Source organism: Moraxella pluranimalium, assembly GCF_002014825.1.
GTDB lineage: Bacteria > Pseudomonadota > Gammaproteobacteria > Pseudomonadales > Moraxellaceae > Moraxella > Moraxella pluranimalium.
Map to the genome: position 1 here is coordinate 1 of NZ_MUYU01000005.1, position 115,343 is coordinate 115,343.

General features: G+C 44.8%; 98 protein-coding genes, 1 tRNA gene, 1 other RNA gene and 2 pseudogenes. 42 read left to right on the plus strand and 60 right to left on the minus strand.

All coding sequences use genetic code 11. The annotated features are described in order from the left end of the window. Positions 1 to 34 precede the first annotated feature (34 nt). Positions 35 to 508 carry a hypothetical protein gene (locus B0680_RS00560; RefSeq protein WP_078253112.1) on the plus strand — a complete coding sequence of 158 codons (474 nt, stop codon included), beginning with the start codon at positions 35 to 37 and terminating at the stop codon, positions 506 to 508. A 164-nt stretch (positions 509 to 672) separates the two neighbouring features. Here B0680_RS00560 and B0680_RS00565 read toward each other — a convergent pair whose 3' ends face one another. The 3 genes from B0680_RS00565 to B0680_RS00575 all read right to left on the minus strand — a co-directional run bounded on the left by B0680_RS00565 (position 673) and on the right by B0680_RS00575 (position 2,937). Further along, positions 673 to 1,548 (minus strand): ATP-binding protein, encoded by an 876-nt coding sequence (locus B0680_RS00565; RefSeq protein WP_078253113.1) that lies wholly within the window; start codon positions 1,546 to 1,548, stop codon positions 673 to 675. Positions 1,549 to 1,627: 79 nt separating this feature from the next. Then, complete coding sequence (gene ypfJ, locus B0680_RS00570; protein ID WP_078253114.1) at positions 1,628 to 2,527, minus strand: KPN_02809 family neutral zinc metallopeptidase; 900 nt, start codon at positions 2,525 to 2,527, stop codon at positions 1,628 to 1,630. 137 nt (positions 2,528 to 2,664) lie between these two features. After that, positions 2,665 to 2,937, minus strand: a complete 273-nt coding sequence (locus B0680_RS00575) for a hypothetical protein (protein ID WP_143821316.1) — start codon at positions 2,935 to 2,937, stop codon at positions 2,665 to 2,667. Positions 2,938 to 3,067: 130 nt separating this feature from the next. Between B0680_RS00575 and B0680_RS00580 the strand changes: the two genes are divergently transcribed. Next, positions 3,068 to 3,736 carry an alpha/beta hydrolase gene (locus tag B0680_RS00580; RefSeq protein ID WP_078253116.1) on the plus strand — a complete coding sequence of 223 codons (669 nt, stop codon included), beginning with the start codon at positions 3,068 to 3,070 and terminating at the stop codon, positions 3,734 to 3,736. A 215-nt stretch (positions 3,737 to 3,951) separates the two neighbouring features. Here the strand turns inward: B0680_RS00580 and B0680_RS00585 are convergent, their stop codons facing one another. The 15 genes and pseudogenes from B0680_RS00585 to alaS all read right to left on the minus strand — a co-directional run bounded on the left by B0680_RS00585 (position 3,952) and on the right by alaS (position 16,919). Further along, a complete protein-coding gene (locus B0680_RS00585; RefSeq protein ID WP_078253117.1) occupies positions 3,952 to 4,611 on the minus strand; it encodes a lipase family alpha/beta hydrolase in 660 nt (219 codons plus the stop codon). A 174-nt stretch (positions 4,612 to 4,785) separates the two neighbouring features. Next, positions 4,786 to 5,007 (minus strand): translation initiation factor IF-1, encoded by a 222-nt coding sequence (gene infA / locus B0680_RS00590; RefSeq protein WP_029102801.1) that lies wholly within the window; start codon positions 5,005 to 5,007, stop codon positions 4,786 to 4,788. A gap of 64 nt (positions 5,008 to 5,071) precedes the next feature. After that, a complete protein-coding gene (gene truA / locus B0680_RS00595) occupies positions 5,072 to 5,905 on the minus strand; it encodes a tRNA pseudouridine(38-40) synthase TruA (protein WP_078253118.1) in 834 nt (277 codons plus the stop codon). After that, a complete protein-coding gene (locus tag B0680_RS00600) occupies positions 5,902 to 6,897 on the minus strand; it encodes an asparaginase domain-containing protein (protein WP_228143723.1) in 996 nt (331 codons plus the stop codon). Before B0680_RS00600 ends, truA begins: the two co-directional genes overlap by 4 nt. Positions 6,898 to 7,099: 202 nt before the next feature. Next, on the minus strand, positions 7,100 to 8,218 hold the full coding sequence (gene asd, locus B0680_RS00605; RefSeq protein WP_078253224.1) for an aspartate-semialdehyde dehydrogenase: 1,119 nt from the start codon (positions 8,216 to 8,218) through the stop codon (positions 7,100 to 7,102). Between the two features lie 176 nt (positions 8,219 to 8,394). Beyond that, positions 8,395 to 9,843, minus strand: a complete 1,449-nt coding sequence (locus B0680_RS00610; RefSeq protein WP_158078280.1) for an L-lactate permease — start codon at positions 9,841 to 9,843, stop codon at positions 8,395 to 8,397. 118 nt (positions 9,844 to 9,961) lie between these two features. After that, a complete protein-coding gene (locus tag B0680_RS00615) occupies positions 9,962 to 10,396 on the minus strand; it encodes a hypothetical protein (protein WP_143821317.1) in 435 nt (144 codons plus the stop codon). Between the two features lie 258 nt (positions 10,397 to 10,654). Beyond that, positions 10,655 to 10,730: transfer RNA gene (locus tag B0680_RS00620), tRNA-Asn, on the minus strand. 123 nt (positions 10,731 to 10,853) lie between these two features. Further along, positions 10,854 to 11,046, minus strand: a non-coding RNA gene (ssrS, locus tag B0680_RS00625) — 6S RNA. A 189-nt stretch (positions 11,047 to 11,235) separates the two neighbouring features. Then, entirely contained in the window at positions 11,236 to 11,391 is a 156-nt protein-coding gene (gene rpmG, locus B0680_RS00630; protein ID WP_078253122.1) for a 50S ribosomal protein L33, read from the minus strand. 36 nt (positions 11,392 to 11,427) lie between these two features. After that, complete coding sequence (rpmB, locus tag B0680_RS00635; protein ID WP_076554403.1) at positions 11,428 to 11,664, minus strand: 50S ribosomal protein L28; 237 nt, start codon at positions 11,662 to 11,664, stop codon at positions 11,428 to 11,430. A gap of 258 nt (positions 11,665 to 11,922) precedes the next feature. Then, positions 11,923 to 12,270 (minus strand): HopJ type III effector protein, encoded by a 348-nt coding sequence (locus B0680_RS00645; protein ID WP_078253124.1) that lies wholly within the window; start codon positions 12,268 to 12,270, stop codon positions 11,923 to 11,925. Positions 12,271 to 12,364: 94 nt separating this feature from the next. Beyond that, positions 12,365 to 12,532, minus strand: a pseudogene (gene csrA, locus B0680_RS00650) (carbon storage regulator CsrA); the annotation flags it as partial. 230 nt (positions 12,533 to 12,762) lie between these two features. Beyond that, positions 12,763 to 14,049 (minus strand): aspartate kinase, encoded by a 1,287-nt coding sequence (locus B0680_RS00655; protein WP_078253125.1) that lies wholly within the window; start codon positions 14,047 to 14,049, stop codon positions 12,763 to 12,765. A 218-nt stretch (positions 14,050 to 14,267) separates the two neighbouring features. Beyond that, the gene (gene alaS, locus B0680_RS00660) at positions 14,268 to 16,919 is read right to left on the minus strand and encodes an alanine--tRNA ligase (RefSeq protein ID WP_078253126.1); all 2,652 of its coding nucleotides are present in this window, start codon (positions 16,917 to 16,919) and stop codon (positions 14,268 to 14,270) included. Positions 16,920 to 17,187: 268 nt separating this feature from the next. Here alaS and B0680_RS00665 point away from each other — a divergent pair, with 268 nt between their 5' ends. Then, on the plus strand, positions 17,188 to 17,388 hold the full coding sequence (locus B0680_RS00665; protein ID WP_078253127.1) for a hypothetical protein: 201 nt from the start codon (positions 17,188 to 17,190) through the stop codon (positions 17,386 to 17,388). Between the two features lie 156 nt (positions 17,389 to 17,544). Here B0680_RS00665 and purB read toward each other — a convergent pair whose 3' ends face one another. Next, the gene (purB, locus tag B0680_RS00670; protein WP_078253128.1) at positions 17,545 to 18,933 is read right to left on the minus strand and encodes an adenylosuccinate lyase; all 1,389 of its coding nucleotides are present in this window, start codon (positions 18,931 to 18,933) and stop codon (positions 17,545 to 17,547) included. 224 nt (positions 18,934 to 19,157) lie between these two features. Between purB and B0680_RS00675 the strand changes: the two genes are divergently transcribed. Beyond that, entirely contained in the window at positions 19,158 to 19,952 is a 795-nt protein-coding gene (locus tag B0680_RS00675) for a hypothetical protein (protein ID WP_143821318.1), read from the plus strand. 112 nt (positions 19,953 to 20,064) lie between these two features. Here B0680_RS00675 and mnmA read toward each other — a convergent pair whose 3' ends face one another. Genes mnmA through B0680_RS00690 form a run of 3 tightly spaced genes read right to left on the minus strand, consistent with a single transcriptional unit; the run spans position 20,065 to position 21,837 of the window. Then, positions 20,065 to 21,213 (minus strand): tRNA 2-thiouridine(34) synthase MnmA, encoded by a 1,149-nt coding sequence (gene mnmA, locus B0680_RS00680; RefSeq protein WP_078253130.1) that lies wholly within the window; start codon positions 21,211 to 21,213, stop codon positions 20,065 to 20,067. 13 nt (positions 21,214 to 21,226) lie between these two features. Then, entirely contained in the window at positions 21,227 to 21,628 is a 402-nt protein-coding gene (gene vapC, locus B0680_RS00685; protein ID WP_078253131.1) for a type II toxin-antitoxin system VapC family toxin, read from the minus strand. After that, a complete protein-coding gene (locus B0680_RS00690; RefSeq protein WP_078253132.1) occupies positions 21,625 to 21,837 on the minus strand; it encodes a type II toxin-antitoxin system VapB family antitoxin in 213 nt (70 codons plus the stop codon). Before B0680_RS00690 ends, vapC begins: the two co-directional genes overlap by 4 nt. 89 nt (positions 21,838 to 21,926) lie before the next feature. On the opposite strand from B0680_RS00690, the gene ispF reads away from it, so the two are divergent. The 4 genes from ispF to B0680_RS00710 all read left to right on the plus strand — a co-directional run bounded on the left by ispF (position 21,927) and on the right by B0680_RS00710 (position 23,895). Then, positions 21,927 to 22,409, plus strand: coding sequence for a 2-C-methyl-D-erythritol 2,4-cyclodiphosphate synthase (gene ispF, locus B0680_RS00695; RefSeq protein ID WP_078253133.1), 483 nt, complete (start codon positions 21,927 to 21,929; stop codon positions 22,407 to 22,409). Positions 22,410 to 22,420: 11 nt separating this feature from the next. Continuing rightward, the gene (locus B0680_RS00700; RefSeq protein WP_078253134.1) at positions 22,421 to 22,984 is read left to right on the plus strand and encodes a cysteine hydrolase family protein; all 564 of its coding nucleotides are present in this window, start codon (positions 22,421 to 22,423) and stop codon (positions 22,982 to 22,984) included. Between the two features lie 103 nt (positions 22,985 to 23,087). Beyond that, positions 23,088 to 23,423, plus strand: coding sequence for a Grx4 family monothiol glutaredoxin (gene grxD / locus B0680_RS00705; RefSeq protein WP_078253135.1), 336 nt, complete (start codon positions 23,088 to 23,090; stop codon positions 23,421 to 23,423). 121 nt (positions 23,424 to 23,544) lie between these two features. Further along, the gene (locus B0680_RS00710; RefSeq protein WP_078253225.1) at positions 23,545 to 23,895 is read left to right on the plus strand and encodes a hypothetical protein; all 351 of its coding nucleotides are present in this window, start codon (positions 23,545 to 23,547) and stop codon (positions 23,893 to 23,895) included. Between the two features lie 122 nt (positions 23,896 to 24,017). Here B0680_RS00710 and B0680_RS00715 read toward each other — a convergent pair whose 3' ends face one another. The 3 genes from B0680_RS00715 to B0680_RS00725 all read right to left on the minus strand — a co-directional run bounded on the left by B0680_RS00715 (position 24,018) and on the right by B0680_RS00725 (position 27,957). Further along, positions 24,018 to 26,360 carry a YgiQ family radical SAM protein gene (locus tag B0680_RS00715; RefSeq protein ID WP_078253136.1) on the minus strand — a complete coding sequence of 781 codons (2,343 nt, stop codon included), beginning with the start codon at positions 26,358 to 26,360 and terminating at the stop codon, positions 24,018 to 24,020. A gap of 106 nt (positions 26,361 to 26,466) precedes the next feature. Next, positions 26,467 to 27,015, minus strand: coding sequence for a hypothetical protein (locus B0680_RS00720; RefSeq protein WP_078253137.1), 549 nt, complete (start codon positions 27,013 to 27,015; stop codon positions 26,467 to 26,469). A gap of 72 nt (positions 27,016 to 27,087) precedes the next feature. Beyond that, positions 27,088 to 27,957: a pirin family protein gene (locus B0680_RS00725; protein WP_078253138.1), complete on the minus strand. Its 870-nt coding sequence runs from the start codon at positions 27,955 to 27,957 to the stop codon at positions 27,088 to 27,090. Between the two features lie 226 nt (positions 27,958 to 28,183). On the opposite strand from B0680_RS00725, the gene B0680_RS00730 reads away from it, so the two are divergent. Then, positions 28,184 to 28,555 (plus strand): PH domain-containing protein, encoded by a 372-nt coding sequence (locus B0680_RS00730; RefSeq protein WP_211271237.1) that lies wholly within the window; start codon positions 28,184 to 28,186, stop codon positions 28,553 to 28,555. 68 nt (positions 28,556 to 28,623) lie between these two features. On the opposite strand, the gene B0680_RS00735 is transcribed toward B0680_RS00730, so the two are convergent. The 4 genes from B0680_RS00735 to B0680_RS00750 form a co-directional block, all read right to left on the minus strand. Then, positions 28,624 to 29,538: a pirin family protein gene (locus B0680_RS00735; protein WP_078253140.1), complete on the minus strand. Its 915-nt coding sequence runs from the start codon at positions 29,536 to 29,538 to the stop codon at positions 28,624 to 28,626. A 116-nt stretch (positions 29,539 to 29,654) separates the two neighbouring features. Further along, the gene (locus tag B0680_RS00740) at positions 29,655 to 30,203 is read right to left on the minus strand and encodes a hemerythrin domain-containing protein (RefSeq protein ID WP_158078281.1); all 549 of its coding nucleotides are present in this window, start codon (positions 30,201 to 30,203) and stop codon (positions 29,655 to 29,657) included. Between the two features lie 122 nt (positions 30,204 to 30,325). Further along, complete coding sequence (locus B0680_RS00745) at positions 30,326 to 30,619, minus strand: GNAT family N-acetyltransferase (RefSeq protein ID WP_078253142.1); 294 nt, start codon at positions 30,617 to 30,619, stop codon at positions 30,326 to 30,328. A gap of 23 nt (positions 30,620 to 30,642) precedes the next feature. Next, the gene (locus B0680_RS00750) at positions 30,643 to 31,257 is read right to left on the minus strand and encodes a glutathione S-transferase family protein (protein ID WP_078253143.1); all 615 of its coding nucleotides are present in this window, start codon (positions 31,255 to 31,257) and stop codon (positions 30,643 to 30,645) included. A gap of 174 nt (positions 31,258 to 31,431) precedes the next feature. Here B0680_RS00750 and B0680_RS00755 point away from each other — a divergent pair, with 174 nt between their 5' ends. Continuing rightward, a complete protein-coding gene (locus tag B0680_RS00755; RefSeq protein ID WP_211271238.1) occupies positions 31,432 to 32,325 on the plus strand; it encodes a LysR family transcriptional regulator in 894 nt (297 codons plus the stop codon). A gap of 202 nt (positions 32,326 to 32,527) precedes the next feature. Here the strand turns inward: B0680_RS00755 and B0680_RS00760 are convergent, their stop codons facing one another. Then, the gene (locus B0680_RS00760; RefSeq protein ID WP_143821319.1) at positions 32,528 to 34,585 is read right to left on the minus strand and encodes a UDP-glucose:protein N-beta-glucosyltransferase; all 2,058 of its coding nucleotides are present in this window, start codon (positions 34,583 to 34,585) and stop codon (positions 32,528 to 32,530) included. 529 nt (positions 34,586 to 35,114) lie between these two features. Between B0680_RS00760 and B0680_RS00765 the strand changes: the two genes are divergently transcribed. From B0680_RS00765 to B0680_RS00785, 5 genes are all read left to right on the plus strand, one after another. Then, a complete protein-coding gene (locus B0680_RS00765; protein ID WP_078253145.1) occupies positions 35,115 to 35,486 on the plus strand; it encodes a YgiW/YdeI family stress tolerance OB fold protein in 372 nt (123 codons plus the stop codon). Positions 35,487 to 35,639: 153 nt separating this feature from the next. Continuing rightward, the gene (locus B0680_RS00770) at positions 35,640 to 36,110 is read left to right on the plus strand and encodes a NirD/YgiW/YdeI family stress tolerance protein (protein ID WP_143821320.1); all 471 of its coding nucleotides are present in this window, start codon (positions 35,640 to 35,642) and stop codon (positions 36,108 to 36,110) included. Positions 36,111 to 36,266: 156 nt separating this feature from the next. Continuing rightward, a complete protein-coding gene (locus B0680_RS00775) occupies positions 36,267 to 37,034 on the plus strand; it encodes a YoaK family protein (RefSeq protein ID WP_078253147.1) in 768 nt (255 codons plus the stop codon). A 220-nt stretch (positions 37,035 to 37,254) separates the two neighbouring features. Next, a complete protein-coding gene (locus B0680_RS10985) occupies positions 37,255 to 37,404 on the plus strand; it encodes a BrnT family toxin (protein ID WP_407661989.1) in 150 nt (49 codons plus the stop codon). After that, entirely contained in the window at positions 37,388 to 37,651 is a 264-nt protein-coding gene (locus tag B0680_RS00785; protein ID WP_078253148.1) for a BrnA antitoxin family protein, read from the plus strand. The genes B0680_RS10985 and B0680_RS00785 overlap by 17 nt, the downstream gene beginning before the upstream one ends. Positions 37,652 to 37,762: 111 nt before the next feature. Here the strand turns inward: B0680_RS00785 and folE are convergent, their stop codons facing one another. Further along, complete coding sequence (folE, locus tag B0680_RS00790; RefSeq protein WP_078253149.1) at positions 37,763 to 38,368, minus strand: GTP cyclohydrolase I FolE; 606 nt, start codon at positions 38,366 to 38,368, stop codon at positions 37,763 to 37,765. A 240-nt stretch (positions 38,369 to 38,608) separates the two neighbouring features. Between folE and B0680_RS00795 the strand changes: the two genes are divergently transcribed. Beyond that, complete coding sequence (locus B0680_RS00795) at positions 38,609 to 39,430, plus strand: enoyl-ACP reductase FabI (protein WP_078253150.1); 822 nt, start codon at positions 38,609 to 38,611, stop codon at positions 39,428 to 39,430. 89 nt (positions 39,431 to 39,519) lie between these two features. On the opposite strand, the gene B0680_RS00800 is transcribed toward B0680_RS00795, so the two are convergent. After that, positions 39,520 to 40,173 carry an IS1595 family transposase gene (locus tag B0680_RS00800; protein WP_078253151.1) on the minus strand — a complete coding sequence of 218 codons (654 nt, stop codon included), beginning with the start codon at positions 40,171 to 40,173 and terminating at the stop codon, positions 39,520 to 39,522. A gap of 293 nt (positions 40,174 to 40,466) precedes the next feature. Between B0680_RS00800 and B0680_RS00805 the strand changes: the two genes are divergently transcribed. The 9 genes and pseudogenes from B0680_RS00805 to istB all read left to right on the plus strand — a co-directional run bounded on the left by B0680_RS00805 (position 40,467) and on the right by istB (position 60,364). After that, a complete protein-coding gene (locus B0680_RS00805; RefSeq protein ID WP_078253152.1) occupies positions 40,467 to 45,614 on the plus strand; it encodes a YadA-like family protein in 5,148 nt (1,715 codons plus the stop codon). 930 nt (positions 45,615 to 46,544) lie between these two features. Beyond that, the gene (locus B0680_RS00810; protein ID WP_078253153.1) at positions 46,545 to 54,107 is read left to right on the plus strand and encodes an ESPR-type extended signal peptide-containing protein; all 7,563 of its coding nucleotides are present in this window, start codon (positions 46,545 to 46,547) and stop codon (positions 54,105 to 54,107) included. A 294-nt stretch (positions 54,108 to 54,401) separates the two neighbouring features. Beyond that, positions 54,402 to 54,725: a hypothetical protein gene (locus B0680_RS00815; RefSeq protein WP_078253154.1), complete on the plus strand. Its 324-nt coding sequence runs from the start codon at positions 54,402 to 54,404 to the stop codon at positions 54,723 to 54,725. Between the two features lie 128 nt (positions 54,726 to 54,853). Beyond that, positions 54,854 to 55,045 (plus strand): annotated as a pseudogene (locus tag B0680_RS10990) (hemagglutinin repeat-containing protein); the annotation flags it as partial. 6 nt (positions 55,046 to 55,051) lie between these two features. Beyond that, positions 55,052 to 56,626: a VENN motif pre-toxin domain-containing protein gene (locus B0680_RS10895; protein WP_211271240.1), complete on the plus strand. Its 1,575-nt coding sequence runs from the start codon at positions 55,052 to 55,054 to the stop codon at positions 56,624 to 56,626. Continuing rightward, the gene (locus B0680_RS00825) at positions 56,584 to 56,838 is read left to right on the plus strand and encodes a hypothetical protein (RefSeq protein WP_078253156.1); all 255 of its coding nucleotides are present in this window, start codon (positions 56,584 to 56,586) and stop codon (positions 56,836 to 56,838) included. The genes B0680_RS10895 and B0680_RS00825 overlap by 43 nt, the downstream gene beginning before the upstream one ends. 5 nt (positions 56,839 to 56,843) lie before the next feature. Then, a complete protein-coding gene (locus tag B0680_RS00830; RefSeq protein ID WP_078253157.1) occupies positions 56,844 to 57,281 on the plus strand; it encodes a hypothetical protein in 438 nt (145 codons plus the stop codon). A gap of 696 nt (positions 57,282 to 57,977) precedes the next feature. Continuing rightward, positions 57,978 to 59,615 carry an IS21 family transposase gene (istA, locus tag B0680_RS00835; protein ID WP_078253158.1) on the plus strand — a complete coding sequence of 546 codons (1,638 nt, stop codon included), beginning with the start codon at positions 57,978 to 57,980 and terminating at the stop codon, positions 59,613 to 59,615. Between the two features lie 5 nt (positions 59,616 to 59,620). Next, positions 59,621 to 60,364: an IS21-like element helper ATPase IstB gene (gene istB / locus B0680_RS00840; protein WP_158078282.1), complete on the plus strand. Its 744-nt coding sequence runs from the start codon at positions 59,621 to 59,623 to the stop codon at positions 60,362 to 60,364. A gap of 428 nt (positions 60,365 to 60,792) precedes the next feature. Here istB and B0680_RS00845 read toward each other — a convergent pair whose 3' ends face one another. From B0680_RS00845 to hflX, 3 genes are all read right to left on the minus strand, one after another. Next, a complete protein-coding gene (locus B0680_RS00845) occupies positions 60,793 to 61,491 on the minus strand; it encodes an LrgB family protein (protein ID WP_078253160.1) in 699 nt (232 codons plus the stop codon). A gap of 3 nt (positions 61,492 to 61,494) precedes the next feature. Beyond that, complete coding sequence (locus tag B0680_RS00850; RefSeq protein ID WP_078253161.1) at positions 61,495 to 61,896, minus strand: CidA/LrgA family protein; 402 nt, start codon at positions 61,894 to 61,896, stop codon at positions 61,495 to 61,497. 107 nt (positions 61,897 to 62,003) lie between these two features. Next, positions 62,004 to 63,428, minus strand: a complete 1,425-nt coding sequence (hflX, locus tag B0680_RS00855) for a ribosome rescue GTPase HflX (RefSeq protein ID WP_078253162.1) — start codon at positions 63,426 to 63,428, stop codon at positions 62,004 to 62,006. Positions 63,429 to 63,598: 170 nt separating this feature from the next. Here hflX and folP point away from each other — a divergent pair, with 170 nt between their 5' ends. Then, positions 63,599 to 64,480: a dihydropteroate synthase gene (folP, locus tag B0680_RS00860; protein ID WP_078253163.1), complete on the plus strand. Its 882-nt coding sequence runs from the start codon at positions 63,599 to 63,601 to the stop codon at positions 64,478 to 64,480. 86 nt (positions 64,481 to 64,566) lie between these two features. Here the strand turns inward: folP and B0680_RS00865 are convergent, their stop codons facing one another. The 4 genes from B0680_RS00865 to B0680_RS00880 form a co-directional block, all read right to left on the minus strand. After that, positions 64,567 to 65,295, minus strand: coding sequence for a 16S rRNA (uracil(1498)-N(3))-methyltransferase (locus B0680_RS00865; RefSeq protein ID WP_078253164.1), 729 nt, complete (start codon positions 65,293 to 65,295; stop codon positions 64,567 to 64,569). Between the two features lie 110 nt (positions 65,296 to 65,405). Further along, the gene (gene metF, locus B0680_RS00870; protein WP_078253165.1) at positions 65,406 to 66,422 is read right to left on the minus strand and encodes a methylenetetrahydrofolate reductase [NAD(P)H]; all 1,017 of its coding nucleotides are present in this window, start codon (positions 66,420 to 66,422) and stop codon (positions 65,406 to 65,408) included. Between the two features lie 177 nt (positions 66,423 to 66,599). Next, positions 66,600 to 67,964 carry an adenosylhomocysteinase gene (gene ahcY, locus B0680_RS00875; RefSeq protein ID WP_407661988.1) on the minus strand — a complete coding sequence of 455 codons (1,365 nt, stop codon included), beginning with the start codon at positions 67,962 to 67,964 and terminating at the stop codon, positions 66,600 to 66,602. 272 nt (positions 67,965 to 68,236) lie between these two features. Beyond that, on the minus strand, positions 68,237 to 70,174 hold the full coding sequence (locus B0680_RS00880; protein WP_078253167.1) for a TonB-dependent receptor plug domain-containing protein: 1,938 nt from the start codon (positions 70,172 to 70,174) through the stop codon (positions 68,237 to 68,239). A gap of 235 nt (positions 70,175 to 70,409) precedes the next feature. On the opposite strand from B0680_RS00880, the gene B0680_RS00885 reads away from it, so the two are divergent. From B0680_RS00885 to dusA, 3 genes are all read left to right on the plus strand, one after another. Continuing rightward, positions 70,410 to 72,083: a mechanosensitive ion channel family protein gene (locus B0680_RS00885; protein WP_228143724.1), complete on the plus strand. Its 1,674-nt coding sequence runs from the start codon at positions 70,410 to 70,412 to the stop codon at positions 72,081 to 72,083. 31 nt (positions 72,084 to 72,114) lie between these two features. Then, complete coding sequence (locus tag B0680_RS00890; RefSeq protein ID WP_078253168.1) at positions 72,115 to 72,921, plus strand: TatD family hydrolase; 807 nt, start codon at positions 72,115 to 72,117, stop codon at positions 72,919 to 72,921. Positions 72,922 to 73,083: 162 nt separating this feature from the next. Then, complete coding sequence (gene dusA, locus B0680_RS00895) at positions 73,084 to 74,049, plus strand: tRNA dihydrouridine(20/20a) synthase DusA (protein ID WP_078253228.1); 966 nt, start codon at positions 73,084 to 73,086, stop codon at positions 74,047 to 74,049. Here the strand turns inward: dusA and B0680_RS00900 are convergent. Continuing rightward, positions 74,026 to 74,790, minus strand: coding sequence for a CPBP family intramembrane glutamic endopeptidase (locus tag B0680_RS00900; protein ID WP_078253169.1), 765 nt, complete (start codon positions 74,788 to 74,790; stop codon positions 74,026 to 74,028). The genes dusA and B0680_RS00900 overlap by 24 nt on opposite strands. Before the next feature lie 5 nt (positions 74,791 to 74,795). After that, complete coding sequence (locus tag B0680_RS00905) at positions 74,796 to 75,749, minus strand: alpha/beta hydrolase (RefSeq protein ID WP_078253170.1); 954 nt, start codon at positions 75,747 to 75,749, stop codon at positions 74,796 to 74,798. 293 nt (positions 75,750 to 76,042) lie between these two features. On the opposite strand from B0680_RS00905, the gene glmM reads away from it, so the two are divergent. From glmM to B0680_RS00925, 4 genes are all read left to right on the plus strand, one after another. Beyond that, a complete protein-coding gene (glmM, locus tag B0680_RS00910; RefSeq protein WP_078253171.1) occupies positions 76,043 to 77,398 on the plus strand; it encodes a phosphoglucosamine mutase in 1,356 nt (451 codons plus the stop codon). Between the two features lie 158 nt (positions 77,399 to 77,556). Further along, positions 77,557 to 78,192, plus strand: a complete 636-nt coding sequence (gene pdxH / locus B0680_RS00915; RefSeq protein ID WP_078253172.1) for a pyridoxamine 5'-phosphate oxidase — start codon at positions 77,557 to 77,559, stop codon at positions 78,190 to 78,192. 848 nt (positions 78,193 to 79,040) lie between these two features. Continuing rightward, on the plus strand, positions 79,041 to 81,935 hold the full coding sequence (locus tag B0680_RS00920; protein WP_078253173.1) for an ESPR-type extended signal peptide-containing protein: 2,895 nt from the start codon (positions 79,041 to 79,043) through the stop codon (positions 81,933 to 81,935). Positions 81,936 to 82,024: 89 nt separating this feature from the next. Then, positions 82,025 to 83,326, plus strand: a complete 1,302-nt coding sequence (locus B0680_RS00925; RefSeq protein WP_228143725.1) for a L,D-transpeptidase family protein — start codon at positions 82,025 to 82,027, stop codon at positions 83,324 to 83,326. A gap of 212 nt (positions 83,327 to 83,538) precedes the next feature. Here the strand turns inward: B0680_RS00925 and B0680_RS00930 are convergent, their stop codons facing one another. The 3 genes from B0680_RS00930 to queC form a co-directional block, all read right to left on the minus strand. Next, positions 83,539 to 84,135, minus strand: a complete 597-nt coding sequence (locus B0680_RS00930) for a TetR/AcrR family transcriptional regulator (protein WP_078253174.1) — start codon at positions 84,133 to 84,135, stop codon at positions 83,539 to 83,541. A gap of 21 nt (positions 84,136 to 84,156) precedes the next feature. After that, positions 84,157 to 84,498: a DMT family transporter gene (locus B0680_RS00935; RefSeq protein WP_078253175.1), complete on the minus strand. Its 342-nt coding sequence runs from the start codon at positions 84,496 to 84,498 to the stop codon at positions 84,157 to 84,159. A gap of 156 nt (positions 84,499 to 84,654) precedes the next feature. Next, positions 84,655 to 85,365, minus strand: coding sequence for a 7-cyano-7-deazaguanine synthase QueC (queC, locus tag B0680_RS00940; protein ID WP_078253176.1), 711 nt, complete (start codon positions 85,363 to 85,365; stop codon positions 84,655 to 84,657). A 184-nt stretch (positions 85,366 to 85,549) separates the two neighbouring features. Here queC and B0680_RS00945 point away from each other — a divergent pair, with 184 nt between their 5' ends. Then, positions 85,550 to 86,194: a MarC family protein gene (locus B0680_RS00945; RefSeq protein WP_078253177.1), complete on the plus strand. Its 645-nt coding sequence runs from the start codon at positions 85,550 to 85,552 to the stop codon at positions 86,192 to 86,194. Positions 86,195 to 86,264: 70 nt separating this feature from the next. On the opposite strand, the gene mnmC is transcribed toward B0680_RS00945, so the two are convergent. Genes mnmC through B0680_RS00960 form a run of 3 tightly spaced genes read right to left on the minus strand, consistent with a single transcriptional unit; the run spans position 86,265 to position 88,980 of the window. After that, entirely contained in the window at positions 86,265 to 88,235 is a 1,971-nt protein-coding gene (gene mnmC, locus B0680_RS00950) for an FAD-dependent 5-carboxymethylaminomethyl-2-thiouridine(34) oxidoreductase MnmC (RefSeq protein ID WP_078253178.1), read from the minus strand. A gap of 11 nt (positions 88,236 to 88,246) precedes the next feature. Then, the gene (locus B0680_RS00955) at positions 88,247 to 88,675 is read right to left on the minus strand and encodes a hypothetical protein (protein WP_078253179.1); all 429 of its coding nucleotides are present in this window, start codon (positions 88,673 to 88,675) and stop codon (positions 88,247 to 88,249) included. 2 nt (positions 88,676 to 88,677) lie between these two features. After that, positions 88,678 to 88,980 (minus strand): YciI family protein, encoded by a 303-nt coding sequence (locus B0680_RS00960; RefSeq protein ID WP_078253180.1) that lies wholly within the window; start codon positions 88,978 to 88,980, stop codon positions 88,678 to 88,680. A 160-nt stretch (positions 88,981 to 89,140) separates the two neighbouring features. Between B0680_RS00960 and B0680_RS00965 the strand changes: the two genes are divergently transcribed. Together B0680_RS00965 and B0680_RS00970 are read left to right on the plus strand one after the other, a co-directional pair. Then, on the plus strand, positions 89,141 to 89,503 hold the full coding sequence (locus tag B0680_RS00965) for a hypothetical protein (RefSeq protein WP_078253181.1): 363 nt from the start codon (positions 89,141 to 89,143) through the stop codon (positions 89,501 to 89,503). After that, positions 89,500 to 89,853, plus strand: a complete 354-nt coding sequence (locus B0680_RS00970) for a hypothetical protein (protein WP_078253182.1) — start codon at positions 89,500 to 89,502, stop codon at positions 89,851 to 89,853. Before B0680_RS00965 ends, B0680_RS00970 begins: the two co-directional genes overlap by 4 nt. Before the next feature lie 85 nt (positions 89,854 to 89,938). Here B0680_RS00970 and B0680_RS00975 read toward each other — a convergent pair whose 3' ends face one another. Then, the gene (locus B0680_RS00975) at positions 89,939 to 90,550 is read right to left on the minus strand and encodes a septation protein IspZ (protein WP_078253183.1); all 612 of its coding nucleotides are present in this window, start codon (positions 90,548 to 90,550) and stop codon (positions 89,939 to 89,941) included. A gap of 135 nt (positions 90,551 to 90,685) precedes the next feature. Further along, positions 90,686 to 93,121: an endopeptidase La gene (gene lon, locus B0680_RS00980; protein WP_078253184.1), complete on the minus strand. Its 2,436-nt coding sequence runs from the start codon at positions 93,119 to 93,121 to the stop codon at positions 90,686 to 90,688. A 297-nt stretch (positions 93,122 to 93,418) separates the two neighbouring features. On the opposite strand from lon, the gene B0680_RS00985 reads away from it, so the two are divergent. Then, positions 93,419 to 94,735, plus strand: a complete 1,317-nt coding sequence (locus B0680_RS00985) for a Na+/H+ antiporter family protein (RefSeq protein ID WP_078253185.1) — start codon at positions 93,419 to 93,421, stop codon at positions 94,733 to 94,735. Positions 94,736 to 94,844: 109 nt separating this feature from the next. On the opposite strand, the gene B0680_RS00990 is transcribed toward B0680_RS00985, so the two are convergent. From B0680_RS00990 to B0680_RS01005, 4 genes are all read right to left on the minus strand, one after another. Then, the gene (locus tag B0680_RS00990) at positions 94,845 to 96,710 is read right to left on the minus strand and encodes a monovalent cation:proton antiporter-2 (CPA2) family protein (protein ID WP_078253186.1); all 1,866 of its coding nucleotides are present in this window, start codon (positions 96,708 to 96,710) and stop codon (positions 94,845 to 94,847) included. 164 nt (positions 96,711 to 96,874) lie between these two features. Beyond that, positions 96,875 to 98,191, minus strand: a complete 1,317-nt coding sequence (gene corA / locus B0680_RS00995) for a magnesium/cobalt transporter CorA (RefSeq protein ID WP_078253187.1) — start codon at positions 98,189 to 98,191, stop codon at positions 96,875 to 96,877. 205 nt (positions 98,192 to 98,396) lie between these two features. Then, the gene (locus B0680_RS01000; protein WP_078253188.1) at positions 98,397 to 98,774 is read right to left on the minus strand and encodes a hypothetical protein; all 378 of its coding nucleotides are present in this window, start codon (positions 98,772 to 98,774) and stop codon (positions 98,397 to 98,399) included. Continuing rightward, positions 98,774 to 99,673, minus strand: coding sequence for a tetratricopeptide repeat protein (locus B0680_RS01005; protein ID WP_078253189.1), 900 nt, complete (start codon positions 99,671 to 99,673; stop codon positions 98,774 to 98,776). Before B0680_RS01005 ends, B0680_RS01000 begins: the two co-directional genes overlap by 1 nt. A gap of 491 nt (positions 99,674 to 100,164) precedes the next feature. Here B0680_RS01005 and B0680_RS01010 point away from each other — a divergent pair, with 491 nt between their 5' ends. Next, positions 100,165 to 101,451: an ATP phosphoribosyltransferase regulatory subunit gene (locus B0680_RS01010; RefSeq protein ID WP_228143726.1), complete on the plus strand. Its 1,287-nt coding sequence runs from the start codon at positions 100,165 to 100,167 to the stop codon at positions 101,449 to 101,451. Positions 101,452 to 101,552: 101 nt separating this feature from the next. Continuing rightward, positions 101,553 to 102,842 (plus strand): adenylosuccinate synthase, encoded by a 1,290-nt coding sequence (locus B0680_RS01015; RefSeq protein ID WP_078253190.1) that lies wholly within the window; start codon positions 101,553 to 101,555, stop codon positions 102,840 to 102,842. 71 nt (positions 102,843 to 102,913) lie between these two features. Here the strand turns inward: B0680_RS01015 and B0680_RS01020 are convergent, their stop codons facing one another. Further along, complete coding sequence (locus B0680_RS01020) at positions 102,914 to 103,489, minus strand: 5-formyltetrahydrofolate cyclo-ligase (RefSeq protein WP_078253191.1); 576 nt, start codon at positions 103,487 to 103,489, stop codon at positions 102,914 to 102,916. Positions 103,490 to 103,641: 152 nt separating this feature from the next. Here B0680_RS01020 and cydD point away from each other — a divergent pair, with 152 nt between their 5' ends. Next, complete coding sequence (cydD, locus tag B0680_RS01025) at positions 103,642 to 105,393, plus strand: thiol reductant ABC exporter subunit CydD (protein ID WP_078253192.1); 1,752 nt, start codon at positions 103,642 to 103,644, stop codon at positions 105,391 to 105,393. Positions 105,394 to 105,402: 9 nt separating this feature from the next. Continuing rightward, positions 105,403 to 107,148, plus strand: a complete 1,746-nt coding sequence (locus B0680_RS01030) for an amino acid ABC transporter ATP-binding/permease protein (protein ID WP_078253193.1) — start codon at positions 105,403 to 105,405, stop codon at positions 107,146 to 107,148. Positions 107,149 to 107,306: 158 nt separating this feature from the next. Here B0680_RS01030 and B0680_RS01035 read toward each other — a convergent pair whose 3' ends face one another. The 6 genes from B0680_RS01035 to cysT form a co-directional block, all read right to left on the minus strand. Further along, the gene (locus B0680_RS01035; protein ID WP_158078283.1) at positions 107,307 to 110,015 is read right to left on the minus strand and encodes a S8 family serine peptidase; all 2,709 of its coding nucleotides are present in this window, start codon (positions 110,013 to 110,015) and stop codon (positions 107,307 to 107,309) included. Positions 110,016 to 110,526: 511 nt separating this feature from the next. Continuing rightward, complete coding sequence (locus B0680_RS01040) at positions 110,527 to 111,324, minus strand: hypothetical protein (protein WP_078253195.1); 798 nt, start codon at positions 111,322 to 111,324, stop codon at positions 110,527 to 110,529. A gap of 91 nt (positions 111,325 to 111,415) precedes the next feature. Then, positions 111,416 to 112,135, minus strand: a complete 720-nt coding sequence (locus tag B0680_RS01045; RefSeq protein ID WP_078253196.1) for a sulfate/molybdate ABC transporter ATP-binding protein — start codon at positions 112,133 to 112,135, stop codon at positions 111,416 to 111,418. 37 nt (positions 112,136 to 112,172) lie between these two features. Next, positions 112,173 to 113,018: a sulfate ABC transporter permease subunit CysW gene (cysW, locus tag B0680_RS01050; RefSeq protein WP_078253197.1), complete on the minus strand. Its 846-nt coding sequence runs from the start codon at positions 113,016 to 113,018 to the stop codon at positions 112,173 to 112,175. Between the two features lie 63 nt (positions 113,019 to 113,081). Further along, complete coding sequence (locus B0680_RS01055) at positions 113,082 to 113,567, minus strand: GNAT family N-acetyltransferase (protein WP_078253198.1); 486 nt, start codon at positions 113,565 to 113,567, stop codon at positions 113,082 to 113,084. 66 nt (positions 113,568 to 113,633) lie between these two features. Beyond that, positions 113,634 to 114,518, minus strand: coding sequence for a sulfate ABC transporter permease subunit CysT (cysT, locus tag B0680_RS01060; protein WP_078253199.1), 885 nt, complete (start codon positions 114,516 to 114,518; stop codon positions 113,634 to 113,636). Between the two features lie 370 nt (positions 114,519 to 114,888). On the opposite strand from cysT, the gene B0680_RS01065 reads away from it, so the two are divergent. Next, positions 114,889 to 115,332: a hypothetical protein gene (locus tag B0680_RS01065; protein WP_078253200.1), complete on the plus strand. Its 444-nt coding sequence runs from the start codon at positions 114,889 to 114,891 to the stop codon at positions 115,330 to 115,332. Positions 115,333 to 115,343: the final 11 nt, after the last annotated feature.

Sequence of the window (115,343 nt, forward strand, 5' to 3'; positions counted from 1 at the left end):
TTAGTGTACCACTACACTTCGTCTTGGTCGTCTCATGGTTTATCCTCATTTTTATGATATTGTACCACTTATTGAGGACTGCGGGATTAGTGTACCACTACAGATTGCATTAATTACTCATACTTTCATAAATGAACATTTCGCCTCAGAACTCTTCTTTCTTTGGGATGTTGTTTGCGTAGTTGGCGAGGGACGTATACAGCCATGTGAAGAAATTATTTATGATAACGAAACGGCATTTTTTCTTGCGCTAGAATACCTGCTTGTTCAAAATTATTGTCGTTTAATAACCAATGACGGCAATAAAGAGATTAATAAGGCATTAGCCAAGATGGATGCTAAGCAGGCTTGTCAACTGCTAAAAGATGTTTGGATAGGTGAAGAGGCTATGAATAAGCTTGATGAAGAAAATGGATATCTTGGTTGGTGGTTTGTAGTACTATGCCCCTATAACATTGTCCATCGATATACTGATGAAAGCGGTGAAGAACAGTGGGTTCTTAATTGATTAGCTTAACCCCTAAGTTGGACAAAAGAATAACACTCAACATATTCAAACCCCGCCATAAAAAATATGGACATTTTTAGCGTGCTTTAGCACGGTGTACTGGTACAACCCATCACCAACAGCAGAACAAATATCAGAAAAAATGCCGGTGCAACTGTCATATATCAGTCTTCCATGATTTGGTTTAGCCTAGTCATCCCTGCCCAATGTTGGCTAAATTGATACGCCACACGCCCCGAGCGGCCGCCCCGAGTGCTTGCCCATTTGAGCGCCTCAGCTTCGATGGTGTCATCATAGCTGATACCATGCTTGGCAAGTAGATGCTTGACGATGTCTAGATACAGTGCTTGATTCATCGGATAAAACGACAGCCAAATCCCAAAGCGGTCTGATAGTGACACCGTCTCATCGATGGTCTCATAAGGATTGACTTCATCGGTTTGACCATTATAAATATTGACATTGTCTTTCATCAGCTGTGGTAGCAGATGACGGCGGTTACTGGTGGCATAGACGAGTAGGTTATTTTGTTCGCTGTCGAGTGCGCCATCGAGTACGCTTTTTAGGGTGCGATAATTCTCATCTTGGGCATTAAATGCCAAATCATCACAGTAGATGATGTAGCGATTGGGATTGCCACTTTTGGCGGCAGTTTTGATGGCTTGGCGAATTTTATCAAGGTGCAATAGGTCATCACGAGCCACTTCGATGATGCGTAGCCCCTTGTGGTGATAGGCTTTGAGTAGGGCACGAATCAGCGATGACTTGCCTGCGCCACGAGTGCCTGTCATCAGCACATGGTTGGCAGGCAGGCGAGCCAAGAACTGCTCGGTGTTGGCGATGAGTTTGTCTTTTTGGGTATCAATACCAAGCAAATCCGCCAAATCCCCACCGAAACTCACATCAATCGGCACAAGCTTACCATGCAGACCGCCCACCCAGCGATAGGCGAGCACATCAGCATCGATGCTAATAGGCTGTGTGGTACGCTCGCTTAGGTATTGGGTTAGCAGGTCAATGAGTTCATTTGGCAAAGTCATGGCATATCCTTAATCATACAAATCAAAAAATAAAAAATTGGGATACGCCATTGTACCCCAATTTTTTAGCAAATTACCATCAAATATTGCGTGTGGCAAAGGTATCGCACTGCTTAATGTCACCAGTTTCAAAGCCACGATAGAACCACTGCTTACGCTGTGCGCTCGTGCCATGCGTAAAGCTATCAGGGACGGCATGGCCTTGTGCCTTGTGCTGTAGGTAGTCATCACCGATTTTTTCGGCGGCATCCAGCGCTTCTTCGATGTCGCCTTGTTGTAGGAACTGCGTGCGTTCGTGATTGTGGCGTGCCCATAGCCCAGCAAAGCAGTCGGCTTGTAGCTCTTGGCGGACAGATAGGTTATTGGCGGTAGCCTTGCTTGCCTGTGCTTGTGCTTGGCGGACTTGGCTTGAGATGCCGAGTAGCGTCTGCACATGATGACCGACTTCGTGGGCGATGACATAGGCTTGGGCGAAGTCGCCTGCTTGGTCATTGCGAGTCAGTTCGGTGTTGTTTTGTTCACCGCCGATGTCCATTTGGGTTCTCATATCACGAAAAAATCCCGTGTCCAAATACACCTTTTGGTCAGCAGGACAATAAAACGGCCCGCTAGCAGAAGTTGCCGAACCGCACGCAGATTGCACCGCACCGCTAAATAGCACAAGGGTCGGCGCTTGATAAGTCTTGCCAAGCTGATTAAAAATCGGCGTCCAGACTTCTTCGGTATCGGCAAGCACCGTTGCCACAAATTCACGAGATTCTGCCATATCCGCCGTTTCGGTAGCGGGAGTGGTGGCAGGCGTGTTGGCATTTTGGATTTGTTGCGTGACGCCTAGCGTGGTCTCGGGGCTGATGCCAAATACTTGCCATAAAATCAGCGCAATAATCAGACCGACGATACTGATACCGCCTGCTTTTTTGGCACCGCCACCGCGTCTGTCTTCGATATTGCTACTTTGTCTGCGACCACGCCACTGCATAGATTCACCTTTTGTTGAATTTGATTTTGGAAAATGATTAAAATGGGATTATTATACGAAAAATGCCGTCGCAGATGGGTGATGGGTTACGATATTTTACAAAAGTCGCACCGTGATGGTCGGTGACGGGGATGAGCTTAGTGTGCACAAGTCGCCATATGCACCAGTGGCGACCACCAATAACCTTTGATGGCGTCAGCTTGGCTTGTATCTGATGTATGCATATTTGCCAAATCCTGCTGCTGGCTGTGATGGGAGTGATGACTGTCGTGACTGTCATGATGATGGGTGTGCGATGTATCAAATCCACCCCGATGATGACTGACCACCACTGCACACACCATAAAGGTGATGGCAATAAATATCCCAATCATTACTTTGTAAGTCTGCGAACTGTCTGTGCGTGCCATCATGCGGATGCCTTGTCATTATGAGTAGTTAGTATAAGCGGTTTGGTGGCGACTTGGCAAGCGTGATTGACTTGCAATTTTGGCACATTGGGCGTAAGATTGGCGGTATTACTGATTTTAGGAATGATTTATGCTAAAAAGTGTCATCGCCCAGCACAACCCAAATAACCTACCCATCACTCATGCGGTGATTTGGCTGCATGGCTTGGGGGCGAGCGGTCATGATTTTGAGCCGATTGTCCCCGAGCTTGGCTTGTCAGGTGATGTGGGTGTGCGATTTATTTTTCCGCACGCACCGCAGATTCCTGTGACGATCAATGGTGGCTATATCATGCCGGCGTGGTATGACATCCTTGAGATGACGCTCGATCGCAAGGTGGATGTCGCCCAAATCGCTGCATCAGCAGATGCCATCAATGTGCTGATTGATGAGCAAATCAGCGCAGGTATCGATAGCCAAAACATCATCATCGCAGGCTTTTCGCAAGGTGGGGCGGTGGCGTATCACACCGTCTTGACCAATACTCGCAAGCTTGGCGGATTGCTCGCTTTATCGACTTATTTTGCCACCAGCAATGAAATCTCAAGCGTCGGCATCAACCAAGACATCGCCGTCAAAATCGATCATGGCGACTTTGATGACATCGTCCCGCCTGTACTTGGTGCACGAGCCAAAGCATCACTTGAAACGCTTGGACTATCCCCGACGCTATCGACTTATCCAATGGCGCATCAGGTGTGCCTAGCGCAGATTAAGGCGATTGGTCAATGGATGAATGAGTTATTTGCCAAGTCTTGATTAAGCCATAACCGCTTATCAAGAATAAAAAAAGCCCAACACGCTTCCCCACCTTTTGGGCGACCGTAGTCACCCCGTGGGAGTAGTGTTGGGCTTAATTGTCATTGTATCAAATGTGATTTGATATGGCAAGTTTGAGAAGTAAGCTTTGAAAAATTGGTTAAGATGGAAAATTACAAACCGTCTGGTCGGTTTTATATTAATGATGGCAATTATCAAGCATGATTAAATTGACCATGCTGCAAAAAATGTAGCGTCTGCATCGCCACCGTCTTATCAGTCAGCAGTCCTGAATGACTGACGGGCAAAACCAAATAATCCGTCGCATGGTCAAGGGTAGTTTCGGACAGTAGCACCGTGCCGTCGTGTCGTCTATCAAGTCTATCATGCCTGCGTTGGTAGCTGTACAGCGCAAGCAATGGCACACCAAGTCCAACAGGTCGATGTCCTGCGATGACACCAATCTCAACATCACTCGGCGGTAGTGGACAAGTGCTGTCGAGTGCGCCTGTGTAGGATTGCTTAATCAGTGGTGGCAGATATTTGTGCGCAAAGTGTGCCGTCTGACTACCTTGATGTGGTGTGCCAAGCGTGACACAGCGATGAACTTGCCACATCGGATAATGCACCAAAAAATGCCGTATCACAAGGCCGCCCAAGCTATGTCCGACCAGATTGATGGGCTTGGCAGGATCATGATGCGTCAGCAGATACTCGTGCAGTCCTTGACTGTGTTTGGCGATGGGGTGATTTAGGCTTTTGTAGCCATAGCAATAGGTTGATAAGCCATGATTTTCAAGCTTTTTGGCAAGTGGTTTCATATACCACGGATTTAGATGCAGTCCGTGAATTAGGATGGTTAAGGGTGTATTCATTGATGCTATGATATTGCCTAGATGAACTGACATCATAACAAATCTATAAAATGACTATCAACCACCGCGCAAAAAAGCATACAATACATACAATAAAAAAAGACCCAAACCAGCGTTCGGATCTTTTAAGAGTTAAAATGATTTAAAATAAAGCTAAGTCATCAACTTGGTAGATTATTTACCACGATAAGTGATGCGACCTTTGCTCAAATCATAAGGGGTCATCTCAACCTTGACCTTGTCACCTGTCAAGATGCGGATGTAGTGCTTACGCATTTTGCCCGAGATGTGGGCGATGATTTCGTGTCCGTTATCTAGGCGGACTTTGAATAGGGTGTTTGGCAAAGTGTCGATTACTTCGCCTTCAAATTCGATGATGTCGTCTTTTTTTGCCATAATCTCATCAATATCGTTAAAAAATTTGGGCTATTATACTATTTTTCATCATGAAAATATAGCCTTATTTTGGTAAATTTAGCCAAAGTGGTGTCAATGGCATATCAGGCAGCAAGGATTGCAAATGCTCTGGATAATAGGCATTGATAAAATATAAGCCATCAGCCGATGCGGTCGGCGGGGCGAGTGTGCGATCTTTGGCATGAATTAGGGGTAGCAGCTCATCCACCGCCATCTCACCACGACCGATGGCAAACAGTGCGCCCATGATGTTACGCACCATATGGTGCAAAAAACCATCGGCTTGGATGTCAAGCACCAGATACGCCCCATGTGTGAATAGCTCGGCATGGCTGACTGTGCGTACAGGCTGATTGGACTGACAAGCCGCCGCACGAAAACTTGTAAAATCATGCGTACCGACCAAAAGCTTGCTTGCCTGTATCATCTTATCGATATCAAGCGGTGCATACTCATGGGTCACCTGATGGCGCAAGATGGCAGGGCGATAGGGCTGATTGAGCGTGATGTAGCGATAGCGACGCGCGATGGCGCTAAAGCGAGCATGAAAATCATCCGGCATCGGCACCATCCAGCGCAGAGCGATGTCATCGGGTAACATACTATTGACACCACGCAGCCAGTTATAGACAGGGCGATGAGCGTGTGTGGTGAAATGCGCCACCATATTGCCAGCATGGACACCAGCATCAGTGCGACCTGCGGCAATGAGCTCGATGGGTTCGTTGGCAATCTTGGATAGAGCGTTTTCGATGACGGCTTGGACGCCGATGGCATCGATTTGGCGTTGCCAGCCACGATAGTTCGTCCCGATGAACTCGATACCGACGGCATAAACCTGCGCACGGCTTTGGGCGGTTTGGGTATCTTGTGTCATGGGGTGATCGTCCAGTGTGTATCAGACAGCTTGTCATTTAGGCTAAGCCACAGCGCCTGCCCATAGATGCCCGCGATACTTAGCGTCCCTGCTGCCCAGATGCCATGCTCATATTGCCATGCGCCAGCTGCGTAGTTGCTGTTCGTACCGCCAAATGGGCACATCGTCGTGCAGATGATACGCACGCCACGAGCGATGGCATCATCGATGGCATGGATGATGGCAAGTGATGATGGCAGATTGCCTGCACCGTAGCCGATTAGGATAATGGCACACGCATTGGCGGCTGCTTGGCTGATGGACTGTGCCAAAATGTCAGTGGCATTGGGCAGGGCGTAGATGGCATGGATGTGGGTGGTGCTTGCACGGGTTTGTAAGTTGGCAAGTTCGTTGATTTTGTGTTCAATCGCTGTGCTTGGCACTGCATGATGATTGGCATTATCAAAAGTTGCCACCACACCATCAAACGCATCATGGATTTGGCTGTTGATTTTTTGGGTATTATTGGCAATTAGGCTCTTATGATAAAACTGCACATAGACACCTGTGTGCTTTGATGCCACGCCAAGCGCATCGCTAAGATTCGTCCATGCATCGCTGTCTTTATTAATCTGATAATCGACAAGCTCAGGGATAAATAACGGCTGCATACTGCCTGTAATCACAAGGCTAATATCAGGTAAATCCGCCAAAGCGTGTGCCAAAAATGCCGCCAAAAAGCTGAGCGTATCCGTCCCTGTCAATAGCACAAATCGACGCACACCAGTAGCATAAGCATCAAGGATAATGCGATAAAAATGCACAAACTCCGTCGGTGTCAAGGTGCTAGAATCTTTGATGACATCATTATCAAGCACGCGAATGTGATAATTTTGCTCAGCTAAACGCTCGGTCAAAATCGGCAAAAACACATCGGCAGGCAGGGGTGATAAGGGCGTGCCATGACTGCCAAAAGTACCGCCTGCATAAATCAGATGAATGGGTGTGGTCATAAGAATCATCAATCAAAAAAGCTTAGGCGTATTATAAAGCAAAGCCACCAAAAAAGCACATCAAATCATCGGTAAAGCCACCGCACCCACCACAAGGCGTGTCTTGGTTAAATAAAAAAACCATTTATGCCGCGATAGGACATAAATGGCTCTTGCACACGCCAAAATAGCGGTGAAACGCTCAAACTAGCTCACACTAGGCTTAGATGCGACCTTGTACGATGGCAAGCATACGGCGTAGTGGCTCAGCAGCACCCCACAGTAGTTGGTCACCAACGGTAAAGGCAGTCAGGTACTCACCGCCCATGTTCATCTTACGCAGACGACCAACGGCGACATTTAGCGTACCAGTCACAGCCACAGGCGTTAGACGCTCCATGCTTGCAGGTTTGTCATTTTCGACGACATCTAGCCAAGGGTTGTCGCTTTCACGCAGTGCCGCTTCGATTTCTTCTAGTGGGATGTCTTGGGTAAGCTTGATGGTCAGTGCTTGGCTGTGGCAACGCATCGCACCGATACGCACGCAGATACCATCGATATTGATGAGCTCATCACCTGATTTGCCAAGGATTTTATTGGTTTCGGCTTGACCTTTCCACTCTTCACGAGATTGACCGTTTTCAAGCTGACTGTCGATATAAGGAATCAGACTGCCTGCCAATACTGCACCGAAGTGCTGTTTTGGGAAGCTATCGCTACGCTGTGTATCGGCGATGGTCTTGTCAATCTCAAGGATGGCAGAAGCAGGGTCAGCAAGCTTATCAGCGACCGAATCACGCAGTACACCCATACCGCTGATTAGCTCACGCATATTGTTTGCGCCAGCGCCTGATGCGGCTTGATAAGTCATCGCTGATACCCATTCTACCCAGCCACGGCGGAATAGCTCACCGATTGCCATCAGCATTAGGCTGACGGTGCAGTTACCACCGATAAAGTCTTTTTTGCCATTGGCTAGGGCGGCATCAATCACATCACGATTGACTGGGTCTAGGATAATGATGGCGTCATCATCCATACGCAGTGAGCTAGCTGCATCAATCCAGTAGCCATTCCAACCGCTGTCACGCAGTTTGCCATGTACGGCTTTGGTGTAGTCACCGCCTTGGCAGGTGATAATGGTGTCGCATTTGGCAAGCTCGGTGATGTCATTGGCATCTTTTAGAGTGCCTGCATCCACGCCAAAATCAGGGGCTTTGCCACCAGCATTGCTCGTTGAGAAGAATACTGGGGTAATGTGTGCAAAATCCCCTTCTTCAACCATACGAGCCATCAGTACAGAACCAACCATACCGCGCCAGCCAACCAGACCAACTACCATTTTTTCTGCCATGTTAAAACTACCTTTTGCTTGGTGAAATGACCCAATCAAGACCATCACGATTGGGCGAGAATGAATAGATAACTATGCCTTGTTATGACCAAAAAATCAAGTGTTTTTATGAACTTTTGTACACTAATTTTTTGGGTTGGTTAAAACTTGTGGTTTGATATTGGCTACACAAAGCGTATCAGCACAACAAGCGTCAGCACCATCATCAGATACACACCGATAAGTAGCTTTAGCCCAAAGGCGAGTAGGGATTTTTCGTCCAATGCGCCACCGTGTTTGTTTTGGCTGGCGATGGTACAGATAAGAATAATCATAGGCATGGATGCAAATACCGCAAAGCCTGCACCGGCATTTTGGATGGCAGAAAATAACACACCTTGACCAAGACTATCACCAAGCTTGCTACTGATATCCATCAGCAGTGCATTGCCACCCAAGTTCGAACCTGTCACAAAACCGCTTAACATCGCAAACAGTGGCATCATCAGCACAAATAGCCAAATATTGTCCATACCATCAAGCATTGCCATCAGCTGTGTGATAAACCCTGCAAAATTCATCAGCTGTGCAAGCAAGATAAAAATAAACAAAGTAGCACAAGCTTTGAGCGCTTTGACAAGGGGAAATTGCACACGATGATGTCGATGGCGAACGGCAATCACCGCAATGGTCATCAAGATGGCAAGACAGGGGCTGGCAAAAAAGACAAAATTCACACCATAACCATGCAAGGTGCTTATATCAAGCAGTATAGGATAATGATTCACCAATGCTTTGATGCTGATGACAAAAGCAACCACAAGCAGATAAGGTGTCATCACTGCCAAAAAGTTCATAAAACTGTGCATTGGATTTTGTTTGGCACGGTATAACAAATAAGCACCAAACACCAAGAAATTAACAAACCCTGCAATCACTCCTGCCAATTCCACCAAGCCAAAGCGATTGGCGGTATATAGCGATATGCTAAATAATGAAATTAATAAAATGGCAAATATAATATCTTGTAGCTGTAATCCATCACCAAGCAATCGAAATGCAACCAAACAAAACAGCAATAACATCAATGGCATAAAATAAGCGGTAGTCATCCCCAAGACTGCGCTATCTATGCCAGCAATCTTTGCACCGACAAGTGTCGATAATCCAAGCGTACCCCATGAGATGGTATTCATGCTAAGCATGGATAATCGACCAGCAACATCAGCACGAAATAATGAGAATAAAATAGGAATTGCCAAAATTAGCGAAATGCCAAAGCCTGTGATAGACTCCACCGCAGGCAATAGCCCGAATAATAATAGCAGTACCTTGTGGTGTGTCTTGACAGGTAGGTTTGTCAAGAAGTGACGAATGTTCGAATTGTACTGATAACGGTCAAGTAGCGTGCCAAGTGCCAGACCGGGCAAAATCACACAAAACGCCGTCAGGGACAAAATCGTCGTATTGATCAGTGATTGCGTCATGATGGTGGTATTCATTGTTAAGTTGTCATGCCATAGTGCTAATACGGCGGCAGACAGTACGCCAATGATACCGGCGGTCGTACTACTTTTGCGTAGCACAAGCATGGTAAATAAACTGATTAAAATGGGTAATATCAAGACAACCATGTCACATCCATCATCATTAAAACAAAGAAACGGCATATCCATGATATACCGTTTCTTTGTTATCAACAATCACTAACTGCGTAACTGTCGTTTAATCCGTTTAATCTAAAGCTTAGTCTTAGGCGCATTCGATACCAAAGCCATCTGATTTTAGTGCTTTGGCGTCTTTGCCATTGGCAAAATCACGATCGCTTGCAGGGACTTGCAGGCTATCTAGATGACTTGCAAAATCACCATCATTATCCGTGATGAAGCTATTGCCCGTACAAGCATCAATGGCGACATATGCTGTCTGCGTACCTGCGCCTGTCGTACCATAGACTAGGCTGTTATAGGCGAGTAGATGGTCATCATGACCGTGAAATCCTTGAGTGTTGGCGACATATTCGCCGTCATGATACAGATAGTATTGCCCGTCTGTCGCCATTTTCATGCTGACACCACCGCCGACCGAGATGGTCAGCTGTGAAATACAGTAGGCAGCTGCAAGCGCCACAATAATCAAAGCGACAATACCGAAAGTGCGTTCTTTTAGACTGGTGGATAGCGACATAATCTTCATCCTCTTGATTGTGTGATGTATCTGATCAGCTAAGCTTTGCCAAACAACTACATCATGAAGCTATTCATTAAGACGGATCCGTTTGCTTTATAGAAATAGTATAATATAATTATACATAATTTGCAAATCTATAACAATAAATGATGGATATTTTGATATGTGATATCAAATAATAAGAGAAGGAAGTAGGGTGGTGTAAAAAAAGACAAATAAAAAAGCCTTTCTACATGAGAAAGGCTTTCTTGAATATGGCTCCCCAACCTGGGCTCGAACCAGGGACACACGGATTAACAGTCCGATGCTCTACCGACTGAGCTATTGGGGAATGTCGGTATCTTTCGCTGTTCGCTTAAGATGGTGCGTATTATAGCAGGTTATTTTGACCTGTCAACACTTTTTTGCAAAAAATTTTCGAAAAATTCGATTTTTTTTAAATCGGTGAATGCAAAAAAGAACCAAAGTACCGCTGTAAAGGGGTGACCATGAACCGTGAAGTTCAAGGCGGATAAGAGTAATGCTCATTACGGCTTCCTGATTCATCACAAGGATGCAGGCCTGCACAACAGAAACATTGAACCCAAATCCTAAAATAAGATTATCGGCTCAGGAATACGCTTCACTGGCGAGTACTTCAGTGTGCTTATTATAGCAAAAATGAGCGAATTTTTCAAGTGCTGTGCTTGAATAATATCAAGGAGCTTATTGGGCAACTATTTGATTTTAATTAATTTTTACTAAAAATGTTGCCAAGTGTTCAGGTAAATGGCTGGCAATAATGCAAAAAAATGCCCATTGAAATCTCAACAGGCATTGTGCGTTCAAGTAGCAAATTATTTGATTTTTGCTTCTTTGAATAGAACGTGCTGGCGAACTTTTGGATCAAATTTTTTGATTTCCATTTTGCCAGGCATAGTACGCTTGTTCTTGGTGGTAGTGTAGAAATAACCAGTACCAGCAGTAGAAACTAGTTTAATTTTATCTCTCATGATCGTATCCTTTAACTAATGGTATGTGGGGTCAAATTAGATTTTTTGACCTTGGGCGCGTAGGTCAGCAAGCACTTTATCGATGCCATGCTTGTCAATGATACGCATACCTTTAGATGAAACGCGTAGACGAACAAAACGGTTCTCGGACTCTACCCAAAAACGATGGTTGTGTAGGTTTGGAAGGAAACGACGGCGAGTTTTGTTGTTCGCGTGTGATACATTGTTACCCACTTGTGGGCGTTTTCCAGTCACTTGACAGACTCGAGACATGGTGAACTCCTAATCTTAGCGGCACGGATATTGAGCGGTATCAGGTGTGCCAGTCACAGCTTTGGTGCTTATTTATTTGTGGTATGGACACGGCACAAATAAAGTGTGACTTTTTATGGTTAGGCCACTCTTTGCTTACCGTTAAAGGCGACGACAATCAAGAAGTAGCAGAAAAAATTAAAGCCCGAATTATACACGAAATAAAATCACTTGACAAGTGTTTTGGCTGCTTTCAAGTGGTCGGGCGGATAAATCAAATTAAGCTTTTGGCTTGAGTGCCAGTGTCGGCATCCCAAAACCGTGCCAACCGTAGTGCATAAAGTTGCGGATATTGGCATGGTCATCGCCATCTAGTGTGCCAAGCACTGATTGATAATGCTCAGCAAATAGCGATAGGGTGTCGATTTGATTTAGACCGTGTAGCTTAGCTAGGCTAAATACTTTGGCACTGCCTTCGTTTGTGCCTGCTGGATTGACCACTTCGCCATTGCTAAATTCAACTGGCGTGTAGTGATAATTGGCTTCGATAAAAGCAATCACATCAGCGAATTTTAGGTTTTGGTTGGCGATGCCTGCTAGTAGGCGAGAGATGTCTGTTGTGCTCATACATCACCCATTAGCGGTTAAAGTAGTCGTCATCATCAAATGATGGTGGTGCAAAGTTACCGCCTTGTTCTAGGTGGCTCATGTGCATTTGCATTGAGCGTTCGTGCTGAATGCGTTGATAGATTTCTTCACGGTGGACGGCGATGTCTTTTGGGGCATTGACACCTAGGCGAACTTGGTTGCCTTTGACGCCAAGCACGGTGACGCTGACTTCGTCGCCAATCATTAGGGTTTCGCCGACACGGCGGGTTAGGATTAGCATGATAAACTCCTTAAAAACTCATCAACTCAATCGTTATTGTTAGCCTTGATATCCGTTTTATCAATCAAGTTGATTGGTGAATGGGCTGTCTAAATTTTGCCCACAAAAATGCCTAATGAGATATTATAATCTGCATTAGGCACATTGTCAGTAATTTTTCTGCCGATTTCGTTGTATTTTGTTTAACGAAATCTTTGAAAAACTCAATCAACAGTTACATTGATGGCTACTTATAGACCAGCTACTTTACTTTCGCCATCTTCACGATCCAGACCAAAGGCGGTGTGTAGCTCTTTGACCGCTTTTTCTAGGTGTTGTTCTTGGATCAGTACAGACACTTTGATTTCGCTGGTTGAGATCATTTGTAGGTTGATGTTGTTGCTTGCTAGAGTGTCAAACATTTTGCTTGCCACACCTGCGTGTGAACGCATACCGACACCGACGATTGAGACTTTGACCACATCGTTCGCACCAAAGACTTCGGTTGCGCCGATTTCGTCTTTGACACGCTCGTTTAGGATTTTTAGGGTTTTGTCAAAGTCGCCACGCTGTACAGTAAAGCTAAAATCAGTATAGCCTTCTTGTGACGCATTTTGGATAATCATATCGATTTCGATATTGGCAGCGCTGACTGGGCTTAGGATGGCTGATGCGATACCTGGGCGGTCAGGCACGCCACGCACCACGATTTTTGCTTCGTCTCGGTTGAATGCAATGCCAGAAATTACTGCACGTTCCATATCGTCTCCTTCATCAATCGTGATAAGTGTGCCTACATTTTGTTTAAAGTTATCATCATATACACCATCTGCATTGTCATCAAAGCTTGATAATACACGCAGTGGCACATGGTATTTGCCTGCAAATTCGACAGAGCGGATTTGTAGGACTTTTGAGCCTAAGCTTGCCATCTCAATCATCTCTTCAAAGGTGATTTTTGAGAGTTTTTTGGCTTTTGAAGTGACTCGTGGGTCGGTGGTATAGACGCCATCGACATCGGTGTAGATTTGGCATTCGTCAGCTTTTAGGGCGGCAGCTAGGGCAACGCCTGTAGTGTCCGAACCACCACGACCTAGTGTAGTGACATCGCCATGTTCATTGATACCCTGAAAGCCTGCAACGACCACGACACGACCAGCATTCAGTTCATTCATGATGGCATCAGTATCGATACTTTGAATACGGGCTTTGGTGTGCGTCTCATCGGTGCGAATGGCAACTTGACCGCCGGTCATTGATTTGGCTTGTACGCCGATTGACTGTAGTGCCATTGATAGTAGAGAAATCGAAACCTGCTCACCTGTGCAGACCATTTGGTCATATTCACGGCCACTCGGTTCGGTCGTAATTTCACGAGCCAAACCAATCAGTCGGTTGGTTTCGCCACTCATTGCCGAGACGACAACGACGACTTGATGACCATTGTCGTGCCAACGCTTGACGCGCTGAGCGACATTTTTGATGCGGCTGATGTTACCCATCGAAGTGCCGCCGTATTTTTGTACGATTAGTGCCATTACATTTGCCTTGTAGTCTAACCCAAATACGGGTCGGGGTGGTGCATTATCATAAAATGCTACGACAATGCCAATAAATACAACAATTTAGGCAGAAAATCCCAACTTCTGCCCAAGTTTCATCAATCTTGATGCAATACCTGCAATGTGCCAAATGGATAAAACCGACCTATTTTGGCACATTTGCAACAAATTGCATCGGATGATTTGGGATAAGCTTATGCCAAATCCGCAGTAAGCTTGGCAGTCAGTGCATCAAGCACGCTTACCAATTTATCCGATTTTGGTGCGCCGCCTTGAGCATAGTCAGGCTTGCCGCCGCCTTTACCGCCTAGCTCACCTGCCAGATGACGGATGATGTCGCCTGCTTTGAGCTTGTCTTGAGCACCTTTGGCGACGCTTGCGGTGATAGCAAGGTCATCGGTCTCGCCGACTAGGACGATGACGGCATTATTTAGGCGTGATTTGAGCGTATCGGTCAAGCCACGAATGCTCTTGCCATCGATGCCTGCGACTTTGGCGATGAGTAGCTGATAGTCACCAACGCTGATGGCGTTATCCACTAGGCTTACTGCTTGTACGCTGGCTAGCTTTTGGTTCAGCTGTTCGATTTGCTTTTCAAGTTCACGCTGTTTCTCGCTTTGGCTTGTGATGCGTGGCAAGATTTCGTTGCGCTTGGCTTTTAGGTTGTTTGCCAATGTGGTCAGGGTGCGTTCACCAGCTTGGATATAGCGTAGTGCACCCATGCCGGTCAAGGCTTCGACACGGCGGATACCAGCAGCGATACCGCTTTCTGATGTAATCTTGAACATACCGATATCGCCTGTGCGTAGGACATGGATACCACCGCACAGCTCGATAGAAAATGGCGTTTTGTCCGCTTTTTCGCCCATTGTCAGTACACGCACAGTTTCGCCATATTTTTCGCCAAATAGCGCCATCGCGCCTTTTTTCATCGCGCTATCGATGTCCATGTGCTCGATGCTGACTGCGGTGTTCTTTTGGATTTGTTCATTGACCAAGCGTTCGACTTGCGCCAATTCATCCGCTGAGATGCTACCATCGTATGAGAAGTCAAAGCGTAGCACTTCGCTTGAGACCAATGAGCCTTTTTGGGCGACGCCATCACCAAGCACAGTGCGTAGCGCAGCGTGCAGTAGGTGGGTGGCTGAGTGGTTCTTGGCGGATGCAGCACGCACATCAAAGATCACTTGAGCGCTAGCCGCCTGTTTCGCCGTGATTTGACCCATTTTCACTGTGCCATGATGGATAATGGCTTGACCTGATTTTTTGGTGTCTTCGACAGCAAACACACCTGTCTCGGTGCTGATTTCGCCTGTTTCACCGACTTGGCCACCACCTTCGGCATAAAATGGCGTCGCAGTCAGGACAATCACGCCTGTATCGCCTTCAGCAAGCGTTTGTACTTCTTTGCCATCTTGGTATAGACCCACGATATCAGTGTCAGCGGCTAGGCTATCATAACCCAAGAACTGTGTTGGGGTGTCCACCTTGATGGCAGCTGAATAATCGACATCAAATTTACCCGCATCACGAGCACGCTCACGCTGTGCCTGCATATGCGTCTCAAAGCCTTCTTCGTCAATGCTAATATCACGCTCACGAGCGATGTCAGCGGTCAAATCGACAGGGAAACCATAAGTATCATATAGCTTGAACACAGTTTCGCCATCTAGCGTATCGCCGTTATTAAGCTTCTCAAGCTCGCCTGAGAGTAGGCGTAGGCCTTGAGCTAGGGTTTTGGCGAATTGCTCTTCTTCTTTTTGGATGACGACTTGGACTTCATTCAGCTTTTCGTTCAGCTGTGGGTAGGCTGCACCCATCTCGGCTGCCAAAGCAGGCACCATTTGATAAAAGAATACGCCGTCAGCACCAAGCTTATTACCATGACGCACAGCACGGCGGATGATACGGCGTAGCACATAGCCACGACCTTCGTTGCTTGGGCGTACACCATCAGCGATTAGGAACGACACTGCACGGATATGGTCGGCGATGACCTTAAGTGATGGCTGGTCTTGGTTTTCGATGCCAAGTAGCTTGGCGGCGGCATTCATCAGATTGACAAAGACATCCACTTCGTAGTTGCCGTGTACGCCTTGCATGATGGCGCTGATACGCTCAAGACCCATACCGGTATCGACCGATGGCTTTGGCAGAGCTTCCATCGTACCGTCTTTTTGGCGGTTGAACTGCATAAAGACGCAGTTCCACACTTCGATATAGCGGTCGCCATCTTCTTCTGGTGTGCCTGGCAGACCGCCTTCGATGTGGTCGCCGTGGTCATAAAAAATCTCAGTGCATGGACCGCATGGGCCAGTATCGCCCATCATCCAGAAGTTGTCCGATTGATACGCACCGCCTTTGTTATCACCGATACGGATGATGCGCTCAGGTGCAAGTCCGATGTCTTTGTGCCAAATATCAAAGGCTTCATCATCGGTCTCATAGATGGTGACATATAGGCGGTCTTTTGGCAGGGCAAGCCAATCTTCTGAAGTCAAAAACTCCCACGCATAAGCGATGGCGTTCGCCTTAAAATAATCACCAAAAGAGAAGTTGCCAAGCATCTCAAAGAAGGTGTGATGGCGTGCTGTATAGCCGACATTATCAAGGTCATTGTGCTTACCGCCTGCACGCACGCATTTTTGGGAAGTGACGGCACGCACATAATCACGCTTTTCTAGACCTAGAAAAGTATCTTTGAATTGGTTCATCCCTGCGTTGGTAAACAGCAAGGTTGGGTCATTGTGCGGGATTAGGCTTGATGATGGTACATGGGTGTGATTTTTACTAACAAAAAAATCAATAAAAGCTTGACGAACTTCGTTCAATGTCATGGTTTTCATAAAAAAATCCTTTGCCGAATGTTGGCGAATTTAGATTTTGCAGTTTTTGCATCATAAAAGGGTGGTGGCTTAGCAAATTGCCAACCAAAAACGCTTAATTTTAGCATAAAAATTGGTAAATAACAGGCAATTCATTCAAAATTACTCAAATTTTTGATTAAATAATCAAACCCACAAAATTTTTATGGAAATTTTTGTAAAAGTACTTAACATTTGTGCAAAAAAGGTGTATAACTATAGTATTCCACACAATCAATGGGGTGTTAAGATGAATTTACCATTATTTAGTGCTATTTTTTCGATTGCGTTCACTGTGATTATTGGGATTTTGATGATTATTGCCTTTGTGACAGGCTTTGATAAAGCGATGTATATTGCCGGCGCAATCGTCGTCGGTGCAGTGATTAGCTTGCCTGTGGCGGTGGTTGTCACCAAAAAGATCAGTGCCTTGACTGGTGGCAAAAACTGATTAAGTTTGACACAAAAAAATTAACCGCATTAGCCATTTAATGTTAATGCGGTTTTTTATGTTAAAGCGATACCAAAGTGGTGCATTGCATATAGCAAAAAATAGCGACCGTTATTAGTCGCTATTTTGTGTTACATAAAGGATTATTTTAAATCATTATTTCAAATAATCTTTTAACGCACGGGCTTGCGCTTCGGCATTACCTGTATAAGTCGCAGGGGTCATGACAGCTAGGCGTTCACGGTCGGCTGCTGGCACGGTTGCCAATTCATCACCATTGACGAAGTTTACCATCATCTCACGAGTCATCGCCTGACCACGAGTTAGGGCTTTGAGTTTTTCGTATGGTTTTTCGACATTATAACGACGCATCACGGTTTGGATTGGCTCGGCAAGCACTTCTTGAGCATTATCAAGGTCTTCTGCCAAGCGGTCGGCATTCAGCTCAAGCTTACCAATACCTTTTAGGCAGGCATCAAAAGCAATCAAGCTTTGGGCAAAGCCAACGCCCATATTGCGCAGCACTGTTGAATCGGTCAAATCACGCTGCCAGCGAGAGATTGGTAGTTTTTCGCCTAAATGAGCCAATACGGCATTGGCAATGCCTAGATTACCTTCTGAATTTTCAAAATCAATCGGATTGACTTTGTGCGGCATGGTTGATGAACCAACTTCACCTTCTTTTAGTTTTTGTTTGAAATAACCCAGTGAAATATAACCCCAAACATCACGGTTAAAGTCAATCAAAATGGTGTTAAAACGACGCAAGGCATCAAACATCTCTGCCATATAGTCGTGCGGCTCAATCTGTGTGGTATATGGGTTAAAGGTCAAACCAAGGCTTTCTACAAATGCTTTTGAGTGCTTTGGCCAATCAATGGTAGGATAAGCAGACAGATGAGCGTTGTAGTTACCGACCGCGCCGTTAATTTTACCTAATAATTCTACTGCCTTGAACTGCTGAACTTGACGATGTAGGCGATAAGCGACATTCGCCATTTCTTTACCCAAAGTGGTTGGGCTGGCGGTTTGGCCATGTGTACGAGACAGCATTGGTTGACCTGCGTGTTTGTCAGCAAGAGCGGCGATTTCATCGACGATTTTTTGCATACTTGCCACAAGCACATCACGACCAGATTTGAGCATCAAGGCGTGCGATAGGTTGTTGATGTCTTCTGAAGTACAGGCAAAATGGATAAATTCACCGGCATTGGCAAGCTCTGCGATATCGGCAATTTGTTCTTTTAGGAAATATTCAACCGCTTTGACATCGTGGTTGGTGGTGCGTTCGATTTCTTTGATGCGCTCGGCGTCGCTTTCAGAAAAATTCGCCACAATCGCATCAAGGCGAGCATTGGTCTCTGCTGAAAATGGGGCGATTTCACCAATCTCTGGGTGATTGGCTAGGGCTTGTAGCCAGCGAACTTCCACAGTGACACGAGCGTGAATCAGACCAAATTCAGACAAAAAAGGGCGAAGTGCATCGACTTTTGATGCATAGCGACCGTCAAGGGGTGATAGGGCGGTAAGGGTAGATAGGGTCATGGGCAATCCTTAAAATCATCAAGAAAAAGAGCTTGGCGTATTATAACAAAAGTTTACACAGTTTTGGGGATTTGTGGTCAAAAAGTGGCTGTGTTGCACAAATTTTATGAATTGTTAGCAGGTTTGACTTAGCTTGTGTTGATGGGGCGGTAATTTTTATTACTTAGTAAATGAGTATGTATGGCAGGTAGAGTAATGTGTATATGGGTTAATTTTGTTCTTGAATGTGGGATGCAAATGGGATTATAATTGCGGGCATAACTTTTTTTGGCAAAAGGAATGAATATATGAAATACGGATGTCTTGCAATTGCTATTAGTGTGGTGTTGGCGGGCTGTGCCACGACCCAAAACGTCAAGCCTGAGGATGAAGCCAAAATACGCCAAAAGCAAAGCAATTATGAAAAGAACGCCTTTAAGGTTAAGCATCAAAATCAGCTGGCTACAAATACAGGTGGTATTGAGCTGATTTTGCGAGATAGGGTACCCGCTACAGAACCAAACCTAACCATCGTACAACGGCGTAGAACTGCAGCATTGAGCGCTTTGGTAACGGTGGGCGTGCTTGCCACAGGTGGCACTTATGCACCGCAAGGCTTTTCAAAAGATGAATTAAAGGGTAAGGTGTTAGAACCTACATTCCCCAATCCTATTTTGGATGTCGCCAAGCCTGCTTTTGAAAACTGGCTCATTGCTCATCATGATGGACTAGCTCCAGCTCACCAGCCTTTAACCAAAGTAACAGTCACCGCTCAAAGATTTGCGTTAATTTATCCAAAATTGGTTGGTAAAGAAAGTTATGAGCTCAATAACGAGCTTTATGTAACCTTTCAAAACAGCTGGAATAATGATAAGGCTTATGGATATTTATGTGACATCAAGTCAGCACCAAAAACGCTAGAGCAGTGGCAAGCCAATAACTATGCGGCTGTATCACAAGCTGTGGCAGACAATACCCAAACCTGTCTAAAGGAGCTTGAAGGTCAGGCTGGTAAGATTTATCAGCATTTATCAAAATAATAGATGCTGATAAATATGATAAATAGTGCAGACGCCCCGATTATTTGGATGGTTTCTTAAATATGGGGCGTACGCTAGATTGATTAGCCTTTATTAGTCTTAATGCGACTTTTTAGCTACCTACTTTTGCATTGCACCAATCAATCACACCACCGCCCAAGCACACATCACCATCATAAAAGACGACAGATTGCCCCAAAGTCACGGCTCGTTGTGGCTCATCAAACACCACTTTGACTTTATCGTCATCATGATATACGGTGCAAGTTTGGTCAGGTTGGCGATAGCGAGTTTTGGCGGTCAATCTCGCCCCATCGGCAGGCGGTGCAACCACCCAATCCAGCTTATAAGCGGTGAGTTCGGTGGACATCAGATAGGGATGTTCATGCCCTTGACCGACGATTAGGCGGTTATTGTCAAGGTCTTTATGTAGGACAAACCAAGGCTCTTCAGGGCGACCCGATACCCCGCCAATGCCAATCCCGCCACGCTGACCGATGGTATAGTACATAAGACCATCGTGCTTGCCGATACGCACGCCATCATCGGTATAGATGTCGCCTTGTTTAGCGGGTAGATAAGTTTGTAAAAAGTCTTTGAACTTACGCTCACCAATAAAGCAAATGCCTGTGCTGTCTTTTTTCTTGGCAGTGGCAAGATTGCACTTTTCGGCAATGGCACGCACGGCAGGCTTTTCAAGTTCGCCCACAGGAAATAGGGTGCGAGCGATTTTATCCCCACTGACCGCGTGCAAAAAATAGCTTTGGTCTTTGTTGCCATCAAGCCCACGAAGTAGCTCTGCCTTGCCATCTACAGCAAAGCCACGGCGAGCATAATGCCCTGTGGCGATAAAATCCGCCCCTAAGGTGAGTGCATAATCCAAAAAGGCTTTGAATTTAACTTCTTTATTGCACAAAATATCAGGGTTGGGCGTGCGACCTGCGCCATATTCTGCCAAAAAATGCTCAAATACTCTGTCCCAATATTCCATCGCAAAATTGGCGGTATGTAGGTGAATATCAATGCTATCGGCAACGGCTTGGGCATCTGCTAGGTCTTCAAGAGCGGTGCAGTATTCGGTGCCGTCGTCTTCTTCCCAATTTTTCATAAACAAGCCTTCAACGGCAAAGCCTGCTTCTTTTAAAAGTACGGCAGAGACGGAGCTATCAACACCGCCAGACATACCGACGATGACTTTGATGTCTTTGGGTGCTTTGCCAAGTGTGCTTGCGACATCAGCTAGGGTAAAGGGTGTGGTCATAGTTTTTCTTAAATTAATGATGATAAAAAGCGGATGTTAAATTCAAATGCTCAACAAAAGGCTGAAAATCTCTATCACAAAAAAGCAAGGGTAAATTATGCAAAATACAAAAGCCTGCAATCATAACATCATTGCTTTTGCGGATGGTGATACCTTTTGTGCGAAGTGTGCGATAAAACTGTGCGTAGCTTAAGGCATTTTGTTTGCCTAAAATCTCAAAACAGGGCAATAATTCTAGATATGTTTTGGCTTGTTCATATTCTTTTGGATTGCGGAAACCTTGTAGTATTTCCATTAAAATCACATCAAAAATCGCTATTTGTGAAAATTGCAAGTGATTGTCCAAGGTTTCAGTCTGTGGTGTTTGGCGACCATTAAAATAGTCAATCCAAACACTGGTATCAACGGCAATCATACGCTTGTCCCATGAGAATTATCACGCAGTTGAGCCAAATCCCCATCCCAAGACAGCTTACCACGCAATGCACGCAAGTTTTGCTGGGCGTGATGAGCAATCAAAAGCCTTAAGCCTTGCTCAATCACATCGCTTTGACTATCCAGTCCAGTGCTTTTCATGGCTTGCTCAATCAAGCCATCATCAATCATAACAGAACCAATTTGCATAAGCTATCCTTAGGGTGTTTTGGTCATTATACCAAATTCCCACTTATTTTGTGCTATAATCCATCATTTCAAGAGATAAAAGGTGGATTATGCTAAGAATTGGTCAGGGCTTGGATGTGCACGCATTTACCGATGGCGACTTTGTGACGCTTGGTGGTATCCAAATTCCCCATACGCACGGCATCAAGGCACATTCTGATGGCGATGTACTACTTCATGCCTTGTGCGATGCGCTACTTGGGGCGTTGGCACTCGGTGACATTGGTCAGCATTTTCCTGATACTGATGATGCCTACAAGGGAGCGGATAGCAAGGTGTTGCTTAATCATGTCTATAGCTTGGTCAAATCAAAAGGTTATCAGCTTATCAATGCCGACATGACCGTGATTTGCGAAGCGCCTAAGCTATCACCGCATAATCTTGCCATGCGTGAGTGTATCGCAGGCGTGCTTGGCGTAAGTGTGGATTGTATCAGTATCAAAGCCACTACCAATGAAAAAATGGGCTATCTGGGGCGAAAAGAAGGGATTTTTGCCAGTAGTGTGGTGCTACTTCAAAAGATGAATGGTTAAAAGGATTTTATATGAGCCATCAAAACCCTGCGTTATTGTTGATAGATTTGCAACAAGGTTTTGCTGATGAAGCGCATTGGGGTGGTAATCGCAATAATCCTGATGCCGAACAAATCTGCCTTAAATTATTAACCCATTGGCGGACGCACAAACTGCCAATTTTTCATATTCGCCACAACTCCACCGAGCCCAATTCACCGCTAAACCCCAAGCGCGCAGGCTTTGCCTTTATGCCAGCGACTGCACCGATGGCGGATGAATGTGTGATTGATAAGATGGTGAACAGTGCATTTATCGGCACAAATTTGCAAAGCCTGTTAAATCATGCAGGTATTGACACGCTTGTCTTGGCAGGGCTGACAACCAATCACTGTGTATCCACCACCGCACGCATGGCGGGCAATTTGGGCTTTACCACCTTTGTGGTATCGGACGCTACGGCGACTTTTGATAGAATGAGTGCAATGGGCGAGCGCTTTGACAGTCAGCTTGTGCATGACATCAGCCTTGCGAATTTGCACGGTGAATTTGCCACAGTGTTAAAAAGCGATGAGATTTTGGCGATGGTGGGGTGATTGCTGATGGTAATTATCCAAAGATTACAAATCCGCCTTTAAAAATTCGCCAACAAGCCTTATAATAGCTGAAAGTTTATTTATCCCAATCAAGGAAAAACCCATGACCGACATCAACCCACAAATCAAAGAATTGATTGAAAACCAAATCAAAGACCATGCCGTGCTACTATATATGAAAGGCACGCCACAGTTCCCGCAATGCGGCTTTTCTGCTCGTGCGGTGGAAGTGCTGACGCAAATCGGTCGCCCGTTTGCGTTTGTGAATATCCTAGAAAATCCTGATATTCGTAGCACCTTGCCACTGATTGCCAACTGGCCAACTTTCCCACAACTGTGGGTGAATGGCGAGCTGATTGGCGGTAGCGATATCATGCTACAAATGTACCAATCAGGCGAGCTAAAGCCACTCATTGAAGAGCATACGCAAGCGGTGTAATTGACACAGCTTGATGAATGACAAAACGACTGCTTTGGCGGTCGTTTTTTGTGGGCGGTCATTGCTTGATTTTATGGATTTTAGCCTTATTAACAAGTCATCAATCCCACAAGGCAACACCATGAACTCAATCAAACAAATCTCAGAACAAATCCTAACCCTGTGTGAGTCACCAAACACAGCCCTACAAGCCATTCATCTCATCATACAGCATGGCGGGGCAGGCGAGCTTGCATGGCAGGTGGTGTACAACCGTGTGATGGCGGATAAGGATGTGGATGGGGCGTATTATTTGGCGAATTTTGCCATGCAAGTGCAGGATTTACCGTTTGACGGCTTACCGCTCATTGAGCTTGTGCTCAAACAAGACGATGACAATATGCGCCTAGCATTGCTTGATAAGCTGCCCGATGATGCCAAGGCAAACCTAGTGGCGATGGGGATTTTGACGCCAAATGAGAATGATGATTAATTTGAAAAGTGGCATATGATATTGACGCCATCAAAGAATGGGTATTTAGCCAGTCTAAATAATTGACAGTGAAATATAAAAGCCAATCATTGATGATTGGCTTTTTTTGGCTGGTAGGGTGTTTATTTACCTTTACGAGCTTTATTAGCACTAGTTTTACGCGGTGGCAATCCTGTGTGCTGTGTCAGTACTCGTCCTTTGGGTGGGTGATTGGCTGATTGACGGTTTTTGGATGTGCCTGTGCCTTTTTGGGTGCGTTTGACACTATCGCCATCGGCAGTCGAGTTCTTTTTGCGGGCTGATTGATAACTGCCCGTACCTGCAGGCTGATAAGTCGGAATCAAATGCTGTTTACTATTACCAATTAAATCACTTCTACCCATTTCTTTTAAGGCATGGCGTAACAGCTCCCAATTATTGGGGTCATGATAACGCAAAAAGGCTTTATGTAAACGGCGACGTTTCTCACCTTTGACGATATCCACATCTTCACTGGTGCGAGATACTTTTGCTAGCGGATTTTTCCCTGAATAATACATGGTCGTTGCAGTTGCCATTGGGCTTGGATAAAAGGTTTGCACTTGGTCAGCACGGAAACCATTTTTCTTGAGCCAAATTGCCAAATTCATCATATCATAATCGCTGGTTCCGGGGTGAGCAGCGATAAAATAAGGAATCAAATATTGCTCTTTACCTGCTTCTTTACTAAAACGGTCAAACATCTGTTTAAAGCGGTCATAGGTACCAATGCCCGGTTTCATCATTTTAGATAAAGGGTTTGCTTCCGTATGCTCTGGTGCAATTTTTAGATATCCACCCACATGATGCGTTACTAATTCTTTAACATATTCAGGATTTAACACCGCCAAATCATAACGTAATCCTGAACCAATCAAAATCTTTTTAATGCCTTTGATGGCACGAGCTTTACGATAAAGTTGGGTGAGTGGAGCATGGTCAGTATGTAGATTTTGACAAACACAAGGGTAAACACATGACGGTTTACGGCAATTTTTCTCAATTTCAGGGTCTTTGCAATGCAAGCGATACATATTCGCCGTTGGCCCCCCAAGGTCAGAAATAATGCCAGTAAAATTTGGTGCGGTATCACGGATTTTTTCCACTTCTCTTAAAATGGACTCTTCCGAACGATTTTGGATAATTCGCCCTTCATGTTCGGTAATCGAACAGAAGGTGCAGCCCCCAAAACAGCCCCGCATAATATTGACTGAAAACTTAATCATATCAAAGGCAGGGAAACGAGCATTGCCATAACTTGGGTGTGGCAAGCGAGCATAAGGCAAATCAAAAATATAATCCATCTCTTCGGTGGTGAGCGGAATCGGTGGTGGATTTAGCCAAACATCTCTATCGCCATGACGTTGCACCAAGGCTCGGGCATTGCCGGGATTGGTTTCTAGGTGCAAAATACGATTGGCATGGGCATACATCACACGGTCATTTGCCACTTGTTCAAAACTTGGCATACGAATCACTGCGAGTTCTCGTGGTGGTAATTTGTGTTTAATGGCTTTTGATGGTTGCAGACTTACAATTTGCGTATCACTTGGCAAATCATCACCTGCTTTTACGATTGGATTTTCGACCACATCTTTATTAAAGTTTTGATATTGTTCTGTTTTATTTTGCTCAATTTCACAATCGGCAACATCTTCCATCATCACATAAGGATTGATAATTGGGTCAACTCGCCCAATCGTATCTACATCATTACTGGCAATTTCAATAAAATCTTTTTTAAGATGTCGATTAGATTTATTTAAAATAAATGCTGTACCACGCACATCGACAATCGTTTTGATAGTTTCACCACGAGCCAAGCGGTGCATGATTTCAATAATTGCACGCTCACCATTACCATAAACCAAAATATCAGGTTTTGCGTCCATTAAAATAGAGCGACGCACTTTATCTGACCAATAATCATAATGGGCGATACGGCGTAAACTGCCTTCAATTCCCCCTAAAATAATCGGCACATCGCCAAAAGCTTCACGGCAACGCTGACAATACACTGTCGCCGCACGGTCAGGGCGTTTATTTGGCACATTATCAGGGGAATAGGCATCATCAGAACGGATTTTGCGGTCAGCTGTATAGCGGTTAATCATACTGTCCATATTACCTGCAGTAACGCCAAAGGCAATATTTGGTTTGCCAAGCACTTTAAAGGCATCAGCAGATGTCCAATCGGGCTGGGCAATAATGCCAACACGAAAACCTTGTGCTTCAAGCGTGCGTCCAATCACCCCTGAACAAAATGATGGGTGGTCAATATAGGCATCACCACACACCAAAATAAAATCGCAACTATCCCAACCAAGCATATCCATTTCTTCACGAGACATGGGTAAAAATGGTGCAGGTTCAAAACAACTTGCCCAATATTTATCATAATCTAAAATATTTTTGGCAGTTTGGCGGTGTTTATAAGCGGTGGACATGGATAGCGTTACCAAATAAAAAAGTAATAATGAAAACTTCTCATTTTAGCATGAATTTTATTCAAATTGGGGGAATGTTGTGGGCTTTTGGTAAATGATGGGTGGGTTATTTGATTAAGATAATTCGTCTGCCAGTTGCCTTAAGGTGATAGTCGTGAATCAGTAGGGCAAGCTTTTTGTAGTGAATGGGTAGATTGTCATGATAAATTGCAATGCTTCTAAGAGATTTATCAAAAATCGTAATGTGTGCACCTTCCGTTTTATGCCTGCCGAACGTTTCTACGGATGAGAAATTTTGCCATGGAATATATATCGTCTGATCATCAAGATGGTGCGTCAAGCCATCAGGTGTTAGCTGTAGAAAATAAGAATTTGGGTCTGTGCTTAGGCTAAACTTGTGATTTTGTTTTTGTTCATAAACCATACCAAGTAATAAAAGTCCTGCCAATAGAGCAATCCAACCCAAACCAAAACGCCAATCGCCAAAGATCATACGAATACCAAGCACAGTCAGAGGAATCCCAAAAACAACACCTAATAGGGCATCGAAGTTAAACAAAGGGCGATGGATATGAATGGTAATCTCGGGTAAGTCTGAAATAGAATCTGTCTGTCTAATTTGGGCGAGATACTGCTCAAAATGCTGATTATTCATAAGTGTAAATAAAAAAGTGCGATAAGTGATTTTATCGCACTTCTTGAGTTTTGGCGAATTAAATTGACTGCATCAATGAGCAATCTGACCAAATTTGCCGCTTTGGACATCTTGCATGGCTTGGACAATCTCTTCACGAGTGTTCATCACAAATGGACCATAGCCGACGATTGGTTCATTGAGCGGTTCACCGCTTAGAATCAGCACTTTGGCATCATTATTGGCTTCGATATGCACGCTATCGCCACCACGCTCAAAGGTCACAAGTTCTGCACGGCGTACGATGTCATCACCGTTGATTTGTACCGTGCCATCTAGCACTAGGATGACAAGGTTGTGGCTGGTTGGGATGGCAAACTCATAGCCGCCGCCTGCATTTAGGCGCACATCCCACATATTGACAGGGCTAAAGGTCGATGCCGAACCTGTCGTACCATTAAGCTCGCCTGCGATGATGCGTGCGATGCCTGCACCGTCCAAATCCACCACAGGGATGTCATCACTGACGATGGCTTGGTATTTTGGCGGTGTCATTTTGTCTTTGGCAGGTAGGTTCACCCACAGCTGCACCATCTCAAACAGTCCGCCTTCTTGTGAGAACTTCTCAGAATGAAATTCTTCATGCATCAGACCCGAACCTGCGGTCATCCACTGCACATCACCTGTACCGATGATACCACCGCCACCGGCTGAATCTTTGTGAGCGACTTCGCCTTGATAAGCGATGGTCACAGTCTCAAAGCCACGGTGTGGATGCTCGCCAACCCCACGAAAATCACTCTTGCGATTGCCATCGAAATGCTGTGGCGATGCATAATCCATCATCAAAAATGGATCTAGGTTTTTGTGCGTTTCTTGGTAATTGAACATCCCATGCACATGAAAGCCATTGCCGACCCAATGTTTGTGCGGTGCTGGATAAACTTGTTTAACTTGTTTCATCTTAAAATCCTTAGCCATTTGGCTTGTTAATGTTGATGGGTGTATTATACGCCTTTTAAAAATGGAATAAATAGCCTTTGGTGCAATCTGATGTTCTATATTTGCAACAATCAAAGATGAAAAACAGTTGGAAAATAACCCATTGTTATTAAGCTTGATTTTAGGGATATATGATGATAGATTATGAATAAGGATTTAATCATATCTGCAATACAAGGAGCTGATGATGAGTACAGAAGATATTTTGGCATGGACTTTGATCGAAGAGTGTCCAATCCCAAGCGATGTTACTGAGATTTTGACCGATGGTGAGCAGGCGATCTGTGCTTATAAGACATTTCGTGATAGTGCGATTTTTACCACCAAGCGATTGATTGTTCGTGATGCACAAGGCTTGACTGGTAAAAAGGTGGAGATTTATTCACTGCCTTATAGTAGTATCAATATGTGGTCGAGTGAGAATGCAGGTAGCTTTTTTGATTTCAACGCTGAGATTGAGCTGTGGACGCGTGTGGGTAAGATTAAAGTAAATCTTGATCGCAAAATCGATGTGCGTAAGCTTGATCGCTTGATTGCCAGCTGTGTATTAGGTGCTTGATTTCACTTTATGCCATCAAAAAATCCGTAATCATGATGCGTCACGACTACGGATTTTTATTTGCTATATTATCGTGCCAAAATGCTGTCAGGCACTGCTGGGGCAATCAATCGCTTCAGCTCAGTACCTTCTAGCGAAATATCACCAAAGCGTGCATGACCCGCATTCCAATCAGCAACCGCTTGCTCGAGATCATCAACAGTACGACCAACGAAATTCCACCAAATGATGGTCGGGTGGGGCAATGGCTCACCGCCCAATAGCATCACATGAGTGCCTGCTGCTGCCCACAGTTCAAGCTCATCTTGGGCATTTTGGCAGTCGGACAGTACAGCCAGCTCGTCTTGACCATAGCTTTGTCCATTGATGCGGATTTCACCTTTGATGACCAAAAAGCCGTATTCAAAGCCATCCACTTCATCAATGGTAAACGTACCATCTTGCAAAAACTGCATATCCACACCCAGTAGTGGACTGTACTGTGTGGTCGGTGCTGTATGTCCGTGATAGCTGCCTGTTGTTAAGATATAATTCACACCATCACGGCTCCAAGTCGGTAGCTGTGGATAATGCTCAAAGCTTGGCTTGATGTCCTGATCCATGGGCAGGGCGATCCATAGCTGTACGGCGTGTAGGTCTTTGATGCCATCAGGGGTTTGTTCGGTGTGGCTGATGCCTGTGTGGTTGCCTGTGCCTGCGGTCGTTAGATTGACTTGCTTTGGGCGAATCAGTTGGCGGTTGCCAAGACTGTCTTGGTGCCACACTTCACCTTGCAGCATCCAAGTAAAGGTCTGTAGGTTGATGTGCGGATGCAGACCGACTTGTAGGCCGTCTGAGCCATCGGCAAACTTGAGCTCATCTGAACCAGCGTGGTCCAAAAAGCACCATGCGCCCACTGTCTTGCGACGAGCTTGTGGTAGCAGGCGGGCAACAGGAATACCACCGACATCTTTGGTGGCAGCGGTATATTTATCAACGCTCATAAAAAATTCCTAAATAATTAAAAAACTATAGGTGAGTTGCAGTCATGATTCACTGCATTATCCATCAAAATAATGGATAATGCAAAGTGGATTTGTAATGCCAAGTTAACAATGAATCAATACTCATAAATCGCCAAAATCGGAATCACCAAATCTTCTTCATCGGTCAAATGTCGATATAGCCATTCGCCACCTTCTTTGATGGCATGATATAGCGCATCTGCAAGCTTGGGATCGGCATTTTCTTGGTATCTGAGCTGACCAAGTAGTGCCTGTATCTGCTCAAGCTGTGCTTCGATGTGATGATGATCGCTGTCCAATAAATCAAAGCCTTTGTTTAGCTTAGGTTCACGCAAGCGTAACTGTGGGAAATAGTGATGGTCTTCGATACCGTGATGACCATGCAGATGCCCATAATGGCTACTGGCTCGCCCAAGTAATAATCGGCGATATTCCGACCATTCAAGCTGACCGTTTTGATAATTTTGATTGAGATGCTCAATTTCCCCTTGTCCACGGCGTAGGCTTTGGTGCATACCAAGCCATGTGCTTGCGGTACAAAAACTTGGCAAATGATACCATTTATCAGGTGGCATCTGCTCATGCAGATACAGCCAATCGCTTTGTAGTTTGCTATCGATATGAGTAGGTTTAAAAATTTTCATCATCGGTATCCTGTGTTGTTTGAAATGATACCGATGATATATGGATTGCAAAATTAATTACAATGATATTAAAATGCAACACAATGTTCCAAATTTGCAACTTAAGTAGTCACAAGCAGTCATCAAGGATACGGTACTGTATTTGCCTGATATTCTGGATTTTTTTCAATAAATGCACGCACCATTGGGCAAACAGGTTTGACCTTTAGGCCTTTGGCTTGAGCATCATCTAAAATGGTTTTGATTAAAAATTTAGCAATACCACGACCGCCTAACTCTTTAGGCACTTCGGTGTGGGTGTAGGCAATACCACCATCAAACAATTCATAATCTTCAAACGCCACAAAGCCGCCAACATGAATCTCAAAACGGCTCAGCTCTTTATTGTCAATCACGGTATAGGGTGTGTCTGTCATGAGTTATCCTGATATGATTTGCCCTAAGGTTGCAAGCCTTCTTGGGCTAGCACTGATTTTACGCCTGCATTTTCGCCAATACGCTGATAAAACGGCTCTAAATTTGCCAATTCGCTGTAGTCAATTTTTAAGCCTTTGCACCAACGCAGCAGTACATATAAATACACATCAGCTACAGAAATATTTTCAGCCAAATAATCTTGCGTCTCAAGGCGAGTGTTGGCTTGGGCAAGCATACGCAAAATTTCACTACGTGCATGAGTTTGCATATCGGCTTTAAACCCTTCATCTTGTACATAATCAGGTAAATGGAATAATGGTGAGAAGGCTTTATGCACATCGCCATTTAAAAAAGTTAGCCAACGCATTGCTGTTGCACGACCCTCAGCCGTACGACTACCAAATAGTTTGGCTTCTGGGAATTTTTCATCTAAATAGCTTAGAATAGCAACATTTTGCGGTAACACAAACTCATCATCAACCAATAAAGGGACTGCCCCTTGTGGGTTTAAAGATAAATATTCAGGCGTTTTGGTATCAGCAAGTTTCATCGCCTCTGCGTCATATTCCGCCCCAGTCCATTCAAGTGCGGTGTGTGGCACAAGTGAACACGCACCAGCCATATAATAAAGTTTCATAAGATTATCCTATAATAAAATTTAAATAATAAATTTAACCAAAATTTGCTTTGGTATCAAGCGTGTGGTTGTGCCATTATACATATTGCAAAAAATAGAATAAGTATTAAAATAGCAACTTAAAGTTCCATTATTGGAACAATCATCCTATTTCATCAGCTGTAATCATCCATCATGCCAACTTCAAAATCAATCAAAAAAGTGGATCTAAACGACATTAAGCTGTTCGTCTCGGTCGTCCAAGCAGGCAGCCTAACTCGAGCATCCGAACTGCTTGATATCCCAAAATCGCACATCAGTCGCCATCTGACCGAGCTTGAAAATAGTCTTGGTACGACGCTGATGGATCGGGGTCGGCGTGGTATTGTGCTCAATGAATTGGGGTTGCGGTTTTTGCACAATGCCCAAGAGATGCTACGACTTGCCCAAATCGCCATTGATGATGTTCAGGATAACTTACAAAAGCCCAGTGGCTTACTGCGACTATCGGTCTCGACAGAAGTGGGTCGTGGCTTTTTGATGCACCATCTTCCTGAGTATTTTCGCCGTTATCCCGATGTGAATTTGCAAGTTCAGATTGATAATCGTAAAGTCAATATGATCCAAGATGGCATTGATATCGCTTTGAGAATCGGCAGTGCTGATAGTGATAATGTGGTGGCACGCAAGCTGTTTGATATTGAGCTGGGCTTGTTTGCATCCAAGTCGTATATTGATGCACATGGTATGCCAAGCAGTCCGCATGAGCTGTATGGGCATACGCTACTGCATAAATATGATGGGCCGGATTGGGCGTTTTGGTGCGACCATCATTTGGTGCGTATCGATGGGCAATATCGCCTAAGCTGTAATGACTTTAATCTTGTGGGGCAGATGGTGTCCGATGGGCTCGGTATTGGGCTGCTGCCTTGTTTTGATAATATGATTCGTGCTGATTGGGTACGATTGTTACCACAGTGGCAGATTGATAGCGTGCCACTGTATGTGGTGTATTACAAAAATCGTGGCGCAGTGCCGACGGTGCGTAGCATGGTGGAGTTTTTGGTGTCTGTGGCAAAAGCTGTGTAAAAAAACGCTTGGCAAATAACCAAGCGTATGCGATGCCAGCTAGTGCGCCAAAGATGGCATCCACCGTAGCATCAAAATCCTATATCGCCATGCATGGCTACGCTCGTGCGTGTCTAATCTTAGGCTAAGTCAAAAAGCACAGATAGTCAAAAACGCTCCAGCAGTACTGAAGCGTTTTTTTGTGATGACAAGCTAAAGCGGATTAGGCGTCGGTCTTTTTACGACGAGTGGTGGTTTTCTTTGGCTTGTCAGCAGCTGTCTTGGTTGCCGTGCTTTTGGTTGCTTTTTTGGCAGGGGCTTTTTTGACAGCTTTGTCATCTGCTTTATCGCTAGTTTTGGCGTCTGCTGATTTTTTTGCCGCAGGTTTTTTAGCGGCTTTGGTCGCAGGGGTATCATCAAGCAGACCTTTTTCGGCGACTTTTGCCAATAGCACTTCGCCCATTGGTTTTGGATTGCCGGTAAATAGCGTTGATAGGCCGTTATTTTCGATGATATGACGGCGTAGTGCCAGACGCTCTTCGTGGTTTTCGGCTAGGCGGATGGCACGCTCAACATACTCATCAGCGGTATTGGCGATGAGCCATTCAGGTAGTCCTAGACGACCAAATAGACCTTCGTCGATGTGCTCATGCACTTCAGGGCCGGTTTTGCAGACACCCACCAAGCCAAGCGTTACCATATCAATGATACCGTTGGTATTGCCAAATGGGAATGGGTTCACCATCATATCGCACTGATGTAGGATACCTAGATATTGATGATATGGGGTGTGTGGATGTGCTGTTGCACTATCACCTAGGTATGACTTGATAAAACGCTCGACATACGGATGGGTGATACCTGATGACTGACCTAGGGCAAAGTGGAAGTGCACTTTGACTTTGGCACGGTCACGGATGGTTTGTAGTGCTTTTAGGAAATATGGGTTTAGCTTCATTGTGGTTGACGCGATACCGATATTCACCACTTCAGGATTTTCACGCAGGCGATACTCGACTGAATTTGGCGCTAGTGCTGATGGCACATACGGTAGTGCATCTTTTGGTAGGCGAAGTAGCGTTTCGCTAAAGCAGTCTTCTGAGCCGACATAATCATCTTCGACGATGACATAGTCAATAAACGGCGAGTGCGTCGTGCCCGGATGACCCAGTGCGACACTTTGGATTGGTGCGATTTGGGTATTGCTTAGGAAAATCGTGGTCAAATCCATGCCGATGCTTGGCATATACAGCACAGCAGGCTCAAGCTTTTCAGCATAATCTTTGACAGCGTTTAGCTTATCAAAAATGCTGTTTTGGTTAAGCAGATGGAACTCATCAAAGACATCACGGCCTGCTTGATCCACAGCTTCACCACCAAAGCCAACAATGTGGAATAGCTCACGAGCAGCGATCATTGAAGTTGAGTGCGTGCGATAGATTGAGTGCGCTGAATGGAAGTGCTCAAGCACGACGAACATCACAGGCTTGCCATTGGTGCGACCAATCTTCTTGACATCACGATCTGCCCAGCCGCTGGCTAGTAGGTGCTTACGAATCACGGCATTGAGCGATTCTTTGACACGGTGCTTGTCGGCATCGACATCATAGCTACAGTGCATATAGACATCGTGGCTGATGGCTGATGGTAGGGTATTTAGGTTTTCGAATGTTTTTAGTTTTTCTGGGAACCATTTTAGGACAGCGGCACGCTTGGTGAATGATGATTCAGTACCGATAAAGCGTGGTGACTGTAGGGCAAAGCATAGCGATGCGCACAGTGATGGGTTTAGATTCCATAGAACATCAAGGTTGAGCGGAACATTGGATTCCATCGTGTATAGGATACAAAAACGCTTGATGGCTTCGATATTGTTCGGTAGGTGAATCTCAAGCGGACGCTCTGGGTTTGGATTTGGGTTGGCGTCATAAGTCTTTAGAATATGGTCAGCATTGACATAAGGCGAGCTGGCAAAAATCAGACCCAACCAGCGGTGCAAGGTCATAAAGCGATTAAAACCGCCTTCGGTGATGCTAAAGTTATTTTTGGCATCAAATAGCTCGGTGACAGCCGATGCCACACGAGTTGCAAAATGCACCACGCGCTCTTGTTCTGAGAAATTTAGCTGTTGTGGGTAGTTGCATTCGATTTGGTGGATGCCACCGAACTGATTATCCAGACTGCCTAGGATATCAAGCAATTCATTGCAAGACACTTCAAAATCTTTTTTTGCGACCGCTTGTTCAAAGCGGATAACACTGGCTTGTTTGTTTTGAGACATGGTCATACTCGATTAGTAAAAATAAAAACTATCCATCACCCTAGATGGATATTCGGTCAAAAATTAGACATATTATAATCATTTTTTTATTCAAAAACAGATGTTTCTACACAATAACAAAATAAAAAACAAAAACACAACAGATGATGTGCTGTTTGCACTTGATTTGTCATATGGATAAGGAATTTATCTTAAGGTTATGCCTGATGTTTTTGGCGTTTGACCTAGCTATGACCCAAAAATCTTATGCATGAGCAATCCGCAATTCATAAAAAACATCATATAAATTAATAAGTTATCAATATTTTGGTGATTTTTTGCCAAAAAATTATTTGGCTTAAGCTAAATTTAAGCTTGCCATGATTAAATATGCGCATCAGCACAGCACGGCTCAATGAATGGTTGGTGATTTGGCTTATCATGGCATTGATAAATAGCATCGATAAATGGCTTTTGATAAATGACCTTGATAAATAATCAGTTGAGCAGTTGCTGTTAGCACGAATTTGATAACACGATGGAGTAACCGATGAAATTTGCAACCAAACTATCAATTGCACTACTGAGCCTAAGCACTGTATTTTCGACTGTCGCACTGGCAGATGATGACCGTGACGATAATCGCCGTAGCACACAAGTACAAGCCAAGGCAGTCAATACTGTTGCAGCTGCCAAATCATCAGTGGATAACACACGAGTGAATGTCACTGGCAAAATCGTCCGCAGTCTAGGAAATGAAAAATACGAACTGCAAGACAGCACAGGCAAAATCCGTGTAGAAATTGACAGCGATGATTATGGTCGTGCGCAGTTGGTGGGCAAGACAGTCACTATCGCTGGTGAGGTTGATGTCAGCCGTAGCGGTCGAGAGATTGATGCCAAATCGGTAAGTATTCGTTAATGATTTAAACAATCAAATAAACCAGTGTAAAAAATCAAACAGACAAACCGACACTGATTTGCTACACTAAGCATCATCCAATTACTACATCACAAGCTTGTCTTGGATGAGTTATGATTTAATTTGTATAAACCAAAAAAAGTTGAAGTTATTATGAAAAAATTTATCGCATTGAGCGCACTATCAGGTGCTGTACTACTAACTGCTTGTAGCAATATGAGCCAACAAAAAACCGGCGAAGTGGTGTTGCCACAAACCCAAGCCCAACCTGTTGCACAAACCGCCACCGCCCAAAACGTGGTAACGCAATCTGCACCAGTCAATGCATCACAAGCCATCAATGAGCACGCCGTCGCCAACCAAATCCGTACGGTCGCAAGCCTATCCGACCTGCGTGATGAGACGATGGTACGCCTACAGGGTAAAATCACCAAAGCACTACATGATGAGAAATATGAATTCACTGATGCAACTGGCACGGTTGTTGTCGAGATTGATGATAAAGATTGGCAAGGTCGCAGCGTGACCAATGCCGATGTGATTACCATCGTTGGCGAGCTGGATATTGATTATATGCCAACCAAGCGACTAAAAGTTGATGTCGATATGGTAGAGTACCGCTAAGCATCAATCAGCACAAATGACAAGTTAGTTTATATGGACTGTATATACGGGCTTTAATTTGTATCCCAAAAAGCACAAAATCTATCATGGTTTTGTGCTTTTATTATTAAGATGCTAAAATAAGATTTTTGTGATCGAAAAAACAAGGGGCTAGGCATGAAAATCATGGGCGATACCATTCCTGCATGGGTGCTGTGGGGTGCGGTCGTGCTGGCATTTTGTGCAGGATTGCTAAACACCATCGCCTTGATGGGGTTTACGCACGTTTCGGCATCTCATGTGACAGGTAACGTCAGTCAGTTTGCTTTATCTTTGCTGGATGGTGACTGGGTGAATATGCGCCTGTTTTTGATTTCGATTGCATCGTTTTGGTTTGGCTCGGTATTATCAGGCATGATTATTGGCTCAAGTGAGCTTAATATCAACCGTCATTATGGCTATGCGATGTACCTAGAAGCACTGCTGTTATGCCTAAGTCTAGCACTGTATATCCATGATAATTATTTTGGGCAGATGATGATTGCGATGGCGTGTGGACTGCAGAACTCGATGGTCGCCACTTATGGCGGTGCGGTCGTGCGTACCACGCATTTGACAGGGACGACATCTGACCTTGGAGCGACAGTGGGGAATTGGCTGGTTGGTCGCAAGGTGGATATCAGTAAAGTGGTGCTACACAGTGGGCTATGGTGGGCGTTTTTTATTGGGGGTTTTGTGGCGGTGTGGCTGTATCGCGAAGTGGGTTATTGGGCGATGTTGTTGCCAATTATGATTATCCTACTTGCGGCGACCAGCTATACACAGATGGAGCGTTGGTTTCCAAGCATCGTACGAGTGGCGCGACTCAAACAGCTAAAAAAACTGCGCAAATTTGAGCAGTTGAAAAAATCAATGCATCGAACGGATGTGGAAATTGATGAGTGATATAAAATCCTAACACCTATCTTGATGTAATGACAAAGTAATTTTTGTTGTTGCAATAACCTTATCAAAACTGCGGACTTGCAGCAAGTGGTTGACTGTGTTGAATTTGGAATTTGATCCAAAGAAAAATGAGAAAAATATCTCCGAGCGAGGCATTAGCTTTGAGTTGGTGTATGAATTTGACTGGCAATCAGCATGGATTTGGTAGGATGTCCGTAAAATTTACCCAGAGGTCGGATATTGTGCATTGGGGTATATCAATAGTCGATTATATGCTCTAGTATTTACCGAGACTGCATTGGGGATTCGTGTAATCAGTCTAAGAAAAGCCAACAGGCGGGAGGTGAAAAAATATGAACAAAATCTATAACCCTGAATTGGTTACTTTGGATAACCCTGAATGGATGGATGAGATGTTTGCACAAGCAAAGCGTGTTGATGAATTGCCATTGTCATTACGTCAAAAGATTGCTGGTGGCAGACCCAAGCTTGAACAAACTAAGCAATCTGTTACGGTGCGATATGATGCTGAAGTGCTAGAATACTTTCGTGCGACTGGCAAGGGGTGGCAGACACGCATGAATGATGCGTTAAAAGAGTGGATTGCGGCACATTGATGTTCTTGGGTAAGCATAGATAAATTTAAATAGCTGTAAAAAAACGAGATAGTGCAAATGCAGTATCTCGTTTTTTTTGTGCAAGAATAAATATCAAGTTAATAATGATACTCAGCCAAACGCAGGCGAGCGTCTTGGTACAGCGTCCAAAAACTCACGGCGAGCATCATGATTGCTGACAAATTCACCCAGCATACTGGTCGTACGAGTGGTGGATTGTTGTTTACCGACACCACGCATCATCATGCACATATGGCTGGCATCCATCACCACGGCGACACCACGACAGCCTGTCAGTTCTTCGATGGCGGTAGCGACTTGTTTGGTTAGGTTTTCTTGGATTTGTAGGCGACGAGCGTACATATCGACGATGCGTGCGACTTTTGATAGGCCAAGCACCTTGCCATTGGGTAGGTAGCCGACGTGAGCCACGCCATAAAATGGCAACAGATGATGTTCACACAGCGAATAAAATTCGATATTTTGCACCAAAACCAATTCAGGATTATCCGAGTCAAACACCGCATCATTAGCCACGGTCGCTAGGTCTTGATGATAACCACGAGTCAAGTAGCCAAACGCTTTGGCAGCACGCATCGGCGTATCTAGCAAACCATCACGGCTCAAATCTTCGCCTGATGCACTGATGATCTTGGCATAATGTTCAGATAGGACTTCAAAATCGGGTGTAAAGTTTACGGTATCAGAATTTGACATGGTCTTTGATGAATAATGAATGAAAACAACATAGCTTAACGCAAAACGGCAATTTTTTAAAGCCTTTATTGGGATTTATTGTGATTTTTGGGGAAATTTATCACGGCTTGAGCGTGCAGGCGGGGTAGGCTTGTGATTGTATATTAAGTTTACATCTGTACTAATTTTTCTGCACAATTTCAAAAACCGTGCTATAATGAGCCAAATTTTCCCTAATTTCACCCACAAAGGATCAAACCCATGCTACTAAAAGGTCAGCGTTTTGTTGTCACTGGTATCGCCAGTAAACTGTCTATCGCTTGGGCGATTGCAGAGAGCCTACACCGTGAAGGTGCGGAGCTGATTTTGACTTATCCAAATGACAAAATCAAAAAGCGTGTCGATATGGCAGCCGAAGCATTCAACGCCACAGCCGTGATTGAGTGTGATGTCGCATCAGATGAGTCTATCGCCGCTTGCTTTGAAGAAGTGGCGAAGCACTGGGGTAATGGCGATGATCGTGGTGTCAATGGTATCGTACACGCCATTGGCTTTGCACCTGCAGATCAGCTTGATGGCGACTTTACCAGTGCGACCACTCGTGAAGGCAGCCAAATCGCGCACGACATCTCAAGCTACAGCTTTGTGGCACTTGCCAAAGCAGGTCGTGAACTGCTTGCTGCTCGTCAAGGCTCACTATTGACTCTAACCTACGAAGGCAGTATCTCTGTACTACCGAACTACAATGTCATGGGTATGGCAAAAGCTAGCCTAGAAGCATCGGTACGCTATCTAGCATCATCACTGGGTGGCGAAGGCATCCGTGTCAATGCCATCAGTGCAGGCCCAATCCGTACCCTAGCAGCGAGCGGTATCAAGTCATTCCGCCGTATGCTCGATGTCAGCGAAAAAATCGCACCGCTACAACGCAATGTCAGCCAAGAAGAAGTGGGCAACGCCGCCTTATTCCTGCTATCGCCATGGGCGAGTGGTGTGACGGGTGAGATTTTGTTCGTCGATGCAGGCTTTAATACCGTTGCCATCAGTGAGCAAATCATGGCAATGGCATCAGATGGCGAATAAGACTGATGCGATAGCCTGATGGCTATAAATAGCCACAATACAGCCACAACTTCGGTTGTGGTTTTTTTAGGAGCTGACGTAGATAAGATTTAAATCCCACACCATTTTCTCAATGTTTTAAGCTTTTGAGGTGGTGTGCCATCGTTAAAACGAAATTCACATTCTTTAATAAAAAGATGGAAATGTTTCTTGTCAATGCCATTGTACTTTCTAAGCACTCGTTTGGCTTGATTCCAAAAGTTTTCAATGCCGTTGATGTGATTATGGTCTTTTGCAAACTCTCTTGAATGGTTAATTCTAAAATGCTTAAAATCGCTCACATCAAGAGCATTATAGCTTTTGTAGCAATCCGTATAAACAATACTATCAGGCTTGATTTTGCTTGTAATAATAGGCATTAGCGTATCGGTTTTGGTGTCTTTAACAACAACGGTATAAACTTTGCCATTTTGCTTTAAAAGACCAAATACAGCAGTTTTACCACCAGTACCACGACCACGTTTACCCTTACGGATACCGCCAAAGTAACTTTCATCAAGTTCAATCTCGCCATCAAATAACTGACTAGCTTCAAGATTGAGATTGTATTCTATCACAAGTCTGATTTTATGGTAAAACAATATGGCTGTATTGTACTGAATACCAAGCAAATCCGCTGACGTTCTAGCAGTAACTTCTGCAACAAAAAATTCAAGCAGTTTTAACTGTAATTTTTTACTTAATTTACAACGAGTTAGCTTCATATTTTTAGTATATTATATGTGCTAATCTACGTCAGCCCCCCCCTTTTTTTTATTATGCAAATTTATGATAGTTTTACTGAATAATTTGTTATACAATTCCATTTTACAAAATATCTACAAAAGTTGATAAACAGCAAGATGGATGACAATGTGTTATTTTGATACAATATAGAAACTTATATCCACAAACTGTCTGCATTATTATTCACAATGAAGTCTAGAAGAATGCTTTTTATGAATATTTTCTGGTGCAATGTGAGTATTGTGTAGGCATACCACTTAAGGTGTTTTTTATGAACAAGGTTTACAAGGTTGTTTGGAATTATTCTACTCAAAAATGGGTAGCGGTATCTGAGTTGGCAAAAGGTCGTGTGAAATCATCTGTGGGTAATGAATGCAAACAGATGACTTTGTTCAAGATTTCGCCATTGAAGGTCGCCGTAATGCTAAGCCTGGGTGTCTTTACTACCAATGCTTTTGCTGCGATTGCAGAGGGAACACTTAATGGTACTACCAACTCAGACGTGTTAAATTACAACACAGTAAACAACCTTGCAGGACCAGGTGCTTCAGGAACTAATTATGCAACCGCTGTTGCGGCAATCCCTATTGGTTCAGGTTCTCAAGCCAACCAAGGTGGGGTTGTTGTTGGAAGTAAAAGTACCGCAAATGCTTTAGCAGTCGCAGTCGGCTCTGCAGCGACAGCTAATGGTTCATCTGCAGTTGCACTTGGTGCCGCTACTTTAGCTCAAGGCGTTAACTCGCTTGCTATTATGCGTCAAGCTGGAGCAACTGGAAACTACTCTATGGCAATTGGTACGGCTGCTGCGACAACTGGCGAGGCTGGTATTGGTATTGGTAAATCGGTATTAAGTTCGGGCACAAGAGCAATTGCTATCGGTTCTGCAACAAATTCATCCACTAACAACTATAATGCAAGTACTAATACTCAAGCTACAGCTACAGATAGTATTGCGATCGGTACCAAGGCAAGAGCAGCAGCGGCATCCTCTGTAGTTATTGGTGTTAATGCTTCAGGTGGCTCGGGTGCGGCTGGGCAAATGAATTCAATTGCAGTGGGTGCGAATTCAACTGCTGCGCATAATAATGCAACAGCAATTGGTTATTGCGCAACCACATCTGGCGTGGATGCTATTGCAGTCGGCTCAAATGCAGTTGCCACTATCAATGCAACAGCCATTGGTTTGAATGCAACTGCATCAGTGGATCGCTCTTTAGCTGTTGGTGAAAATACAAAAGCCACAGCGGGACAGTCTATTGCTCTTGGTTCTACACTGAATATTTCTGGCAGTCAGGCTATCGGGCTTGGTAATAATATGAATATTACAGGTGAGGGTGCGATTGGTATTGGTGGTGATGATTTTGGAACGGCAACCAGTTATACCGTTGCAGGGCAAACAATCACATTGGCATCTGCATACCGTGAAACACAATCAAGCGGAAGGGGATCTGTTGCCGTGGGTACTCAAGCCCAATCTACAGGGGATTTTGCTTCAACACTTGGGGCTCACTCTTCTGCAGTTAAAGGAGCTACAGCACTCGGCGCATTCTCTGATGCCACATCAGAAGGGACGGTTGCAGTGGGGTTAAATGCAACTGCAAGTCAGGCTAATGCAACGGCAATCGGCGCAAATGCGACAGCAAGCCACTACCGAACAGTAGCTATCGGTTTGGATTCTACAGCTACTTATATGAATGCAACAGCTATTGGTAGTCTTGCTCATGCAGACAAAGAAGATGCTATTGCAATTGGTGCAAAAGCAAATACAACGGGGAATTCGGCTGTTGCTATTGGTAAATCAGCAAATTCTTCAGCCCAGAATTCCATTGCAATTGGTAATGGCGAAGGTAAAACAGGAGCCTCTGGCGATAACTCTATTGTATTAGGTGCTTATGGTGTTGCAAATCAATCCAATGCTACTGCTATTGGTAGGACTGCTAATGCAGTAGCCCAAGATGCTATTGCTATTGGTAGACAAGCCAATGCTTCCTTAGCCGGTTCTTTGGCGCTTGGTAATGGCTCTGTAACGGGGATGTCAGTTCCTGATACGACTTTGAGTTATAACTTTGCAAATGATGCTGGGGCAAACGTTTTACCTAATACTCAAAAAGCAGCAAACTCTACTGTTTCTGTTGGTACAAGTTCATATCAACGCAAAATTATTAATCTAGCAGCGGGAGCAGTAACAGCAACCTCTACCGAAGCCATTAACGGCAGCCAGTTGTATGATGTGGTAACTAAAGTTGGTTTTAATATTCAAGAAAACGGTGCGGCGAAATCGCGTATCAATAATAACAATATCGTCAATTTTGCTGACGGCACTTATACCACTGCCAGCGTAACGGATGGGACAAACAGCTCAACTGTTAAATTTAATGTGGTAAATCAAGCCATTACGACAACCAATGGCGTTGCTTCTGCGACAGGTGCAGCAGGTTTAGCAACTTCAGCAGATGTGGTAAATGCGGTGAATAATACCGGCTTTAACTTACAAGCTAATGGTGCGGATGGTTCGTTTATTAAATCGGGTAATACGGTCAATATTGCACAAGGTAGCAATATTGTCGTGAGTAAATCGGGCAATACCGTTACTGTTGCAACCAGTAAAACGCCAATCTTTGACAGCGTAGAGACTACTTCCTTAATTACTGGTCGTGCTGAGATACAGGGTGAATTAGAGGTAGCCGGTGAAGCAGTCTTCCAAGGCGGCATTACGGTTGATGGCGTACAAACTGTAGATATGGGTGGCAACCCAATCAACAATGTAGCAGAAGGTGTTTATGATACCGATGCGGTGAATGTGTCGCAGTTAAAAGCTAATGCTACCAAAGTTGTTGCGGGTAAAAATGTTAGTGTGAGCGACAGCAAAAGTGCAGACGGTACTACTTATACTATCAATGCAAATGACACCAGTGCCAGCGTTTCGAGCGATAGCACATTATTAACTGTTACGGCAAATGGTACAAAAGCAAACGGCGATACTACGGTAACGGATTATAAAGTCAGTCTTACTCAAGGTTCTTTTGGTACACCAACTACGGGGGCATTGGTTGGCGGCACGACAGGCGTGGCAACAACAGCGGATGTCGTTACTGCGGTAAATAGTGGTTACTGGAAAGTGGGTAATAATGCTGGTGCTAAAACTGCAGAAATTAAATTTGGAGACCAAGTTAATTTCGTGAATGGCAGTGGCACGCTTTCTAATGTAACGGGTGCTAATGTTAGTTTTGATGTTAATGTAGATGGCAAAACGATAACTGTGGGTAATGATGGTAAACTGGCAGTTAACACAAGTGCTTTACCTAAAGGGGTATCTGTTGAAGCAGGTAACCATACGACAGTAACTTCTAAAGCAGGCTCAGCGGGCGAAACGATTTATGTTGTTGATGCAGAGAAAACTACTGCAACAGCAGGCTCAGATGCTGTAAAAGTAACCGCAGGCACAAAAGATGCGATCGGTGTTACAAATTATACCGTGGATTTAAGTGACACAACTAAAGAGCAACTTGCTAAAGCAAACACCGCCATCCAAAACTTCACAACAAGCGTTAATGGCGCCAAAGTTGAAACCATCACCAAAGACAACAACGATGTCGGCTTTGTCAATGGTACAGGCACTACAGCTCGTGATGACAATGGTAATATCACCTTTGATATCAATAAAGCCAACCTAAGCACCGATGCCACAGGCACAGTCAGCTCAGACAAATCAGGTAATAGCTTTGCAACAGCAACGAATGTGGCAGAGGCGATTAACTCTGCTTCAACAACGCTAACCAATAAAGGCCTAAACTTTACTGGTAATGATGGCACCACAGCACGTAAACTTGGCGAAACCCTAAACATCACAGGTACAGCGTCAACTGCAGGTGCTTATAGCTCTGCCAATGTCAAAACTGTGGTAACCGACGGTAAAGTGGAAATCCAAATTGCAGACAACCCTGTATTTGAAAACATCACTGCTCAAAATGTGAATGCAACCAACGTTAACGCAACCAACGTTAATGCAACAACAGTCAACGCTACAGATGTCACCACAACCACGCTAACAACCACAGGTGATGCAACCATTGGTGGAGAGTTGGTCACTCAAGGTGGTATTCGAGTGGAAGGCACCCAAACCATTGATATGGGTGGTAACCAAATCAATAACGTGAAAGCTGGTACACTTGATACAGATGCGGTGAACCTAGCTCAGCTAAACAGCACGGTGGCGAACTCAGGTTGGACAGTCAAAGCCAATGGTGATGCTGGTGAACGTATCAACAATAATGGTGAAGTGAACTTCATCCAAGGGGATAACATTGTTATCACCCGTACAGGTTCAGACATCACTGTTAAAACAGTAGATAGCCCGAACTTCACTACTGTCAACGCAACTACGGTTAATGCAACGACAGTTAACGCAACAAACGTTAACGCCACCAACGTTACTACAACAGACCTAACCGCCACAGGTAATACCACAGTGAACAACTTCACTGTTCAAAATGGTGCAACGGTTGATATGGGCAATAACGTTGTGACCAACGTTGCCAATGGTACGAAAGCGACAGATGCGGTCAATAAAGGTCAGTTAGATGAAGTGGCAGGCACAGCAAACACCGCCATCCAAAACTTCACAACAAGCGTTAATGGCGCCAAAGTTGAAACCATCACCAAAGACAACAACGATGTCGGCTTTGTCAATGGTACAGGCACTACAGCTCGTGATGACAATGGTAATATCACCTTTGATATCAATAAAGCCAACCTAAGCACCGATGCCACAGGCACAGTCAGCTCAGACAAATCAGGTAATAGCTTTGCAACAGCAAATGACGTTGCCAATGCCATCAATAACGCCTCAAAAGCTGCCAAAACTGAAGTTAAAGCAGGTGATAACATTGTTGTAACCAACACCACTGGTTCAGATGGTCAAACAGTTTATACCGTTGCAACATCAAAAGACTTAACAGTGGATAGTATTACAGCAGGCGATACTACCATCACTACAGATGGCGTGACCATTGCTAATGGCCCAAGTATCACCAAATCAGGCATTAATGCAAACAACACGGTCATTACCAATGTTGCAGCAGGTACTAATGCTACAGATGTGGTGAACGTATCTCAGCTACAAGGTATGGGTAATTACTTTAATCAACAGATTGAAGACATGAGAAATCATGTTAATATCGTTGAGGATAATTTGGAGGCTGGATTGGCTGGTGCACGAGCAATTGCGGCATTGCCACAGGTTTCTCGCCCTGGCGCTTCTATGTTGGCGGTAGGTCTTGGATCGTATGCTGATAAAGGTGCGATTGCTGTTGGCTTTAGTAGTATTAGTGATAATGGTAAGTTGACAATGAAAGTCAATGTTGATGCTAATACCGAAAACAAATTTGGTGCCGGTGTTGGTATGGGTTGGGAATGGTAATTTGTTAGCATTCTTGATCTTATAAAGCTGTAAACATAGTAGCAAATACCCCAAAGGATAATCTTTGGGGTATTTTTTTTATGATGAGTTTTTTTTGGTGGATTGATGCCCGAGATAACATCCCGAGGTATATGTTATAAGAATATGCAAATTACGCATATCAGTCAAGGCGATAATCACAATGTGTTTACCTGTTATTTTTTTAATAACTCTAAAATAATAATTATGTAATATATTTTGTAATTGATTAATTTTTATACAAAAAATAATATTATTACAATTATATAATGAAAAATTTCATATTTTTACCATTGAATAAGTGAAGTTCAAATTCACTTAATAATCCCACCTGTTTAGTATGCATAAAATGAATTATATTAATATTCATATTATATTGGGCGATGGATAATATAAAAAAACTATAATATTACTAATTAACAATTTATTTGAATATAGTGTACTATTGCATAAAATTTCCATAAAAATCAATAATATAGTATTTCATAAAATTATATAATGATGGTTTATTAATTGCATGAATTTATAATATTTTCGAATATATGCAATCCTATGATTGTAACAGTGGTTTATTATTATCGAATTTATATATTTTAATTATATTTAATATTATTGATTTTTTTATGCCATTGACATTTTATAAGTATATGATTTTATTATATAAATAATTTATATATCTGTGAACAAATGTTTTTGTTACAATTTTCCGCAGGGGGGGGGTGTGGAAATTGTGTAATTATCTTGCTAGAATATAAATGTTAATAATACTTCTGCATAAATTGAGCATCGGGAATTGGATGTAAATTTTGCATGGATTAAATCAGTTGCATTTGTAATTTTGCAGAATTCTTATGTGATTGATTTGGTTATTTTTTTATTCTATTGGTTAGCGGTTATTAATTGAGGTGATTTATGAATAAGGTCTATAAGGTTATTTGGAACCATGCAACCCAAACATGGGTAGCGGTATCCGAGATTGCTCAAGCTAAGGGCAAGACTTCGTCAAAAACAGACAAGCGTGCAAAATTATCAAAGGCCGCTGCCGTAGTATCATTGGCAGTCGCAGGGAGTGCAGTGATAAGTGGGCAGGCGTATGCAGCGACTACAGCACCAGCGTCAACACAATATTGTCTTCAGCAAGGTGGTGTTACAACCTCTTGTGCGGATTACAATGTCCAGTCTAATGGCGGTAATGTCCATGTTCAAGGGGCGGGAACAGTTGCAGGTCTAGGTGCGGGTTCAAACCCAAGTGGATGGGGTACATCAATTGGTGCTGATTCTACAGCGGGGGCTGGTGCAACAGCACTTGGTTATAATGCAGAGGCAACCGGGACAGAAAGTTCAGCATTGGGTGCAAATACAGTTGCAAGTGGAAAGCACTCACTTGCTATTGGTAGTTCAAATCAGCCAGCAACTGCTGCAGAGGCTACAGCAGAGAGATCGGTTGCTGTAGGTCATAACTCATCGTCAACTGCCACAGATGCGATTGCAATGGGTACAAGTGCAACAGCAAGTGGAGCATCTGCCACTGCATTGGGTCGCAACACAACCGCAACTAAAGCAGGTGCAACAGCAGTGGGTAATGAAGCGGATGCAACAGGTGATTTTGCAACTGCGACAGGTCATGAGTCTGTTGCTAGTGGGACAAATGCAACAGCTACAGGTGCAAAAGCAAAAGCAACAGGTACCAACTCTGTCGCATCGGGTGTCAACTCAACAGCTAGTGCCACAGGTGCTATTGCTATTGGTAACAGCTCAGTAGCAAGCGGTGAGAAATCAACAGCTATCGGCGATGGTGCAAAAGTTCTATCTGGTGCGGTTAATTCGACAGCCATCGGTACTGGCTCAACCATCCAAGGCACATCAACCAATGCATATTCACTTGGTACGAATAACTCTATTGGTGCCTCAAATGCTGCAGCTGTAGGTAGTAATAATGTTATTCAGCCAAGCGCAAGCAATACAATGGTGCTGGGTAACAACGTTACTGCAACTAGACCGAACAGTGTTATCTTGGGTGAGGGCAGTACTGACCGCGCTTATACCGAAGTCACTTCTGTCACCATTCCAAACCTAGGTGATGGCTTATCTATTGTTTATGACGGATTTACCGGTACTGCGACAGGCGTGGTAAGTATCGGTAGCAAGGGTAAAGAGCGTCAGCTGACCAATGTCGCCCCTGGTGAGATTTCAGCGACTTCGACCGATACCATCAACGGTTCACAGCTATATGCAGTGGCGTATAAGCTTGGTGAGCAAATCTCTAGTACCTATTTCCATGCCAATATCAATGAAACCAACCAAGGCGCTGGCGATCCTGTGACCAACAAAGGTCGTATCATGGATAAAGCTGGTGCGACGGGTGCATATGCGGTAACAGCGGGTGTGAATTCTACTGCAACAGCACAAAAAGCAACGGCAGTGGGTTATGGCACTAAGGCTTCGGATATGTATGCTACCGCCTTGGGTGTTGCTGCTGAGGCATCAGCTCAAGCCGCTACAGCGATTGGTACAAATTCAGTGGCAAAATCCATTGATTCAATTGCACTTGGTAATGCCTCTAAAGCAGAACATCAAAAATCTATTGCGATTGGTGATCGCTCTCATACAACAGGCGAAGATTCAATGGCAATTGGTGCTGTTGCAAGTGCATCAGCTCCTAATGCCTATGCGATTGGTAGCCAAGCCGTAGCTTCAGGTGTTGGATCTACTGCCATCGGTTCTAGATCCAATTCATCTGCTCGCAGAGCATTGGCTATCGGTGTACAATCCGTGGCTTCGGGTGAGCTTGCTGTGGCATTTGGTCAAACCTCTGAAGCACGTGGTGCAAGCTCGGTTGCTTTGGGTTCTGACTCAAGAGCGACTGAAGCTGCTGATTCTGGTATTGCTATTGGTAATGGCTCTCGCGTATTAGCGGCGAATGCAACAGCCATAGGTAGAAAATCTATTATCGCTGCCGGTGCAGATAATGCAACTGCTGTTGGTGCAAATAGTGCGATTATGGATAATGCACAAAATGCACAGGCATTTGGTGCTTCAAATACTGTGGCATCATCGAATGCGACAGTGATCGGTGCCAGAAACTTAGTTAAAGAAGATGCGGCATATTCAAGCGCAGTTGGTAATGACAATACCATTACATCGGCTAATACCTTTGTACTAGGTAGCGGTATCGGACGTAGCTCGACCGATTTGGCGGTTGATTCTGCCGAAGGCACGGTAGCTAACTCTGTCTATCTGGGTAATGAATCAGAGGTGACTAAGGGGGCAGGTAGTGTCGATGGTAACGGCGTTGGTTCGCTTAAGACATGGAATAAGGATCAACAAAGTGGTGCAACAGCAACAACTGCAGGTGCTAATGGTACGGTAGAGACGGCAAAAGTTGGCGGTGTAACCTATGGCTCTGCCAGCGTGGGTGGTCAAGCCTTTGCAGGCGCGGCAACGACTGGTGCGGTCTCTGTCGGCTCATCAGGTGCAGAACGTCGTATCCAAAACGTCGCAGCCGGTGAAATCTCAAAAACATCAACAGACGCCATCAATGGCTCGCAGCTCTATGCTGTTGCACACCAAGCCTCTAAGCCGATCACCTTTAAGGCCAATAGCAACAAAGATGGTGCGAATGCCACTATGGGCTACGCTAGCTTAAATGGCTTAGAGCGTATCTTGGGCGATGAGATTAACATCAAAGGTGCGAGCACAAGCAGAGACCTGTCTCGTAACTCTGATGCAGCAACCGCTGGTGCCTACAGTGCGCGCAACGTCCAAACGGTAGTTGATGATCAAGGCGTACAAATCCAAATCGCTACTAACCCAATCTTTGACAGCGTACAGTTTGGTAGTAATAGCGGTCCAAAAATCACCAATGAAGGTGCGAATATCAAAGTTGGCGATTCAACAGGTGCGGCAACTAAAATCACCAACGTTGCTAACGGCACCAATGCTAATGACGCTGTCAACCTATCACAGCTAAATGCAACTCGTGCTGTTGTTGCAGCTGGGGATAATACACACATTACCGCAGAAGATATCGCTGGTGGTGGTAAAACCTATACCGTCCATGCAGATAAGGCTGTAGTACAGGCGGGTAATGGTATCAGTCTGGAGACAAACCCAACAACCAATGGTAACGGTACAGTAACCACAACTTATACCGTAAAAGCCAATGTGGATGATACGACCATTGGTATTACAGCAGATGGAAAACTTTATTCAAAAGTTTCTAACACTGATACCAACACCGATACATCAGCTCATGTCAAAGCAGCAGATGGTAGCCTAGTGACTGTTACTAAAGCAGATGCTACTCGTGCTGATGGTATTACACAGATTACTGATTATACCGTTGACATCACCAAAGGTGCATTCAATGGTGTAACAACAGCAGGTAAACTAAATGCAGACGGTACCACAGCAGGTGTAGCAACTGTTGGTGATGTAATCACAGCAGTTAATTCAGGCTACTGGACAGCGAATGTCAATGGCAATACTAAGGTTGCTGATGTTAAATTTGGCGATAGCCTAAACTTCGTTGATGGTGTGGCTACAGCAGCAGCTGTGAAAAATGGCGGTGTGACATTCAATGTCAAGACCGATGGCACAACCATCAAGGTGGATGATCAAGGCAACTTGGCTGTCAATCCAAATGTATTGCCAAAACCAGTTGAAGTATTGGCTGGTAACAATACCAATGTGGTAAAAGGCGAAATTGGTGGTGCGACAACTTATACCATCGATGCAGAAAAATCAGTCGTGACAACAGGTACTGGCCTTGAGCTAACCACAACGGCAGGTGCTAACAATGTCACTACTTATAATGTGGCACTTGACCAAGCAACCCAAGATCAGCTTGCTAAAGTCGAAACCGTCGTTGCTGGTGATTCAGGTCTAGTAACTGTCACATCACCAAACAACAATGACACAGGTGGTAAAGAGTTTAAGGTTGACATCACCAAAGGTGTGTTTAACACAGCGACCAACCCAACTGGCTCAGTTGCTGCCCCAACCAAAGATGGCGTTGCAACAACCAATGATGTGGTGAATGCAATCAATCAAGGTTACTGGACTGCACAAGTGGGTGGTACAGAGCTTAAGCCTGTACACTTTGGCGATACGCTGAACTTTGTCAATGGTAATGGCACCAAAGCTGTCGCCAAAGAAGGTGCGGTATCTTATGATGTCAACCTAGTTTCTACAGACAGCACTGTCACCTTTACACCAGGTACTGATGGCGCTGTTGACATCAAGGTCAATACGGCCAACCTACCAAAAACTGTGGTTCAAGCAGGTACAGGCCCTGTAGAAGTCTCAGGTGATGGCACAACAGCTAACCCATACGAAGTCTCAGTGAAAACGACTGCGGTGACACCGTCAGCAGACCAAAATACCAATGGTTCGGTCGCAACAGTAACCGACCCATCTGCGGTGATGGCTGCTGGTGATGTGATTAACACCATCAAAAATGCAGGCTTTAAGCTAACTGCATCAGCCAATGGTGGTGCTGAAACTGGCTCAACCATCGATAGTGAAGTCATCAATGCAGGTGATACCGTTGATATGGCAGCGGGCAAAAACTTGGTTGTTAAGCAAGAAGCTAACGGCAAGATTACCTATGCAACTGCTGATGATGTGACCTTTAATAATGTCACCACATCAAACCTAACCGCTACTGGTGATACGGTTGTGAAGAATTTCACAGTCAGCCCAGATTCAGTGATCAACATGGGTAATAACCAAATTACCAATGTGAAAGCGGGTACTGATGACACTGACGCAGTGAACGTTAAGCAGTTGAATGACACTGTCAAGGCGGCACGTACTAAGGTAGAGGCTGGTACAAATGTTGAAGTGACCAATGTCACCAACGATGCGACCGGTGAAATCACCTATACCATCAACGCCAAAGACACCACCGCTACAGCATCTGTCAAAGATGGCTCAAGCGAGTTCTTGACTGTGACTGCTAATGGCACTAAGTCAACAGATGGTACTACCACCACTGATTATGCAGTAGGTCTAACTGACAAAGCCAAAGACGTGCTTAACAACGCCGCTACTAAGGTTGAAGATACCAACACGGTTGATCTAACCCTAACAAACGGCGTACTAAAAGCTGACGTCAAAGCCGTTGATGGCAAAGGCACCAAAGCCAATATTACAGCCAATGGTCTAACCTTTGATGTCAAAACTGATGGCAATACCATTACCTTTGATAAGGATGGCAACCTAACTGTAAACACTGATAACCTACCAAAAACCAAATTGGTCGATGGTAAAAACACCACAGTAGAAGGTTCAGGCACTGATGCTGACCCATACAAAGTCAATGTCAAAGGTGATCTAACCGACATCACATCAATCAGCAATGGTGACACCACCATCAAGCTTGGTGATGCGATTGTGAATGTGGGTGGTGCGACGATTACCAACGTTGCCAATGGCACTAAAGCTGGTGATGCTGTGAACTATGAACAGCTACAAGCATCACAAGAAGAAGTGGTGTCAACTGATAAGTCAGTAACGATCACCGAAGGTAAGACAGATAAAGGTGCGAAGAAATTTGATCTATCGGTCAATACTGATGGCACAACCATCGTCAAAAATGCTGATGGCGAGCTAACTGTAGCAACCACACCGCTGACCAATACAGCGACTGGTACGGTCAATGTCCCAACAGGTGATGAAGCGAGCAAGCTTGCGACTGCAGTTGACATTGCGAATGCCATCAACAACTCAGGCTTCACCATTAAGGCTAATGGCGACACAGGCGCTTTGGTCAAACCGGGTGATGAGGTTGACTTTGTCAATGGCAAGAATATCAGCATTACACGCTCAGGCACATCATTGACTGTAGCAACGGTAGATACACCTGTATTTACTTCAGTACAGTTTAATGAAAACGGCCCAATCATCAAAGCTGATGCGAGCAACAATATCAATGTTGGTAAGTCTGATGGCTCAGCGACCAAGATCACCAATGTTGCTGCTGGTGTTGATGATAATGATGCAGTGAATGTGAAACAGCTTCAAGATACAGTGGCTGCAAACAAAACTGCAATCAAGGCAGGTAATAATGTTGATATCACAGGCGAAGGTACAACCGCTAGCCCATATGTGATCAACGCCAAAGACACCACCGCTACAGCATCTGTTAAAGATGGCTCAAGCGAGTTCTTGACTGTGACTACTAATGGCACAACAACAGCAGATGGTACTACCACCACTGATTATGCAGTAGGCCTAACTGACAAAGCCAAAGAAGTGCTTACTAACGCTGCTACTAAGGTTGAAGATACTAATACGGTTGATCTAACCCTAACAAACGGCGTACTAAAAGCTGACGTCAAAGCTGTTGATGGTAAAGGTACTACAGCCAATGTCACAACCAATGGTCTAACCTTTGACATCAAAACTGATGGCAATACCATTACCTTTGATAAGGATGGCAACCTAACTGTAAACACTGATAACCTACCAAAAACCAAACTGGTCGATGGTAAAAACACCACAGTAGAAGGTTCAGGCACTGATGCTGACCCATACAAAGTCAACGTCAAAGGTGATCTAACCGACATCACATCAATCAGCAATGGTGACACCACCATCAAGCTTGGTGATGCGATTGTGAATGTGGGTGGTGCGACGATTAGTAATGTCAAAGCTGGTGTTGATGATAATGATGCAGTGAATGTGAAACAACTTCAAGATACAGTTGCTGCAGCCAAGACTTATGTTAAGGCAGGTGATAACACTGAAGTGACCGGTGCAGGCACACAAGCTGATCCATACACTGTTCATGCTGAGAAAACTACAGCATCAGCAGGATCTACTTATGTGACTGTGACAGCTGAACCTAAAGCAAATCACACAACCAACTACAGTATCGATCTATCAAAAGACACCAAAGATAAGATTGAGGCAGCAACCAAAGTGAATAACGTTCGCGAAACTGTGGTTGCAGGTAATAATATCGTGGTGACTACTGCAACAAACGACACAGGCGGTAAAGAGTTCACTGTTAAGACAGCTGATGACATCAACGTCAACTCAGTGAATGCAAGCACAGTCACAGTTGGTGATGTCAAGATTGACAGCAACGGCATCGATGCAGGCGGTAAGACCATCACCAATGTTGGTGCAGGTGTCAATGCGACTGATGCGGTCAATGTTTCGCAATTGACTGGTGCTGTGACCAACATCAACAACCGTATCGACGGCGTTGAAGGTCGTGTCAACGAGCTTGACAGCCGTGTACGTGGATTGGGTGCAATCTCAGCTGCGTCATCATCATTGCCACAGGTATATCTACCAGGCAAGTCAATGGTTGCGGTAGCAGCTGGTGGCTATGGCGGTGCTCAAGCAGTCGCAGTCGGCTTCTCTAGCACTTCTGACAACGGTCGCCTATTGATGAAGATCCAAGGCTCAGCAAGCACTGATGGCGATAAGTCAGGTGGTGTTGGTGTAGGCTGGATGTGGTAATTCATCGTGCAACAATAGGATGAGCAATCATCCGTCAAATACCCCCTAGTTCAAACTAGGGGGTATTTGTTTGGCTAATTTTATACTAAATACATCAATGCCAAATGGCTATTTAGCTTTATGTAGTTGGCTTGATAGGGCTGTGCGTACTGTATGCAGACTTGTGTGCATATTCCACTCCAAATGATCACCCATTCCACTCTTCACGTGACCACTTATTCCACTCTTATTTGACCACCCCATAAAAAAACCACCAGCCAAGCCAATTGCTCAACTGATGGTTTTGATGTCAACTTGCTTTTAAAAACTCATCCCCAAACTCACACCACTAACTGTACCGATACTTTAAATGATGCACAAGGTTTAAAGAAAGTTGATGGTAGCAATGATGTGGGAGCTTGTGCCGAACCCAAATGTTCTGTTGCTGCAAAAGATAACCCTAGCCCTGTTACAGGCTTTGCTATTATGTGGCGTGGCAAAGGCGATAATCCTTATCCAATAAAACAAGATGAAGCCAAACAGCGTGGTTTAAGCTCTAACCAAATGTATATGTGTGCGACTTGTGAATTTAACAAAGAAATTTATGAGCAATACATTGATAACTCTAGCAAAAAATAAGGTAATTTTATGACCATTTTAGACCAACTGATTAACCTAATGCTTAAAAAGGTAGAAGTAGTACCAGTGCGTAGGGTGCGCACAGCGCACCGTTAATCTGGGGTGCGGGTGTCTATGCCAGCACTCAGATAGGTAGCGGTCAATCCAATCAAGGCTTTACCGTCAATGCCAACAAAGCAAAAGGCAGCAGCAGTGAGACTACCACCACCCACACCAACACCCAAGTCACTGTTGGCGGTACAACCGTCAATGACATTGGTGGTAATCTTATCCTAGATGGTGCTAATCTTGATACCACACACTTAACTGGTACAGTTGACGGTGATTTGATTGTCAACAGCCGTCAAGACATCTATCAATACACTCATGATCAAAAACAAGCAGGATTTAGTGCCGATGTTGGCTTTGATGGCAAACCCCAAAGCTTTAGCATCAATGGTGGCAAAACCGATGTAGATGCAAGCTACAAACAAGTTACCAAACAAACAGGCATTACAGCCAATCAATCCACCCTGTCTGTACAAGGACAAGGTAAGTTCACCGGTGGCTATCTCATCACCGATGCAGGTAAAAACCAAACCCAGTTTGCCCAAGGTATCCAAACCCAAGATATACAAAATCACCTAAATTACGAAGGTGATGCCATCAGTGTCGGCATTGGTATTGGTGTAGACACCAGCAATCCAAATGGCAAAGCAAAACCTGCCCTACAAGGCATTGGTTATGGCACAATAGACCCAGTCAATCAAACCAGTACCACCCACTCTGCCATCACTGACCAAGCTGGACTTAGCCATATCAATACAGAGAACTTCAAACAAGAAGAAGTTCAACATGAGCTTAATGAAATCATCACCAACGACTTTGATAAGGAGCAGGCGATTAAAGAATTGGGTGCTCAAGTAACCATCACCCAAGCATTTGACGCTGAACGCCGTGCCATTAGAAGTGAATACGCCAAAAAAGCAGAAGACTACCGCAAAGAGGCTAAAGATTTAGCAGATAGCGACCCAAGAAAAACAGAACTTGAAACCAAAGCCAAACAAATAGACGACAATCTAAGACTCTTTGATGGCATCACCTCCGCATTGTACGCACCTAACTCAAATGGTATCATAGGTGATGTGGCAAGAGCAGCAAGTCCAGAGCCTGCTTATCAGATTGGGCAATATTTTAAAGAAAATAAACTTAAAAATAAAATTGATGGTGGTAATAGACCAGAAGAACAATCAGCCAATCATCTACTGGCTCATGCTGTACTAGGAGCTGCGGTAAGTTATGCCACGGGCAATGACATCACAACAGGAGCAATATCAGGAGCAAGTAGTGAAGTGGCTGCACCTGCCTTGGCTGATTATCTGTATGGCACCAAAGACCCAGAACTACTCACCCAAGACCAGAAAGACGCCATCACAAGTATTCTAAACCTAGCCACTGTTGCAACCGCATATACCACAACGGGCGGTAATGTCACCGATACGGTGAATGCAGTTGAGGTTGGGAAAGTGGGGGTGGAGAATAACTGGGGCGGAGAAGCTTGGGCTTATGCAGTAGGCGGTGGTAAAGAATATGCACAAAGCCAAGCGTCATTAGGGGCTTATTGTGCTCAACAAGGTGGAGATTATGCAACATGTATGGGGTGGACGAAGCAAGATTTATTGAGTAGTGTTATTGAGCTCCACCAGAAGTATAACCACATGACCATTATGAGCGTTTCTCGAGGAGGAATGGAGCAAATTTTTATCATCAATAACAAAAATGGCAATGTTTATGTTTCTGTTTTGGGTATTAATGCTTCTTATGATGACTTAAAAAAAGAAAAACTAAATTACCAATTCAAGGAGCTAGAACCCCCGGAATGTCTGTCAGCTGGGGTAATATTGAGGGTAGAGGGGATCTGAGAGAAGAAGCTATTGATGCTGCAATTGAAGGATTGTCTTTTTCTGTACAGGTGTGTCATGGCGTCTGTCTTGGTACAGGTGGAATTTTAAGCGGTACACCAATTCATACCTATGGCATGGGAAGTCCGGGGGCTGGAATGTCTATCAACCAGATGGTTAAATTACCCTTTAGGTTTACAGAGCAAGAATTACAAAAATTAATCAGGAAGTAGTATAGATGATAAGTTATATCAAAGAAAATTTTAATTTTATCATAATCACCCTGTGGTTTATGCTGAGTATAGCAAGTGGTTTGTATAATTATAAGCATCGTGATATATATATTCAAGACATGCGAGACATTGTTAATCTCATTACTCAAGATGTAGAGGAGGGTGTATACAAACCAACATTTCGTTATATTGGCTTTCCTTATTACAACATGTCGTACCAATATTATACACCTTATGACAGCCAAAAAGCCGCTATTTTAAGCAACATCAATGGTAATGATGATTTTGTTTTAATAGGAGAGTATGTTTATGACAACAGCACATCTAAAAAATATTGCTACGGCATTTATGATATTGGTTTTTCGGAGATGTTGGATGGTTCAGGGATTTCATTCTATGTTATTTACAGCAAACAATCTGACTGCTATAAAAAGAACTCTTAGCTCGTAGGCTCGTTTGGCGACAGCGTAACCCAGCATTTATGGCGTAACTCATTGAATTTGTTGGGTTTCGCAAGCTTAAGCACAGCCTATGAGCTATCAAATTATGTAGCGGCACAGTCTGTAGTTGTGCTAAGACATAAACCCAACCAACCAATCCCAACCCCGCCACCATCTTTTTTTGATGGTGGTTTTTGTTCTTGATAAAGCGGTTTAGGGATACATAGTAACCGAGTGTCTAATTATACAGTTTATTTAATAATTAAAAAACTAATTATATATCAGTAGCTAAGGAATTTTTTGGTTAAAATCTTAGGTTACTAAGTATCCGTTAATCATTTTTATGTTTGTTTAGTTTAAATTATTTAAACTAATATAAATTAATTTTACCCTTTATTTACTTAACGCTTTGTGCTAATATTCAAAATAACCATGAATTGTAACACAGCCAGATTTGTATTTGGCTTTGATTGATTTTTTTCAGATAGAAAAACAGGAGCTCGCCATGACTTAGTTATAAAACAGTGATGGATACACAGCAAAAACGCCACCAACTGCAATTGGTAGCGTTTTTATGATGAAGTTGTCTGAAGCGACAGTTTCATTATCCCAAACAGTGTTTGACTTGTCAAGCCCTGTTGGGGCTTTCGTATCCTTAAAAAAGCGAATTTATGTATTAATTAATTCTAAGGATATGTAATGAAACTCCCCATAAAGAAGATTCAAAACATCATCAGACAGTTGGCGCTTGGTATGAGTAATCGTGCAATCGGCCGTCAATTGATGATTTCTGCCAATACAGCACGCAAAGTACGACGGCTATGTGAGCAAAGCTATGATGGTCAGGTAGATTATGAGCATTTGCTTAGCTTGGATGAGTTAAAATTGCGTGAGAAGCTTGGCTTGGCAATCTCAAACAATGCTCGCACTTTGCATCAAATCAAACCCCATCCAGACTGGCAGTACATCCACGAACAGATGCACAGACCCAATGTCACGCTAGAGCGACTATGGCAGGAATTCCGACGGGCTCATCCCGACGGTATTTCATATTCGCAATTTTGTAAGGCCTACGCCAAACACAAAAAATCCTTAAAACTCTCACAAAGACAACATTATACCGCAGGCGACATGGCACAAGTGGACTTTTGTGGGAGCGTCATATCCATTTATGATGCCAAGACAGGTGGTGTCACGATATCGGCACAAATCTTTGTCGGCGTATTACCAGCTTCAGGGTTGATATTTTGTACTGCCGTTGCTTCACAAGGCGTTGAGGATTGGCAATTGTGCCATATCCGTATGTTTGAGTATTTTGGTGGCGTGCCATTAAAACTGGTGACAGACAACCTAAAATCAGCGGTCATCAAAAATAATCGAGAGACAACAATCATCAATGCGTCATTTGCAGAGCTTGCCAATCACTACCAATTCATTGTCTTACCCACTAGGGCTAGAAAGCCACAGGATAAGGGTATGGTTGAACTTGCCGTTAAGGCTGTACAGCAAAATATCTTGGCGATGATGCGAGACCGTAGATTTTTTAGCTTAGACGAGCTCAATCGTGCCATAGAAGCACCGCTGGAACAACTCAACAACAAAATCACCAAAACCTACCCTAAGGGGCGACGACACAACTTTGATGCGTTTGAAAAAATACATCTAAACCCTTTGCCTGCACAAGCATATGAGGTGTGTCATTGGCAATACGACCTGCGTGTGAGTGAGTTTTATACCGTTACTATCAATCAAGCAGAGTATTCTGTACCCCATGCCTTAATCGGTAGTCGAGTGGATGCTAAAATCACCTGCTCTACAGTGTATCTTTATCACTATGGCATTTGTGTTGCAACACATCGTAAGCTTGCCAGTGGCAGTAGTATCTTGTTTGAGCATATGCCCAAAAACCATCAGCTATCTCAGCAGATGCAACCAGAAGCCTTATTGCACTGGGCGGCGCAAGTGGGTCATTATACCCACTTATCCATCGATAATTATTTGCACAATCATCGCAATTATGCCAGTAATCTTAAAAAGCTCAATCAGCTTAAGCGTTATTTGATGGATAATAACCTTTCTTACAATCTGATTGAGCAAGGATTTGTATATGCGCATGAATGTCGGATTACACAGATTGACAGAGTGATTAATCTGTTTAAACAAAGAGCATATCTTAAAAGCACTCTTTCTGGCACATCACATAGCACTGCCATGAATGCGATGGATGATACATCCAAGCTGGGCGTCGGCCACAAGACCCAGACTCATGATAATCTGCGAGGTGCGGGTTATTATGCCGATATTATGCCTTACAATCATGAATTTAAATTGGACTAATGCCCATGTTAAAACAACAGATTATTGAGCAATTAAGAAGTTTGAAACTCAGCCATATGGCACGCTATTTTGATAACCATTATGCACGTATGATAAAACAGCAAATGAATCCAATGCAGATTATGGATGAGTTATTAACCTGCGAAATCACTGCTAGGCGCAATAATACAATCAAAAAGCTGATCAAAGCTGCACAATTCTGCTACCCCAATGCATCCATTGAATCAATGCATCACGGCTATGCTGGTAAAACAGCGCAAATTGATTATTTATTTGATGATTATTGGATTGATGAGTGTGCAGCGGTTGCCATACTGGGCGCAACAGGCACTGGTAAGACTTGGCTTGCGTGCGCTTTAGGCAATCAAGCATGCAGAAATTTTAAAAAAGTATTATTTGTTAGTGTACACGAGCTGTTTGAGGACATCAGCTTATCGCAAATGGATGGTACTTTGCTTAAAACCCAACAAAAATATGCCAAAGCACAAGTGCTTATCATTGATGACTTCGGTGTTGGTGGCATACCAGCAAATGTTTGTACGGCGCTTTTAAACATCATTGAGAAGCAATCCTTTGTCGGCGGCTTGATTATCACAAGCCAGTATCCAATTGAAACTTGGCATGGTTTATTTCAAGATAAAACTTTGGCAGATGCCATTTTGGATAGAATTGTGCATCGAGCACATCGAGTGCAATTACAGGGAGAATCATTAAGAAAACGACACGCCGCTCGTAAGCATACAAAATAATCAACATGACCGGCAGATGAACAATTTGCCGGTCATGTTATATGAGAATACCCGATCACAACGAATGCGAGTATATGGGCACGATGAATGAGAATGGGTGGGCATTTGGAAGGAGAGTTTGCAACTTGTGCAAGCTGTTCTCTGATTGCGGAGATTTTTGATGGCTTTTTTTAAATGGTTTGGATTGTGATATTGGCTTTGTATGATTTTAAATGATTTTCAAGCGTTCGGTGGCAGTATTATCCGCTGAGTGATTTATGGGTTATCATCATTCGTGTGCTTTTCATATTGTGGTGCATGGACATCCAACTTAGCTGTTTATCATGAGCTAGATGCTTAAATCTTAAACAAATACACGCCAAAGCTTGTTCGGCTTAGGCGTGTTTTTTTATGGTAATTTTGGTATTTTTTGATTTATGGCAACTGTATTAGCCAAGCCACCACAGCACCGCCATCGGTAGCCAAACAGCAGTTACTAGTCCATTGATAGCAAGCCCAAAGGCGGCATAGCGTCCTGCGGTTGGGCTGATGGTCCATGCTTCCACTGTGCCGATGGCGTGTGCCACCAAGCCAAGCGCCAAGCCTTGTGCGCGTTCATCTTTGATATTGCGAAACAAAATACGACACATACCTGCGCCTAGGATACCCGAGACGATGATGATGAGATTTGCCATGACAAGCGGTGCTTCGATGATTTGGGCGACCGACAGACCCACAGGCGTCGTCACCGAGCGAGTGGCAAATGCCAAGATGGTATCCATATTCAGCGCAAATAGGTAGCTTAATGACATGGGTACGATAGCGCCGACGAGACTTGCCAGCACGACGATGATGGAGAGTTTTTTGACAGGTAAACCCTTAAAATCCATCCCTGCCAGTGGCACGGCAAGTAGCACGGTGCTATAACCAAGCAAGCGGTCAAATACAGGCTTGGCATTGGCATAATAGGTGGCATAATCCAGCTGAATAATCAGTAGCAAAATCAGCGTAATCACAATGGCGATGATAATCATCGGTACGCCACGGATATAGCGATTGAGATAGCGGAGCACATATTTGGCACTGATATGCGCAATCAGCGTCACGATAAAGGCAATGATGATGGTCGTGCTGTCAATCTGTGGCATGGCTTACTCCTTATCCTGTTCAGAGCCTTTGAGCCACGCCGCTGACAGCTTAGCAAATGCCCAAAGCGGAATGAGCGTACTGATGATAATCACTGCTGAGACAGGCAGCAAATCCGCACCAAGCCCAAATAACAAAATCCCAGCCCCAGCCGATACAGGCAAAAATGCAAAACCGCTATCCACAAGTAGCACGCTTGATGAATAGCTGAGCCATTCAGGCAGCCCAATCGTCATACGCACGCCAATCAGCACGATAAATAAGCTGACCAAGCCCACGATGTTTGCCGCTGTCGGCATCCCAAAATAAGTGCAGACCACCAAGGCAAGCTCACGCACCGCCACGACGATGATGATGGTTGCGAGCATACCAAGCCAAAACTTAGCTGAGTGCACGGGTATTTTCATACTTCATCCTTGTTGGGAGCTTGTGACAAAACTTTGTCAAATTAATCGGCTTACACCTGTAAACTCTAATAAATACAAGCAATTAGCGTATTTTGACAGTTTACCTACTATCGACAAAATGGGTCAAGTTCTTCATCAAAATGTTCGCTATTTTGATTTGTGATGTTATCTTGTATTGCGATTTCAAAAGGCTCTAGCACAGGTTTTAGGCTATCGGCTTGCTCGCTCGGCAGGACTTCATCGGCATTGAGTGCATATTGCCCAAGTAGCTGTTTAAGCTTGGCAGGGGCAAGTAGCACTTCTAGGACTTCTTTGCCCATATCATCATAACTGCTGTCTGTGATGACACCAAGCCCGTGCAGGGTATTTTTTAGCCCACCTGCATGATAGGGCAGGGTAAGGGTAAATCGCTTAAGCTCACCTGAGAGCAGCTCTTGTACAGCAATCATCAGCTGATCAATGCCCAGATTATCACGAGCGGACACATAGACGCGGTGCGGTACGCCATGATCTTGATAATAGATGGCAGGTGGCTCACCGCTTTTGTCGATTTTGTTATGCACAAGTAAAATCGGCGCATCGGCTTTGATTTGTGCCAGTACATCATTGACGGCGGCGATTTGTTCGTGGCGATCTTCGCTGGCGGTATCGATGACGTGTAGCAATAGATCCGCTTCAAGCGTCTCTTCAAGCGTCGCATGGAAGCTTTCGACGAGCTCATGGGGCAGATGACGCACAAAGCCTACGGTATCGGCAAGCACGACATTGCCGACACCCGGCCATTTGACACGGCGTAGCGTCGGATCGAGCGTGGCAAATAGCTGATCGGCAGCATAGATATTGTCATCGGCTAGGCGGTTAAAGAGCGTGGATTTGCCAGCGTTGGTATAGCCGACCAGTGACACGGTGGGGATTTCAGACTTTTGGCGTTTGGCACGACCTTGTGCACGAGTTTGCTTGACTTTATCAAGCTTGGCTTTGAGCTGTGTGACACGGATTTGCAGTAATCGACGGTCGGTTTCTAGCTGAGTTTCACCCGGACCACGCAGACCGATACCGCCTTTTTGGCGTTCAAGGTGTGTCCAACCACGCACAAGTCGAGTGGCTAGATGGTTTAATTGTGCTAATTCTACTTGTAGCTTACCTTCATAAGTGCGAGCACGCTGAGCAAAAATATCGAGAATGAGACCTGTTCTATCTAGCACACGACATTTTAGAATTTTTTCAAGATTTCGCTCTTGGCTCGGGGTGAGTGTGTGATTAAAAATCACCACCACATCGCCTTTTTCGCCATCGGTGCTATCACGAAAACGACGCACGGCATCGGCGATTTCATCCGCTTTACCTGTGCCGACGAAATATTTGGCGTGTGGCTTACTGCGGCTGCCTGTGATGATTTCGATTTCGTTTGCCCCAGCTGAATGTACAAGCAGGCGAAACTCTTCTAAATCATCAGGATCGATGATTTGATGGATATCAAGATGAACCAAGATGGCATTGTCACCACCTTCATGTCTGTCAAAATATTGCAAATTTTATCCTTATGATAAATATTGTTATAAATAAATTTTAACCAATTAATCAGCAAGCGACAGCATGGGATGGTGATGGGGAATTTTGGTGTACCACTTACCATCGAATGTGTCACTTGGACTACATCTTATGCTATTATAAGGCATTTTTGGGATGAAGTGAGTTTTTTATGTCACAGCGAGCAATCAGACAGCTACACGCACATGGCAAGACATTGGATTTGTCCACGCCAAAGGTGATGGGAATCTTAAATGTCACACCAGATTCGTTCTCCGATGGCGGTCGCTATCATGGCGTGGATCGGGCGCTTGCCCATGCCGAATCGATGATTGCTGACGGCGTGCATATCATCGATATCGGTGGCGAATCGACACGCCCCAATGCGATCGCAGTCGGCACGGATGAAGAGCTTCGCCGTGTCGTCCCTGTGGTGCAGGCGATTCGCTCGGCGTTCGGTGATGAGATTTGGCTGTCGCTTGATACTAGCAATCCTGCGGTGATGCAAGCAGGTGTCGAATCGGGCGCAGACATCATCAATGATGTGCGTGCACTTCGCCGTGATGGGGCGGTAGAGATGGCGGCGTCTCTTGGTGTGCCTGTGGTGCTGATGCACAGCCGTGGCGAGCCTGACACAATGGATAATTTGGCGGTGTATGATGATGTCGTCGCAGAAGTCATCAGTGAACTGACGCAGAGCATTGAGCGGGCGGTGATGGCAGGGGTGGCTCGTGAGCAATTGGTGATTGATATTGGTATGAGCTTTGCCAAGACTTATGAGCATCATCAGGTGCTGATGACGCAGTTGGGCACTTTTATTCGGCAGTTTGAGTTGCCGATGTTGTTTGGTGTGTCTCGTAAGCGGTTTTTGGGTGAGATTTTGCAGCGTACAGGGCTGGATAACCTACAAAATCATCAGCCAAGCGACCGTGATGTCATCGGTGCAGGGATGTCGCTACTGGCGGTACAACAAGGCGCAAGTATCGTGCGTGTCCATGATGTCGCCAAAAGTGTGCAGATGCTGTCCATGTGGCAGCAGATTTATGGTGAGTGAGTGAAAATTGGGTGAGTTTTATGAATTTAATTAATTGGATATTACCAAAAAATATCAACTTATCACTCAATTAACTTATCACCCAATCAACCCAATTCATGAATCATATGCAACGCCGTCAAAGCCACTACAGGGGCAGTCTCGGTGCGTAGCACTCGCTCGCCAATCGTCCAAGACACAAAGCCATGCTCGGTGGCAAAGTCAATTTCGGTCGGGGATAGACCGCCTTCAGCGCCGATGAGTAGGGCGATGGTGTCAGGCAAGGGGCTTTTAAAGCTTGGCTTGCCATCTGATAGTGCTAATACCAATTTTAGATGATCTGTACAATCTGCCACCCAAGTTTCGAGAGCGACAGGCGGGATAATCTTTGGAATGATGTTCAATCCACATTGTTCACAAGCGGCGATCGCCACGCCTTGCCAGTGCTCAATTTTCTTAAAATCTCGCTCATATTTTAGATGTGCTTGACAGCGTTCGCTTGTGAGTAGCTGAATCTGATGTACGCCCATTTCGCACGCTTTTTGGATGGCATAATCCACGCGATCGCCACGACTCATCACAAGCCCAATACTGGCCGCAAAGGGTGGTGTGCGATTGACGGGGTCATAGGCATGAATGATTGCTTGTGCTGATTTTTTATCAATACTTATCAATTCGACCGCATATTCACCCCCTGTGCCATCGAATAAGGTGGCGGTATCATGCATCTTGGCACGCAAAACTTTGCACCAATGATGATAAATGGTATCGCTAAGCGTGATGGTCTGACCGACAAGCTCGGTAGATAACGGCGTATCAATAAAAAATCTAGACATAATTGACCAATGATAAATAAATCAAAAACCGCTCAAATTTGATAAGACTATCTAAATACTACCATCTAAAAAAATCTATCAAATCATCACGGCTTTATTGGTAAAGTTGATTAAATCAATCCCAAACTTTCGACCAACGCTTTATTTGGTTCGGTTTGGTTCATGCTATAAAAATGCAAGCTTGGCACACCTTCGCTGATTAGGCGTTCGCACAGCTGATGCACGATATCAAAGCCAAATTGACGGATGGATTTTTTGTCATCGCCATAGTCGGCAAGCTGTTTACGGATATAGCGTGGGACATCGGCACCGCAGCCATCGGCAAAGCGGATTAGGTTTGATGCGTTGGTGATTGGCATGATACCTGCGATGATGGGGAAATCGTCCTGATGCACGCCTTTTTTTGCCAAGCGATCACGCAAGAACAAATAGCTGTCAGGATTGTAGAAAAATTGGGTGATGGCTTCGTTCGCACCGGCATGATATTTGGCGACCAGATTGTCAATATCTGCTTCAAAATTCTTCGCTTGTGGGTGCATTTCAGGATAAGCAGCGACCTTGATGGCAAAATGCTCACCACTGTGCTCACGGATGTATTTGACCAAGTCAAGTGCATACGGCAGCTCGCCATAGCCGACCTGACCTGATGGTAAATCGCCACGCAATGCCACGACACGATCCACGCCCAATGTCTTATAAAAATCAAGCAATTCGCCAATCTGCGCCTTGGTATCACCGATGCATGACATATGGGGTGCAATCGGGGTGTCGCCTTTTTTAATCAATGCTTCGACGATACCAAGCGTGCGTTCACGAGTCGAACCACCTGCGCCATAGGTCACTGAGAAATATTTTGGATTGAGTGCATTAAGCTCATCAAAGACACTGAGTAGCTTATCCTGCCCTTCGTCAGTCTTGGCAGGGAAAAACTCAAACGAAAATGGCACTGTGGTGGTGCTTGGTGTTTTTGGCGTAGGTTTTTTTACTTTGGTGTTGATTTGGGTAACAACTTCGGCAGGCTTGGTGGCTGTCGTGACTTGTACAGGCTGTTGTTTTTTAATATCAGATTTTAGTTCATTTAATAATTGTTCAATTGCTGCAAGGCGATTTAGGGTGTCTTGGCTCATGATGGCTCTCTAAAATTATCAAGATAAATCAAATGATTATGGGATTTATCAATTTTGTTAAAATTATTCAATTATAGCAGATTTTTGGCAGTTTGTTAATGCCAAATAGATGTTAGTAAATTCCAAATAAAAAGGCGATAAGCTCGCTGTCTTATCGCCTTTTGTCAGTATGTCTAATCAGTATTTGTATTCATCTGATTTGAATGGACCATCCACTGACACGCCGATATAGTCGGCTTGTGTTTGGGTAAGCTTGGTGATGACACCATTAAAGCCTGCAACCATCGCAGCCGCCACTTCTTCGTCCAGTTTCTTTGGTAGTACCTTAACATAGACTTTGCTTGGCTTTTCAGCAGCAGGCAAATCAGCGAATTTTTCTTGATACAGATGAATCTGTGCTAGTACTTGGTTAGCAAATGAGCCGTCCATGATGCGTGATGGGTGACCTGTGGCGTTGCCAAGATTCACCAAACGACCTTCTGACAGTAGAATCAGATAATCATCATCACTGTCTGAGCGATAGACTTGATGTACTTGTGGCTTGACTTCCACCCATTTCCAGTTGTCACGCATGAACTGAGTGTCAATCTCGGTATCAAAGTGACCGATGTTACACACGACAGCGGTTGATTTTAGGGCTTTTAGCATTTCGCTGTTACAGACATGATAGTTGCCTGTGGTGGTCACGATCAAATCGGTGTCTTGTAGTAGGGCGGTGTTCACGCCTTGAGCTTGATCGCCACCGATGAATGGTGAGACGACTTCATAGCCGTCCATGCACGCTTGCATCGCACAGATTGGGTCGATTTCAGAAACGCGCACGATCATACCTTCTTGGCGTAGTGATTGTGCTGAGCCTTTGCCCACATCGCCATAGCCGATGACTAGTGCGCGGCGACCTGACAGTAGCATATCTGTACCACGCTTGATGGCGTCGTTCAGCGAGTGGCGGCAGCCGTATTTGTTGTCATTTTTTGATTTGGTGACAGCGTCATTGACATTGATGGCGGGGACTTTGAGCGTGCCATTGCCAAGCATTTCGATTAGGCGGTGTACGCCTGTGGTCGTTTCTTCTGAGATACCATGAATGCTGTCTAGCATTTGTGGGTATTTGTTGTGAATGAGTGCGGTCAAATCACCACCGTCATCTAGGATGATGTTGGCATCCCACAGTTTGCCGTCTTGGTGGATTTGCTGCTCTAGACACCATTCGTATTCTTCTTCGGTTTCGCCTTTCCAAGCAAATACAGGAATACCAGCAGCGGCGATAGCGGCAGCGGCGTGGTCTTGGGTAGAAAAGATGTTGCAAGAAGTCCAACGAACTTCAGCACCCAACGCCACCAAAGTCTCAATCAGTACCGCAGTCTGAATGGTCATGTGGATACAGCCGACGATTTTAGCACCTGCCAAAGGCTGGGCGGCGGCATAGCGTTTACGCAGACCCATTAGCGCAGGCATTTCGGTTTCAGCAAGGCGGATTTCTTTGCGGCCAAATTCGGCAAGGCTGATGTCAGCCACTTTATAATCGGTAAATGTAGACACTGCGTCCACTCCTTTTAAAAATTAACGATCAGATTATTGGTAATAATCATAAAAAAGAAAACGCAGATGTCGTTGATTATTTTAAATTCACCCTATGATAAATCTAAAAAGCAAGCCTGACCGCTGATAAGGTTGTCAAAACCAATAGCGGTTGCAACATCTCTTGCAAACTCATCATTATAACAAATTTTTGCAATGATTGCAGTGCTTACTTAAATTTAAACAATAAAAAACGGCTGATACAATCAACCGTTTTAAATCCTGATGATGGATTAGTATTTGAAAGTCACACCAAGATTGGCTTGGCGACCGCCATTGACATACCAGTTAGTGCCAACTAGCTCACCATTGCTATTATACCAAGGATTATAAACCTGTCTGTTTTCAACATTGCCAATATTTTGGATGTTGGTAAATAGTTTGACATAGGGATTAATGTTCCAATGTGCATCAACATCGACAGTCGTATAACCGGGTACTTTGACGGTGTTGGCTCTATCTGCAAAGGCATCTGAGCGCGCGATGATTGAGGTGCTGACACCAGCGACGCCATCATCATAACCCAAGGTCAATGTACCAGTATGTTTTGGGCGATAGGCGATTTCAAGACCTGTTGCTTTGTTTTCGGTTTCAACATAGCTGTAGTTCGCTAATGCGTAGTAGCTACCCTGAGTAAATTTGATGCCAAAATCACCACCAACAAAATTTGCTTTATCTAGATTCTCATAAGTGCTTGTTGATGTATTTGTTGCCGAATCATAAACCGAATCTAATTTAATTAAGTTTTTAACTTTAGTATTAAATCCTGAGAGTGAAACAGCTAATTTGTCATTAATTTGATGATCAATACCTAATGTATAACTAATGCTTTCTTCAGGTTCTAAGTTTTCGTTGCCTAATGTGATGTAAGTTGTACCATACTGAAAGTCAGTAAATTTTGAACTGTAAAATAATTCGTTTAGGCTTGGTGCTCTAAAGGCTGATCCAATATTGGCATATACACTAGTGGCTGGGTTGAAATGATAACGAATCGCCCCTTGTCCAACAGTGTGATTACCAAAGCGGTCATTATCTTCTAAGCGAATACCTGCCTGTGTGTTGATTTGATTGTTATTGAACTGATGCTGTAGATAATAACCTGTGCTACCGATTTTCCTTTCACCTTGATAGGCATATGCATCTTCATACTCGGTGCTATTGTCGGTAATACCAAATAAAATATTTTGGTTAGGGGTAAATGTCCAACGAGCATTGATATCGGTTTCTTGGTATTGAGTGTTAAATTCATTAGTGCCCCAAGATTCTACAAATGCCTGCTCATCTTTGGCTTGAGCATAATGTGTTGATATTTTTAGTGTTTCGGTCGCTTGATAATTTGCAAAGACTTTGGCTTGGCTATTTTTAAATTCACGCTTAGCATTAATGGCGGCATTCGAGCTTGTGGTGGATGATGCGTATTCATTCACACCTTCATTTTGTTCGTATGATACACCTACATCCAATATTTGATTCACATAACCAGTTTTTGCACCAAAACCTTTTTGTTCATAGCCTGCTTTGTTGTTGCGACTTTGGTCATCTAAAATGCGTGTACCATCAGTTTCTAGACGCTGACCTGATAGGCTAGCATAAAAGCCGTTATGCACCACATCGCCGCTGACAATGGCTTTATAGGTGTTGTTTTCACCGATGATACCAGTGATTTCACCGCCTGTACGAGCAGGTTTTGAGCTAATAATCTGAACAACACCACCAATGGCATCTGAGCCATATTGTACAGATGCGGGACTTTTTAGAATTTCAATTCTTGCCGTTGAAGTAAGATCTAAAGTTTCTGGATAAATTGGAGTTAGAGTATTTGGTGTATTTAGTCGAACACCATCTTTTAATAACAATGTATGACTTGGGTTTGTACCATGAATGATAAGGTTTGTACCTTGACCGATGCCACCATTTTGCTTGACATAAATGCCTGCGTCTGACTGGATAACATCTGATAGGTTGCGTGCAGGGTTTTTCTCAATTTCGCCTGCGCTGATGACAGTCACTGATGCTGGCGTGTCACTGAGTGGCGTGGCAGTGCGTGACACAGTAATCACATCCGGGTCAAGCACAACAGTTGGTTCGATGGTCTGTGCATAAGCAGTGGTGATAAGACTCGTTGGGGCTAATGCCAAGATGATGGCACGGCGTAGAGCGGTCGATGACATAACTAACCTTAATATTGCTAATGGTTTGGGTTTTGTAAATTTAACTGTCTTATTATAACATGAAAAATTTTTTAACAACTGAGGATTTGATGAAAAATTTTAATCTTAGCATGAAATTTGTTCAATAATACCAATTTTTCATACAATATTTAGCCATTGACATATCATGCAGGTGGTTGCAAGCACTGCTTATCAGTTATACAATGGCTTAATTTTTAGTGAATTGGGGAGTGTCATGTCCAATCAATCGCCCGTGATGGCATTTCTTGCCAAACTTCATCAGCAAGTGCCGATGTTGTGTCGGTGGCTTGTGATGATGCTGTGTAGCTGTGTTTTATTTAGCGCGCCGAGTTATGCCACCACTGCCAAGCTTGGGCTAAAAACCACACAAAGCGAACAGCCTGCCGAAGTGTGGTCGGACAGCTACGGGCGAGATACGCCACGCAGTACGGTGCAGGGCTTTATGTCGGCGTTATCCAGCGAAGATACCGAGCTTGCCAGTCGCTATTTGGATTCGGCGTTTTTGAACAAATCCAAAGTATCCAATGCGGACATCGTGGCGCAGTTCAAGCAGGCGCTGGATACGGGCGGTCGCCTTGAGCCACTGTTGCAATTATCTGATGCCAAAGAAGGGGATGTGGGCGATTTGTTGCCTCATGCCCAAGAAAAAGTCGGTAGCATCCGCATTGCTGATAAGTCGGTGGATGTACTGCTTGTGCGTAAGGTGGATAAAGACGGCAATCGCTATTGGCAGTTTGCCGGTGAGACTTTGGCGAATTTGCCCGATGTACATAGCACAGGGCGGACTTGGGCGAGTTATTTTGAGATTGAGCAGTTAAAGGGCGTTAAGCTGTTTGATTTTGAGCTCTCAAAAATAGTCGCACTTGCGGTGATGGTGCTACTTAGCCTTGCGGTGGCGTATGCGCTGGTGTGGCTGATTTTTGTCATCAGTCGATGGGCGTTCCCACGATTGACGGGCAAGCGTTTTGCCATCTCGCCAAATGTCATCATGCCAATCGCCATCATCGTCGTTGCGATGCTATTATCCGAAATCATGCTACGAGCAGGCGTGCCTGTGACCATCCGCACCCCTGTGGCTCGTCTAAAAGAAGTGGTGGCGTGGATTGCGACCACTTGGCTTGCGTTTCGCTTGATTGATGGTGTCTTTCGCCGTGCCGAAGCCAACTCGCTCAAGCGTAATCGCCCCGAGCAGGTGTCGCTTTTGGGCTTGTCTCGTAAGCTTGCCAAAGTGTTTATTCTGATTTTGGCGATTATCATCATCTTTGGCAACTTGGGCTTTGATTTGACCACAGGGATTGCGGCGCTTGGGGTGGGTGGTTTGGCATTGGCGTTCGGTGCGCAAAAAACCATCGAAAATCTCATCGGCTCGGTGGTCGTCGTCGCTGACCGTCCTGTTCATGTGGGAGATTATTGTAAATTTGGCACTTATGAAGGCGTGGTGATTGATATTGGCATCCGCTCAACTCGTATCCGCACGCTCAATCGCACTGTGGTCACTGTGCCAAATGGTGAATTTTCTGCCTTGCAGATTGAGAACTTTACCGCAAGAGATATGTTCTATTTTCTGCATAATTTATTTATCAAACGCACCGCAGATTTGGCAGAAGTAGAGCGGATGATTGCTGATTTGCAAGGCTTTTTGGCATCACATACCTTGACCAATGATGAGTGGAATCAGGTGTGGATAAAAGAGCTACGCCAAGACTGCTATGTCATCGAGATGCGTGCTTATATCAATGCAAGCGGGGCGCAGGATTTTTATGCCAAGCAGACCCAGCTTGCCTTAGCGGTGCTCAAATTTTTAGAAAATTATCAAGTGGAGCACGCCTTGCCAAGTCAGACTGTGGTGCTAGACGACAAAAACCGCCTAAATCAGGCAGATTCGTGATAAAATACGGCATTTTATTAAGAGAACGACCATGCACACCGATTCACATTGCCACTTAACCTATCTAAAGCTTGATAATCACGACCAGTCGCCACGCCAGCTACTCACCGCCATGCGTGAAGCAAGCGTTAGCCGTGCGATGGCGATTATGTGTAAGTTTGATGAAAACGATGCCATCCGTGCATGGGTGGATTTGGCGATGAGTGATGAGAGCCTGCCTGATATTGGCATGAGTGTGGGGATTCACCCTTGCCAAGATGAAGCGATGCTAAATAATGTGCAGGTGGATGATTTATTGGCGCTTGATACCGATAAGGTGTGGGCATTTGGCGAAACGGGGCTGGATTATTATTGGGATGAAAATAAAAAGTTTGCCCAAAAGCACAGCTTTGCCACGCATATCGCCGCTAGTAAAATCGCCAAAAAACCCATCATCGTGCATACTCGCAGTGCCTATCATGATACTTTAGATGTATTACACAGTGAGAGCTGTGAGCATGGCATCATTCACTGCTTTACCGAAGATTATGCCTTTGCCAAGCGAGCACTGGATATGGGGCTATATATCTCGCTATCGGGGATTGTCAGCTTTAATAAATCCGAAGCGCTGCGTGAAGTCGCCAAACAGCTCCCCTTAGACCGCTTATTGATTGAGACGGACAGCCCGTATCTAGCGCCCGTGCCTAAGCGTGGGCGTGATAATGAGCCGACCTATGTGCCGTATGTGGCAGATGCACTCGCCAAAGTCTATGGCATTGATAGCCAAGAGATTGGGCGGATAACCAGTCAGAATTTTGTGAATTTGGTGAATCAATATAAAGTGGTTATTGGTGAGTGATAGGGTATTTGCACTATCAAAAAAATGACCAAAAAATAGTGCAAATATAGTACAACGCATATGCACAAAAACACAAGTAAACACAAACAAACACAAGTAAGTACAAGATAAGATTTTTAAATAAGCAACTGATTTTAATAGAAAAATATGTAAATGACTGATATGATTAAAAATAAGAGAATTAGCCTTGCACCGATGATCGATTGGACGACATCAGATTTTCGTGCGTTTGCCAGATTGTTCAATCCTAACATTCATCTTTATACCGAGATGATCAGCACCAGCGCCATCCTAAAGGGCGATGCCGATCGTGTGCTACGCTTTGATGATACCGAGCATCCTGTGGTGCTACAGCTTGGCGGTTCGGATGCTGATGAGATGGCGCAGGCGGTGCAGATTGCTGATACTAAGGGTTATGATGAATTTAACATCAATGTCGGCTGCCCGTCTGATCGTGTGCAGCACAATAAGATTGGCGCGTGCTTGATGGCAGAGCCACAGACGGTTGCCAAGATGGTGACGGCGATGCAGGCAGTTACCGATAAGCCTGTCACGGTCAAGCATCGCATTGGCATTGATCATTTTGACAGCTATGAGTTTATGAAAGACTTTGTTGAGACGGTGGTGGGTGCAGGCTGTACGCATTTTATTGCTCATGCTCGCATTGCGTGGCTACAGGGTCTATCACCCAAGCAAAACCGTGAAATTCCGCCCCTACGCTATGATGATATTTATCGGCTCAAGCAAGATTTTCCGTCACTAACCATTGAGATTAATGGCGGGATTGATCAGATGGATGCCATTCGTGAGCATCTACAGTATGTCGATGGCGTGATGATTGGGCGTGCGTTTTATCACAATCCTTATCTGATGGCAGAGTGTAATGAGTTGTGGGGGCTACCGATGCCGAGCCGTCGAGAGATTTTTGAAGGGTTGATGGTATATCTTGCCAAGCGAGCCGATGAAGGCGCAAATCTTGCCACCTTGACACGGCATTATTTGGGCTTATTTCAAGGGCTGACAGGTGCACGAGCATGGCGACAGGCATTGAGCAGTAAGCCGTCTTTGACACTGGATGACATCCGCCGTGCAGGTGAGCAGGTGCTAACCCAAAATCACGAGCAATAACACCAAGCTATTATTGATACTGTGAAGTAGCATCGGTGCAAACACCGAGCCTGTACGCACCCGAGCATAGCACAGACCCAGGGCGATGGCGAACATCATACCTGTATCAATCGGATTGTACTGAAAATGTAGCAGGGCAAATACCAAACTGCTCATCACGCTTGTCAGTATCGTGATATATCGAGCGTTATCAGTGATGGCACGAAAGACATCTTGTCCCAACCGCCAAAACAGCCCACGACAAATCAGCTCTTCATAAATCGGTGCGCACACCATCACCATTAAGCCAAATAGCCACATCGGTGTGTCATGCCCCATCAAAGCCGTGCTATCGGCTGATGGCACGGGTGATAGGATATGGCTAAGTAGATTGGCGATAAGGCTTGAGCTTGCCACAATCGCCAAAAACACCCATAAGCACCGCCAAAACTGCCGTCCATCCATCGGCAGTAGTGCCAGATAATCTCGCCACAGTCGCCGTGCCGTCTTGGTATCCTTGGTATATCTTTTTAGGCGAAAATACTGCCAGAATACAATCAGCCACACCAAGCACACTGCCGTCAGCACCACCGACATGACAAGTAAGGTATTATCCGTCACCTGATGATAAGGCGTAGCATCTGCCAAAGTGCGTAGAATAAGTAGCCAGCCATTTTGTAGGGCGAACATGGTCGCCACCACCATCACCATCAAGCTTGTGGCGATAGCAGGTCGATAGCGTGGTAAGGTGCTTGCCTGCATGATGGCTATAATTGGCGCAGGATAGTGGCTAGGATTTCATCACTGATGGCATCGGGTCGCTCAAGCGGGAACATATGCTCGCCATCGACATAGCGTACGGTCAGCCCAAATTTGTGCTCGGCATCTTTATATGAGCCGATACGAGTAAAATGACTGTCCTTGCCTGCGATGATGGTCAAGGGACGCTTTGGGCTGATGGATTTGTACCAATACAATGATGGAATGGTGCGAAAGATGGCGACTTCGATTGCTTTTGGGATGGCGAGCGTTACTTTGCCATCAGCCGTCGGTACAAAGCCGTGCTGAATATATAGCCCAAAACAACGCTCATCAAACGGACGAAACAAAGGCTTATCTCGCAGTGCTTGATAGGCATCATCATAGCTATCAAAGGTGTCTTTGCGGTATTTGGATTTGCCGGCAGGCGAGAGCTTATCAATCATACGATTGGCAAGGGCTGGTATTCGGTTGAACTTGCTATCGGCAGTTTTGGCAAGATGCCAAAGCAGGCTATTTTTACCCGTCAATAGTGATGGGTCAAGTAGCACTGCTTGGCTAATCGGCTTGGGATTGGCAAGCAAAGTCTGCATCGTTGTCATCGCCCCGACCGAATGTCCAACCGCCACCACCGTTGGCACGCCATGCTTATAACAGGCATCATCAATGCTATCACTGACTTGACGAGTCAGGCTCTGCCAATGATTATCCATCGGATAATTGGGATGTGTGCCAAGCTTATCAATACGCTCAATGGTGAAGTGCTTTTCTAGTCGCTCAAGTATCGGCAGATAAGTTGGTGATGGCACGCCATTGGCATGGACGAAGTGTAGCACAGGCTTGCCGGTGAGCTTGGATTTGGGTAAGGTGTCAAGCTGTGCCAGTTGTTCGGTGCTGAATTGGGTATTGGGTTGGATATTGGGTTGCGTGTTGGCTTGGATATTGGGCTGTGCGGTTGTCATTATAGTGTCCATTTTTATTAAGATAAAATGTCTTAGCATACCCAATTATCACTGATTTTACCAGTAAAAAAATCATGACCTAAGAGTGTTGATAAATGTGCAAAATTTATACCAAATTAACACAGCGGTAACGCAAATCCACACTCGCTGTGTGCTATAATCTGCCATGTTCTTGTTGTACAAAATCTGACCAAATGACAGCCGTTGATTTTTTATATGAATGGGTGTCAAAAGTGTTCGATGAATGTACAGTGTATGATGATTCACTTAATTGCTAAGTGTAAGGATAAATAATGAGCTATTTTGGTACTGATGGGATTCGTGGGCAGTTTGGGACATTTCCGATTACCCCTGATTTTTTACTGCGTTTGGGCTTTGGGGCGGGTCGTGTGTTGGTCGCCCAAAATCCAAGCAAACGCCCAAGCGTCTTGATTGGTAAGGATACACGCTTGTCAGGCTATGTGATTGAAGCGGCACTACAAGCGGGATTTAACGCGGCAGGTGTCGATGTCTATATGCTTGGCCCATTGCCGACGCCTGCGATTGCGCATTTGGTCAAAAGCTTCCATGCTGACATGGGTGTGGTGATTTCGGCAAGTCATAACCCGTATCAAGATAACGGTGTCAAATTCTTCTCAAACGAAGGCAAAAAAATCTCCGATGAGCTCCAAGACGCCATTAATGTCGAGCTTGATTACCTAGTTGGTGATACTGATGCGCGCCTAGCACGCCTAGCAGGTATCAAGGCAGATAGTATCGGTAAAAACCATCGTGTCGCCGATGCCAAAGGCCGCTATATTGAATACTGCAAAGGCAGCTTCCCTTATCATTACAATTTATCACATCTAAAAATTGTCGTGGATTGTGCTAACGGTGCAGGGCATAGCGTCGCCCCACGAGTGCTAAAAGAGCTTGGCGCTAAGGTCATCGCCATCCACAATAACCCAGATGGTGTCAATATCAATGATAACTGCGGCTCAACACACCCTGAAGTGCTACAAGCTGCCGTGCGTGAACACGGCGCTGACGTCGGCATCGCCCTAGATGGTGATGGTGACCGTATCATTATGACCGATGAGCATGGCAATATCGTCGATGGTGATAGCATCCTGTATGTGCTTGCCAAGCACCTACAGCCTGCAGGCGTGGTGGGCACACTGATGAGTAATGTGGCACTTGAGCTAGCTTTGGCAGAGCGTGGCATTGAGTTTCACCGTGCTAAGGTCGGTGACCGCTATGTGATGAAAGACCTAGAAACTCGTGGTTGGACGATTGGCGGTGAGCCATCAGGTCATATTCTATGCCTAGATAAGAGCCGTACAGGTGATGCCATCGTCGCAGGTTTGCAAGTGTTATCCTGCATGGCGGAGACGGGCAAAAAACTGTCGGAGTTGACGCAAGGCTACACACCATTTCCACAGACCTTGATTAATGTCCGCCTATCGCAGATGAGCGATCCGTATGCCAATGATGAGCTATCGACTATCTTTGCTCAAGCAGAGAGTGAGCTGACGGGTAAGGGTCGCCTACTGATTCGTAAATCAGGCACTGAGCCTGTCATCCGTGTGATGGTCGAGCACCAAGATGCCGACACTTGCCAAGCGATGGCGCAGAATCTTGCGGATCATGTCAAGCGAGTGCTGGCGTGATTTGATATCTATAATAACCGCTGATACTGATGTATGAGCGGTTATTTTTTTTGTATCTAGATTTGTATTTAGCAGTGCAGAAATTCCCCACCATTTATAAGGTAATCGGTGTATAATAAACCATCTTGTAACCCAATCATCAGAACAAGGGGAATCTCATGGATCTAACTGACCACAGACAATCATACGAAAAACACACGCTGCCTGATACAGGTCTGCCGACGACACCGTTTGAGCTATTTCGCACATGGTTTGATGAAGCGGTGGCAGAAGAACTGCCCGAGCCTTATGCGATGAGCCTTGCTACCTGTGGCGCAGATGGTCGCCCAAGCGTGCGTATCGTGCTGATGCGTGAGCTCACCGAGCGTGGCGTGGTGTTCTACACCAACTACGACAGTGCAAAAGGTCAAGATATCGCTGACAATCCCAATGCCGAAGTGCTGTTCTTTTGGCAGGGTCTAGAGCGTCAGGTGCGTCTATCGGGTCGCATTGAGAAGGTAAGTGCCGAAAAATCCGCCGCCTATTTTGCCAAGCGTCCCCGTGAAAGCCAGCTCGGTGCATGGGTGAGTGAGCCCCAAAGCGGTGTCGTGGCAAACCGTGCCATCATCGAAGAAAAATACGCCATCTTGGATGAGACACACTCTGATGCTGTGCCATATCCGAGTTTTTGGGGTGGGTATGAGCTGATTGTGGACTGCGCAGAGTTTTGGCAGGGGCGTGTCGGTCGGATGCATGACCGTATGCGCTATACCGCTGATGGCGATGCGTGGCGTGTGGAGCGATTGTTGCCTTAGGCTGTTTATTTTATCCCTGTCAAATGATATTGGCAGGGATTTTTTTTATGTCTTTTTTGTCATAATATCATCAAAAACTGATTGAAAATCATACAAATATTTATGTATATACATACATTGTATAAAAACTTGTAATCAATGAACAGCTGCCAATATTTTTAAACTTTGATGAAAATTTATTCAATCTTTACAAATCGACACAATTTTTTTTGTAAAAAATTTGTCGCCGAATTGCACAGTTATTGATTGGCTTAATCTCGTCTGTTTAATCAATAAAATATATAAAAGAACGAGTTTTAATATATAAAACATGTATATCAAATGTTATACACTTACAATTAATTACAAGATAAAACTGTCTAAAAAATAACCATAGTTCAAATAAATTCCAACAATATCATGATGTTGTAGAATTTCTGAAATATTATCACATATTATGTATTTACATAAGATTACATGGCAAACCATGATGTTTGTATAAATTGGCTAATAAATATACAGAAATACCATCTCCAAAAATGCACACCATTAGTGTTAAATATTTATAAATATATTTTTATGAAATTGGTAATAATATTGCGATTAATGAATATAAGTTATTGAAATATAATGATTTAATTGTATGGTGTATAAAAAATGTTATTATGTATATATCGTGTAATTCAGCAGGGGGGGGGTGTGGATTTATTAATTTTTCACAGTTATAATGACGCTGACTTGGGTCTTGGCTGTGTTGCTATAGGGACAAGTTTCATCATTTGGGTGCGTTGATTGTGATATTTTTCTTAATGATATAGTATTACAATTATCGCATGATTTTGGTAACTTATTAAATTTAAAGTGAATTTATGAACAAAGCTTTTAAAGTCATTTGGAACCACGCTACGCAAAGTTGGACGGCGGTTTCAGAGATTGCTCGCGCAAAGGGCAAAACCAAATCGGTTAAATCAGCCAAGACTGCCATTGCGCTAGCAGTAGCGACAGCAGGAACGATGGCATCGACACAAGCAATGGCTGCACAGGCAGCTGCTAATGGAGATTTAAGCAGAGTTTTATATAGCAGTACCCAAGGGTTATCCGTTAGCTATGGTATCGCAGAAGGCAACTCTCAATCGGTCGCTATCGGTGGTGACTCTTCACGACCTGCCCGTGCTACCGCTGCTGGCGCTATTGCTATCGGTGGTCAGGCTAATGCAACAGGCACAACATCAACAGCGGTTGGTTGGAACTCAACATCGTCTGGCACCAACTCTGTCGCCTATGGTGCATCGACCGTATCTTCTGCGGTAGGTACAGTAGCTATTGGCTTGTCGGCAAATGCTTCAGCGAATGCTGGCATCGCCATCGGTGAAAGCTCAAAAACCAACGGCACCAACTCTGTCGCCATCGGCCTGATGTCAAATGTGACTGGCAATAGTGGTGTCGCTGTCGGTAATAGAGCAACCGCTGCCCAAGATGCAGCTGCCTATGGTGTCTTGTCAAATGCAACTGCCATTCGTGCGACAGCTATCGGTCCTGTTGCAAATGCTTTGGCGGGCAATGCGACAGCAGTGGGTAATGAAGCGAATGCATCAGCAGCTTTTGCAACTGCTATGGGTGATAGAGCAAAAGCCTCAGCGGAGAATGCTGTCGCTGTGGGCGTGAACTCAAATGCTTCTGTTGCAGGCGCTGTTGCGTTAGGTTCTGGCTCAGTCGCTAACCGTGCATCGGGTATGGTGGGCTATGACCCTGCAACCAAAGCAGCATCAACTGCAACTAACTCAACTTGGAGTGCCAATGCAGCCGCTGTCTCTATCGGTGATGGCACTGCGACTACTCGCCAATTGACCAGTCTTGCTGCAGGTACAAATGATACTGATGCGGTAAACGTAGCACAGCTAAAAGCATTGGCTGAAGTTGTTGCCAATAATACCATTCGTTATTTTTCTGTGAACTCTACCGTTACAGGTAACCGTGATAATACGGGTGCAACGGCTACCAATGCTATTGCTATCGGTCCTGATGCCCGTGGCCAATTGGAGTCGAGTGTCGCGATTGGTCATAATGTGACTGCAATCATGACTCCACCAGGCGGGTTGGATGCTACTGGCGGTGGCGGTGTTGCTATCGGTAAAGATAGCAGCGCTTTTATTGGTGGTGTTTCTGTAGGCACCAATGCGACCTCAGGCATGATTCCACATGCTGTGTCAATTGGTTATAACACAGTAATCAATACCGCACCTTATATTGACCCTGATAATACACAACAAAAAATCGGTGGTATTGCAATCGGTGATAACGTTGTCTCTAAGAGTCAGTCTGTCGCTATTGGTGTAAACGCCACATCTGTGGGTAAATACAACGTTGTGATGGGTACGGATACTATCGCAAATGGTGAGCGTGACATTGTTATTGGTAATGGTGCGGTATCGCAACGCCAAAATGCAGACTCGTACAATATCGCTATCGGTCGTGCAGCCAATGCATCGGCAAATGCGGCAGCTTCTGTTGCTATTGGTATGGATACGTTAACCAATAACACCTCTGCAACCGCTGTTGGTAGAAGTGCGCAAGCCAACGGTCTTAACAGTGCAGCATTTGGTTATAAAGCAGCTGCTAATGGAACTGCCTCTGTTGCCCAAGGTGAGCTTTCTAATGCTACTGGGGAGCATTCGGTAGCTATTGGTTCTCGTGCAGAAGCGGCTGATGAAAGTACGATTGCAATTGGTACACAATCGGATGCACTTAAACGCAATGCAATTGCAATTGGTATTAATTCAGTATCCAATGCTACCAATGGTGTGGCTGTAGGTCCACAGGCTCGTGTATATGATACGGCTGAAGCTGGCGTTGCTATCGGTCTTACAACTTATACCAGAGGAACAAATGGTATTGGTATTGGTCGTGCAAACAATGTAGATGGTGATCATGGTATTGCCATCGGTACAGGCTCAAATATTACGGCTGATGCCGATTACTCAGCATCTGTAGGTACACGAAATGAAATTTCGGGTGCAGGTACATTTGTATTTGGTAGCAACGTTACTGCAACTGCAGCTAATAATGTAATCCTAGGTCAAAACAGCTCAGAAAGCTCAGTAACTACAACCAATGGTGCTCCAAATCAAGTAACCACAGGTACCGTGGGCGACATGACTTATGGTACATTTGCCGGCACAGCAACAGGTATCGTCTCTGTGGGTGCACAAGGTGCTGAGCGTCAAATCATCAATGTTGCACCGGGTAACATCTCAGCAACTTCAACTGACGCCATCAACGGCTCGCAGCTGTATGCCGTAGCAAAACAAGCAGCAGCACCATTAACATTCACTGCCAACACCAATACAGATACCGACGCAGAGCTGCTAGACAAGCAATATGCAGCAGCTGACGGTACGCAGCAACAACTTGGTGAAAAGATTGCGATTATCGGTGCAGCTACAGGCACAGCACTTACACGTAATACAGACACTGTGGTAAGTGGTGATTATAGCGCCAAAAATATCCAAACGGTTGTATCAAATGGTGAAGTTCAAATCCAAATGGCTGAGAACCCAATCTTTGACAGCGTACAGTTTGGTGATACAACCGGTCCAAAAATTACTAATGATGGCACTGACATCAAGGTTGGCTCGTCAACAGACGCACCTGTCAAAATCACCAACGTTGCTAACGGCACTAATGCTAATGACGCTGTTAACCTAAGCCAGCTAAATGCAACCAAAGTTGCTGTCTTGGTGTGGTGGTGTTTTTTTGTTGGATAGATATCAATTTGACACTTGTTACGAAAAATTTACAAAGATTAAGTGGTATTTTGGTATAATAACAAAATTTATTATTGGAAATATTTATTATGTCAAAAGCTTATCTGTCACCGCTTGGGTTTGCATTGATGGCCACGAGCATTTTCACTGTGTCGGCTTGTGATAAAGTTGCATCAGTTGGTACTGATTCTGAAAGTAAAGAGCAAGTCACCACAGAAAAAGCCAATGATTCTAATTTGGATAATGCACAATCTGTAGAGGTTGAAAAGCCAGCGGTTGTCCTTGATCCAAATACTAGTCAGCAGTTCCGTGGTGACAGTGAGATTGATAAGAGGCTTGCTGAGGCGCTGCCTGAAATTCCTTATTCAATTGACAATCTAACTCAGGACGCAAACGCAGTAAATACGGCAGAATGGCTTCCACCTGTTGCGCCGTCAGCGCCGGCTACAAACAGCAGTGACGCTACTATTAATTCTGCAGGTCAATCGAATGGACAGGATTCGCAAGCATCACCTGATGTGAGTAATAATCAGCAGTTAGCCACCAATCAAAGTGCTGTAAATCAGATTAAGACTAACGAGATTGCCAACACAAATGAACTGACTCGTGACCAAATCATCAAGATTCAGGCGTTGCTAAATTGGCATCATCATAGCGTTGGTGCGGTTGATGGTAAATTTAGCAAGAATACCATCAAAGCAATGAACGTGTTCCAAGAAAAGCATGGTTTGCAAGTCACGGAAACTATGAATGCGGAAACTTGGGCGGAGCTTACCAAGGATGTAACTTTGAGCAAACAGCCTGTTTTGGTTAGTTATACATTGACCGCAGAGGATGTTAGCTTGCCTAGACATCCTAAAGGACAACAATTTAAAACTGTTCGTGAGGCAGTTGCAGAAAAATTCCATATGAGCCAAGACTTGCTTAGTCAGCTAAATAAAGATAAGTCTCTGAAGGCGGGTGTTACAATCACTGTGTATAACCCTGGTCAGCCAAATACAGCAGCAGTTACTCGCGTAGTTGCCAACAAAAAGCTAAATATATTGTATGCATATGATGCATCAGGTCAGCTTGTGGCTAGTTATCCAACTACGGTAGGGGGTGGTCGCAAACCATCGCCTACTGGCAAGCATACTGTAACTAGTCGAATTATCCATCCAACTTACAATAAAAATTTTAGAAATAAAAATGGCGTTTTACCACCAGGACCAAACAATCCTGTGGGGCGTGTTTGGATGGGTTTAAGCAAACCTACGTACGGTATTCATGGATCGCCCGAACCAGAAATGATTAGTCAGCAACAATCCAGTGGTTGTGTTCGACTAACCAACTGGGATGCATTGGGTCTTTATGGTGTAATCCAAGAAGGTGCCGAAGTAGAATTTTTGTAAATATAAGTTTAGAAAACCGCTCAGCATATCTACGAATGGTGCTGAGCGGTTTTTTTTGTATAATAGGCTATTGATTTTTAAACTATGATGTGTCTGAATTTAAATAATGATAATGATGTTTATTTCTGCTTTTGAGCGACTGCAGTAATCCCAACTAGGTATACCCTTTATTCATGAATCAAATTATAAAGACTATTTGAAGTGGGGAAAATTCAGACAATCATCCCAATCAACTCCGCCTTCACCGCCTGATACCGTTCATTATCATCAGTCAGCGTCTCATCCAGCCACGCACCATCGACGGCATAACGCACGATAGCAAGCTTGGCATCGCTGTCGGTATCGGCGAATTGACGCAGTTTTTGGTTCATCCAATCCTGCCACTGTGATTGCATGATGGCATCGCTATTGATGGAGCGAATCAGGCCTGCCCAGTCGCTTTGTAGCCCGATGGCATCATTGTCAAAAAACACCGACACATAAGCACGGGTAAACACGCCATAGCTGTGATTCACCCCAATATGCGCCAAAATCGCCGTGTTCAGCTGTGCGATAAATAGCCCAATCACCGCCGCAATCAGCTCTTCTTTACTCTTAAAATGATGAAACAGACCGCCTTTACTCGTACCTGCAGCATCGGCGACTTTTTGCATGGATAAATTGGCGATACCATCTTTAATCATCAAATCTTTGGCGGCGTTGATGAGTAGATGACGAAGCTGTTCGGGGTTGTTTTTACGCTTTTTTGGGGTGGTGTCGCGTGCCACATCATCAGACTTGGTAGTTTGGCTATCAAATAAATCAATCATATTATTTCTCAATTGGCTAATTTAGTGGGCAGCGTTTGAAAAGACATTCATCACCACGACGCCTGCGATGATGAGTAGAATGCCGATAATAGCAGGCAAATCAAGCGGTTGCTTGAGTACGACCACGCCAATGATGGCGGTGAGTATCAGACCGACACCCGACCAGATGGCGTAGGCGATGCCAAGCGGAATGGTTTTGACCACATGAGATAGTAAATAAAAAGCGATGGCAAAGCAAATCAGCGTAATCGCTGTCGGTACAGGCTTACTAAAGCCATCAGATTTTGCCAAAAATGTCGAGCCTGTCACTTCGGTAACGATGGCACAGCCGAGTAGGGCGTAGGCGGTCAAGGTGGGATTCATTGCATTTTCTCAAGTTTATTTGGAATAGTTTGGCTTATCAAATATAACAAACCAACTGGTCGGTATTTTATGCGAATAAGTGAGTTTATGCAAGTAAAAAGTGGATAATTCGTTGAGAAATTATCCACCTTGATTGATAAGACTAAGCAACCGATGTCAGCTGTTGGCATAGCGAGTCGGGTCAGCCACACCTGCATCAATAAACCCCTGACGGCGTAGATGACAGCTGTCGCAGACACCGCACGCTTGACCGTCTGCATTGGCTTGGTAGCATGAAACCGTTTGGCTATAATCGACACCGAGCGATAGCCCTAGTTGTAGCGTCTCGGCTTTTGAGAGTGTTTGTAGCGGGGCAATCACCGACAGCTTACGCCCTTGACGAGCGGCGACGGTGGCAAGATTGGCAAGCGATTCAAACGCCGCAATAAAATCAGGGCGACAATCAGGATAGCCTGAATAATCCACCGAGCTGACACCGATGACGATGGCATTGGCATTAGTGACTTCGGCGGCGGCTAGCGCATAAGACAAAAAGATGGTATTGCGAGCAGGCACATAAGTAATCGGTGCGGTATTGGTCGTGTCATCATAGACGATGCTGTCATCATGATCGGGCACATCGATATTATGATCGGTCAATGCCGAGCCACCAAGCTGGGCGATGTCGATATCAATGATGCGATGATCGACACCGAGCGATTTGGCGATATTGATGGCGGCATTGAGCTCGCTTGAATGGCGCTGACCATAGCGAAAGCTTAACGCAACGATGTTTTTGAATTGGGATTTTGCCCAATATAGGCAAGTGGTGGAGTCAAGCCCACCCGAAAATAGCACGACGGCATTTTGGTCTTGGTAGGTATTCATCGGTCAAGTGTGATAAAAATCAAAAAAAGTTGGCGTATTGTACCATAGTTGCCATAGATTTTGCCGATTTGTCGTTGTGTTTACTTTTCGGGCGATAAAAATATGTTACAATACAACATGAGCTATAGGACAATATCAATTCGACAACAACAGTCAAATCAATCATGTAAACAGGATTATTATAATGGCGCTCGAAGCTGAAATTTTTAAAATCATCTTGGCATTTGTGGTGCTGATTAACCCATCAGCAGCCATTCCGCTGTTTGTGCATTTTACCGATGGCTATTCGTCAGCGGATAAGAAAAAAGTCGCACGCATTGCCTGTGCGACCGTGTTTATCGTCATTGCGTTTTTTGCGCTATTTGGGGAAGTGCTGCTGCGTGGCTTGGGCATTTCGCTTGGCTCGTTTCGTGTGGCGGGTGGGATTTTGCTGTTTTTGATTGCGCTTGGCATGATGAATGATGGTAATAATCCTGCTAAGCCAAATCACGATACAATCAGCCCACAGCCAAAAGACCCAAGTCAGCTCACGGGCATGGCGGTCGTGCCATTGGCAATCCCGATGATGATTGGGCCGGGCGGTATCTCAACGGTCATCATTTATTCATCTCATGTCAAAAGTATGCTATCGCTTGGTTTGATTGTGTTGTCAGGATTATTAATCAGTCTGTTTTGTTATGCGTCATTGATGGCAGCGGGTAAAATCAGTAAAGTGCTAGGGCAAACTGGCATGAATGTCACCAATCGTATCATGGGGATTATCCTTGCAGCGCTTGCTGTTGAGATTGTCGTTAGTGGACTGCGGACGATTTTTCCGCAGTTGGTATGAGATATTGATTAGAATTCATAAAAATCAGCGTGTGATGAATACGCTGATTTTTTTGTCTAGCTATCGCTTATTAGACATCGCTAAGCGGTGTTTGTAATCGTGGGCGATTGGGATTGAGCTTATCAAGTAGTGTCTTATCAATAGGTAAAATCCCACCATCTATCACATCGGCTAGGATTTCGGCGCACAGTGGCGCAAAGCTAAAGCCCTTTGAGCCCATACCATAGAGCGTGTAGAGATTGGGCTTGTTACCCACTTGACCCACGAGTGGATGATAGTCAGGTGTCTGTGCACGGATACCGACTTTGCCATCAAGTTTATTTGGCTTGTCATCAAGTGCTTGGGTTATTTGCTTGCCTAGAGTCGGCAGGGCTAAGTTTAGTTTATCTTGATTAAACTTATGTTCATCATCGCTGATGGTGGTATCGGTGGAATTTCGCACAAAGCTTGCGCCGAACAAAAATTTCGATACGCCATCATCGCAAAAGCTAGCGCAGTAGCCATCATATTTGACAGGGTGGCTAGGCAGGCTGGCATCTGCGATATGGTCAAGCTCAAGCCAAGAGAGCTGACCACGAATCTTACGACAGACAAACAGCGCATCGCTTAAGCACTCACTTTCAAACCCTGCACAAATCACTGCGGCATCAAAGCGAGTTTGTCCATCTTGCGCCATCACCGTCACGCCGTCAGCATCGGCTGTGATACGCTCGATGGTGGTTTGGCAAAAGCTGATTTTGTCATCGTGTTCAATCAGAGTGCGGATGCTTGCGGTATTAATCAGCCCGCCCATCGGCACAAAGCTTGTAATATCAGCGGTCGGATAGGCATCATTATCGATACGATGGATGAGTGCGTGCGGATAGTCGGCGATTTGCTCGGCGCGCTTTTCAGCGGATTTTTGACTGGGTAATAAAAAATCCACCACGCCTGTCATCTCAAAGACAGCAGGGTGTGCTTGCGTGTCTTTATCAAGCTTGATAAGTTTGTCAAACTTATCAAGCTTAATATTCATTGCGCTGTACTGACGATATGCGTACAAAAAACTCACCGTCGGCAGATGATGCATGGCTTGATTCAGAAGAGTGAGCTTGGGTGCGAGCAGTGCTCGTGGATTGCCTGATGCGCCTGACATCGGTGCGTGTTTGTCAAATACAGTTACCCGATGACCACGACGAGATAGGGCGATGGCACTCATCACGCCACTGATGCCTGCGCCGATGATGGCGACGGATTTGGGCTGGGCTGTGTGGTTGGTGGTAGGTTTGTCAATGTGTGCGGTGAGCATTTCTCGCTTATGCCCAAAGCCTTTGATTTTTTTGGTGATAAATCCTGCGCCCATCAGCCCACGCCGTACAAAGCCTGCTGCGGTAAAGGTGGCGACGGTGGCATGATTGGCGGATAATTGTGCCATCAGAGCGAATAATTCATCCGACCACAACTCACTATTTTTGCTTGGGGCAAAGCCGTCCAAGAACCACGCATCCACTTTTTGTATCGCATCTGCATGAGCATCAGCTAGCCGTGCCGTCGATGTGGCCAAGATACTACCAAAGCTCTCATAAGCATCACCAAACCACAAATCAAGCGTAATCGTCTCACTGATATGCAAGCGATGACAGCCCGCCATCAACAGCGGATACTGCTCAAGCAGTGCATCAATCCAAGGCGTCGTCCGCTCATCACGCCAAGCGCCAAGTGCAGTGCATAAATCCGCTATCGATAGCGGGAATTTTTCGGTACTGATAAAATGCAGGCGAGCACTCGGCGGTGCAGTATCCGCCCATAGCAGGCAAGTCGCCAAAAAATTCAGCCCCGTGCCAAAGCCAGTCTCAGCGATGACAAAGCGTTGATGGTCGTGCAGAGTGCCAAAGCGGTCGGGCAGATGATTGCCCTGCAAAAACACATAATGCGTCTCTGCCAAACCACCTGCCTGTGAAAAATACACATCATCAAAGACATCCGACACAGGCACAGTATGTCCCTGCGCATCGGTCTGCCAGTGGATACTTGCGGCTTGTAAGTGTTGTGAATTTGGCATTTACTACAAAACTATCGATGACGGTTGATAAGAAAGGTAAAAATTACAGCACTTAGCAGTAATGACCCAATCACAGTTAACGCCCCATACATAAATAGCTGACCTGTACGTTCGCTCACTAGGACATTTACCTGTGTAGTTAGGTCGTCAACTTGACGAGTAAGCTCTGCGTTTTGCGCTAGCAACTTCGCATTAGCGATAGACAGTTCACTATCATTGGGTGCGGCAATTTCTGCCAGTGTTGCGCCATCTTTGGTGTGCGGACTATCGGGAATCTCCACAGGCTGTTCTTTTGACGCTTCCGATGTTTGAGTCGGATTGCTATTAATGGATTGGTTTGTGGTATCAGGTGCCCGTGGCGCACTTTGAGCCATGGCAGGCAGGGCAAATGCACTTAGAGCAGCTACGATGTACAATTTGGCAAAATTTTTTGTTAGCATAATTAGCCATCCATCTTTGGCAGAGCTTGGATAAATGGCTTGACATCGACATGGCTATAGACACCGCCGCTGATATACGGGTCGTCCGCCGCCCACGCCTGCGCCTGCTCTAGGTCATCAAAATGTGCGATGATGATGCTACCGCTCATGGCAGGCTCACCATGCTTGATGGGATTTGGGCCTGCGACGACGAGACGGTTTTGTGCATCGAGTGCAGTTAGGCGTTCGATGTGGGCAGGGCGAGCGTTTAGGCGTTTTTCGGTGCTGTCGGCGACATCATGACCGATGATGGCAAATAATGGCATAATCATTCCTAAGTGATGAATTTTTATAAAATTATACAACTGTAACGCCAAAAAATCTATGTAAAAAATAACCACTTATCCTGCATAGATAGCGCTGTATTATCAGCGGTATTTGGCGTCTACCAAAAATATCTAGAAAGTGATACACTAGGCTTAACCAATGCCACCCAAGAAATCAAATCCATCATCAAAGAGCGTGGCTCTAAAAGCCTGCAAATTGATGGACACAGCCGTGGTACACTCACCATCACCAATGCTTATTCATCATTACTCAATGATGGTGATGCTGGCAAGTACAGCAACCTACGCACCAACATGGTTGGTGCCGCTGCCAATGTCAACAATGCAGACGAAAAACTGGCGGAACTACAAAGTCGTAATACAGGTAGCTATACTGAACAACAAAAATCAGGGTTTGTTAAATGACGGTTTATTAAAATGGGAAGCAATATACAAACCTAAGATAAACAGTACAACAAATACTGTTGAGAATCAAGAAGTCCTAAAGGAGAGCGATAAATGACCGCAATTAAATTGGCTGTTTTGATATGCGTTACAAGCCTGTTGAATGGTTGTATATTGTTTATGTTTGCTGATAGGTCTGGACCTCCGCCAATAGGATATGAGGTATTTCAAGGCTATCATATTCGTGATGATGAAATTATAAAACAAGATATGAGAGATTGTGGTTTTCCAAATGTAATGAATGAATCCGAATATTACAATACAAATTTAAATGCCTATGTGCAATCTCATATTTGTATGGAGCAAAAAGGATATAAAAAACGCAGTCGTCGCGAAATATGTGAGGCTTACCCAGAAACCGAAGCCTGCCAAAAGCATCTTAGTGAAATGCGAAGTAAGAAAAATTAGCAATGACCATTCATTTCCAAGGTCATAAATCTGAATCCGCCTTTACCATAAAAAACACCCTGTGATTGAATCACAGGGTAGTCCCTTATTGAATATCTTTACGGATATGATGCCGTAAGCTATAAAACATCACCGCAATAAAGCCAAACATCACAATCATATCACCAAAGGCGGTAAATTCGCCCCAATATTTGCCACCAGCAAGCACAAAAGCAAAAAATGCGTGCAAGCCTGCCATCACGCCAAACATCCCCGCCCATGCCAGATTGAGCTTGTGCCAACCTGATTGGGTGAGTTCAAAGACAGGCCCGAACAGTTTTTTGACAATCGGTGTCTTATCTTTGGCAAAAATCGGCGAGATAAGCAAACCGCCGGCAAAGACGAGATTGATAATAATAGCTTTTAGGCGGATATAATAATCATCGGACAAAGCCAGCGTAATCCCACCAAACACGATGGTCATCAGTAGCACGAACCATTGTTGTTTTTCTAGGCGAAATTTTTGGCTGATAAATAAAAAGCCATAAACGATGACCGTCGAGACAATCAGACCTGCGGTCGCCACAAGCACATGATTATTATCCACGCCTGCCGAACCGATGAGCTGCAAGATGGGATGCTCGGTATTGGTCGGCTCGGTGGTCTTGTATAAATAAAAAAAGACAATCAGTGGAATAAAATCAATCAAGGCTTTCATATCAGATATCTTAATAATAATTCACAATGAAATTCACAATGAAAACTTGCCAAGTGCCAATTTGTTAAATAATTTGTAATGATTATATAACAAATCAACACTTAGCAAGTCATTAATCAAACAACGCCAAACAGCTTAGCTGACGACTTTATCCGATGGGGCATCATGAGTGATTGCCTTTGGTGGGATAGGGCGTAGCTTTTCGACCAAAGCCACTGCCAGCACTTCATCGATACTTTCAACAGGGGTGATAATCAGACCCGCCTTGACATTGTCAGGAATCTCTGCCAAATCACGCTCGTTCGACTTTGGAATCAGTACTTGCTTGATGCCACCACGATGAGCGGCGAGCAGTTTTTCTTTGAGTCCGCCGATACGCAGTACCTTGCCACGCAGGGTTACTTCACCAGTCATGGCGATATCTGCACGGATGGCGATGCCTGTCAGTGCCGAGACGATGGCGGTGGTCAGGGCGATACCTGCTGATGGGCCGTCTTTTGGCGTTGCACCTTCGGGCATATGGATGTGCAAATCGGTATTTTTGAATTTTTCATAATCAATACCAAATCGCTCGCCCCCTGCTCGTACGACGCTCATCGCCGCTCGGATGGATTCTTTCATCACATCACCGAGAGAGCCTGTGAACACCAGCTCGCCTTTGCCCTGCATGGTCGCAGACTCGATGGTCAGTAGCTCACCGCCGACCGATGTCCAAGCAAGCCCTGTGATACGACCGACTTCAGGGTCTTTTTCGGCAAGTCCATAGTCAAATGGCTTGACGCCTAAGTACTCACTGATGTTGTCATCAGTGATGTGTAGGGTGTTGACCACAGCGCCTTTTTTGGGCTTAGTGCCGTGCGTTTCGACTTGGGCACGCACTGCTTTGCGGCTGATTTTGTTAATTTCTCTTTCAAGATTACGCACGCCTGCTTCACGAGTGTAATGGCGGATGATGCTAGTGATGGCATCATCAGTGATGTCAAGCTCGCTGTCTTTGAGACCGTTTTGTTCTAGGGCTTTTGGCACGAGATAATTATTAGCAATCGCCAGTTTCTCATCTTCGGTATAGCCCGGCAAGCGGATGACTTCCATACGGTCAAGCAAGGCAGGCGGAATGTTCATGCTATTGGCAGTACAGATGAACATCACTTGTGATAAGTCCAAATCTAGATCAAGATAATGATCATTAAACGCTTTATTCTGTGATGGATCAAGTACTTCTAACAGCGCTGATGCGGGATCACCACGGAAATCTTGTGCCATCTTATCGATTTCGTCTAATAAGAACAGCGGGTTTTTGACTTCGACTTTTGATAATGACTGCACAATCTTACCCGGCATCGCACCGATATAAGTACGGCGATGACCACGGATTTCAGCTTCATCACGCACGCCACCGAGTGCCATACGCACAAACTTACGACCTGTGGCACGAGCGATACTCTCGCCAAGTGATGTCTTACCCACGCCCGGCGGCCCGACTAGGCACAGGATTGGACCACGGATTTGCTTGACACGAGATTGCACCGCCAGATACTCTAGGATGCGGTCTTTGACATCGTCAAGTCCGTAGTGGTCCTTATCGAGCGTTTCTTTGGCTTTATCAAGATTAATCGAGACTTTGCTTGCCTTATTCCACGGTGTATCCAAAATCCACTCAACATAGCCACGCACCACCGATGCTTCTGATGATGTGGCAGGCATCATTTTTAGCTTGCGAAATTCTGATTCGGCTTTTTTGCGGACATCATCGGGTAGGTCAGCATCTTTTAGGCGATTTTCGAGTTCGACATCGTCATCATCAGCGCCATTGTTCAAATCCGATAGCTCATTTTTAATCGCTTTCATCTTTTCGTTTAGAAAATATTCACGCTGATTATTTTCCATCTGCTTACGCACGGTGTCTTGCAGTTCGTTTTCGATGGTGCGTTCGGTTTTGGCAGAAGTCAGATAATCGCACAGAATAGTGAAATATTCTTCGGCATCCGATGATTCAAGCAGTTGTTGTTTTTTGTCCAAAGCTAGCTGTGTGCGTGTCGCCACAAAGTACATCAGCTCAAGCAGATTGTCGATTTTGCCTGCGACACGAGTCAGCTCACGAGCATTACGCAGGCTGTTGTCGGCATATTCACCAAATAGCTCAAGCAAGGTTTTGATGCGGGCATCGCTGTCATCAGTACTCAGCGAAATTTCGACATCAGCAGGCACGAAGCTAGACAATAGGCTCTCGGCAGGGTCATCATCGACTGTGGTGATGGCGTTGATATGTACACGGCTTAGGCCTTCGATGAGCACCTTTAGGCATTTGTCATCGGTGTCGTGTGGCATGGTGCTGACGATACGGCAACGAGTGCCGAATTGGTACAGATTATCCGTGCTAATCTCTTCGCTAAGCGAATCTTTTTGGGAGACGACAATCAGCTCGCCATCATAGACATCTTGGGCAAGCTCGATGGCTTTGATGGATTGTTCACGACCGACAAATAGGGCGATTTGCATATGTGGATAGACGACCACATCACGCACCGCCAATAAAGGTAGGATTTCTAAGGATTTCTTTGTTTTGCTCATCGTTGTTGTTTCCTTATTAAAGTGATGGGTGGTTTATGGTGGCAAGGCGGATAAATTACAAGTCAAGACAGGCGAAATTTGCCCCAAAATTTGGCAAAGCATGGCTTTGGTGCTACCCAAATCTTGCCAAAATGTTACTATTGTTAAATTGTATATAACAATTTAATTGATAACTAATTGATTTTTAATGGTATTTTATCAAATGGTCTGTGGATAAATAAGGTATAATAACGCACGAAAAATCTTGACCAAGTCGGTATTTGACCGTCTTGGTATGTGGTATTAAATAGGTGAACTATGATGATAAATGCAGTATTGCTTGCAGTCATTGTGATGGTGGGGCTGTCGCTGGCTCGTGTCCATGTGGTGCTAAGCCTTGTGATTGGTGCGCTCGTGGGTGGTCTTGTGGCAGGTATGTCGGTAGCGGATACGCTGACGGCGTTTCAAGGTGGTATCAAAAATGGCGCTGAAATTGCGCTGTCTTATGCGATGCTTGGGGCGTTTGCGATGGCGATTGCACATTCAGGCTTGCCACAGATGATTGCTGATAAGCTGATTATGAAAGTGAACAACACTGATGGCGCAGGTAAGCTTAAGTGGCTATTGTGCGGGATTTTGGTGGTGATGGCGATGATGTCGCAGAACATTGTGCCGATTCACATTGCCTTTATTCCGCTGATTGTGCCGCCACTATTATTGGTGATGAATCGCTTGCAACTTGACCGCCGTGCGGTGGCGTGTATTTTGACCTTTGGTTTGGTCAATACTTATATGTTTATCCCTTATGGCTTTGGTGATATTTTCTTAAATCAGATTATCCTAAAAAATGTCAATGACGCTGGCATGGCGACAGGTGATATCTCGATGATGAAAACCATGACCATTCCCGCGCTTGGGATGCTATTGGGCTTGCTCATTGCCGTGTTTGTGACTTATCGCAAGCCACGTGCTTATCGTGATATTGAGATTGCCAAAGAAACACCAGCTAAGGCAGTCAATGGCTATGATGTGGCGGTGGCTGTTGGGGCGATTTTGGTAGCACTTGGTGCACAGCTGATGACAGATTCGCTACTGATTGGCTCGCTCGTGGGTTTTGCGGTGTTTATGGCGACAGGCGTGGTCAAATGGCGTGAAGCCAATGATGTCTTTAATGATGGCATCAAGATGATGGCGATGATTGGCTTTATCATGATTTGTGCGCAGGGCTTTGCCGAAGCGATGAAAGCCACAGGGCAGATTGACACCCTAGTGGATGGGGCGATGCAACTGTTTGGTGGGAATAAGGCGATGGCAGCGCTTGCGATGCTGATTGTGGGCTTGATTGTGACTTTGGGCATTGGCTCATCGTTCTCGACAGTGCCAATCATTGCCACCATCTATGTACCGCTGTGCATGGCGATGGGCTTTAGTGTACCTGCGACGGTGGCACTGGTGGCAACAGCAGGCGTACTGGGTGATGCAGGCTCGCCGGCATCTGACTCGACGCTTGGCCCGACGATGGGACTCGATGCTGATGGTCAGCATGATCATATCAAAGACAGCGTCGTGCCGACCTTTATTCACTATAACATTCCGCTTATTATCTTTGGTTGGGTTGCGGCGATGGTGCTGTGATGGTATCTGGTACAATTGGCAAATCCGATGTGTGATGTGCCAATGATATAAAAAATCAGGCTGAAATTGGTTTTCAGCCTGATTTTTTTGGCAATATTAAATGGGTGGGTTAATCGCTACTTTGCCCAAGATAAGTCCCGCTTCTTGGCTGCCAATCAATCTCTTCACCACGCATCAGCTTATCGATCATCACTTTGGTATCGGCACGATGCTCGTTCAATAGGCTAATCATGTGCGTGTTTTTGTAGCGACCGATATTAGGATCATAAGTCTCGGCAGCACTTGCCACGCCATCACGATCACGGTGGTGATACAGATGGGCGATACGCTCGGCGATGTCATTATCCATCCCCAGAATCTCAAGTGCTGTCTTGGCACTGCGCACCGCCGAGTCAAAGGTCTCACGAATCACCGCATTTGCGCCTGCATGATGTAGCTGATAGGCGTGAATACGGTCATAAGCACGAGCAACGATAGGCAGATCGGGATAATCATGGCGTAGATGCTTGACGATGCTAGATGCCTTTTGGGGATCATTGATGGCGATCACCACAAGCTTTGCTTTGGCAACGCCTGCCATCTCAAGCAAATCAAAACGAGTCGCATCGCCATAATAGGTCTTGACACCCAGACTTGCCAAGCCATCGACATGATCGGCATCACTATCAATCAAGGTTGTCTGATAGCCACAAGCGGTCATCATACCGTTCACCACTTGTCCGTATCTGCCGTGACCTAGAATGATGATTGGGTTTTCTTCATCAATCTGATCGCTATCACGCTCACTGCTATCACGCTCACTGCTATTGCCTTTTTGACTGGTTAATTTGCCATGAATCACCAAAAATAGCGGTGTCAGCACCATCGACAGCACGACAATCGCAGTCAGATTGGCGTGTGTGGTGGCATCGATGACCGACTGCGTCGCAGCAGCTGAGAACAGCACAAAGGCAAATTCACCCCCTTGAGCCATCATGACCGCACGCTCGGTGGCGATGGCATGGTCGGATTTGGTCAGGCGAGCTGCTACATAAATCCAAATACCTTTGGTCGCCATCAGTGCAATCACACCCAGTGTGATCAGCTGCCAGTTATTTGCCACCACCGACAAATCCAGTGCCATGCCAACGCCTAAGAAAAACAAACCTAACAGCAATCCACGAAACGGCTCAATATCCGCTTCTAGCTGATGGCGAAAGCTGGACTCAGATAATAGCACGCCTGCGACAAACGCCCCCATTGCCATTGACAGTCCGCCAAGCTCCATCAGTAGTGCAGAACCCAGCACCACTAGCAGGGCGGCAGCAGTCATGATCTCACGCACGCCAGTTTTGGCAAGTATCTTAAACAAAGGATTAATCAGCACGCGACCAGCAAAAAACAGTGCCAGCAATGAACCAATCGCCACCAAAATCGACTGCCAAGCAGGCGTCTCGCTCGTATGCACCACAGGTGACAAGAACGCCACAATGGCAAGCAGTGGCACGATGAGCAAATCTTCAAACAGCAAAATCGACACCATGCTTTGACCTTTGGCAGTGCCAAGCTCATTATTCTCACCAAGACTTGACATGACAATAGCTGTCGAAGTCAGCACAAAGCCTGCCGCACCGATGAACGCCACTTGCCATGATGCGCCAAACAGCATAATCACCGCCGTCATCAAGGCAGTTGCACCCAAGACTTGTAATGAGCCGAGTCCAAAAATCTGCCGACGCAGTCCCCATAGATGCGCAGGCTGCATCTCAAGCCCGATGATGAATAAGAACATCACCACGCCAAGCTCGGCCACATGAATGATGGTCTGCGGATCGGTAAATATCCCCAAACCAAACGGGCCAATCAATAGACCGCCTGCCAAATAACCAAGGACTGAACCCAGTCCAATTTTGCGAAAAATCGGCACTGCAATCACTGCTGCACCCAGTAGGGTAACAACTTTGATCAACTCACCTGCCATGCCTGCTTCGGCCATATTTCACCTTCAATATTGTGTCAAAATTATCACAATGATTTCAAAAACTACAAAAAAAGACAGCATACCGTATATGCTGTCATCTTAACTGAAAATTAAAAATTTCACCAATACTATCAGAAAAAATAAGAAAATCTTATGGACTGATTATTTATCTTGATAAATTATAACCAACCTGCTTTTCTAAATTTATGATGCAAGTACAAACAAACAGCAATCACTGCACCTAATACGATAAAATAGCCGTATTTATAGTGCAATTCGGGCATAAAATCAAAGTTCATCCCATAGATGCCTGCCACTGCCGTCGGCACAGCAGCGATACCTGCCCAAGCGGCAAGCTTACGCACGACATCGTTTTGTCCCATTGTTACCATCGCCATATAGGTATCCATCGCCACAGATAGCATTTCGTTGAGTCCATTGACCGCATCGATCGAGCGAAGCAGGTGGTCGTTGACGTCGCGAAAATATGGCTTGGCAGCGGCAGGGAAAGCAGCAACCAGCTCATTTTTTTTGTGGTTGATAAAGAAATTACACACATCTTGTACAGGCAAAATCACCGCACGCATATGGACAAGTTGTGATTTTAATTCGTACAGGCTTTTGAGTGTTGATTTGCTAAATTCGTGCGAGAAAATATTACGTTCTTGTTCGCGTAAGTAGTTGCCCAAGCGGTCAGTAATCGGCAAGTAGTTATCGACGATGAAGTCCATGATGGCGTGTAGCACAAAAATCGGGCCAAGACGCAGTTTCTCAGGACGGCGATGGCAATGCTCACGCACTGGGCTGTATGAGTTGGATGCACCACGACGCACGCTGATGATGAAGTTTTTGCCCATAAAAATCGCCGTTGTACCATAGCGGATTTGATTGTCTTCAAGCTTGGCGGTACGCACGACCACGAAAATGGTGTCATTACCATAGCTTTCGACTTTTGGGCGTTGGTGGTCAGCAAAGGCATCTTCAAGCGCCAGTTCGTGTAGGTCAAAGGCATCTTGGACTTCTTTGACCGTCTCAAGACTCGGGTCATATAGCCCAAGCCAAATAAACTGATTGTTATTGGTCAAGGCACGGCTGACATCTTCGATCGCCAAAGGCTCAATCGGTGCGCCTGTTTTACGAGAATACGAATAGCAGATGATGGTCTCGTTATCCCCTGATTGCTCAATGTCTTCAAAGCGGTCGGCATCAGGGTCATAGACAGTCATCGTCTCGATGGTGTCTTCGAGCGTGGCATCAGAGTCGCCATAGATGTAGCTGTCGTGCGTGTCGTGAAAGGTCTCGGCAGATGACTTGCTCTCGGCTTCGTCAAGATCGTCATCGTCTTCTTGCTCGCCTTCGTCATCTAGCCATTCTTCGGCTTGTTCATCATCTCGCTTATCGGCAGGCTCAAACAGTTCGGCTTGTACAGGTGTGCGAGTCGGTTTGGCGGTTTCGCTCGGGGTGCGGTCTGTGTCTGTTTCGTGCTGTTGAGTCATCGCAAAACCCCCTTAAGTTCATTGCCAAAATCTGCTTAAAAGTGAACATTATAGCAACATTTTTGGCTGATTTCATCTGTTTTGATAATTAATCCGATACATATAATGGGCGTTGGCGTATAATATCGGCATAAGTACAGTGGGTGTATATTATGCTGATGGTGCGTGGTATGTACCTTACGAACTAGTTTATCTTACAGATAATTCAAGGGCAATAATCCAAAACCTTGCTATACAAATCAAAAGACCTATCATCTTTTGTTATAGTTTCTGTGTTGGTGGCGATTGGAAGGCGGATGCCAACAACATACATACTTCCATGTAACAACCCAGTATTTGATTGGCAATCGTATTCAAGTTTTATAATACCTTTTGTTTTTTCAAGGCGATTGGGTGGTGTGCCAAAATTATTCTTAAAAGTCATAAAAACTTTATTTTGTTTTTGGTCATAAATGACACTATTTTTATCATAATAAGACGGCTGCTCCTCTTCACCAAAAAAGGGAACTAGCACCCAATGTGGTTTTGCAATTGCCATCGTAGGCAACAATATCATCAAACTCATAGCAAATTTCAAATTCATCACTTAACTGCCTCTTGTTCGTCCATTTTTGCACTTTCAAGCCATGCGTTGGCATTATCTAGGTCTTTTTTTACACCAATACCGTTAGCATACAGATGGTGCATTTTATATTTTGCAGATGTACTGCCTTTGATGGCTGCTAAAAAATAATATTCAAATGATTTGTTATAATTGTTCGGTACACCAAGCCCAAACTCATACATAATAGCATTTGAAAGATAAAAGAATTCGTTATCTGCTTCTTCCGCTACTGAGACGATTTGACCGTACCACATTGTTGCTTTATCTATATTCTTTTCAATTATTTCATTGCCGTAATGATATGCTTGGGCTATTTCAAACATTGCCCCTAGCACTTCTCTATTATCATACGAAGATACAACATTAGCTTTAGCGATTTCAAAATAAATATCAAAAGCCTTTTGTAAATTTTTAGGTACTATCTTGCCCTGCAAATAATAATCAGCAATAGTTTTAGCATTTCGTCTTATCAACCTATGGTTGTAAGGTTGATTGACTTTTGATAAAACTTGATTGTGCAAAATTTCTGCTTGTTGAAAATCAGTCAAATCTGCATTTTTTCCAAAATTAATCAAATAATTGTAAGCTAGTCTAGTTTGGGCATCGGTATTTCCATTGTTGGCTGCAACACCAAGCCAACAATTAGCAAATTCACTCCAGCCTTTACCTTTTTCATATAATTGATACTGTGCTGAAACATTATTTTGATTTATCGCTTGATTGTAAATATCAGCTAACTCATCAACTAAGGTTGGGCTATTGGCGATTTGAGAGATATTACATTCTGGTGGAATGGTTGTATTTTTGGCATGAGCAAATTGAAAAAACAATGCACAAGATACCAAAATTAACTTGGTATAAAAATTGCTTTTATTCATTGGTGGTTTGCTCCGTATTTGTTGGTGTAGGTCTTAATCTAATTACTGTCTTTTCTTTAGGCTTGCAAATTCTAAAAAAGTACAGCAAGGTACGCACGCCGCACTATTGATCCTACTTGATGATGGTTCACAGACAGCCCCATTATACCTTGATTGGGACGGATTTTGAGTATGAAATATGATTTTCATTAGGTGTGTCTCAAGCAAAATCCCAAAATTTAAAAAAAATTTGCAAATATGCCTTGCAAGGTCGTGTTAGTATGATACACTAGATAGGAAAAAATTTCTGATTGTCTGCGGACGCATCTTTTTTCCTGTCTGTGAGTGGATGGGATGTCAAATTTTTTCACCAGATTTGTTTATTATTCTTGTTAATTGATGGCTGTTGATTAACAGGTTTTATACTGTCAAAAAAAATGCAATTGATGTGGCATTGATAGGGTGTCATGCGATTGCTTTTGTAAGTTTTGTATGCCTAACAGGGGTTTTTTGTGCCACACTCTAGCACCAATACCAATCCAACCGATCATACGATCGCCAAAAAGCTACAACAAAACTGGCTGTTGCCTGATGGGGTGGCGGATGTGCTATTTACCGATGCCCAAAAACAAGAAAGCCTGCGTGATGCACTGCTGTTCGTCTTGACGGCGCATGGCTATCGCTTGGTGTCGCCACCTTTGATTGAATACACCGAAAGCCTGCTTGGTCATGCTGATGAAGACCTAAAACGCCAAACTTTTAAATTCATCGACCAGCTAAACGGTCGCTTGATGGGTCTGCGAGCTGACATCACGCCACAGATTTTGCGCATTGATAGCAAATACGGGCAGGGCGTTAGCCGTTATTGCTATGTCGGTCAAGTGGTCAAAACTTTACCAACCGGTCTATTTGGTCTGCGTACACCGCTACAGATGGGTGCGGAGATTTTTGGTGTCAAGAGTATTGATGCTGAGATTTCATTGATTGATTTGTTAGCAGCGCTGATGGATGAAATTGGGCTTGCTCGTGATAGCCTGCATATGGATGTCGGTCATGTGGCGATTTTTGAGCGTCTGTGTGACCTGCACCAAGTGTCAGCCACCGATGTCGATGCGCTGATGGCGATTTATCACAAAAAAGCCTTGCCTGAGCTACAAGCATTTTGCCAAACACTTGGCGATACTTTGGGCGATGTCGATGGGGCGAATGACTTTTTGGTGCTCGGTAAGCACACACTAGCCCAAGATGGCGTGCCAAATGCGGATAATCTATTATCCAAGCTGTCTGCCAAAGCACGCACAGATACGATTATCTACCAAGCGACCGATGAGATTGTCGCTTTGATTGCGCACATTCGCACGCTTGGCATGGGTGTTAGCCTAGATATCACTGAGCTGTCAGGCTATCACTATCATACAGGGATTGTGTTCAATGCTTATTTGGCGCACAGCCAAACTGCCCAGACCCAAGCATTGGTGCGTGGCGGTCGCTTTGAAGGCTTGTCGGTCGATGGCAAGGCTCGGGCGGCGACGGGCTTTAGTATGGATATCAACCGTTTGCTTGAGTTTGTTGAGCTACAAGAAGATACCGTGATTTGGGTGGATTATGCGGATTTGCAAAGTGCCACCGCTGAACAAAAAGCCGATTTGTCCGAACAAATCAAAACCTTACAAACCGAAGGCTGTATCGTCATCAAGCCACTGTCAGCCGATGATAAGCCGCAGACCATCGATGGCGTACTGCATTTTGATGGTGAACAGGGCGTCTGGGCGGTGCAGTTGGTCGGTGATGACTTTTAATTAATCGGTTTTAATAATCGGATTTAACCTTATTTAGCCATATTGATTTTGATATAAATCAGTTTATTTTAATTTTGTGTTTATCAACTTAAGGATTTATCATGGGTAAGAATGTTGTTGTGCTAGGTAGCCAGTGGGGCGACGAAGGCAAAGGCAAAATCGTTGACCTACTCACCGAAAAAGCAACGGCGGTCGCACGCTTTCAAGGCGGTCATAACGCAGGCCATACGCTGGTGGTTGGCGGTGAAAAAACCGTTCTGCATCTGATTCCATCAGGTATCTTGCGTGAAGGCGTGACCTGCTTTATCGGCAATGGTGTGGTGCTTGCCCCTGATGCACTGCTCAAAGAAATGAACGGTCTGATCGAAAAAGGCGTACCTGTGCGTGAGCGTCTGCGTATCTCGCCTGCGTGTCCGCTGATTATGCCTTATCATGTGGCGCTTGACCAAGCTCGTGAAATCAAGCGTGGCAATGCCAAAATCGGTACAACAGGTCGTGGTATCGGCCCTGCGTACGAAGACAAAGTGGCTCGCCGTGGTCTAAAAGTCGCTGATTTGTTCCGTGATGATTTGCCACAAAAGCTTGAAGGCTTGCTTGAATACCATAACTTTGCATTGACCCAGTATTACAAGGTTGATGCGATTGACTTTGATGCGACTTTGGCACTGTGCAAAGCATGGGCGGCAGAAATCAAGGATTTGGTCGTCGATGTTACCGATGCGCTAGAGACTCGCCGTCAAAATGGCGAAAACTTGATGTTCGAAGGCGCACAAGGTACGCTACTTGACATCGATCACGGTACTTATCCGTTTGTCACGAGCTCAAACACGACAGCGGGCGGTGTCTCAACCGGTACAGGTCTTGGCCCATTGTACCTAGATTATGTACTAGGCATCACCAAAGCTTATACCACGCGTGTCGGCTCTGGCCCATTCCCAACTGAGCTATTTGACGAAGTGGGTGCGCACCTTGCCAAAGTCGGTCATGAATTTGGCGCAACCACAGGCCGTGCTCGTCGCTGTGGTTGGTTTGATGCAGTGAGCCTACGCCGTGCTGTGGTGTTAAACTCAATGTCAGGCATTTGCCTAACCAAGCTTGATGTATTGGACGGCTTAGAAGAAATCCGCATCTGCACAGAGTACGAAGTGCCAACCGGTGAAATCGCTGGTGCGTATGATGCGGAATACTACGAAAAAGTCACGCCAAAATTTGAAACTTTGGCAGGCTGGAGTGAATCAACTATCGGTATCACCAAGTTTGAAGACTTGCCAACCAATGCGCAGATCTACATCAAGCGTATCGAAGAGCTGGTCGGCTGCCCTGTGGACATCATCTCAACTGGCCCTGACCGTGCTGAGACCATCGTCCTGCGTGACCCGTATGATGCTTAATTGATTGTATAGCATTTATCAATAAAAATCGCTGAGCGTGAGTGTCGGCGGTTTTTTTTAATATTTATTTATTAAATATTTATCAGTCTTTTATCGGTAATCACCACATCTACACATTGATCCCATGGCTGTCTAGGTAGCTTATCGACAAGCTGAAACTCATAGCACCAAGCGACTTTGAGCGTATTGGGGCAGTTGGCAAAGGTGCGATCATAAAACCCGCCGCCCATGCCAAGCCGTACGCCTTGCCGATCGACAGCGACGAGCGGACAGATGATGGCATCCATCTGCCAAGCAGGCAGGCGAGTGTGTGTTATGGGCTCAAGCATACCCAGCCGATGGCGTTTGAAGGCATTTTTTGATAAAGGCAGTTGCACAGGTGCAAAAGTAAGTGCTTGATTGGGTTTGGTGATGGGTAAAAAAGCCTGCCATCCCAAGCGTGCACAAAAGCGAGCAATGACATCGGTCGGCAGTTCGCCAAAATCATCCAAATAAAATGCGACTTTGGCACAAGGTGGCAGTCGTTTGGCAAGCTGTATCAAAAACCGAGATGCCAAAAAAGCCGCCTGCCGTCTTTGGCGTACACTTAGGTCTCTACGCTGTTTGGTGAATGTTTTTCTTGAGATGTTTGGCAGTTGGCTGGTCATGGCAATCGATCGGCTGTGATAATTATCAAATTAATTGGCAAAAAGCATAAAATAGCCCAAAAATTAACGGGTTTTCATTGAAAAAACGGGCTATTTTGGCGATAATAGCACATTTATTTACAATAACAAATACCCATCCATAAAAGCATCTTATGAGCACTCAATCTGCGCCACGCACCGCCAAATCCCCAAAAAAACGCCCAAGACGCAGTCAAGAAGACATTGCTGCGGCGAATTTTTTGAAACACAGTTTTAAACCTGTCAAAAAATCCATCTACATGGCATGGCTATGCGACATCATCAATGTGCTATTGTTGATGGTGCAGGCGTGGGTGATTGTGCTGATTTTTGATGGGTGGCTACTGCCGTTTATTCCGCAGTTTGCTCATCATGATGCGATGGCGACGAGTGCGCTGTGGCTGTATTTGGCGGTGTTGTTTGGGGTGTTTGCTTTGCGTGCGTTGGTGGGGTATGCACGAGATGCGATTTTGACACGGGTGGGTGTGCAGGTGGCATCTGATGTGCGTGGACGGCTACTTGACCAGCTTGGTGAGATGGGATTGGCTCGGCGGTTTTTTGGCTCGGATGGTGTTTTGGCAAGTAAAATTGTCGATGAACCTGAGCATTTGGTGGGTTATGCACGCTTTGAAGCGCAAAAGATGACGGCGGTAACGACACCGATTTTATTAGCTATCTGTATTGGTTTTTTTAGTAAATTTTCAGCATTAATCCTGCTTGCCACTGCGCCACTGGTGCCGATTTTTATGATTCTCATCGGTGTGGCGACAGCACGCAAAAGCCGTGAGCAGATGGATGCGATGGCACAGCTTGGCGGACGGTTCTTTGATTGGATTCGTGGGGTGAATACGCTGGCACGCCTACAGGCGGTGACGGTGGCGGTTGGTGATATTGATACTAGTAGCGAAGCCTATCGCAAAAAGACGATGGATGTGCTAAAAATCGCTTTTTTAAATAGTGCTGTGCTTGAATTTTTGTCCGCGTTATCGATTGCACTGGTGGCGGTGTATCTTGGCTTTGGCTTGATTGGGATTTTGCCGTGGCAGACAGGCGTGATGGCGACCAGTTATAGTTCGGCATTGATGATTTTGCTACTTGTGCCTGAGTTTTATGCGCCGCTACGCCGATTGGGGGCGGAGTATCATATCAAAGGACAAGCAGAAGGTGCTGCCAAAGCAATGGTGGATATGATGGCGTTTAAGGGCCATCATACGGGCAATAAGTCGGTACAACTGACCAATCCTGTTGCCATTCGCCTAGAGCAAGTGGCGGTGTTTGGCGATGATGGGCGGTTGCGCTTATCGCCTGTGACGCTTGAGTTTGGTGCAGGGCAAGTGACAGCTTTGCAGGGGCAAAGTGGTACGGGTAAATCGACAATTTTGCAGATTTTGCTTGGCTTTGGGCAATTTACAGGTAATATTTGGCTGATTGATGGTAATCAGCGTTATGACTATGCTTCGCTTGATATGACTGCACTGCGTCAGCAGATGGGTTATCTTGCCCAAACTGTGAGCCTGCTACCGATGAGCATTGCGGATAATTTACGCCTTGCCAAAAAAGACGCCACCGATGCCGAGCTACAAGCAGTGCTTGAGATGGTTGGCTTATGGACGCTTGTCAGTCAGTTGCCAAATGGTATAAACACCGTGCTGAGCGAGCGGGGTGGTGGTATCTCAGGTGGTCAAGCACAGCGTATCGGCATTGCACAGCTACTGCTCCAAGATGCCAAAATTTGGCTATTGGATGAGCCGACCGAGCATCTTGATGGCGAGACAGCGCAGGCGGTGGCGGAGTTGTTGCACCGATTGGCAAAAGATAAGACAGTGATTTGGGTGACGCATGATGTAGCGCTTGATGAGCGATTTGATGCGTGCCATCAATTATAGGGGGAAGTGATGAAATCAGCACAGAAGTTTGAGCCATTTGCCCTATCTGAGCTTGTCAGTCGGCAGCTATTTATGTGGTGCGTTGCGTGGTTACTTGGGCTTGTGACCGTCTGGTCGGTATTGGGCTTGACCATGCTGTCGGGGTGGTTTGTCACCATGTCGGCAGTGGCAGGGCTTGTGGCGGTCGGTGGTCATACTTTTAATTATATGATGCCGGCAGGGATTATCCGTGGCTTTGCCATTGTGCGTACGATGGGGCGTTATGGTGATTTGATGGTGTCGCACCATGCGGTGTTTGCACTGCTCAAGGATTTGCGTGTGCGGTTTTTTGCCCAGTGGGCAGGTCTTGATTATGGACTGCGTAACGCAGGCGGTCAAAGTAGTAGTCAAAAAATGCACCGCTTGGTCAAAGACATCGATGTCCTAGATGAGTTCGTCCTGCGCTTGGTGTCGCCATGGGTGATGGCGGTGGGTGCGGTGTTGGTCGTTGGCAGTATCATTATGGTGATTTTGCCAAGTGCATGGCCAAGTATTGCACTTGTGCTGATGGCGCTACTGTGTGCGATGGTGGCGCTCAAGCTTGGTATCCGCCTAGCACACCAAGAAAGTCAATTACAAGAACAACGCAAATCAACCCTACTTGATACGCTACCTGCCTTGACTTCACTGCTGATTTGGCAGAGATGGCAAGATACCAAGCAGACACTTGCCAAGCTAGATGATGAACAAACGGCGGTAACTTTGGCATCGCATCGCCTACGCCGATTGACCATGCTTGCCATTCAGCTATTGATGGCGTTATCTGCGGTGATGATGCTGGTGGCGGCAGGGCTGTATTTTGATGGTGCAAGCATCACGCCCTTTAGCGAATCTACGCTCAATAGCTATACTGACATTAGCCCTGCTTTGATATTGGCATTGATGCTTGGCTTGGTGGGCTTAAGTGAGTTTGTGCTCAATCTAGTCAATGAGCCATTGGCGCTGGGTCGTAGCCTTGTGGCAAAAGCACGGCTCAATGCACTGATTTCTCAAGCTGACACCAAGCCTGCACTGACACCGATTGACACTGTGAGCACCGAGCAAATCAGCCTTGTGCTGGATCATGCGGATGTCAAAGCACCTAAGGCGATTTTTGGCGCAAGCAATTTGACCGCTACCATCACTCAGGATAAGCCTTGTCTGGTGGTTGGGCCATCAGGTGTAGGCAAATCCACGCTGTTACAGACACTTGCCCAAGAACATCCGCTCAGTGGTGGCGTGATGCGTTTGGTGGGCGATATGGGTGCTTGTGAGTGGCAGGCGGTGGATTTTGGTGCGACGCTTGGCTTTTTGGGTCAGACGGTGGATATTTTTGATCAGACTTTGGCGGATAATCTACGACTTGGCAAGCTAGACGCCACCGATGATGAGCTGTATGCCGTACTTGATGCGGTCAATCTTGGTGACTGGGCAAAATCACAACCCAAAGGGCTTGCCACACCACTTGGCGAATATGGTACAGCAGTCTCAGGTGGTCAGGCTCGGCGTATTGCCTTGGCAAGATTGCTGTTATCACCAAAAAAAGTCTTGCTACTCGATGAGCCATTTGCCGGTCTAGATGCGACCACTCGTCATATCGTATGGCAAAGCCTGCGTGCGTATCAGACGAGCGGACATATCGGGCTACTACTCATCTCAACGCATCAGCTGTGGGACGAAATGGGCGATGTGGATGTATTGAAGGTTGGTGATATGCACATCAGTGCACTTATTTAGATAATTGAATTTTAAGCATAATGGATGTTGCTAAGATACATATTGAAAAATACAAGTCTAAAAAACACCCCTAATTCCAAAGATATATCCAAATATTTATTGATAGTTGGTATAAGCTTGGAATTGGGGGTGTATTTTCTTGCAATAATTGGGTGTAATTAATGCAAGAAGTTTAGTTTTAGCATTGCACTGGTATCTTGATATGATTTAGATTGTGCGTGTTTTACTGTGGCGCCAAAACTTGTCTTTGGGTGAAGTTTGGTTGTAGCTCCAGCCTCAATTTCGTATCGAGTCTGATCAACTGACCAAGCATTGTCATAGCGTTGCTTGGTGTCATGTTCAATTCCAAACCCTAAATTCAGGCTATCAACAATAGCGGAATTTTGATAAGAGAGACTAAATTTTGAGACAATGACAGGCGTTGATGTGTTGCGATCAAGAATTGAACTGGTTAGATAATTGCGATCAAGTCTTGTTCCAAGTAGTGCATCCAAGTTTAGTTTTTGGTTTATGCTAAATGGTTTTTGAACATACAATCCTAGCTGAAGCAAGTCTGAGTCATGATCTGAAGTGGTACCTGCTTGAGTGATATCGTGAGATGCCTTTGTGCCTGACAATAGACCTGCAACGCTGAAATTATCATAGTGTTTAGCTGCAATTACACCAATACCATTCGCTTTAGATTTGGCGGACTGATGATTGTCTAGAAATTGTTCATCCCAATCATTGTGTTGATTATAAACACTAAAACCTACACTGAACTTGTTTTTGGCATATAGCAGTCCTGCACCAAAAGTAGTTCCAGTATCCGAACCGCTTAGATCGTTAGCCGGTATGATATCAGCGGTCTTATACCCTCCATAAATAGCGGTAGTTAAGCCATTTTTGTGACTTAGGGTGTCTTGTAGCAACTCTGTGGTAGTTTGAGAAACTTGTTTGGTTAGAGCGGTTGCGGCATTGGTGTATGCGCTATCACCCGCTTGATATATCGCGCTTGCCAATTCGGTGGTATCGGTTGTGCTGTAAATGGTCGGTAGGCTATTCAACACAGCATTATTGTGATAGCTTGGATTGGCAATATAACCATCAACCACGTTGGCAGCGGATGCTAAAACGGCTGCAGATTGATTGGATGTTGATGTTGTATCGGTGATACTGGCAAGTGTTGAAGAAGCCGATTTTGGAGTCATGGTAATGTCAATACCAGTATTGGTATAATTGATGGTAGGTGTGTACATCAAAGGCGATGTTACATTGCTAAATTTACCTTCCGGTTTCTTAGCGATAGAAATGGCATTTTTAGTTTCTTTTGGTATGGTTGTACTTTTTGAGCTAGTAATATCAAGCGTACCATCTAACCGAGCGGTATTTAGTACCTTGGCGGTGCGCCCAAGACGAATTTTTGTGGTTGATTTATCGTCAAGTTTCAAATCGATGATTGCCAATCCGTCTTGGAAGTCAACGGTGCCACCTGTACTTATCACATTAGCCACTAAACCTTCACCACCAAGCGTACCGCCAGCAATCTTGACATCGCCCTTGAAGCCATTATTAATGTTTACCTTGCCTGCCTTGATGGTTAAATTGGCAAAGCTGCTATACCCATCCAGGTTTAGTGTGCCAACACCTGTTTTTAGCATACTGCCTGTTCCGGTGATTGGGTTGCTAAATGCATACACGCCTGCACTGACATTGGTTTCTAGCTCACCAAATGGTAGCTGTTTCATGCCTTTGATGGCAGAGTCAATATTGAGCATGCCCCACCCATACTTGTGTTTCTCACCCAAGTCATCAGCGGTGGTTAAAATAATGGTACGCAAGACATCATTGCTTGCCCAAGGGTATTTTTGCTTGAGTAATGCAGCAGCACCTGCAACTCTAGGTGCTGCATAGGATGTGCCACCAAGTGTTTTTGTATCTTTGTTGTCGGTGACATAGGTGATGTAGCCTGATGTTGCCAAGCAAGAATTTGCATACTCACCACAGGCATTTGCCCATTCTACATCATTTTTTTTGCCAAGACTTCTATCAGTATTGCTCTCAGTGGCAGTAACGTAAATCAACCCTTTTTGTAATTCTGGATTAAGTTTTAGCGCATAAGCATCTGCATTAGGATTGTCTCGACCATCATTGCCTGTCGATTGGATAATCAATTTACCTTCTTTGATGATCTTTGTGTAATTGGATAATGCAGCCGCCCCGTAAGTTTCAGCGCCTGCGTCAGCAGCATTGACTGGTGAATTACCTGAGTAATTGATGATATCTGCGTTGTTGGCGGCATTAATTAGGGCTGTACCGACATTACTACCATTATGCCTTGCATCGTATAATTTAGCTCGTGGTGCAATACCGTCAATTTCACCTGCTAATACCATTGCTACTTCATTACCGTGATTGGCTTTTTTTGCATCCGTATTACCTTCTCCTGAACTTCCTATAATGCGATCTTTTGGGATAATTGTGTCATTAGGTGTGATACCAGTGTCAACAACACCAACTACTACACCGGCGCCATCCAAACCGGCTTGTCGAGCAGATGTAACACCAAGTGATAAATTGGTGCTATATGACGATCGCTCGCGCGCCAATTTTTCTGCATTATTTTTAGCTTTTGAATCGGACTTCCAATAGCGATTGCCGATGCCGGCATTTGAATGTGGGAGAGGCGTGGGTGTTGCCACGGTGCTATCTTGCGCAAGAATATGATGGCTATATGTAGTATTGGATCTCCAAACCTCCACCCTTTGATCTGCTTTTGGCTTGGCAACGACAGGGCTGGCGCTTACAGGCGTGTTTTCAGGCTTGGAGGAGCAGGCGGACAGCATGATGGCAACAACGCTTAACGCTAACAAATTGAGCTTGTGCATAAACTCTCCTTTTGAACAACTCATATTTCAATAAATCTCATCAGTTATTATGATATTATGAATCAAATTTGAAATATTATCAAGTATCAAATTAATGAAACCATGCTAAGTAAAGGTGCAAGTTTTGCACGTAAAGCACCATTATTTACTAAACTATTTAAGATGGGTTGATTTGTAATTGCCTTAAAAGTGCAAGTGATGCAAAATCGGGGGATTGATCTGGATTGCTTTCAAAAAAAAGCAAGATTGTGTGGCTTAAGGTTTTGTTGGCAAGTGCTCACCAAGCTTAGATTGCTTGGTGGGGGCTATTATTGATGTGAGAAATAGTGGTAATAAGGCGCGCTTTGTCTAGTGGCAAAAACAAATATCGATTTGATTAAATTGATCAACGGCAAGAAGGTTTTGAACAATCAATCAAAGATCTTGAAATAAGTTGCACAAATGTTAATAATACCTCAGCGCTGGGATTCTAGGCTGCTTTTGGTGTGTTTTTGCAAATCTGAATTTATGCTTACCGTTTGTCTTTATTCGGATTATCCTTAGCGGTGATGATATCGGCATTAGGATCGCCAAGGCTTAAAATCTCGCTGAAATTCGGCTGTACTTTGAGCAATAGTTGCTCATGCTGTAGCACGCCTTGATTGACCTGCGCACGGCGTAAATAGCTCATAATCTGCTCACTGCGTGACATCCAGCGACCGATATCCAGATAGATGATATCGCCTTTGTGTTCGGTAAATGGCACGCCTTTAATTTTAATCAAGCTTAGAATCAGTGCCAACGGGTCTTTACGCATGATGGTACGGTAGCTATTCACCGCAAATTTGAGCAGTGGTGCTTTGTACCATTGGCGAGTATGTAGCTCGATGATGGCAGTATCGCTGATTTGCTTGAGCACCAGCCGTTGTCTGTGGCGATCTAGCTGTAAATGCACCAGTTCAAAGTTGCTGGCAACAGAAATATACATCCCCATCACATCGGCAGTGCAATACAGTCTAAGCCAGCCTTCATGCACTTCAAGGCGTAGATCCAAAATCATTTTGACATTTCGCACTACGAAGCGGTACAGTGCATCATTAATCTGCTCTTGATTGACTGTCAATAACATCTCATCGATATAGCTATCGGCAGCGGTGGCATAGTTGTGCTTGATATTGCCAAGTGTCTGCTGCCAACCGATGAGTAGATTTTCAAGAAAAAAAGCCGAATTCAAGCCGTCTTGGGTATCGCCAAAATGGGGTGTTGAATCTGGCTTGGATTCATTTTGACTTCGGATAATGTTATCAGTTGCAAGAGTTTGGGTCGTCATGGGCATGAGTGTTTGTTAAAATTATCCCATTTTAACAAACTTTTGGCAAAATGTGTGTAGCTATGTGTAGCCAATGATCATTTTGTCCAAGTTATAAACCCAAAAAATCCACCACAAAATCGCTATTTGGTGTGGCGAACAGCTCAGTAGGTGTGCCGATTTGTTCTACCTTACCATGATTCATGATGACAATTTTATCCGAGATGGCTTGTGCTTCTTCTTGGTCGTGCGTCACCATGATGCTTGTGATGCCGATTTCGCGCTGAATGTCTTTGAGCGAGCTGCGCAGCTCTTTACGCACCTTGGCATCGAGCGCACCGAATGGCTCATCGAGCAGTAGCAGGCGCGGATTGGTCGCAAGCGCACGCGCCAAGGCGATACGCTGACGCTGACCGCCTGAGAGTTCATGCGGATAGCGATGCTTGGTTTGGGGGAGTTGCACCAGCTCCAAGAGTTCATCGACGCGCTTATCGATTTGTGCTGCGCTTGGGCGTTTGTCTTTTGGTAATAGGGTCAGACCAAAGGCGATGTTTTGGGCGACGGTTTGATGGCGAAACAGGGCGTATTGCTGAAACACAAAGCCGATACCACGCTTTTGGACAGGGACATCGGTGACATCCACACCTTCAAAGGCGATGCGGCCGCTGTCGGCATTTTCTAGTCCTGCAATGATGCGCAACAGTGTCGTTTTGCCACACCCTGATGGGCCAAGTAAGGTGGTTAGCTCGCCTGTTGGGACTTCGATATTAATATCGCCAAGTGCTACAAAGTCGCCAAATTTCTTATGAATGTGTTTAATTTCGATACTCATGGTAATTCTCAATGCAATATTTATAAATAATAGATAATCAGTGACTTTGTTTGCGCGTCATGATGCCTTGGATAATCAGTGTCACCAGTGCCAATAGTGCCAATAGGCTCGATAGTGCAAATGCCAAAGTAAAGGCGTATTCGTTATAAGCAATCTCAATCATCAGCGGCATGGTATTGGTCTCGCCACGGATATGCCCTGAGACGACACTCACTGCACCAAATTCGCCCATCGCACGGGCATTGGTTAGGATGATGCCATACAGTAGCGCCCATTTGATATTTGGCAAAGTCACTTTCCAAAACATCTGCCAGCCGTTCGCCCCTAGGGTCAACGCTGCTTCTTCTTCGCTGTCACCTTGGGCTTGCATCAGCGGAATCAGCTCACGAGCAATAAACGGAAAAGTGACAAATAAAGTCGCAAGCACAATCCCTGTCGTCGCAAAAATCACCTGAATGCCCATGCTCTCAAGCCAACCACCAAGCAGCGTATTGGCACCAAAAACCAGTACAAACATCAGACCCGCCACCACAGGCGATACCGCAAAGGGTAGGTCAAGCAAGGTGGTTATGATAAATTTACCACGGAATTTATGGCGAGTAATCAAATATGCCAATGCTACACCAATAAGGGTGTTAATTGGTAGCACGATGGCGGTGGTGATGAGTGTTAATTTAATCGCCGAGAGTGCATCAGGCTCGCTTAGGGCGGACAAATACACCTGCCAGCCGTCTTTTAGGGCTTCATAAAACACCGCAACGAGCGGCACAACCAGCATGATGATCATAAACCCTACTGCCAAAGCAATGAGTGTCCATTTGACCCATGCAGGGTCTTTGGTGGCAGGGTGATTTTGGTAATCATAAGTGGATTGGGTTGCCATGAGTGTTCCAAGTGATTGATTTTTATGATTTAAATACTAATCGTAGGGTGTATGATACGCACCTTACAACTTCAATGCCAAAATCTCGCCATCAAGTCCATCAAAGTCTTTGTATTCTTGATGAACAAAACCATTATTGGTCAATATTTTACGAGAAGGTAGATTTTTTGGGTCAATAATGGCAAACAGCCGTGTTAATTGCTTTTGCTGCTGGGCAAATGCTATCAATTCTTTGGCAATTTTCCCTGCTATGCCCTTGCCCCAATATTCAGGCAATAGCATATAACCAAGTTCGGCTTCGGTACTGTCCGATGTTTGGATTTCCAATTTTGCCAAACCAATAAACACGCCATTTTCCTGATTGAGAATTTTAAAAATGCCAAAATCAGGGTGTATCTCATTCTTTTTGAGTTCGTTCTCAAAATCTGTTTTGGCTTCTTGTAATGGAATGGCTCTTTCGGTAATCATCGCCATGACCTTTTCATCACCGACCAATCGGTAATAATCCAAAAAATCATTTTGGGTAAATTTAGCAAGTATTAGGTTCATTATTTTTCCTTGTTAAAAGTCTAACTACTTAATTTTTATATATTTTGGTGCGTATGACGCACCTACTTAATTGGTCTTTGCCCCAAGCCGTGCCGACAATTTCCACTGAGCAAAGTTAATGGCAAACAGCACGATAAGCGACACAAGGAGCATAAACAGCGCCACACAAGACGCACCTGCCACATCAAATTGCTCAAGCTTTGAGACGATAATTAAGGGCAGGATTTCTGATTGCATCGGGATATTACCAGCAATAAAAATCACCGAGCCGTATTCACCTGTCGCACGAGCGAACATCATCCCCGAGCCAATCAAAATCGCAGGGGTAATCTCAGGCAATACCACACGGCGAAATGTCGTCAAGCGAGATGCGCCCATCACTGCCGCCGCTTCTTCAAATTCGACAGATAATTCTGCTAAGACAGGCTGTACTGCACGCACAATGAAAGGGAAGCTGACGACAACGAGTGCAAGCCAAATGCCAATCGGTGTAAAGGCAATTTTAATCGGCTCACCAGTCAAGGCAATGCCAACCTTGCTAAACCACTGACCAAATAGCCCATTGGGTGCGTATAGTGTCGCAAGCGCAATACCAGTCACCGCTGTCGGTAGGGCGAAAGGTAAATCAACTAAGGCATTGATGATAGATTTGCCCCAAAAGTCATAACGCACAAGCACCCAAGCAATCAGCGTGCCAAAGATGACATTGGTCAAGGTGGCAAGCGCAGCCATACTCAGTGATAGCTTGATGGCAGCAAAGACCTGTGGCTCACGGATGGTGCGAATGATATCAGTAAAGCCCATCTCAAGCGTCGTCAAAATCATCATCGCAAAAGGCAACACAACCAATAGCGATAGGGCAAACACGCTAACACCAAGGCTTAGCCCAAAAAACGGCATCACACGACGGGCGCGGTTTTTGGGTTGGTTGGTGGATGATGACACACTCATAATAAATCCTGTGATGGCGACTGCTAAATCAATGATAATGGATAATATATTTGATAGCGTACTTTAAAATATCACCCACCAAAACACTACTAACAAAATGGACTTTTTATTTTCGATATTGGAATTTATGCCATGCGATGGGCTGTTCTAAGCATAAAATAAACAAAAACATCCAATGATGCTATTTGATACATAAAGGTGTCATGTTATGATGGTGAAATTGTGGATATAAAGGCGGTACTGTGGAATTGGTAGTACAGCAGGGTACATACCATGCACCATCAAAAAAAACCACTGGTTAATGGTGCACGGTGTGCACCCTATGCACTCAAAAAAATCAGAGATTGTAAGATGTAAATCGAGATAGCCCATGATAAATTACCATAAAAATTATTTTCAGAATAATACCAAATTATATGTTTTTCTGGGTCTTGCAGCGCTTGGAGCTATATACAATCTTTATACTTATGTCCCTGGATGCTTATTAATGGACGAGTTTTATGCGGATATGAACCATATCACTCGGCCATTGGGGCAACCAACAGAGATTAGACCTGTTCTTAGATGTAATGGACCGACGGTTCTTGATTACACATTTGAAAACATTTCGATTGAACAATATCGGGCAGTAGTAGATGATCTTAGGCAATCCAATCAATGGACTGAAGCGAGTGTTGGTAATCAGCTGACTGACGAACAGCTTTTTTGTAAAGGAAAAACATCTCTAAGAATTTTCCCAGGAGATGAGTACACAGGGTGGCTGTCTTTTTATTTAGTCTGGGAACCAGATGGCTACTGTTACAAAAATCATTGATTGCACTAGTT

What these genes read in the sequence shown, in the direction of transcription:
- B0680_RS00560 (WP_078253112.1), top strand. Translation starts at nt 35, where the DNA reads ATGGTTTATCCTCATTTTTATGATATTGTACCACTTATTGAGGACTGC.
- B0680_RS00565 (WP_078253113.1), bottom strand. Translation starts at nt 1,548, where the DNA reads ATGACTTTGCCAAATGAACTCATTGACCTGCTAACCCAATACCTAAGC.
- ypfJ (WP_078253114.1), bottom strand. Translation starts at nt 2,527, where the DNA reads ATGCAGTGGCGTGGTCGCAGACAAAGTAGCAATATCGAAGACAGACGC.
- B0680_RS00575 (WP_143821316.1), bottom strand. Translation starts at nt 2,937, where the DNA reads ATGGCACGCACAGACAGTTCGCAGACTTACAAAGTAATGATTGGGATA.
- B0680_RS00580 (WP_078253116.1), top strand. Translation starts at nt 3,068, where the DNA reads ATGCTAAAAAGTGTCATCGCCCAGCACAACCCAAATAACCTACCCATC.
- B0680_RS00585 (WP_078253117.1), bottom strand. Translation starts at nt 4,611, where the DNA reads ATGAATACACCCTTAACCATCCTAATTCACGGACTGCATCTAAATCCG.
- infA (WP_029102801.1), bottom strand. Translation starts at nt 5,007, where the DNA reads ATGGCAAAAAAAGACGACATCATCGAATTTGAAGGCGAAGTAATCGAC.
- truA (WP_078253118.1), bottom strand. Translation starts at nt 5,905, where the DNA reads ATGACACAAGATACCCAAACCGCCCAAAGCCGTGCGCAGGTTTATGCC.
- B0680_RS00600 (WP_228143723.1), bottom strand. Translation starts at nt 6,897, where the DNA reads ATGACCACACCCATTCATCTGATTTATGCAGGCGGTACTTTTGGCAGT.
- asd (WP_078253224.1), bottom strand. Translation starts at nt 8,218, where the DNA reads ATGGTAGTTGGTCTGGTTGGCTGGCGCGGTATGGTTGGTTCTGTACTG.
- B0680_RS00610 (WP_158078280.1), bottom strand. Translation starts at nt 9,843, where the DNA reads ATGGTTGTCTTGATATTACCCATTTTAATCAGTTTATTTACCATGCTT.
- B0680_RS00615 (WP_143821317.1), bottom strand. Translation starts at nt 10,396, where the DNA reads ATGTCGCTATCCACCAGTCTAAAAGAACGCACTTTCGGTATTGTCGCT.
- rpmG (WP_078253122.1), bottom strand. Translation starts at nt 11,391, where the DNA reads ATGAGAGATAAAATTAAACTAGTTTCTACTGCTGGTACTGGTTATTTC.
- rpmB (WP_076554403.1), bottom strand. Translation starts at nt 11,664, where the DNA reads ATGTCTCGAGTCTGTCAAGTGACTGGAAAACGCCCACAAGTGGGTAAC.
- B0680_RS00645 (WP_078253124.1), bottom strand. Translation starts at nt 12,270, where the DNA reads ATGAGCACAACAGACATCTCTCGCCTACTAGCAGGCATCGCCAACCAA.
- B0680_RS00655 (WP_078253125.1), bottom strand. Translation starts at nt 14,049, where the DNA reads ATGGCACTAATCGTACAAAAATACGGCGGCACTTCGATGGGTAACATC.
- alaS (WP_078253126.1), bottom strand. Translation starts at nt 16,919, where the DNA reads ATGAAAACCATGACATTGAACGAAGTTCGTCAAGCTTTTATTGATTTT.
- B0680_RS00665 (WP_078253127.1), top strand. Translation starts at nt 17,188, where the DNA reads ATGAATTTACCATTATTTAGTGCTATTTTTTCGATTGCGTTCACTGTG.
- purB (WP_078253128.1), bottom strand. Translation starts at nt 18,933, where the DNA reads ATGACCCTATCTACCCTTACCGCCCTATCACCCCTTGACGGTCGCTAT.
- B0680_RS00675 (WP_143821318.1), top strand. Translation starts at nt 19,158, where the DNA reads ATGTGGGATGCAAATGGGATTATAATTGCGGGCATAACTTTTTTTGGC.
- mnmA (WP_078253130.1), bottom strand. Translation starts at nt 21,213, where the DNA reads ATGACCACACCCTTTACCCTAGCTGATGTCGCAAGCACACTTGGCAAA.
- vapC (WP_078253131.1), bottom strand. Translation starts at nt 21,628, where the DNA reads ATGATTGCCGTTGATACCAGTGTTTGGATTGACTATTTTAATGGTCGC.
- B0680_RS00690 (WP_078253132.1), bottom strand. Translation starts at nt 21,837, where the DNA reads ATGCAAATTGGTTCTGTTATGATTGATGATGGCTTGATTGAGCAAGCC.
- ispF (WP_078253133.1), top strand. Translation starts at nt 21,927, where the DNA reads ATGCTAAGAATTGGTCAGGGCTTGGATGTGCACGCATTTACCGATGGC.
- B0680_RS00700 (WP_078253134.1), top strand. Translation starts at nt 22,421, where the DNA reads ATGAGCCATCAAAACCCTGCGTTATTGTTGATAGATTTGCAACAAGGT.
- grxD (WP_078253135.1), top strand. Translation starts at nt 23,088, where the DNA reads ATGACCGACATCAACCCACAAATCAAAGAATTGATTGAAAACCAAATC.
- B0680_RS00710 (WP_078253225.1), top strand. Translation starts at nt 23,545, where the DNA reads ATGAACTCAATCAAACAAATCTCAGAACAAATCCTAACCCTGTGTGAG.
- B0680_RS00715 (WP_078253136.1), bottom strand. Translation starts at nt 26,360, where the DNA reads ATGTCCACCGCTTATAAACACCGCCAAACTGCCAAAAATATTTTAGAT.
- B0680_RS00720 (WP_078253137.1), bottom strand. Translation starts at nt 27,015, where the DNA reads ATGAATAATCAGCATTTTGAGCAGTATCTCGCCCAAATTAGACAGACA.
- B0680_RS00725 (WP_078253138.1), bottom strand. Translation starts at nt 27,957, where the DNA reads ATGAAACAAGTTAAACAAGTTTATCCAGCACCGCACAAACATTGGGTC.
- B0680_RS00730 (WP_211271237.1), top strand. Translation starts at nt 28,184, where the DNA reads ATGAGTACAGAAGATATTTTGGCATGGACTTTGATCGAAGAGTGTCCA.
- B0680_RS00735 (WP_078253140.1), bottom strand. Translation starts at nt 29,538, where the DNA reads ATGAGCGTTGATAAATATACCGCTGCCACCAAAGATGTCGGTGGTATT.
- B0680_RS00740 (WP_158078281.1), bottom strand. Translation starts at nt 30,203, where the DNA reads ATGAAAATTTTTAAACCTACTCATATCGATAGCAAACTACAAAGCGAT.
- B0680_RS00745 (WP_078253142.1), bottom strand. Translation starts at nt 30,619, where the DNA reads ATGACAGACACACCCTATACCGTGATTGACAATAAAGAGCTGAGCCGT.
- B0680_RS00750 (WP_078253143.1), bottom strand. Translation starts at nt 31,257, where the DNA reads ATGAAACTTTATTATATGGCTGGTGCGTGTTCACTTGTGCCACACACC.
- B0680_RS00755 (WP_211271238.1), top strand. Translation starts at nt 31,432, where the DNA reads ATGCCAACTTCAAAATCAATCAAAAAAGTGGATCTAAACGACATTAAG.
- B0680_RS00760 (WP_143821319.1), bottom strand. Translation starts at nt 34,585, where the DNA reads ATGTCTCAAAACAAACAAGCCAGTGTTATCCGCTTTGAACAAGCGGTC.
- B0680_RS00765 (WP_078253145.1), top strand. Translation starts at nt 35,115, where the DNA reads ATGAAATTTGCAACCAAACTATCAATTGCACTACTGAGCCTAAGCACT.
- B0680_RS00770 (WP_143821320.1), top strand. Translation starts at nt 35,640, where the DNA reads ATGAAAAAATTTATCGCATTGAGCGCACTATCAGGTGCTGTACTACTA.
- B0680_RS00775 (WP_078253147.1), top strand. Translation starts at nt 36,267, where the DNA reads ATGAAAATCATGGGCGATACCATTCCTGCATGGGTGCTGTGGGGTGCG.
- B0680_RS00785 (WP_078253148.1), top strand. Translation starts at nt 37,388, where the DNA reads ATGAACAAAATCTATAACCCTGAATTGGTTACTTTGGATAACCCTGAA.
- folE (WP_078253149.1), bottom strand. Translation starts at nt 38,368, where the DNA reads ATGTCAAATTCTGATACCGTAAACTTTACACCCGATTTTGAAGTCCTA.
- B0680_RS00795 (WP_078253150.1), top strand. Translation starts at nt 38,609, where the DNA reads ATGCTACTAAAAGGTCAGCGTTTTGTTGTCACTGGTATCGCCAGTAAA.
- B0680_RS00800 (WP_078253151.1), bottom strand. Translation starts at nt 40,173, where the DNA reads ATGAAGCTAACTCGTTGTAAATTAAGTAAAAAATTACAGTTAAAACTG.
- B0680_RS00805 (WP_078253152.1), top strand. Translation starts at nt 40,467, where the DNA reads ATGAACAAGGTTTACAAGGTTGTTTGGAATTATTCTACTCAAAAATGG.
- B0680_RS00810 (WP_078253153.1), top strand. Translation starts at nt 46,545, where the DNA reads ATGAATAAGGTCTATAAGGTTATTTGGAACCATGCAACCCAAACATGG.
- B0680_RS00825 (WP_078253156.1), top strand. Translation starts at nt 56,584, where the DNA reads ATGTCTGTCAGCTGGGGTAATATTGAGGGTAGAGGGGATCTGAGAGAA.
- B0680_RS00830 (WP_078253157.1), top strand. Translation starts at nt 56,844, where the DNA reads ATGATAAGTTATATCAAAGAAAATTTTAATTTTATCATAATCACCCTG.
- istA (WP_078253158.1), top strand. Translation starts at nt 57,978, where the DNA reads ATGAAACTCCCCATAAAGAAGATTCAAAACATCATCAGACAGTTGGCG.
- istB (WP_158078282.1), top strand. Translation starts at nt 59,621, where the DNA reads ATGTTAAAACAACAGATTATTGAGCAATTAAGAAGTTTGAAACTCAGC.
- B0680_RS00845 (WP_078253160.1), bottom strand. Translation starts at nt 61,491, where the DNA reads ATGCCACAGATTGACAGCACGACCATCATCATTGCCTTTATCGTGACG.
- B0680_RS00850 (WP_078253161.1), bottom strand. Translation starts at nt 61,896, where the DNA reads ATGAAAATACCCGTGCACTCAGCTAAGTTTTGGCTTGGTATGCTCGCA.
- folP (WP_078253163.1), top strand. Translation starts at nt 63,599, where the DNA reads ATGTCACAGCGAGCAATCAGACAGCTACACGCACATGGCAAGACATTG.
- B0680_RS00865 (WP_078253164.1), bottom strand. Translation starts at nt 65,295, where the DNA reads ATGTCTAGATTTTTTATTGATACGCCGTTATCTACCGAGCTTGTCGGT.
- metF (WP_078253165.1), bottom strand. Translation starts at nt 66,422, where the DNA reads ATGAGCCAAGACACCCTAAATCGCCTTGCAGCAATTGAACAATTATTA.
- B0680_RS00880 (WP_078253167.1), bottom strand. Translation starts at nt 70,174, where the DNA reads ATGTCATCGACCGCTCTACGCCGTGCCATCATCTTGGCATTAGCCCCA.
- B0680_RS00885 (WP_228143724.1), top strand. Translation starts at nt 70,410, where the DNA reads ATGTCCAATCAATCGCCCGTGATGGCATTTCTTGCCAAACTTCATCAG.
- B0680_RS00890 (WP_078253168.1), top strand. Translation starts at nt 72,115, where the DNA reads ATGCACACCGATTCACATTGCCACTTAACCTATCTAAAGCTTGATAAT.
- dusA (WP_078253228.1), top strand. Translation starts at nt 73,084, where the DNA reads ATGATTAAAAATAAGAGAATTAGCCTTGCACCGATGATCGATTGGACG.
- B0680_RS00900 (WP_078253169.1), bottom strand. Translation starts at nt 74,790, where the DNA reads ATGCAGGCAAGCACCTTACCACGCTATCGACCTGCTATCGCCACAAGC.
- B0680_RS00905 (WP_078253170.1), bottom strand. Translation starts at nt 75,749, where the DNA reads ATGACAACCGCACAGCCCAATATCCAAGCCAACACGCAACCCAATATC.
- glmM (WP_078253171.1), top strand. Translation starts at nt 76,043, where the DNA reads ATGAGCTATTTTGGTACTGATGGGATTCGTGGGCAGTTTGGGACATTT.
- pdxH (WP_078253172.1), top strand. Translation starts at nt 77,557, where the DNA reads ATGGATCTAACTGACCACAGACAATCATACGAAAAACACACGCTGCCT.
- B0680_RS00920 (WP_078253173.1), top strand. Translation starts at nt 79,041, where the DNA reads ATGAACAAAGCTTTTAAAGTCATTTGGAACCACGCTACGCAAAGTTGG.
- B0680_RS00925 (WP_228143725.1), top strand. Translation starts at nt 82,025, where the DNA reads ATGTCAAAAGCTTATCTGTCACCGCTTGGGTTTGCATTGATGGCCACG.
- B0680_RS00930 (WP_078253174.1), bottom strand. Translation starts at nt 84,135, where the DNA reads ATGATTGATTTATTTGATAGCCAAACTACCAAGTCTGATGATGTGGCA.
- B0680_RS00935 (WP_078253175.1), bottom strand. Translation starts at nt 84,498, where the DNA reads ATGAATCCCACCTTGACCGCCTACGCCCTACTCGGCTGTGCCATCGTT.
- queC (WP_078253176.1), bottom strand. Translation starts at nt 85,365, where the DNA reads ATGAATACCTACCAAGACCAAAATGCCGTCGTGCTATTTTCGGGTGGG.
- B0680_RS00945 (WP_078253177.1), top strand. Translation starts at nt 85,550, where the DNA reads ATGGCGCTCGAAGCTGAAATTTTTAAAATCATCTTGGCATTTGTGGTG.
- mnmC (WP_078253178.1), bottom strand. Translation starts at nt 88,235, where the DNA reads ATGCCAAATTCACAACACTTACAAGCCGCAAGTATCCACTGGCAGACC.
- B0680_RS00955 (WP_078253179.1), bottom strand. Translation starts at nt 88,675, where the DNA reads ATGCTAACAAAAAATTTTGCCAAATTGTACATCGTAGCTGCTCTAAGT.
- B0680_RS00960 (WP_078253180.1), bottom strand. Translation starts at nt 88,980, where the DNA reads ATGCCATTATTTGCCATCATCGGTCATGATGTCGCCGACAGCACCGAA.
- B0680_RS00965 (WP_078253181.1), top strand. Translation starts at nt 89,141, where the DNA reads ATGCCACCCAAGAAATCAAATCCATCATCAAAGAGCGTGGCTCTAAAA.
- B0680_RS00970 (WP_078253182.1), top strand. Translation starts at nt 89,500, where the DNA reads ATGACCGCAATTAAATTGGCTGTTTTGATATGCGTTACAAGCCTGTTG.
- B0680_RS00975 (WP_078253183.1), bottom strand. Translation starts at nt 90,550, where the DNA reads ATGAAAGCCTTGATTGATTTTATTCCACTGATTGTCTTTTTTTATTTA.
- lon (WP_078253184.1), bottom strand. Translation starts at nt 93,121, where the DNA reads ATGAGCAAAACAAAGAAATCCTTAGAAATCCTACCTTTATTGGCGGTG.
- B0680_RS00985 (WP_078253185.1), top strand. Translation starts at nt 93,419, where the DNA reads ATGATGATAAATGCAGTATTGCTTGCAGTCATTGTGATGGTGGGGCTG.
- B0680_RS00990 (WP_078253186.1), bottom strand. Translation starts at nt 96,710, where the DNA reads ATGGCCGAAGCAGGCATGGCAGGTGAGTTGATCAAAGTTGTTACCCTA.
- corA (WP_078253187.1), bottom strand. Translation starts at nt 98,191, where the DNA reads ATGACTCAACAGCACGAAACAGACACAGACCGCACCCCGAGCGAAACC.
- B0680_RS01000 (WP_078253188.1), bottom strand. Translation starts at nt 98,774, where the DNA reads ATGAATTTGAAATTTGCTATGAGTTTGATGATATTGTTGCCTACGATG.
- B0680_RS01005 (WP_078253189.1), bottom strand. Translation starts at nt 99,673, where the DNA reads ATGAATAAAAGCAATTTTTATACCAAGTTAATTTTGGTATCTTGTGCA.
- B0680_RS01015 (WP_078253190.1), top strand. Translation starts at nt 101,553, where the DNA reads ATGGGTAAGAATGTTGTTGTGCTAGGTAGCCAGTGGGGCGACGAAGGC.
- B0680_RS01020 (WP_078253191.1), bottom strand. Translation starts at nt 103,489, where the DNA reads ATGACCAGCCAACTGCCAAACATCTCAAGAAAAACATTCACCAAACAG.
- cydD (WP_078253192.1), top strand. Translation starts at nt 103,642, where the DNA reads ATGAGCACTCAATCTGCGCCACGCACCGCCAAATCCCCAAAAAAACGC.
- B0680_RS01030 (WP_078253193.1), top strand. Translation starts at nt 105,403, where the DNA reads ATGAAATCAGCACAGAAGTTTGAGCCATTTGCCCTATCTGAGCTTGTC.
- B0680_RS01035 (WP_158078283.1), bottom strand. Translation starts at nt 110,015, where the DNA reads ATGCACAAGCTCAATTTGTTAGCGTTAAGCGTTGTTGCCATCATGCTG.
- B0680_RS01040 (WP_078253195.1), bottom strand. Translation starts at nt 111,324, where the DNA reads ATGACGACCCAAACTCTTGCAACTGATAACATTATCCGAAGTCAAAAT.
- B0680_RS01045 (WP_078253196.1), bottom strand. Translation starts at nt 112,135, where the DNA reads ATGAGTATCGAAATTAAACACATTCATAAGAAATTTGGCGACTTTGTA.
- cysW (WP_078253197.1), bottom strand. Translation starts at nt 113,018, where the DNA reads ATGGCAACCCAATCCACTTATGATTACCAAAATCACCCTGCCACCAAA.
- B0680_RS01055 (WP_078253198.1), bottom strand. Translation starts at nt 113,567, where the DNA reads ATGAACCTAATACTTGCTAAATTTACCCAAAATGATTTTTTGGATTAT.
- cysT (WP_078253199.1), bottom strand. Translation starts at nt 114,518, where the DNA reads ATGAGTGTGTCATCATCCACCAACCAACCCAAAAACCGCGCCCGTCGT.
- B0680_RS01065 (WP_078253200.1), top strand. Translation starts at nt 114,889, where the DNA reads ATGATAAATTACCATAAAAATTATTTTCAGAATAATACCAAATTATAT.